This is a genomic window from Massilia luteola (genome assembly GCF_034420155.1).
Lineage (GTDB): Bacteria > Pseudomonadota > Gammaproteobacteria > Burkholderiales > Burkholderiaceae_D > Telluria > Telluria luteola.
In genome coordinates, this window is sequence record NZ_JAXOFN010000001.1 from 225,621 (window position 1) to 338,105 (window position 112,485).

Sequence of the window (112,485 nt, forward strand, 5' to 3'; positions counted from 1 at the left end):
GAGATCACGGAAAGCGTGGCGCTGCACGACCTGGACAACACGCGCCGCTTCATCGATCAGGTGCGCGCGTTCGGCGTGAAGGTGGCGCTGGACGACTTCGGCGCCGGCTACACGTCGTTCTCGTACCTGAAGGAATTGCCGGCCGACGTGCTCAAGATCGACGGCAACTTCATCGTCAACATCAACGCCCACCCGGCCAACGTGGCGATCGTGGAAGCGATCGTCAACCTGGCCGCCAACCTGGGCATGCGCACGATCGCCGAATGGGCCGAGGACGCGGCCACGATCCGCACCCTGGCCGAGATCGGCGTCGACTACGTGCAGGGCTATGCCGTGGCGCGTTCCCAGCCGCCGGAAAAACTGCTGGCCGCGAGCTCCTCGGCCAGCTTCATCCAGGGCGACGACGTGCTGCAACTGGTGCGCACGCTGGGTTCGTCCGCCAACGAGCCGGAGCTGCTGGGCTTCGCGTCGCTCGACGACCACCTGCTGTAGCGTGGGCGGCCCCCACCCACGCGGACGTTTGCAAACCGCATACGTTACGCGTGGGCTCCCCGAGCCCGCCAGGCGTGTGCGTGATGCGAGCGTACGTTTAGTTCAGCCCCGCCAGGCGCGGACGCGCATCCTGCAGCATCAGCATGCGCCGCGCTTCCTTCAGCGTGGCGACGTCGCGCGCGAGCCGCACGGGCGCCGCGAGGTGCGGGCGTTTCCAGGCCGCCTGGGGCAGTTGCGCCGCGGGCAGCACGTGGCGCTGGGGCGGCGGCACGCCAGTGTCGCGCGCCACCGGCACGGCGGCGGAACCGGACGCGCAGGGCTGGTCCGTCAGCGTGATGTGGCCGTTGCCGTCCACGCATTTGACGATCTCGCCGGCCAGTGCCGGCGCCGCCATTAGCGCGGCGGCAACGATGCTCAGCAGTCTAACTGGGCGCTTCATGATGTTCTCCTGTGCTAGGCTCGAATGGTGCCCGTCGCGGCTGGTTCCATCTGTTCGTTGCCTCACCCTGTCCGCAGCAAACATCGACGGACCCGGCCGAACCTTTGGCCGGTGTGCGGTTCCAAGCGTTGGGCCATCCTGTCTCGCACGTTCGAATAATCCGGAAAGGACCGACGATGGAGAAACTCACCCGACGCACCTTCTTCAAGGCCGCGGGCGCCACGGCCGCCACGCTGACGGCGAAGGCCCATGCGCTCGCGCCCGACGCAGCGCAGCACGGCCACGGCGCCACGCCCGCCGCCGCCACCGGCGCGGCCGCGCACACTGCTTACCTGTTCTTCCGCCCCGACGAGGCGCGCTTCGTCGAAGCGGCCGTGGCCCGCCTGATCCCGCTCGACGCCAACGGCCCCGGCGCACTCGAGGCCGGGGTGCCGAACTACATCGACCGCCAACTGGGCGGCGCGTGGGGCGCCGGCGAGCGCCTGTACCGCAGCGGCCCGTGGCAGGCGGGCGTGCCGGGCCAGGGCTACCAGCTGCCGTTCACGCCGGCCGAGCTGTTCCGCAACGCCCTGCGCGCCATCGACGACGACGTAAAAAGACGCCGCGACACGACCTTCGACAAGCTGGCCGGCGCCGACCAGGACGCCTACCTGGAAAGCCTGCAGACCGGCAGCCAGGACCTGAACGGCGTGCCCGCCCACACCTTCTTCGAATCGCTGCTGGCGCTGACGATCGAAGGCTTCTTCTCCGACCCGATCTACGGCGGCAACAAGGACATGGCGGCGTGGAAGATGATCGGCTTCCCGGGCGCGTACGCGAGCTTCTACCACCTCGTCGACCAGCACGGCATCCTGTTCACGCGGGCGCCGATGAGCATGGGCGAGGACAACCGGCGCATGATCCATATCGCACCCGTGGCGGCGCAGCCGAAGGCCGTCGGCCAGAATCCCGTCAAGAAAGGAGGCAAGTGATGGCGACGCGTCTCAAGGAAGTGGATGCGGTACTGGTCGGCGTGGGCCTCGTCGGCACGATGCTCGGCCGCGAGCTGACGAAGGCGGGGCTCAAGGTCGTCGGCCTGGAGCGCGGCAATGCGCAATTCACGGTGCCCGATTTCCAGGGCCCGCACATGCACGACGAACTGCGCTACTCGGTGCGCAAGGCCCTCATGCAGGACAACACGAAGGAGGCGATGACCTTCCGTAACAACGTGAACCAGGTCGCGCTGCCGATCCGGCGCTGGGAAGGCTTCCTGCCCGGCACCGGCCTGGGCGGCGCGGCCGTGCACTGGAACGGCCAGACGTACCGCTTCCAGGACGACGAGTTCAAGATGCGCAGCCACAACGAGCAGCGCTACGGCAAGGGCTTCATCGACGCCGAACTGAACGTGCAGGACTGGGGCGTGACGGCCGCCGACATGGAACCGTACTACGACCGTTTCGAATACCTGCTGGGCACGAGCGGCCTGGCCGGCAACGTCAAGGGCCAGAAGGTCGCGGGCGGCAACCCGTTCGAGAATCCCCGCTCGCGCCCGTATCCGACGCCGCCCATGAAGGAACCGTACGGCTCCGCCATCTTCCGCAAGGCGGCCGCGAGCCTCGGCTACCATCCGTTCCCGCAGCCGTCCTCGAATCTCAGCCAGCCGTACACGAACCCCGAGGGCATGACGCTGCAGAGCTGCATGTTCTGCGGCTACTGCGAGCGCTACGGCTGCGAGCATTACGCCAAATCGTCGCCGCAGACGATCCTGCTGCCGGTGCTCCTCAAGGACAAGAACTTCACGCTGCGCACGCAGTCGCAGGTGTTGCGCATCAACCTCGCCAAGGACAAGAAGACGGCGACGGGCGTCACCTATGTCGACGCGGCCGGGCGCGAATTCGAGCAGCCGGCCAAGCTCGTCATCCTCGGTTCATTCGCGCTGAACAACGTGCGCATGCTGCTGTTGTCCGGCATCGGCCAGCCTTACGATCCCAAGACCGGGCAGGGCGTCGTGGGCCGCAATTATGCGTACCAGACGATGGGCGCGGCGCAGGTCTTCTTCGACGAATCCGTCAACATCAACCCGTTCATGCGCTCGGGCGCGAGCGGCACCGTGATCGCGGACTTCGTCGGCGACAACTTCGACCATGGCCCGCACAAATTCATCGGCGGCGCCTACATGGGCGAGGTCATGTCGCACGGGCGCCCGATCGAATTCCACCCGACCCCGCCCGGCACGCCGGCCTGGGGCGCCAGGTGGAAGGAAGCCGTCGTCCGCCACTACAACCACACCGCCGTGCTGACCGTGCACGGCACCTCGATGTCGAGCCGCAACAACTACCTCGACCTCGACCCCACGTACAAGGATGCGTGGGGCCAGCCGCTGCTGCGCATCACGTTCGACTTTCCCGCCAACGACCTGCGCATGTCCGCCTTCGTCACGGACAAGGCCGCCGCGATCGGCCGCGCGATGGGCGGACGGCAGGTCGTGGGCTCGCCGCGCAAGGGCCCGTACACCGTCACCCAGTACCAGACCACGCACAACACGGGCGGCACCGTGATGGGCGTCGACCCGAAGACCAGCGTCGTCAACCGCTACCTGCAAAGCTGGGACGTGCCGAACCTGTTCGTCATCGGCGCGTCGAACTTCCCGCAGAACGCCACCTACAACCCCACCGATACCGTGGGCGCGCTGGCGTACATGGCGGCCGACGCGATCGTCAACCGCTATCTCAAGGCGCCCGGGCAGGCGTTGGTGCAGGCATGAAGACGACGACCCTGTACCGATACGGCCCCGTCGTGGCGGCGCTCGCGCTCCTCGCCGGCTGCCACCGCGGCGGCAACGATGCGCCCGCACCGAAGGTCCAGCCCACGCAGGCGGCCGCGAACCCGGCCGCGAATCCGGCCGCGGCGCAACCTGGCGCCCAGGGCGGCGCCGGCACCCTGGCCCAGCAGAACGCGGGCGGCGGCGAAGCCAATGCGCTCGGCGTGCCCGGCGCGTCGGCCGCGCCCGCCCAGGGGCAAGCCAACCTGCAAACGGGCCAGCAACTGGCCACGAGCGGCGCGCAGAACGGCGTCACGGCCTGCGCCGGTTGCCACGGCGCGCAGGGCGAGGGCAATGCGGCCGGCGGCTTCCCGCGCATCGCCGGCCAGTCCGCCGCCTACCTCGGCAAGCAGCTGGGCGCGTATGCCAACGGCGCGCGCGTGAATCCGATCATGCAGCCGATCGCGAAGGCGATGAACGCGGAGCAGATCCGCGACGTCAGCGCATATTACGCGTCGCTCGGCGATGCGCCTGCGGGCGCGACCGCGGCCGGCGCTCCGGCGGCCGGCACCAAGCCGTCCGCCGCCGGGATGGACCGCGGCGCCACGCTGTCGGCCATCGGCGACGATGCGCGGGGCGTGCAGGCGTGCGCCAACTGCCACGGTCCGGGCGGCGTGGGCAACCAGCCCGTGTATCCGTACCTGGCCGGCCAGCACGCGACCTACCTGACGGCGGCGATGGCGGCATGGAAGAACGGCGCGCGCAAGACGGACAGCAGCGGCCAGATGACCCATATCGCCCAGTCGCTGCCGGACGCCGACGTGGCGGCCCTGTCGGCCTACTTCAGCGCCCAGCCGGCGCCGCCGTCGGCGGCCAAGTGGATCAACATTCCGGCCGGTTCCAGCCAGCGTCCCGCCGTCGCGGCCGCCGCCGGTGCGCCGGGCCCACGCGGTGCGGGCGGATCGGGCGGATCGACCGTACGCGCCACCGGCACCGAGCAGGGCGCGCCGACCACGGGCGGCAGCCAGGGGGGCGGCGCGGGCGGCGGCACGCAGGCCACGCAGCCGCAGCAGGCGACGCCGCCGGTGCGGCGTTGACGGCGCGCCGGCCCCGCGCGCGCGTCACGCGCGCGCCCGCGCCTCCGCGTCCGCGTCCGCCCGCGTGCGCGCGGCCCCCGTCTCGTCGCAATGCGCCCGCGCGCACGCGACGACACCGGCGACCAGCAAGGTCAGCGCGAGCCCCTCGAGCGGCGTCGGCCAGCGGCCTTCCCACAGGTAGCCGTACAGCGACGCGAAGATGGTCTCGAACACGATCATCTGCCCCGTGAGCGCGAGCGGCAGCGCGCGGCTGGCGATATTCCACAAGCCATTACCCAGCACGGAGCAGAACAGGGCCATGGCGCCGATGAGTCCGGCGAAGCGGAGCCAGTCCGCGCCGCTGTGGACGAGCGCATCGCCGTAAAAGGCGGGCACGGCCAGCACGACGGCTTCCAGGCCCGTGACCGCGCCCATCAGCAGGCTCCAGTCCTGCGCCGACACATGGGCGAGCCGGGCCAGCCAGCGGCTGTTGCCGACCGCATAGGCCGTCCACGAGACGAGGGCGCCAGCCGCGCACAATAACCCCGTCAATGAACCCGGGCCGGACGCGGCCAGCGATTGCCAGCTGATGCATACGAGCCCGGCCGCGCTGCAGGCCAGCGAGGGCAGCAGCGCGCGCAGCGAGGGCGCCTGGCGCGCGCGGCTGCCGACGACGGTGACGGCGAGCGGCAGCAGGCCGATCACGAAGGCCGTCATCGCGACGCCGCCCGTCTGCACGGCGCGCGCGAGCAGCACGTAGTACAGGATGTTGCCGATGAAGCTGAGCCAGGCGAGGGCACGCCATTCGCGCCAGCCGAGCGCGCCCTTGAGCCGGCGCCAGGACGGCGCGACGAGCACGGTGGCGACGAGGCCGTACGCGAGGTAGCGTCCGGCGGACAATTGCAGTGGCGGGAATCCGGCGGCCAGCCTGGGCGCGAGGAAGACGAGTCCCCAGAAGGCGCCGGCGACGATGCCGGACGCGACGCCGAGGTGGGTTTTGTTGACGGACACGGGTCCTGCTCCAGTGCGGAAAGCCGCCATTGTCCGGGATGGGGCGACGGGTCGTCTTGGCGCGGACTCCTGGAATGTTGACCGGGCCTCGCGCCGCATGCTCCCAGAACGTGTAGAATATTTCCACATGGAAATATTAAGATTCCGCATCGCACCCCACATTACCGTCAGCTTTTACAATGAATATGCAAGTCAAACCAGCCGGTTCCGATACCAAGGCACGCTTCAACTATCTTGTCTGCCTCGATATCGTGGTGGTGGCCTGCATCCTCGTGGTTGCGGGTCGCCCGGACGGGCTTGCCATTACGTTGACCGCCATCATCGTGGCAATCTGCGCGGTGCTCTACCGCTGCTCGGTGAGTCTCGGGTCATTCGTGACGAGCAGGCCCCCCACGCCGGCACCGCCGCCGCAAGACGTCGATCGCAAGTTCAAGCCGGCCACGTATGAGGCGCCGGAACAGGCGCCGTCGGGCGACCGCGCGAAGAAGTCGTCCTGGCTGCGCGAATCCGACTAGAAAACCTGGCATGCCGGCCCGCGGGGCCGCTGCGGTAAAATCGGCGCAGGACGGATCGCGCGATTCGTCCAATTACGTAATAGCAGAGGAAACGACATGGCCAAGAAAGAAGAACTCGACGAAGAAACGCTGGCATTCATTCACTGGTGTATTGAGGTGGAAAAGTTTCTCGTCGCCGGCGGCGCCACCGTTCAACAGGCGCAGGACCATATCGAAGAGCAGGTCGAATGGTTTACCGATCAGTATTACGACGACCTGACGCCGGAGGAAGCCGCCAAGGCAGCGCTGGCCTGATGTGGCGTTTACGCTGTTTCGCCGCGCTCGTGCTGATTCACGGCTTGAGCCTGGCCGGCGAAATCAGGCAGTACCAACGAGGTTCTCCAGGATCCGACGATCAATTGCTTGTTGGCGTCGAGTGCAATAAGAGTCAACACTATCTCCAGATCGGCTTGTTCGACGCCCATAACGTGCCGGATGAACGCATGGATTTGTGGGATACCGTCGATCTGAAGAAGAACGATGCAAACGGAGAAGCCGTCGCAAACGTGCTGAGTGTCGGACGCCGCTGCGATCTGGGGCGTCACCATTATCGGATCAGAATCACTGGAGCGCCCGGCAACTGGACGTTGAACGGCGCATGCGGCAGCCTGACTTATGCACGTGCCAGGGTTTGGAAAAATGGTGCTGTGATATTCGACGACGACCTGTCCAGCTGCAAGGATGATCACATGCTGAAGCTGCTGACGTTTTTCCCGGATGGCGACGTGCCGGTCCGAAAACAGGGCGTAAGCCTGTCGGAATTATTCCGCTGATGTGGACGAACAATAAAGTTCGCCACAAGCTTGTCCGATGAGGCGGACCACTTCCGGCATGGTGAGGGTGCAAATAATGTTTGCGACAGCCATGCAGGGCATGGTGGGTGCGCTACGGGTCGGCTGTCGGCCCATCATGGACGTATTAGGATCCTACCAGAACATTGGATAGTGTCGACTGGCTTCAAAGTCCTTAGTCAAAAGACCATATATGTTTTGGTCGACAAAGACTCCATTCAGACATTCTCCTTGTCGTAGAGTTCCTTCGTGTAAAAACCCTAATCTCTCGGCAACTCGCCGGCTGCGTACATTTTCTGACGCGCATCGTAATTCAATTCTGTTAAGCTTTAACGAGCCGAAACAAAATTCAAGAACTGTAGAAACAGCGGAACTGGCGATACCTCTCCCCGCGAACTGATGTCCAATGAAGTAGCCGATTTTCGCTTTTCGATCACTCCTGTCGATGTCCTTGATACGTACGGATCCGCATAAAACCCCTTCCACGAAAAGATGCCACTCGAAGGTCTCTCCTTTCGAAGCGCACTCCACAGCACGGCACAGATGCTCAAGAGCTGTTTCGACGGAATACAGGTCGGCCACGGCAGGTAGGTAGACCTGTAAGTGCTCAATGTTACTCTGGACCAATGACGCGAGTGCAGTGGCGTGTTCTACTGCGACAGGAATGATGGAAACGCCCGAAGGCGATTTCAGCGGCAGGGGTTGCACAAGTACTCTTTATTGTGAAAAGCTATATGGCTAATTCGTACTTGGTCGAACTTCCGCTCCTGGCTGCGCATTCAACTGGTGCTTGCAACACATTCATGAAGTCGTTGTTAGGCGCTCGCACGCTCCGGGTGGCGTCTTGTTTCTGCGTCCACGGCATATTCAGCGTCGCGGCGTCGTCGCCCCGGGGATCAGCGTGGCGCGATGCCAGTTGCGGTGCCATGCGATGAACGCATCCTTTTTCGGTGTCGCCCATCCAGGATGCGCGGTCTTCATCTCGTCGTACCAGCCGTAAAACTTGAGCAGGTTTTCCTTGGTCCAGTCCGTCGACCACGGCGGCAGCGGCAGCGTCCTGCCGCAGGAATCCGAAGGCGTCGCGCCGGCAACGTGGGGCAACCCCAGCGCGTTGATATCCTCGATCCGTTTGATGTCCTGTTCGTTCGCGTACTTGCTGCGGAATTTATAACCGGCCGGGGCAAGCAGTTGATACCACCCGAGGCGGCCGTTGGCCTTGTCGATGGGCGCTTCGAGGATGACGAGCCGGCTGCCTTCGATCGGGGCCGGCTTCGTCGTCCATGCGCTGCGATACCCGGGTTGCTGCCAGTCGAAGTAGCCGTCTGCATCGGAGTCGTAAAACTCCATGCCCACGTAAATGTGGCCGTTTTTGACGATGATGAACTTCGTCGATTGGCCACCGGGCAATCCCCTGACTTCCTGGACAAAGTGCCTGCCGCCGTCGGTCGAAAAGACCAGCTGCTTGTACGCGCCATACAACGTTCCCAGCACTACGTCCGGGTCGTCGCTGGCAAACGTCATGTTCGGCACCTTATCGTTGCCGACATAGCTGTCGATGCCGTTTTTAGCGTCGACGAACCGGATGGGTCCGCGGCAGCGATGATCCAGTTCCGCCGTAAACCAGCGGTTTTCGTCCCACGCCCAAGCCTTTTGGGAGGGCGCAGTGATGCCATCCGGTTCCGACAATTGAACGCCTCTCTGGACCGGCGCTACCGGTACGGGGATATCGGGACGCGTCGCACAGGCCGACAGGAGTACGCCAATAAACAGGGCTGACGTTTTTCGGTATATGTGGGGAAATGCGTTCATTGCCTGTCTCGTGAAAAAGCGATAATTTAGTCGAGTTATTTTATTGATTTGATGCAATATTTTTAATCCAATCCAAATGATCTGGCGGTTGGTTCGTACGGCGTCGGCACATCAACGCGGAAAACTCGAAAAGATATAACCCAACTAATCCGTATGTCAGCCTTCCGGTTGATCTCGGCCGTTCAACTCAGCATAGCAGGTCGCGGAAGCGGTAAAGTCACGAATGGTCACGACAGGCAACTTCCACCAAAAAGGCCCGTCGGGTTCGTGCTGAACAACAGAGTTCTTTCGAAGGTCAAATGCAAAGTTAGCGCCGGGACTTCGACATCAGGGCGCCAATAACCGCGCCAATTGCGACCCCCGGGCCGATGCCGAGAGCAAGGTTGCCGATCGCGATGCCAATTCCGCATCCAATCGCTACGCCAACACAAATTCCAACGCCCATGAACCTGCTATCTTTTCTGTCGGGTGAATCGTTCATAGAATCCTTTACGTCGAAGTCGAAAGACCGCTCCTTACCAAAGCCGGCCATGCGCCTTAGAATAACACTTTGATCAGGTGAAAAAAGTCACGAACTTTCACCACTGGCCGATAGCGGACGGTGGGTATGGGTCAGACTACGAGCGTTGCTGATAAGACAAGCCGCAGGGCGCCAGTCGCTCCTGGTTGTCGTGGCGGACGTCTTTGGTTTGTGGCGAACTTGATTAGCGCGCCACCGATGATGGCAATGCTCTCCGGCCCGCCCGCCGGTACGCCCCCGGTGTCATCCCCGTCACATCCCGCAACGCCCGCGTCAATGCGCTCTGGTCGGAAAACCCGGCCGCCAGCGCGATGTCGGCGATCGGGCGCGTCGTCTCCACTAGCCAGGCGCGGGCGCGGGACAGGCGGATGCCGCGCAGCCACGCGTGCGGGCTCGTGTCCAGCTCGGCGCGAAACAGGGCGTGCAGGCGGCTGACGCTTAGGCCGGCGCTGCGGGCCATCGAATCCGTCGACCATGGGAGGCCGGGCTCGGCCTCGATGCGGGCCAGCAGGGCGGCCAGGCGCGAGGCGGGCCGGGGCGCGTCCAGCGCGAGGGTGTCGAGCAGCAGCGGCATCCAGCCGCGCAGCAGGGCCGGTTGCGCGCGCATCACGCCCATGAATTCGACGAGCTTGCGCGCGCCCGGGCCGAGCGTCATGAACGGCCGTTCCAGCAGGCGCGCCCAGGCCGGATGCGACATGGCCGTGGTGGCGACGTCGAGGATCAGCGATTCGTTGGGCCCGATGCCGGCCTGCGCATGCCAGGCGCCCGGCGCGACGCAGGCGCCGCGCAGCGGGTCCAGCCTGTCCTGCCGGCCGTCGATGTCGAGCAGCACGGCGCCGCCGAGGGGCAGCACCAGCTGGGCGAAATCGTGGCGGTCGGTGCCGAGGTCGGCGCCGTAGCTGCGCACGTGGAGGGAAGAAGCGTCCATGGGCGCCAGTCTAGCATCGATGCTGCCGGGTGATCGTCCGACCAGGCCTACACGTCGACGGGAAAAAAATAGTGGCGCTGCCCCCTTGCAGACGCGTCCGCCGTCCCAATTTGCCATCCTGTTACAGCGCTCCGGCGCTGGTCTCCTCTGTCTCCTCCAAGTGCGAACTTGGATTTACCGCCTGACGCAGCGATGCGCAGGCGGTTTCTTTTTGTGCCGTGCGGTTGGCAGGACAACGTGGGCACGGGGTGCCCACCCTACAGCGTATCGTTGGGGAGGCAAGGTGGGCACGAGGTGCCGGTCATGCGGCATATCGTTGGGAAGGCACGGTGGACACCGGGGCTCGCCGCGCGGCGCGGCGTCGCGGGGATAAGGAAAGCGCCGTCCGCGCCAGGAAATCCGGCAGGGACGGCGCTTGTGATCCGGTGCCCGGTCAGTCTGGCCCCGGGCGCGCGGCGGCGATCAGCCGCGGTTCGGATTGTTCGGATGGGTGTCCTCGCGGTTCGGGATGCCGTCGCCGTCGCGGTCGCCGCGGCGCCAGCGGCCGGGCTCCATCACCCAGTGGCCGTCGCGCTCGACCCAGGTCGGCGCATGGTAGACATAGCCGCGGCGCTCGCGCAGCCATTTGCCGCTTACCCAGACGTGATGGCCGTGGCGCCATTCCCAGTGACCCGGTGCCCAGACATAACCGTGGCGCGCCGCCGGCACGCGCTCGTCGCGCGGCGGCGGGGGCGCGGTGCGGACGATGACGTCGGCGCTGGCCGGCAGCGCGACGCCGCCGAACGAGCCGGCGATCAGGGCAGCAATGAGCAGTTTTTTCATCTTGGCCTCCTCGAAAGTGGTTGTAGGCCGACTGTACCGCCACGTTGCGGGCGCGACCGTGCGGCGGCGCGCTTAATGGCGCAATTTAAAGTGCCGTAGAGAAAAGACTTGGCCAGCGGCAGTGCGAACTGCGGTACGGGGCGCCGCTGCGGTTCGAAGCGCCGTAGGGAAAAGATTTAACTGGCCAGCGGCAGCGCGAACCGCGGTACGGGGGCGCCGCCGCGGTTCGAAGCGCCGTGGGGAAGAATTTAACTGGCCAGCGGCAACGCGAATTGCAGCACCAGGCCGCCGCCGTCGCGGTTGCGCACGTTCAGCTCGGCGTTGTGGCGGCTGATCACGCGCTCGACGATCGCCAGGCCCAGGCCGGCGCCGTTGGCCTGGCCGCGGGCGCTGTCCAGGCGCGTGAACGGCCGCAGCAGTTGCTGGATCTGGTCGTCCGGCACGCCGCTGCCGTGGTCGTTGATCTCGACGGCGGCGCGGCGGCCGTGGCCCGTCATCTTCACATGCAGGGCGATGTCGATTTCGGTCACGTCCGCGCCCGGGGTCTTGCCGTAGCGCCGCGCGTTCTCGATGATGTTGTTGATCACCCGGCGCAGGTCCGTCGGGTTGCCCATCACGTGGATGTCCGGATCGATGTCCGTCGTCGTGCGCACGTCCGCCAGGCGGCCGGCCTCGCGGGCGCAGTCGTCCAGCAGGTCGGACAGGTCGACCGGCACGAACGTCGCGCTTTCGGTGGGGCGGGCGAAGTCGAGGAACTGGCCGATGATGGCGTCCATCTGGGCGATGTCGGACTGCATGCCGGTGCGCGCTTCGTCCGACAGCGGCGCCATCTCCACCTCCAGCTGCATGCGCGCGAGCGGCGTGCGCAGGTCGTGCGAGATGCCGGCCAGGATCACGGCGCGGTCTTTTTCCAGCTGCTGCAGGTCTTCGATCATCTGGTTGAAGCTGCGGTTCGCCTCGATGATCTCGCGCGAGCCTTTTTCCGGCAGCGGGGCGGGGCGCTTGCCCTCGGCGATCGCGCGCGCGGCCGCCGTCAGGCGCGCCAGCGGCAGGTTGACGAGGCCCGAGATCAGCGCGGCGCCCAGCAGCGACAGCGCGCCGACGACGCTCGCCCAGCCGAGCCACTGCACGCGCGTGAGCCCGGGCAGCTTGTCGCGTTCGAGCATGAGCCAGTACTTGTCGCCGTCGATGTCGAAGCTGACCCAGAAGCCGGGGATCTCGTTCACCTGGCGCGAGAAGCGCGTGTCCGGCCCGAGCTTGTCGCGCACGATGGCGGCCACTTCCGGCATCAGCGAATTCGGCGGCGGCGGCTCCACGGTGTCCGTCGGCTTCACGTCGTAGATGCGGATGCCTTCGTTCGACACGAGTTCGAACAGGAGTTCGCGCCGCAGGTCGGGTGCGGAGTGCGTCAGCGCGGCCTTCGTGATGGTGACGACGGAGACCAGCAGCTCGGCCGTCTGCTCGACCTGCGGGCCGCGCTGGAACACGTTGAGCATGCCGATCCACGAGGCCATCGACAGGCCCGTGAGCACGGACAGCAGGAAGAAGGTGCGCCAGAACAGGCCGCTCTTCATCCTGCCGAGGAGACGCGGCGCGGCCTGTTCCTTCGGGGTCGGTGCGAACACTAGCGCGGCTGGCCTTCAGGAATGAATACGTAGCCCAGGCCCCATACGGTCTGGATGTACAGCGGGCTCGAAGGATCGGGCTCGATCAGCTTGCGCAGGCGCGAGATCTGCACGTCCAGCGAGCGGTCGAACACCTCGTATTCGCGGCCGCGCGCCAGTTCCATCAGCTTTTCGCGCGACAGCGGCTGGCGCGCATGGCGCGCGAACACCTTGAGCACGGAGAATTCGCCCGTCGTCAGCGGCACGGTCTCGCCGTTCTTCTTGAGGGTGCGGGTGCCGAGGTCCAGCACGAAGTCGCCGAATTCGAAGGTCTGCGGCGTCTCGCTGGGCGCGCCCGGGATCTCGTCCGGGCCCTTGCGGCGCAGGACCGCGTTGATGCGGGCCACCAGTTCGCGCGGGTTGAAGGGCTTCGGCAGGTAATCGTCCGCGCCCATTTCGAGGCCGACGATGCGGTCGACGTCCTCGCCTTTCGCGGTGAGCATGATGATCGGGGTCTGGTCGCCGGCGCCGCGCAGGCGGCGGCAGATCGACAGGCCGTCCTCGCCGGGCAGCATCAGGTCCAGCACGAGCAGGTCGTAGCGTTCGCGCAGCCACAGCTTGTTCATCGCGGGCGCGCTTTCCGCCGTCACGACCTGGAAGCCCTGTTCGGTCAGGTAGCGGCGCAGCAGGTCGCGCAGGCGCACGTCGTCGTCGACGACCATGATCCGGGCGGCATGGCCGCCATTCGCGCCGGCCGTGCCGGCATTCGAGCTCGTTGCATTCATCGTTCTGTCGGATTTGTCAGATTAATGTCGCTATGGTAACGTCTTATCGCTCGACGCCAAGGGGGTATCGTTGAGCCATTACATTGTGTTACAAACTTTACCCATTTCGCCTTATGCCTGGAGCCGATTCCTCATACACTGGCCTCATCGAATCACCGCTGGATCCACAGCTCACGCTACAGCTTACTCCTAACAAGGCAAAGCGAAAGAGGAACACCATGAACAGTGCGTTCACATACCATCACGCAGCGAAAAAGGCAGGCCGCCTGGCCCGCTTTGCTGTGCTGGCGTGCGCCCTGGTGCTGGGGGCCGGCAGCGCGTTTGCCCAGCAACACGGTGACCGCCGGGACGACCGCGGCGACATGCCGCAACCGTCGCGCTTTCGCTTGCCTCCGCAGCAAGACCGCGACCAGCGCGACGACATCCGTGCCGCCTACGAGGATCAGCGCCGTGCCCCGCAGCAGGAGCAGCGTGAACAGCGCGAGCCCCAGCACGAGCGCCGCAGCGGGCGCATGACGCCTGACGAACGGCGCGACCTGCGCCGCCAGATCAACGAAGCGGGCATGGACCTGTACCCGCAGCGCCGCTGACCGGGATGTCGGGAGTTTCCCGACATCAACTTTGTTGCTTGTTGTTTATTTTCCGCTGACAACATGATACGCTAGCCGGATTCGCCCCGGCCCAGCCCTTGCCGTGGCATCAACCGCACGGAGCGCGTATCGTGACTACAGACTCTCCCGCAGCACCGCAGGCGCAGGCGCAGGCTTCGGCGCCCCGGATCGCGGCGACCGGTCCCGAGCATTGCATCGCGCAGCGCGACGACGGGGTGTATGCCGATCCTACCGTGCTCGGCACCACGCTGCTCGCCGCCGTGGACAACGTCTACCGTGCGGGCAACTACCTCGTCGGTGTCGACTATCCCGTACTGATGAAAGCCTTGTTCGGCCACGGGCCGGACCTGCCGTGCGGACCGGACGGCATCGCGGTCGTGCGGATCGCCGCCGACATCCGGCCGTTCGATGCGGACCGGCGCGCGCTGTACCGCGCCGCCAAGATCGGCCGCGGTTATGCCGAATACTATTTCGAGCCCGCCTGGCTGCCCGACCCGGCCGATCCGGACGGCGAAGGCTTGCCGACCCGCCTCGACGTCGACGAATTCATCGCCGACATGTGGGCGAAGGGGATCCGCTTCGGCCTCGACCTGGACGCCATCCGCGCCGCGATGGCCTCGAACAAGGCCGACCGCATCACGTTCGCGCGCCAGGCCGATCCGGTGCCGGGCGAGGATGCCCACATCGTCGAAATCTCGGACGACATCCACCGCAACGACGCGCCGCTCGAACTGGCCAACGGCCGCCTCGACCTGAACAGCTTCCAGAACCGCTTCCCGCAGATCCAGCCCGGCGTACGTCTGCTCAAGAAGCAGCCCGCCACGCCGGGCACGATGGGCTTCGAGATGTCCGGCACGCCGTTGCACGCCAAGCCGGGGAGCGACACCGACCTCGCGGGGTACGCGGGCACGGGCACGAAGGTCGAGCGCATGCCCGACGGCGAATTCCTCGTCTCCAGCCAGGCCGGCTTCCTGATGGTCGATGCGAAGACGAGCCGGATTTCGGTCGAGGAGAAAGTCGTCAGCCATGACGGCGTCAGCGCCAAGACGACGGGCAACCTGATCCTGGCGGGCGATTACGAGGAGTTCGGCGAGGTCCAGGAAAAGCGCGTGATCGAGGCCGACAGCGTCACCGTGCACGGCGACGTGTTCGGCAGCCTCGTGTCGCGCGGCGGCACGATCGTCGTGCGCGCGAACCTCGTGGGCGGCAGCGCCCGCAACGCGCGCGGCGACATCCACGTGCGCGGCGTCGCGTCCGCCGCGGTGCTGAGCGCGGAGGACGGCACGATCGTCCTGGAGCGCGCCGAGAACTGCGTCATCGCGGGCGTGCGGGTCGAGGTCGCGCATGCCGTGAACTGCGAGATCGTCGGGGACGAAGTCGTCGTCAAGATGGCCGAGGGCTGCGCGCTCGCGGGCCGGCGCGTGACGGTGGAGTGCACCGTGCCGCGCAAGCAGAGCGAGATGCTGGTGGCCGTGCTGCGTGCGGACGACCGGCAGATCCACGAGGTCATCGCGGCCGTCGGCGAGCGCGTCGCGCGGTTCGAAGCGCTGGCCGCGCAACTCCGGGCCGCGATGGACGCCATGACGGGCAAGCCGGACGTGCACCGCTACCTGATGCTGGCCACGCGCGTGCGCAAGGGCGACATCACGCTGTCGCCCGAGCAGGCGCGCCAGTTCCAGAAAATGGCGCAGGACGTGGGGCCCGCGCTCAAGACGATCGCCGACATCTCCGCCAAGATCAAGGTGGCCGAGGCCGAGCAGCTGGCCGGCAAGGGCATGCTCGCGAACCTGGAGGCGCAGCGCAGCGACGCCGCCACCATCTCCGGCGTGGCGATCCAGTCGGTGCAGGGCGAGACGCAGGTGCGCATCCTCGGCTACAGCCCGGCGGACGGGCCGCCGCACCGCTGGACGCCGCGCGACATCCGCACGCGCCTGCGCGGTCCGCAGGCGGGCGAGCTGCTGTTCATGGGCGCCGCCGGCGACTTCGCATGGAGCAGCGACGCGGTGCCCGCGGCCGCGTAAAGCTCCCCCGCGCCGGCGCGAGCGCATATACTTGTGGGCGGCCGCGAGGCCGCATTCGACAGCATCCAACCACAAGACCAGAGGGGAAACCTTGAACAACATGCGTCCCATCCACCAGCGCCGCCCGATCGGCGCGCTGGTTGCCGCCATGTGCGCCGGTGCGCTGCTCGCCAACCCGGCAAGCGCAGCAACCAAGGCCACGAACACCAAAGGCAAGCCGACCGTAGCGGAAGCAGAACGCTTCGTCGCCGACGCCGAACAGAAGCTCGACCGGCTGGGCCTCGACGCCGGCCGCGCCGAGTGGGTAGCCGAGAACTTCATCACGCTCGACACCGAGACCCTGACCGCCCAGGCCAACGAACAATACCTGACCGTGAGCGGCGACATCGCCCTCAAGGCGCGCCGCTACAACGGCCTGAAGGTGTCGGACGCCAGCGCGCGCAAGCTGATGCTGATGCAGCAGTCGCTGATGCTGGAAAACGCCGACGACCGCGCCGCCTACGCGCGCCTGGCCGCCAGCATGACGGGCGCGTACGGCAAGGCGAAGTACTGCCCCGCGGCCGCCGCCGGCGCCGCGAAGCCCGATTGCATGCCGCTGGGCGAACTGGAAAAAGTGCTGGCCACGAGCCACGATCCGGCGCGCCTGAAGGAAGTCTGGCTCGGCTGGCACGCCCAGTCGCCGGCCTACAAGCAGGATTACGCGCGGTACGTCGACCTGTCGAACAAGGGCGCCCGCGCGATGGGTTATGCCGATACCGGCGCCTTGTGGCGCTCGCGCTACGACATGGCGCCGGATGCCTTCGCGGCCGAGATGGAACGCCTGTGGCAGCAGGTGAAGCCGCTGTACGAATCGCTGCACACGTACACGCGCTACAAGCTGCGCCAGGCCTACGGTCCGGACCTCGTTCCGGCCGACGGTCCGATTCCCGCGCAGCTGCTGGGCAATATGTGGGCGCAGAGCTGGGACAACCTGTACCCGATCCTCAAGCCGGCCGGCCTGGAAAAGGGCGAAGACCTGACGGCGCTGCTGGAAGCGCGCAAGGCCAGCGCCGTCGAGATGACGCGCTATGCCGAAGGCTTCTACACGTCGCTGGGCATGCAGAAGCTGCCGGCCACGTTCTGGGAGCGTTCGCTGTTGACCAAGCCGCGCGACCGCGAAGTCGTGTGCCACGCGTCCGCCTGGGACCTGGACGGCAAGGACGACGTGCGCGTCAAGATGTGCATCACGCCGACGTTCGAAGACTTCCGCACCATCCACCACGAACTGGGCCACCTGTACTACGATCTCGCGTACAGCGTGCAGCCGCCGATGTTCAGGAACGGCGCCAACGACGGCTTCCACGAAGCCATCGGCGACACCGTCGCGCTGTCGATCACGCCGGCCTATCTCAAGAAGATCGGCCTGATGAACACGGACCCGGACCCGAAGCAGGAAATCGGTCCGCTGCTGTACACGGCGCTGCAGAAGGTCGCGTTCCTGCCGTTCGCGTACAAGGTCGACAAATGGCGCTGGCAGGTGTACGGCGGCCAGGTCAAGCCGGCCGACTACGACAAGGCCTGGTGGGCGCTGACGGAGCAGTACCAGGGCGTGTCGCGTCCGTCCCCGATCGTCGACGGCGGCTTCGATGCCGGCGCCAAGTTCCACGTCGCCAGCGACACCCCGTACGCGCGCTACTTCCTGGCCCACGTGCTGCAGTTCCAGTTCCACCGCGCGCTGTGCAAGGAAGCGGGCGACACGGGACCGCTGTACCGCTGCTCGATCTACGGCAACAAGAAGGCTGGCGCCAAGTTCCAGCAGATGCTGGCGATGGGCACCAGCAAGCCGTGGCCGGAAGCGCTGAAGGCCATCACGGGGTCGGAGAAGATGGATGCGACCGCGATGCTGGAATACTTCGCGCCGCTCAAGACCTGGCTGGATGAGCAGAACAAGCAGCTGGCGATCGAGGATGCGAAGCTGACGAAGCGTTGAACCGTCGGGTGGGCTCCCCGAGCCCGCCGGATGCATGCGCCGCCGTCATGCATCATGGGCACGGGGTGCCCATCCTACGTGGCTTCCGCAGCCGTGGGGTGGACGGCGCAGATGTCGCGCCTGTGCACGCACCGCGGACATCGCCGTCCACCTACGCCGTTGCCGCGAGCGCCGCGTAACACTGCGCCGCTTCGGGCGGCAGTCCGGCGAACAAGGCCTCGTCCGCTTCGTCGAGCAGCCCCTGCTCGACGAGCATGCGCACCTTGCCAAGATAATCCGTCAGCTTGAGCAGGCGGCCCAGCGGCGACACCGCCGCGCCGCGCCGCAGCGCACCCTGTTCCAGCAGCGCCTGCGCCACCGTATCCGGAAAATTCCATTCGCGCGCGATGCTCGCGCACAGGCGGCGCGTGTCACGCGCCAGCTGGGCCAGGAACACGTCGGAGCCGAGCCGTTCGCCTTCCTGCGCCATCTGGTCCATGATGCGCAGGCTGACGATCAGGCCCACGTTCTGCAGCAGTCCGGCCAGGAAGGCGTCGAACGGCACGACGCCGTCGCCGGCCGTCCGGCGCGCGGCGAGCGCGCAGCGCTCCGAATGCGCCCACAGGTGCGGCGCGAGCCGGCGCGTGTAGAAGCCCGAATGCATGTCGATGATGGGACGGAACGCGACCGTCGTGATCAGCTGGCGCAAGCCTTCCTGGCCGATCAGGATCACCGCGTGCTCGACGCTCGTGATCGAGTTCCCGGTCCCCTGGTAGCAGCTGTTGGCGAGACGGACAATGGCCGCCACCAGCACGGGATCGGACGCGATCGTGCGCGACAGCGCGCTGCCCGAGAAGGTTTCGCTGCGCAGGCTTTGCAGCAGTTGCGGTACGAGCCCGGGCATGCGCCGCACCAGCGCCGCGCCGGACTGCTGCGACGCCACGATCGCGGCCAGCGCGTCCAGCACGCGGGTTTCGGTGCCGGCGAGTTCCAGGCCGCCGTCGGCGTGATCGAACAGCCAGCCGTTCCACGCGCCGTTGATCCGTTCCAGCTGTTCGAACGACACGGCGGACGTGGCCGGCAGCGGCGGCGCCGGCACGGAGGCGTCGGGCGTCGCGGGGCCGGAGGGCGCGCGGGCGGGCGGCGGCGCAGCATCGGGCGCGGGCGTCAAGTCAGCGACAGAAACGGCGGCCGGCTGCGGTTGCGCGGCGGCCGGGCCGGAAAACAGGCGTTGCAGCCACCGGAACATCGTTATCCCCTTTAGGTCAATTCCGAACATTGTACGGGCGCAGCCGCCGAGCGCAAGGTAGGAAATGTCTCATATTTTGTTGACTGTACTCAACAATTTCCACGTGTCATCGCCGTAGCATGGCGATCTTGAGAAAGGATCCGCCATGCACATGACTACGACCACCCAATTCCTGAGCTTTACCCTCGGCGGCCTCGAATACGGGCTCGATGTCGCCAAGGTGCAGGAGCTGCGCGTCCTCAAGGCCCTCGAGCGGTTCGCGGCGGACGGCGAGATGGTCAAGGGCGTCGCCGTCTCGCGCGGCGTGATCATGCCGCTCGTGGACATGCGCGCCGCCTGCGGCCGGGCGCCCGGCGCGCCGGACCCGATGACGGACGTGATCATCCTCAGGCTGTCGAGCTGTGTGATGGGGATGGTGGTGGATGGCGTCACGGGCGTCGTGTCGCTGGCGCCCGAGCAGGTGTCGCCGGTGCCGGGCGCGGACCAGGCCCAGGTCGATTTCCTGATCGGCCTGGGGCAGGCGGGCGCGCGCCGCCTGATCCTCGTCGACATCGACCGGCTGATGTCGGTGCGCCGGCCGAAGAAGGACGGCGCGCGCCAGGTGGCCTGACCGTCCGGCGTTTCCGCGGTACGTCTACGTCAAGCCGCCAGACTTTCCAGCTGCTCCTGCAGCTCCAGCCACTCGTTTTCCAGGTTGCCCAGGTCGCGCGTGAGAAACGCCTGGTCGGCCACGAGGTTCTTGAGCTCTTCCTTCTTGTCCGCCTCGTAGATGCCCGGCTCCAGCAGCCGGGCGTCGACGTCGGCCTTTTTCGCGTTCAGCTTGGCCATCTGTTCTTCCAGCCGCTTGATGCGGTTTTCGATCGGCTTCTTCAGCGCCGCCACGCGCTGGCGTTCTTCCGCCTCGAGGCGCTTCTGTTCCTTGCGGTCGACGGGCGCGATGGGCGCCGCGGCGGCCGACGCGGGCAGCGGGGCGCTGGCGCCGGCGTCGCCTTTCAGCTTGGTCTGGAACAGCCAGTCCTTGTAGTCGTCCAGGTCGCCGTCGAACGGCTGCAGGCGGCCGTCCGCCACGATGATGAACTGGTCGGTCGTCGCGCGCAGCAGGTGGCGGTCGTGCGAGACGACGACCAGCGTGCCCTCGAACTGCGCCAGCGCGAGGGTCAGCGCCTCGCGCGTTTCGAGGTCCAGGTGGTTCGTCGGTTCGTCCAGCAGCAGCAAATTCGGGCGCTGCCACACGATCAGCGCCAGCGCCAGGCGGGCCTTCTCGCCGCCGGAGAACGGCGCGATGGAACTCGTCACCATATCGCCCGGGAAGTTGAAGCCGCCGAGGAAGTTGCGCAGCTCCTGCTCGCGCGTCGTCGGCGCGATCTTTTGCAAATGCCACAGCGGCGACTCGTCGTGGCGCAGCATCTCGACCTGGTGCTGGGCGAAGTAGCCGATGACGAGACCCTTGCCCAGGGTCGCCGTGCCGGCCAGCGGGGCGAGGTCGCCCGCGATCGTCTTGATCAGGGTGGATTTGCCGGCGCCGTTCACGCCCAGCAGGCCGATGCGCTGGCCCGTCTGCAGCGAGAAGGTCACCTTGTGGACGATGGTCTTGCCGCCGACCTTGTCGCCGTGGCCGTCGAGGATGGGATAGCCCGCGTCCACGTCTTCCATCACGAGCAGCGGGTTCGGTGCCGACAGCGGATCGCGGAATTCGAACGAGAACTCGGCCGCGGCGCGCAGCGGCGCCAGTTCCTCCATCTTCGCCAGCGCCTTCATGCGGCTCTGGGCCTGGCGGGCCTTGGTGGCCTTGGCCTTGAAGCGGTCGACGAACGATTGCAGGTGGGCGCGCGTGCGCTGCTGCTTTTCATACGCGGCCGCGGCGAGCACGAGGTGCGCGGCGCGCTGGCGCTCGAACGCGGAGTAGTTGCCCGAGTAGCGTGTCAGGCTGCGCTCGTGGATGTGCACGACGACGTTCACGATTTCGTCGAGGAAGTCGCGGTCGTGCGAGATGATGATCAGGGTGCCGGGATAGCGCTTGAGCCAGTCCTCGAGCCAGATGATGGCGTCCAGGTCCAGGTGGTTCGTGGGCTCGTCCAGCAGCAGCAGGTCGGAAGGACACATCAGCGCCTGCGCGAGGTTCAGGCGCATGCGCCAGCCGCCCGAGAAGCTGGCGACGGGCTGGCGCATCTGCTCCAGCGAAAAGCCCAGGCCGAGCAGCAACTGCTCGCCGCGCGACTGTACCGTGTAGGCGTCGGCATCGGCCAGCGCGGCATGCACGTGGCCGATGGCGAGGCCGTTCTCCGTCGTGTGCGGCAGGTGTTCCAGGCGTTCCAGCTCGGCCTGCAAGGTGCGCAGATGGGCGTCACCGTCGATGGCGTACTCGATCGCGGGGCGGTCCAGCGCCGGGGTCTCCTGCGCTACATAGGCCATGCGCCAGCGCGCGGGAAAGTCGATCTCGCCCTGGTCCGGGTGGAGTTCGTTGCGCAGCATCGCGAACAGGCTGGATTTGCCGGCGCCGTTCGCGCCGATCAGGCCGATCTTGTCGCCGGGATTGAGGGTGAGGTCGGCGTCTTCCAGCAGCGGCTTCGTGCCGCGCATCAGGCTGACGTTGGAGAATCGGATCATGGAAATATCGCTTGTCTTAAACAACGTCGTCCCCGCGCAGGCGCGGACCCAATTTCAGCCAGCGGTTCGCTAACATACTTGGGTCCGCGCCGTCGCGGGGACGACGGTTTTTGGGCTGTCGTAGAAATTACTTCGCCAGCTGCTCGGCCGTCAGCAGAAATACCGCATCGTCACCCTGGCTGGTGGTCAGCCACGTCAGCCCCAGATGGCCGAACGCCGCTTCCGCATACTCGCGCTCGTTGCCGATCTCGACGATCAGCACGCCTTCCGGGCTCAGGCGCTCGGCGGCGCCGTCGACGATCTTGCGCACGAGGTCCATGCCGTCCTCGCCGCCGGCCAGGGCGATTCTAGGCTCGCGCAGGTATTCCGGCGGCAGCTTGCCCATCGAATCGCTGTTCACGTACGGCGGATTCGTGACGATCAGGTCGTACTTCTTGAACGGCACGTGCTGGTACAGGTCGGACTCGATCGGGTTCACGCGGCCTTCGAGCTTATAGTCGCGGATGTTGCGCTCGGCCACGGCCAGCGCGTCCTGCGAGATGTCGACCGCGTCGACGACGGCGTTCGGGAACGCGTCCGCCAGCATGATCGCGAGGCAGCCGGAGCCGGTGCACAGTTCCAGCACGTTCTCGACGCCGTCCGGATCGGCCACCCACGGGCTGAACATGTTCGGGATCAGCTCGGCGATGAACGAGCGCGGCACGAGCACGCGTTCGTCGACATAGAAGTTGTAGCTGCCCAGCCACGCTTCGTTCGTGATGTAGGCGGCCGGCACGCGTTCGGTGACGCGGCGCTCGATGACGGCCATCACCTGCAGCACTTCTTCCGGCAGCAGGCGGGCGTCGAGGAAGGGCTCGAGCTTGTCCAGCGGCAGTTTCAGGGTGTGCAGGATCAGGTACGCGGCCTCGTCGAAGGCTTCGGCGCTGCCGTGGCCGAAGAACAGCTTGGCACCGTTGAAGCGGGTGACGGCATAGCGCAGCAGGTCGCGCGGCGTGCAGAAATTGGTCGTGGTCATGGCCGGGTCTCGTTATGCCGCGGACGGCGGGATGGTCAGCAATCGCTCCAGCGTGCGCCGGTAGATGTTCTTGAGCGGATCGATGTATCGCACTTCGATGTGCTCGTCGATCTTGTGGATGCTGTCGTTGGGTGGCCCGAATTCTATCACCTGGGGGCAGATGCGCGCGATGAAGCGCCCGTCCGACGTCCCGCCCGTCGTCGACAATTCGGTCGTCACGCCCAGTTCCTGCTTGATCGAGCCGCAGATCGCGTCCGACAGCGTGCCCTTGGGCGTGAGGAACGGGTGGCCGGACAGCGTCCACTTGAGGTCGTAGTCGAGGCCGTGGCGGTCGAGGACCGCGTGCACGCGCGCCTGCAGGCTCTCGGCCGTGCTCGCGGTGGAAAAGCGGAAATTGAAATCGACCTTCAGTTCGCCCGGGATCACATTCGTCGCGCCCGTGCCGGCCGCGATGTTCGACATCTGCCAGCTCGTCGGCGGAAAGTACTCGTTGCCTTCATCCCATTGCTCGGCCGCGAGCTCGGCCAGGGCCGGCGCGGCGAGGTGGATCGGGTTGCGCGCCAGGTGCGGGTAGGCGATATGGCCCTGCACGCCCTTGACGACGAGGCAGCCGGACAGCGAACCGCGGCGGCCGTTCTTGATCATGTCGCCCAGCACGTGGCTGGACGTGGGCTCGCCCACGAGGCAATAGTCGATCGTCTCGCCCCGGTCTTCCAGCAGCTCGCACACGATGACGGTGCCGTCCGTGGCCGGGCCTTCCTCGTCCGACGTGATCAAAAAGGCGATCGAGCCGATGTGTTCCGGGTGCATTGCCACGAATTCCTCGACGGCGACGACCATGGCGGCGATCGACGTCTTCATGTCCGACGCGCCGCGGCCGTACAGCCTGCCGTCGCGGATGGTCGGCGTGAACGGTTGCGACGCCCACTGGCCGGCGGGGCCGGTCGGCACGACGTCCGTGTGGCCGGCGAACACGAACACCGGCGCCGCGTCGCCGCGGCGCGCCCACAGATTGGTCACGCCGTTCGATTCGATCGTTTCGCACCGAAAACCGAGGGGCGCCAGCAGATCCTTCAGTTTCTGCTGGCAGCCCTTGTCCTGCGGCGTGACGGAGTCGAGCGCGATCAGCGCTTCCGTCAGCTTATGGGTGCGCGACGGCTTCATGCCGGCCAGTCTCCGAACAGGTCTTCGTACTGCTCGACGGAAAAGCCGACCGACACCTTGCCGTCGCATTCCAGCACGGGACGCTTGATGACGGACGGATTCTCCAGCATCAGGTCGAGGGCGCTGGCCTTGTCGACGACCCGCGCGCGGCGCTCGTCGGACAGCTTGCGCCACGTCGTGCCCTTGCGGTTCACGAGCGTTTCCCAGTCAAGCTGCTCGAGCCAGTGCGCGACGGTGGTGCGCTCCAGGCCTTGCTTCTTGAAGTCATGGAATTCGAACTCCTGGCCGTTGTCGGCGAGCCAGGTGCGGGCTTTCTTGACGGTGTCGCAGTTGGGAATACCGTAGAGGATCTTTTTCATGGCGGGGTGGGTCTTGCCGTTCGGGAAGGCGCGAAGGATAGCACAGGCCGGCTACCCGACCGATAGTTTAGCAAGGGCGCCGCCGGGGCAGCGCGCGGGCGCGGCCGCTCAGTTATCCAGCGTGAATTCCGTGAACGACGGCCCGTCCGGCTCCGCCGGTTTGGGCGCTTCTTCCTCGCGCGCCTTGCTGTCCGGCCCGTTGTTGATCAGCCAGAGCAGGTTGGTGGCCGAGTCGGCATTGGCCAGCGCCTCTTCCTGCGTGATCAGGTCGGCCTGCACGAGTTCCAGCAGCGCCGTTTCGAACGATTGCGAGCCCGGCGACAGGCTCTTGTCCATCGCTTCCTTGATCTGGCCGATGCCGCCCTTCTCGATCAGGTCCGCGACGTAGCGCGTGTTGACCATGATCTCGACCGCGGCCTGGCGCCGCCCGCCCGCCTTCGCGCGCACGAGGCGCTGCGAGACGATGGCCTTCACGGCGGACGACAGGTCCTGCAGCAGGGCGGGGCGGTTCTCGATCGGATAGAAGCTGATGATGCGGTTCAGCGCGTTGTAGCTGTTGTTCGCGTGCAGGGTCGCGAGCACGAGGTGGCCGGACTGGGCGTAGGCGAGGGCGGCGGCCATCGTGTCCTTGTCGCGGATCTCGCCGATCAGGATGCAGTCGGGCGCCTGGCGCATCGAGTTGCGCAACGCGACGTCGAAGCTCTTCGCGTCGCTGCCGATCTCGCGCTGGTTGATGATCGCTTTCTTGTTCTTGAACAGGTATTCGATCGGGTCTTCCAGCGTGAGGATGTGGCCGTGGCGCTGCTCGTTGCGGTGGTCGAGCATCGAGGCGATCGTCGTCGACTTGCCCGATCCGGTCGCGCCGACGATCAGGAGCAGGCCGCGCTTTTCCATGATCAGCTCGGACAGCACCGCGGGCAGGCCCAGCTCGGCCAGCGGCGGGATCGTCGCGGGGACGAAACGGAACACGGCGGAAATGCTGCCGCGCTGGCGGAAGGCGGACAGGCGGAAGCGGCCCAGGTTCGCGACCGAGATGCCCATGTTGAGCTCGTTGTCGCGCTCCAGCTCTTCCATCTGCTCGGGGCTCGCGATTTCCGCGAGCAGCACGCGGATGTTTTCCGGCTCGAGCTTGTTCTGGTTGATCGGGATGAGGTTCCCGTTGATCTTGATGTGTACGGGGGAATTGACCGCGAAGAACATGTCGGACGCGTTCTTTTCCTTCATCAACTGGAACAGGCGTTCCATCATCATGGTGCTCTCCCTTGCTTCGCCGTAATTTTTCGCGTTTAAGGGATTCTAACCTGAGGGGGGAAGGTTGGGCAGCGCGGTGCGGAAAATGCTGTGGAGATGGTCAGCCATGGCACGTCGTCCCCGCGGAGGCGGGGACCCAATTGAGTGCGCGGTATGCAAACGTACTTGGGTTCCCGCCTGCGCGGGAACGACGGCTTTCAGGCCGCAGCGTGGGCGCGTGCCCACCAAATGCCGGATCAGATCCAGCACAGCAGCTCGTTGATGCCGGATCAGATCCCGCGCAGCAGCTCGTTGATGCCCGTCTTCGCGCGCGTCTTGGCATCGACCTGCTTGACGATCACCGCGCAATACAGGCTGTACTTGCCGTCGGGCGACGGCAGGCTGCCCGACACGACGACCGAACCGGCCGGGATACGGCCATACGACACTTCGCCGGTCTCGCGGTTGTAGATCTTGGTCGACTGGCCGATGTACACGCCCATCGAGATCACCGAGTTCTCTTCGACGATCACGCCTTCCACGATCTCCGAGCGGGCGCCGATGAAGCAGTTGTCTTCGATGATGGTCGGGTTGGCCTGCATCGGTTCCAGCACGCCGCCGATGCCGACGCCGCCCGACAGGTGGACGTTCTTGCCGATCTGGGCGCAGGAGCCGACGGTGGCCCAGGTGTCGACCATCGCGCCTTCGTCGACGTAGGCGCCGATGTTCACGTACGACGGCATCAGGACGACGTTCTTGCCGATGAACGAGCCGCGGCGCGCGACGGCCGGCGGCACGACGCGGAAACCGCCCTTCGCGAAATCGTCGGCGGTGTAGTCGGCGAACTTGGTCGGCACTTTATCGTAGAACTGCATGCCGCCGCCTTCCACGGGCACGTTGTTCTCGAGGCGGAACGACAGCAGCACGGCTTTCTTGATCCACTGGTTCACGACCCAGCTGCCGGTGTCTTTCTGGGCGACGCGCAGGCTGCCGTCGTCAAGGCCGGCCAGGACGTGGGCGACGGCGTCGCGCACTTCCGCGCTGGCGCCCGCCGGGCTGATGTCCGCGCGCTGTTCCCACGCGGTGTCGATGATGGTCTGGAGTTGTTGGGTCATGATGGTCTATCGTTGGGTTGGTGTCTGATTCAGGACGAAGCCTTGAGATTCTTGCAGAACTGCGTGATGCGGTTCGCCGCTTCCAGTCCTTCGTCCACTTCGGCGACGAGCGCCATGCGGATGCGGTTGCGTCCCGGATTGCTCCCGTGCGCGTCGCGCGCCAGGTAACTGCCGGGCAAAACCGTCACATTATATTCGGCGTACAGGCCGCGTGCGAACTCCGTGTCCGACAGGCCCGTGCGGCGCACGTCGGCCCACAGGTAGAAGCCGGCGTCGGGCAGTTCCACGTCCATCACCTGCTTGAGCAGCGGGGTGATGAGGTGGAACTTTTCCTTGTACAGGGTGCGGTTCTCCTGCACGTGGTGTTCGTCGTTCCACGCCGCGCAGGACGCGGCCTGCACCGGCGGCGACATCGCGCCGCCGCAGTAGGTGCGGTACAGCAGGAATTTCTTCATCAGTTCCGGATCGCCGGCGACGAAGCCGGAGCGCATGCCCGGCACGTTCGAGCGCTTCGAGAGGCTCGAGAACACGATCAGGTTGGCGTACGGGCGCGCGCCGCCGCTCCGGCCCAGCTGGTGCGCCGCTTCCAGCGCGCCCAGCGGGGGCGTGGCGCCGACATAGATCTCGGAATAGCACTCGTCGGCCGCGATGACGAAGCCGTGGCGGTCGGACAGCGCGAACAGTTCGCGCCAGTCGTCCAGCGACAGCACGGCGCCGGTCGGATTGCCGGGGGAGCACAGGTACAGCAGCTGCACGCGCTGCCACACGGCGCTCGGCACGCTGGCGTAATCGCAGGCGAAGTTGCGGGCCGGCTGGGAATTCACGAAATAAGGCTCGGCGCCGGCCAGGTAGGCCGCGCCTTCGTAGATCTGGTAGAACGGATTCGGGCTGACGACGAGGGCGCCCGGCTTCGACGCGTCGACCACACTGTGCGCGATCGCGAACAGCGCCTCGCGCGAACCGTTCACCGGCAGCACCATCGTGGCCGGGTCGAGCGGCGGGATCGCATAGCGGCGCTCCAGCCAGCCGGCGATCGCGGCGCGCAGCGGCTCGCCGCCGTGCGTGGTCGGATACGTGGCCAGGCCGGCCATCGCGTGCGTCAGGGCCTTCTGGATGAAGGCGGGCGTCGGATGCTTGGGTTCGCCGATACCCAGGCTGATGGGTTTATAGTCGGGATTCGGCGTGACGCCGGCGAACAACTGGCGCAGCTTTTCGAACGGATAAGGGTGCAGGCGGTCGAGATGTGGATTCACGGCGATGTGTTTTCTTGGCGATATGCGGTGTGAGAAGGACAATTATAGCCAGATCCGGTGCCACGGCGACCTTTCCGGACGCCCCGGGTCGGCGTAGTATTGACCACAGGAATCCTTACCCGCCCACCGATCATGCAGCGTTCCGTCGATTACGTCCGTACCCTGACCGCCCAGGCGCGCAGCGCGCGCGCCAACCGCCACCTCGGCTTCGCGCTGGCCGGCGTGGCCGGGGCCATGAATGCCGGCGGCTTCCTCGCCGTGCACCAGTACACGTCGCACATGACCGGTGTCGTGTCGTCGGCGGCCGACAATCTCGCGCTCGGTGCCGGCGATCTCGTGCTGGACGCGCTCGGCGCGATCCTCTCGTTCCTGCTGGGCGCGGCCAGCACGGCGCTGCTCGTCAACTACGGACGGCGCCGCGCCCTGGCCAGCGAATACGCGCTGCCGCTGATGTTCGAAGCCGTGCTGCTGCTGGCGTTCGGCGTGCTGGGCGCGCGCCTGTCCAGCGTCCGCGGCCTGTTCGTGCCGGCCACCGTGATGCTGCTGTGCTATACGATGGGCCTGCAGAACGCCCTGGTGACGAAGCTGTCGCACGCCGAGATCCGCACGACGCACATGACGGGCATCGTCACCGACATCGGCATCGAACTGGGCAAGATGTTGTACTGGAACGCCGACGGCGGCGCGCGTCCGCGCGTGGCGTCCAACCACGCGCGCCTCGCCGTGCTGTGCGGCCTGCTGGGCAGTTTTTTCTGCGGCGGCGTGGCCGGCGCGCTCGGGTTCAAGGTGCTCGGCTACGCGGCGACGGTGCCGTTGGCGCTGCTGCTGTGCAGCCTCGCCATCGTGCCGGCGCTGGACGACCTGCGCGCACGCGCGCGCAGGTCCTGACCCTCGTTCAGCCGCCGCAGTGCGGCAGCGCGACGGAGGCGGCACGGCCGTCGTAGTCGACCTTGACGACGTCGCCGGCCTGCGGACCGCAGCGCACCGCGAACGCCTGGCGTGCCGGCATGCCGTCGTAGCGGCCCTCGCGCGGCGCGATGTCGAGGCGTTTCGCGCCGTCGTGCCACGTCATCCGCACCAGCGCATGCGCGCCTTTCTGGTACGCGTAGCCGTCGCCGCCGTCGTCGTACAGCGCATACGCGCCGTCCTTGCCCGGATAGACGACGAGGTCGATCGGCGCGTCCGACTTCTCGTCCGCGAACTGTTTCACTGGACCCAGCGGCAGGATGCTGCCGGCGCGGACGTAGACGGGGATGGTCGCGATGTCGGCCTGCGCCGTCACCACCCGGCCCGCGTCGAGGCGCGCGCCGGTCCAGAAGTCGAACCACGCGTCCTTGCCGGGCAGGTAGACCTCGCGCGCCTGCGCATGCGCCTGCACGACGGGCGCCACGAGCAGCGCCTTGCCGAACATGTACTCGTCGGGGATGTGGAGCGCCTGGGTATCGTCGCGGAAGTCGAAGGCGAGGGCGCGCATCATCGTGCCGTCGTTGTGCGTGACGTCCCACGAGGCCGAATAGATGTAGGGCAGCAGCCGGTAGCGCAGGTCGATGTATTTGCGCAGGATCGTCTGCGTGGCGTCGTCGAACGCCCAGATCTCCTTGCCCTCGCCGGTGCCGTGCACGCGGAACATCGGATTGAAGACGCCGAACTGGAACCAGCGCGTGAACAGTTCCGCGTATGCCGGGTCTTTCGGCTTGCCGCCGAAGAAGCCACCGATGTCGGCCGACCAGTACGGGATGCCGGTGAGGGTGAAGTTCAGCGCGGCCGGCACCTGGCGGCGGAACGTGTCCCAGTTGCCCATCGTGTCACCCGACCATGTGATGGCCGCGTTGCGCTGCTGGCCGGCGTAGGCGGAGCGGGTCAGGATGAACGCGCGTTTCCCGGGCTGGTCGCGCACCATCCCGTCATGCACGGCCGTCGTGTGCAGCAGCGGATACGCGTTGTAGACGACGCTGCCGGGACCGGCGGCCGTCTTGACGTCGCGCATCTGGCCCCACCAGCCGCCCAGCTCCGCTTCCGACGCGTCCAGCCACCAGCCGTCGAAGCCGAGCGTGCCGAGGTTGCGCATGATCTGGCGCCAGTACAGGTCGCGGGCGCGCGGGTTGTACGCGTCGTACCAGCGTCCCTTGCCGGCCGGGTAGACGTTCGGGTAGGTGGACGGGTACAGGCCGCCGATGGCGTCCAGCGCATGCGTGTTCGCCGTGTCCGGATCGAGGCGGGCCCACACGGAAATGATGGCGTGGACGTTCTCGTCATGCAGTTTTTTCACCATCGCCGCCGGATCGGGGTAGCGGGCCTTGTCGAACTGGTGGCTGCCCCACTGGCCCGGCGTCCAGTACTGCCAGTCCTGGATGACGGCATCGAGCGGGACGTGCATCGCCCGGTACTTCGCCGCGACGCCCAGCAGCTCGTCCTGCGTCGCGTAGCGTTCCTTCGACTGCCACAGGCCCCAGGTCCAGCGCGCCATCATCGGGGCCGTGCCGGTCAGCCGGCGGTAGCCCTTGATCACGTCGTCGAGTTCCGGACCGTACATGAAGTGGTAATCGACGCCGCCCGCTTCCGAACGGATCAGGATCGCCGGTCCCGAGGGCAGGCCGGCTTCGACGTCCGTGACGGCCGCGTTGTTCCACAGGATGCCGAACCCCTTGGGCGATACGAGCATCGGCACGGCGACGTCGCGGTTGGCCTGCTGCAGCCGCGTGATGGTGCCGTTGTAGTCGAGCAGGCCGTTCTGGTGCTGGCCCAGGCCGTACAGGATGGTCTCCGTCTGGAAGCGCTGCGTGGCGCCGTGGGCGACGTCACGGCCGCCTTCCTGCAGGATGTCCTTGCCGTCCGCCGTCTGGAACGTGATATCGCCGCCGGGGCGCGCCACGCGCACGCGCAGGTCCGCCGTCGACAGCGTCCAGGCGTCGGCCGCCTCGCCGATCTTGAATGCGATCTTCTCGGGCGGCGCGATCACGACCGGGTTGTAATTGCCCGCGAAGCCGGCCGGGCCGAAGCGCACGTGGACCACGCGCGGCGCCACCGGCTCGATCGTCAGCACGCCCGTGTCCGTGCGCACCTGCATGCCCGTGCCCACGCGCTGCATGCTCAGCGTGGCCGCATGGCCGGTCAGCGCCCACACGGACGCTCCCGCAATGAATAACGACTTCCACATTGTTCTTCTTCCTGTTCGTGTTGTTGAACCTGCCGGTTGTCCCCTGATTGGCAAGCGCGTTGCAACGTCATGTTGACGTTATTTCAAAGTTTAACATGAAATGTTATCGCGAACATTCAGAAATGATGGCCGTCATGGCGCAGCCAGCGCGCGCTCGCGCCAGGCGCCCGGATTCATGCCGGACCACTCGCGGAACGCGTGCGTGAACGCGCTTTGTTCCTGGAAGCCGAGCAGGAAGGCGATGTCGACGAGCGACAGCCCGTCCTGGCGCAGGTAGTCCATCGCAAGCGCGTAGCGGGCGCCGTCGAGCACGTGCTGGAAGGTCGCGCCGGCGTCGGCCAGCTTGCGCTGCAGGGTGCGCGGCGACAGGTCCAGCGCGGCGGCGATGCCGGCCAGCCGCACGGGTTCGGTCGCGAGGCAGCGCACGACGGCCGCGTGGACCTGCGCGACGATGCCCGCCGGCGCCTGCGCCCGTGCGCGCAGCAGGCGCTCGGCGTGCTGCTGCAGCAGCGGATACATGCCCGTGTCCGCGGCGGGCAGCGGCAGGGCGAGGATGGATGCATCGAAGTCGACGGCGTGCGCGGGCGCATCGAAGTCCGGCACCATGCCGAGCACGCGCGCGTATTCGGCCGGGTCGGCGTCGCACGGGCGCGCATGCACGAAGGCGAGGGCGCGCGGCGCCAGCGGCCGGCCCGCCAGCCAGCAGCCGAACGTGCGGATGCCGGCGAAGACGCTTTCCGCCAGATGGCGGCTCGCTTCCGGATAATGGCTGGCCCACGTGTAGCGCGCGAGGCTGCCTTCGGGTTCGAGGCGCGAGCGTCCGAGGTCGTGCGCCAGTTGTTCGTAGCGCTGCGTCTGTTCCAGCGCCTGGCCGATGTCGCGGCAGGCCAGCAGCACGAGGCCGTACACGCTGTACGTGCCGGGCCGCACGCGCTCGCCCACGTGCAGGCCGAAATGCGGATCGCCCGCGAGGCGGCTGCCCGCGTCCAGCAGGGCGATGTAGTCGCCGGCCGCCAGCGCATCCGGCAGCGGATCGAGCAGCGCCGGCGCCAGCCCGGCCGCCTGCGCCAGCGCGGCCGGCGCGATGCCCCCTGCGGCGGCCGTCTCCAGCAGCGGCTGCAGGTAGGCCGCGGTGACGCGCGGCGGCGAGGCTGGCATGTTCGAACAAGCGCTTGGCATGAATCCGCAATACTCGGGTCGTCGTTTTTCTTAAAGTGGCAGCAAACGAGTATAGCCGTATAACACATTAGGGAGAACGGAACGATGCGACGCTGGAACGGTTGGGGAGACGATGCGGTCGACGTGGCGCTGGGCGAGCCCGCGCTGGCGTTCCTGCGCGGGCGCATCGGCGCGGGCACGCCCCCGCGCGACGCGGCATTCGAGGCGTCGTGCGCGGCGCTGCCGCCCGGCCGGCTGCCGGCGCACCGCCTCGCCGACGCCGGCGCACAGGCACGGCTGACGCATGCGACGGGCCAGAGCCTGCCCGACTGGCTGCGCCTGCGCCACGGCCGCATCGATGCGGCGCCGGACGCCGTCGCGTTCCCGGAAAGCGCGGACGACGTGCGCGAGCTGCTGCGCTGGGCGCGCACGATCGATGCGGCCGTCGTGCCGTACGGCGGAGGCACGAGCGTCGCCGGCCACCTGGACGCCGTCGGCGCGCGGCCGACCCTGTGCGTCGACATGGCGCGCATGCGCGCCCTCGTCGCCATCGATCCGGAGGCGCAGCTGGCCGTGTTCGAAGCTGGCGTGGCCGGGCCCGACCTGGAAGCGCAGCTGCGCGCCCACGGCTACACCCTGGGCCACTTCCCGCAATCGTTCGATTACTCGACCCTGGGCGGCTGGATCGTCACGCGCTCGTCCGGCCAGCAATCGCTGCGCTACGGCCGCATCGAGCAGCTGTTCGCCGGCGGCCGCGTGGAGACGCCGGCCGGCCCGCTCGTCATCCCGACCTTTCCCGCGTCCGCCGCCGGTCCCGACCTGCGCGAACTGGTGCTCGGGTCGGAAGGGCGGCTCGGCATCCTGACGGAAGCGGCCGTGCGCATCACGCGCCTGCCGCCGTTCGAAGCGTTCCACGCCGTGTTCTTTCCCGACTGGGCCTGCGCCGAGCGCGCGGTGCGCACCATCGTGCAGGCGCGCTTGGGCCTGTCGCTGCTGCGCCTGTCGAACGCCGGGGAGACGGCGACGATGCTCACGCTGGCCGGCCACGGGCGCCAGGTGGCGCTGCTGGAAGCCTGGCTGAAGCTGCGCGGCGCGGGCGCCGGCAAATGCATGCTGCTCGTGGGCGCCAGCGGCGAAAAGGCGCAGGCGCGCGCCGCGCTGAAGGCCGCGCTGGCGCTGGCGCGGCGCGACGGCGGCGTGCACGCCGGCCGCGCGCTGGGCGACGCTTGGCGCCGCAACCGCTTCCGCAATGTCTACCTGCGCAACAGCGCGTGGGCGCACGGCTATGCGATCGACACGGTGGAGACGGCGCTCGACTGGCCCCGTGTCACGCCCGCGATGCACGCCATCGAACAGGCCGCGCACGACGCCCTCGCGCGCGACGGCGAACGGGCGCACGCGTACACGCATCTGTCGCACCTGTATCCGCAGGGCGCCAGCGTCTACTCGACGTTCATCTGGCGCCTGGCCGGTGACTACGACGCCGACCTGGCGCGCTGGCGCATGCTCAAGACGGCCGTGTGCGATGCCATCGTCGCGGGCGGCGGCACCATCAGCCACCAGCACGGCGTCGGCCGCGACCACGCGCCGTGGCTGGCGCACGAAAAGGGAGAACTGGGGATGGCCGCGCTGCGCGCATTGTTCACGCATTTCGATCCGGACGGCCGCATGAACCCGGGCAAGCTGGTGACGCCATGAGCGGACAATTCTCCGCGCTGTGGCAGCGCGGCGGGCGCGCGGGGCTGGCGGACGTGCTGGCGCGCGAGTGGGACCTCCTCGTCATCGGCGGCGGCATCAGCGGCGCCGGCGTGCTGCTGGAAGCGGCGCGGCGCGGTTTGCGCGCCTTGCTGGTCGAGCGCCACGACTTCGCGTGGGGCACGTCGAGCCGCTCGTCGAAGCTCGTGCACGGCGGCCTGCGCTACCTGAAGGGGGGCCACGTGCGGCTGACGGCGGAGTCCGTGCGCGAGCGCGAGATGCTGCTGCGCTGCGCGCCCGGCCTCGTCGAGCCGCAGGGCTTCGCGTTCGCGCACTACGCCGGCGCGCGCGGCCGGCGCAGCTTCCTGGCGGGCCTGGCGGTCTACGACGTCATGGCGAAGCGGCGCGAACGCCACTGGCTCGACGCCGCCGACTTCCTGATGGCGGCGCCGAACGTGAAACGGGACGGCCTCGCGGGCGGCATCGTCTACACGGACGCCCGCACGGACGACGCCAGGCTCGTGCTGCGGGTGCTGCGCGAGGCGCTCGACCACGGCGCGGCGGCCGTCAACCATCTCGGCGCGTGCGCGCTGCTGCGCGACGCCGGCAGGGTGGTGGGCGCGCGGCTTGCCTGCGCCGTCGACGGCGCCGAATACGACGTGCGCGCGCGGGTCGTGATCGATGCGACGGGCGCGTGGTCGGGCGCCTTGCACGGAGACGATGCGGGCCAGGGCCCGCGCCTGCGCCCGCTGCGCGGCAGCCATTTGATCCTGCCCGCGTGGCGCCTGCCGCTGGCGCGCGCCGTGAGCCTGATGCATCCGCACGACGGCCGGCCCGTCTTCGCTTATCCGTGGGAAGGCGCGACGCTCGTCGGCACCACGGACCTCGACCACGAGGACGACATGGAGCTCGCGGCCCGCATCACGCGCCCCGAAGTCGATTACCTGATGGCGGCGCTGCGGGCGCAGTTCCCGCAACTGCAACTGTGCGACGCCGACATCGTATCGACCTTCGCCGGCGTGCGGCCCGTCATCGCGGGCAAGGACGGCGGCGCGCCGTCGCAGGAAGGGCGCGAGCACGTCGTGTGGAGCAGGCCGGGCCTCGTCGCCATCGCCGGCGGCAAGCTGACGACGTTCCGCGCCATCGCCCTCGACGCGCTGCGCGCGGCGCGGACGCAGCTGCCGGGCTGGCGCGAGCCGCTCGACGCCTGCGCCGTGTTCGCGCCCGTGCCGCCGCCGCGGGCGCCGCACGTCGGCGCGAGCCTGCTGCGCCGCCTGCACGGCCGCCACGGCGCCAGCACCGCGGCCCTGCTGGATGCGGCGCAGCCGGGCGAACTGGAACGGATCCCCGGCACCGAAACCGTGTGGGCCGAGTTGCGCTGGGCCGCGCGCTGCGAAGCCGTGCAGCACCTGGACGACCTGCTGCTGCGCCGCACCCGCGTTGGCCTGTTGCTGCGCGACGGCGCCGCGGCGCACCTGGAACGCATCCGCGCCATCTGCCGGCCGGAACTCGGCTGGGGCGCCGCGCACTGGGCGCACGAAGAAGCGGCGTATCGCGCGCACTGGACCACCTGCCACGGGCTGCCGGATGACCACCCACACTGACACCACCATCCTCGCCATCGACAACGGCACCCAGAGCGTGCGCGCGATCCTGTTCGACCTCGCCGGGAACATCGTCGCCAAGTCGCAGGTGATGCTGGACCCGTATTTCTCCACGCAGCCCGGCTGGGCCGAGCACGACCCCGACGATTACTGGCAATCGCTGTGCCGTGCCTGCCAGGGCCTGTGGACGCGGCCCGGCGTGCGGCGCGAATCCATCGCCGGCGTCGCGGTGACGACGCAGCGCGGCACCGTCGTCAACCTCGACCGCGCCGGCCGGCCGCTGCGCCCCGCGATCACGTGGCTCGACCAGCGCCACACGGACACCGTGCCGCCGCTGGCGTGGTGGTGGCGCACCGCGTTCAAGCTGGCGCGCGTGGACGGCACCATCGCCTATTTCCGCGGCGAGGCCGAGATCAACTGGATCCGCGCGCACGAACCCGAGGTGTGGGCCGCGACCGACAAATTCCTGCTGCTGTCCGGCTACCTGAACTGGCGGCTGTGCGGGCGCTTCGCGGATTCGTCCGGCTCGCAGGTCGGCTATCTGCCGTTCGATTACCGGCGCCGCCGCTGGGCCGGGCCGCGCGACTGGAAGTGGCAGGCGCTGGCCGTCGAGCCGCGCATGCTGCCGGAACTGGTGGAGCCGGGCGAGCGCCTGGGCGAGATCGGGCGCGCGGCGGCCGACGCCACCGGCATCCCGTTCGGCACGCCGCTGCTGGCCGCCGCCGCCGACAAGGCGTGCGAAGTGATCGGCGCCGGCTGCCGCGAGCCGCACGTCGGGTGCCTCAGCTACGGCACGACGGCCACCATCAACACGACGGGCACGCGCTACGTCGAGGCGACGCCGTTCCTGCCGCCCTATCCGGCCGCGATCCCGGGCGCCTACAGCAGCGAGGTGCAGGTGTTCCGCGGCTACTGGATGGTCAACTGGTTCAAGGAGCAGTTCGGCCACCCCGAACAGCAGCGCGCGCTCGCCGAAGACGTGGCGCCCGAGAAGCTGTTCGACCAGCTGGCCAGTTCCGTCCCGCCCGGATCGATGGGCCTGATGCTGCAGCCCTACTGGACGCCCGGCATCCGCGTGCCGGGCCGCGAGGCGAAGGGCGCCATCGTCGGCTTCGGCGACGTGCACACGCGGGCGCACGTCTACCGCGCGATCCTCGAGGGCCTGGCGTATGCGCTGCGCGAAGGGAAGGAGCGCATCGAGAAGCGCAGCGGCGTGGCGATCACCGAGCTGCGCGTGTCGGGCGGAGGTTCGCAGAGCGATTGCGCGATGCAGCTGACGGCCGACATCTTCGGCCTGCCGACGGCGCGCCCGCACGTGTACGAGACGTCGGGCCTGGGCGCCGCCATCGACGCGGCCGTGGGCCTGGGCCTGCACCGCGATTTCGCGGCGGCGATGGATGCGATGACGCGGGTGGGGCGGGTGTTCGAGCCGGTGCCGGCGCACCGCGACGTGTACGAGCGGCTGTACCGGCGGGTCTACCTGAAGATGTATCGGCAGCTGGCGCCGTTGTATCGGGAGATTGCGGAGATTACGGGCTACCCGACGAGATAATGCGTCGTTACCGCGCACGCCGGCGGCATTGGGTCCCCGCCTTCGCGGGGACGACGTTGATACGATCCGTCGTTCCCGCGCAGGCGGGAACCAGAGTACTACGCATCGCGGCAGCGCCGGCGGCATTACGCCCCCGCCTTCGCGGGGACGACGTAGCGCATGTCCCGGGTCGGCTGGCGCCGCCCGCTTCGTTCAGTACACCGCCGCGTCCCGCACCACATCCCACGCCGCGCCGACGATGGTCGACTCGACCCGGTTGCGGCCCCCGGCCTTCGCGGCATACATGGCGCGGTCGGCGCACACGAACAGGTTTTCGATCGCGTCCAGCTGCGTCGGGACGATCGTCGCGACGCCCACGGACACCGTGAGCCAGGCCGACGTCGTCGAGCGCGGGTTCGGCATCTGCAGGGCTTCGACGGCGGCGCGGATCATCTCCGCGACGCGCGCCGCGTTTTCCGCCGGGGTCTCGGCGAACAGCAGCACGAATTCCTCGCCGCCGTAGCGGGCCGCGAGGTCGGTCGGGCGCGCGGCGTGGTCGCGCAGGGTCGCGGCGACCTTTTGCAGGCAGACGTCGCCCGCCGCATGGCCCAGCGTGTCGTTGTACAGCTTGAAGTGGTCGACGTCGAGCACGACCAGCGACAGCGGCTGGGCGTTGCGGATCGCGCGCTGCCATTCCTTGTCCAGGAAGGCGTCGAAGTGGCGGCGGTTGGCGATCTGGGTCAGCGGGTCGAGCATCGCGGCGCGCTGCAGCGCGTCCTCGGACTGCTTGTGGTGGGTGATGTCGTGCAGCAGCACGACGAACAGGCCGTCCGCGGCGTGCATTGGCGTCATCGTCAGGTCCATCGCGCGCAGGCCGCCGTCGCGGTGGCGGATCTTCACCTCGCGCGTGCCATAGCTGATGGCGTCCAGGCCTTCGCAGCAGCCCGGCTCCTTGCAATCCAGCAGATCCTTCAGCGACCGGCCGACCAGGTCCTCGGGCGCATAGCCCAGGTAGCGGTCGCAGGCCGGGTTGGCGTACTGCACGCGGCCGCAGCGCTCGACGATCAGCAGGCCCTGGTCCATGCTGTTGACGATCATGCGCAGGCGGTCGGCCTGTTCCGACTGCGTGTCCGTGCTGGTGCGCAGGCGCAGCTGGGCGCGCACGCGCGCGCAGACCTCTTCCAGGCGCAGCGGCTTGGGGATGTAGTCGGCGGCGCCGGTGTCGAAGCCGGCGACGATGTCTTCCGTGTCGCCGCGCGCGCTCATGAAGATCACGGGAATGCGCATGGTGGCCGGATGCGCCTTGAGGCGGCGGCACGTTTCCAGGCCGTCGATGCCGGGCATGACGACGTCGAGCAGGATCAGGTCGGGTTTTACGCGCAGGGCGATATCCAGTGCGCGGTCGCCGGAAGTGGCGACGAACGTCTGGTAGCCTTGACGCAGCATCATCGAACGCAGCACGCCGAGGTGGTCGGGCGCGTCGTCGACGATGAGAATGGCGGGCTTGCGCGGGTCGGCAAGCGGCACGGTCGCAGGGTTGGTCATACGGTGCTTGGCGGGGACTGCACGTTTAGATTGCGTGCAAAATCATACACCCCGCAGCACTGGCCTGGGCAATAACTTCTTTTACCGATGGAAAAATCTGTAACTTTTGCGCAACTGACAAGTGTTTGGCTTGTTCAACAATTGTTTGGGTCCGGCGGCAACACGCGCCGCCGGACGCGGACCCGTCTTACATCTGGCCCTTGATCAGCTTGCCGAGGGTGGCGATGCCTTCGCGGATGCGTTCCGGCGGCACCGTCACGAACGACAGGCGCAGCGTGTTCGTGACCGGCTCGTTGGCGTAGAACGGCGCGCCCGGGACGAACGCGACGCGGGCGGCGATCGCCTGGTCGAGCAGCTTCATGGCGTCGATGTGCTTGGGCAGCGTGACCCAGATGAACATGCCGCCTTCCGGACGGGTCCACGTCACGCCTTCCGGGAACTCGGCGTCCATCGCGTCCAGCATCGCCTGGCACTGGTTCGCGTACAGGTTGCGGATGGTCGGGATGTGTTCGTCCAGGAAGCCGTCCTTGACGACTTCGTGCACGACCATCTGCGTCAGCGTGGCGGTGTGCAGGTCGGCGGCCTGCTTGGCCAGCTCGAGGCGGCGCACGAGCGGCAGCGGGGCGACGACATAGCCCAGGCGGATGCCCGGCGTCAGCACTTTCGAGAACGACCCCATGTAGATCACGCCGTCCGGGTTCATCGACAGCATGCGCGGCATCGGCTCGCCCTTGTACGACAGCGCGCCGTACGGATCGTCCTCGATCAGCGGCAGGCCCAGGCGGGCGCAGGTCTCGACCAGCTCGCGGCGGCGCTCGATGGACAGCGAGCGGCCCGTCGGGTTCTGGAAGTTCGGCAGCGAGTACAGCAGGCGCGCACCCTTGGCCAGCGGTTCGATCGACGACGGCACGAGGCCGTGGTCGTCCGTCTCGACCGACTGGAATTCCGGACGGTAGACCGAGAAGGCCTGCAGCGCGCCGAGGTAGCTGGGGGTTTCCACCAGCACGCGCGAACCTTCGTCGATCAGCACCTTGCCCAGCAGGTCGAGGGCCTGCTGCGAGCCGGACACCATCAGGATCTGCTCCGGCACGATCTGCGAACCTTCCGTGGACAGATAATTCGCCACCCACTCGCGCAGCGGCGCGTAGCCGTCCGTCGGGCCGTACTGCAGCGCCTGCTTGCCGTTTTCGCTGAGCACCTTGTCGTAGGCCGCTTTCATGCGTTCGACGGGGAAGGTGGCGGGCGAGGGCAGGCCGCCGGCGAAGGAAATGATTTCCGGACGCTGGGTGATCTTCAGGATCTCGCGGATCGCCGAGCTTTGCAGCTGCTGTGCGCGCGCCGAGAACTGCCACTGGATGGGATTCGGGTTTTCGATTTTCATACTGGTCTCACAGGAAGGGCCACGATGGTGCGTCGGCCATTATAAAGCACGCCGGATCGGCTGCTCTCTCAAGAGGAGCACGCCTGTTGGGCATGCTCCGTTACAGTGGGGGCGCGCCAAACCTCTGCGACGGTTTTGCGATGCCCCATGACGCTAACAAACAACAATAATAAAGCGTGTTTAAGCGACTTCGGCGATGAGTTCGATCTCGACGCAGGCGCCGAGGGGCAGGGATGCCACACCGAACGCCGAGCGCGCGTGCTTGCCGGCGTCGCCGAACACCTCGCCCAGCAGTTCCGAGCAGCCGTTCGTGACGAGGTGTTGCTCGGTATAGTCCGGCGTCGAGGCGACCAGGCTCATCACCTTGACGATGCGTTTTACGCGGTTCAGGTCGCCGCCGACGGCCGCCTGCAGCGTGCCCATCAGGTCGACGGCCACGGCGCGCGCCGCCGCCTTGCCCTGTTCCGTCGTCTTTTCCCTGCCCAGCAGGCCCGCATTGACGGTGCCGTCCGCATTCTTGGCGATGTGGCCGGACAAGAACACCGTGTTGCCGGTCTGCGCATACATGACGTAGGCGGCCGCCGGCGTCGCCGGTGCGGCCAGGGTGATGTTCAGTGCTTTGAGTTTGTCGTAGACGGACATGAATTCCCCAGGGTTGTGTGAAAAGAAAGCCGCTATTGTAAGCCTTGCCGGCGGGCGTGCCCATCGTACGGTGCATACCCATTATCGCCTCACCTGCATGCGGCGGCCCAGCGCCACGGTCGCGATCACGGCCAGCGCGAAGCCGACATTGGCCGCCGTCAGCGCCTCGCCCAGCAGGATGGCCGCGCCGGCCAGCGACAGGAAAGGTTGTAATAATTGCACCTGTCCCACGCGGGCCACGCCGCCCAGCGCCAGGCCGCGGTACCAGAAAAAGAAGCCGATGAACATCGAGCACGTCGTGACGTACGCGAAGCCGAGCCAGCTGGCCGGGCCGACGGCGCCCAGGCGGCCAAACTGGTCGCTTTCGAACGCCGCCAGCAGAAGCGCGGCGGGGACGGCCGACAGCACGAGTGCCCAGCAGATCGTTTCCTGGCCGCCCAGCGTGCGCGCGAGCCGCCCGCCTTCCGCATAGCCGGCCGCCGCGGCGACGATCGCGCCGAACATCAGCAGGTCGGCCTTCTGCAGCGTCCCGCCGCCCTGGCCCAGCGCGAACGCGAGCACGAGGCTCGTTCCCACCAGCGCGACCAGCCAGAACCCTGTCGATGGCCGCTCGTAGCCGCGCAGCGCCGCGTACAAGGCCGTCGCGAGCGGCAGGACGCCGCCCAGCACGGCGCCGTGCGACGCCGGCACGCTGCGCATCGCGATCGAACTGAGCAGCGGAAACCCGAGCACGCAGCCGAGCGCCACGATCGCCAGCGGCCGCAGCGCGGCGCGTCCCGGCAAGGCGGCGCGGCGCATGCGCAGCCAGCCGGCCGCCAGCACGGCGGCGCCGAGCGCGCGGCCCAGCGTGAGGAACAGCGGATCGAGCTCGCGCACCGCCATGCGCGTGAACGGCAAGGTGAGGCTGAAGACAGCGACGCCGATCAGGCCGAGCAGCATGCCGCGGGCTTCGTCGGACGCCGCCGCGGGGACGCCGGCCGGGGTCAGGGTGGTGGGACGCATGGGTTCTCCTGTTGTCGTTGCAGCAAACGTTGGACAGGGTTATGCTAGACCGGACGAGCAGTACAGTCCCTATACACTTGCCGATATCCTTTTGCGTACTGTGTTGCAAATATGACCGATACAATCATGCCGACGCTGCTGTCGCGCGATTCCGGCGAGCCGCTGGCCGACCAGATCGTCCGCGCCGTCACCGCGCGCATCGACGACAGGCAGTTGCGCGCGGGCAGCCGCATGCCCTCGATCCGCCGTTTCGCCGCCGATCACGGCGTCTCGCCGTTCACCGTCGTGGCCAGCTACGACCGCCTGGTCGCGCAGGGCTACCTGGAATCGCGCCGCGGCGCCGGCTTCTTCGTGCGCGAGCGCGCGCCGCTGAACACGGCATTGCGGCGCGCCGAACCGCATGCCGATCCGGCCCTGGAAGCGCGTGCGCTGGACGTCGTCTGGCTGATCCGCCACATGTTCCGGCAGATGCCGGGCCAGCCGTCGAGCGCCGCGGGCGTCCTGCCGACGGCCTGGCTCGATGGCCCCGGCGTGTCCAACGCGCTGCGCGCCGTCAGTCGCCAGAACAGCAGCGTGCTGCTCAACTACGCCACCCCGCAGGGCTATGCGCCGCTCCGCGAACAATTGCAGCGCAAGCTGGCCGAGCTGGAAATCGCGGCCGCGCCCGAACAATTCGTGACGACGCTCGGCGTGACGCAAGGCCTGGACCTCGTCGCGCGCGAATTCTGCCGGCCCGGCGACACCGTGTTCGTCGACGATCCGGCGTGGTTCCTGATGTTCGGCTCGTTCGCCGCGATGGGCCTGAAGGTGGTCGGCATCCGCCGCCTGGCCGACGGTCCGGACCTGGCCCAGCTCGAGGCGCTGGCGGCGCTGCACCAGCCGCGCCTGTATATCATCAATTCGGTGCTGCACAACCCCAGTTCCACGTCGCTGTCGGCCGCGAAGGCGTTCCAGGTCCTGCGCATCGCCGAGCGCCACGACATCACCGTCGTCGAGGATGATATCTATTGCGACCTGCACCCGGGCGGCGTCCAGAGCGTGACCCGGCTGGCGGCGCTGGACCAGCTGCAGCGCGTCATCTACCTGAGCGGCTTCTCGAAATCGCTGGCGGCCAATTTGCGCGTCGGCTTCATCGCGGCGTCCAGGGAGACGGTGCAGCGCCTGGCCGACCGCAAGATGCTGGCGACCCTGAGCACGAGCGACCTGGGCGAGCGGATCGTCTACAAGGTCCTGTGCGAAGGCGTGTACCGCAAGCACCTGGACCGCATCCGCGCCCGCCTGGACGCGGTGCGGCCGCAGGTGCTGCGCCGCATCGAGTCGCTCGGCATGACCCTGGCGCCGGCGCCGACGGCCGGCATGTTCGCGTGGGCCGATTGCGGCCGCGACACCAACGTGCTGGCCGCGCGCGCGATGGACGAGGGCCTGCTGCTGGCGCCGGGCAGCCTGTTTTCGCCGGACCAGCTGCCGTCCACCAAGCTGCGGCTGAACGTGGCGGCGCTGGAGGATGCCGGGGCGTGGCATTTCCTGGAGCGCGAGCTGGGGTGACGGTCACCCGGGCTGGCGCCATGGCCGCCTTGACAGGCATGCGCGCTTCCCCTACGCTGCGCGGCACCAGGCCTCGGCCGCTACGGACAGACGAAGGAGATTCATGCGCGCGGCAGCGTTTTGCAGGATTCGCATGCAGGCGGTCGTTTTAGCGGGCCTGCTGACGGCGGCATTGGCGCCGGCACAGGCCGGCCGACTGGACGACATCGCCGCGCGCGGCGTGCTGCGGGTGGGCAGTACCGGCGACTACAAGCCCTTCAGCTACCGGCCGCCCGGTGGCGAGTTCATCGGCGTGGATGTGGAGCTGGCGGGCGCGCTGGCGCAGGCGCTCGGCGTGCGGCTGCAACTGGTTCCGACCAGCTGGCCGACGCTGATGGCCGATCTGGGTGCGGACAAGTTCGATCTCGCAATGAGTGGCGTGTCGGTGACGGCCGAGCGGCAACGGCGGGCGCTGTTTTCGGTGCCCTATCTACACGATGGCAAGACGCCGATCGCACGCTGCGAAAACGTCGCCCGCTTCCAGACCCTGGCGCAGATCAACCAGCCGGACGTGCGGCTGATCGTCAATCCGGGCGGCACGAACGAACGCTTCGCGCGCGACCGGGCGCCGCGCGCCCAGCTGACCATGTACCCGGACAATGTGACCATCTTCGGCCAGATCGTCAGCGGCGCAGCCGATCTGATGATGACCGACGCCGTCGAAACCCGTTTGCAGCAGCGCCTGCATCCGCAGCTGTGCGCGGTGCATCCGGACGCGCCGTTCGACCTGGCGGAGAAGGCCATCCTGCTGCCGCGCGACACGGCGCTGAAGGCGTATGTCGACCGCTGGCTGCGGCAACGGCTGGACAACGGCGACGTGCCAAAGAGCCTGGATCGCTGGCTGGCGTTCCCTTGGGGGCTGGAGCCATTGCGCCAGGCCATCGACCAACGGCTGCTGCTGGCGCGCGATGTGGCGCGCGCCAAGTGGAATGTGAAGGCTGCGATCGAAGACCTGCCGCGCGAAGAACAAGTCATCGCCGCGGCGGTGCGCCAGGGGCGCGCGCTGGGACTGCCCGAGGCATGGATACGCAGCGTGTTCCGGGCGCAGATCGAAGCATCCAAGACGGTGCAGCGTGAGCTGTACCGCCGCTGGCAAGCAGGAGACGCCGGCCGCTTCGACGACGCGCCCGACCTCGCCCACACCATCCGCCCCGAGCTGGACCGCCTCACCGCCCAGCTGCTGCGCTCCATGGCCGACAATGAGGCCCTGTTGCACGACGGCAGCCGCAAGGCCGACGTCGCCGTCGCCATGCATGGGCTGCAGGCACGCGCCTTCAATCCGCGCGCGGCCGACCAGGCGCTGGCGCCGTTCCTGTCCCCCGACTGACGCGGGTCGTCACGCCATCGGCTGGCGCACGATCGTCTTCCACCTGCCGGGCGCGGCGCGGCGGATATCGCTCAGGTAGATTTCATGGTGCTTGCCGGCGAGGGCCGCGCGGGTCTCGATGAAATCGTGCACGCGCCGGATCGTCGGCCCTTCCGCGGTGAACGGTCCGATATGCAGCGTCTGCGCGCACGAGCCTTCCGCGAACGATTCCAGCCGCAGCGCCGCGACGGCGGCCAGGCCTTTTTTCCGCTGCACCTGCGCGATCGCGTCCGTGAGCACGGCATCGCTTGCATACGACGGCTGATGGATCATCATCGTCCATTGCCACTTCGACCTGTCGTCGTTGACGAAGGATGACATATCGTCCGACCACCACAGGCCTTCCAGCGGCATCACCGCGTAATCGATGGCCGACGGTCCTTTTTTCACGATGAATTTCGCCGTGTAGGACACGGAGAACAGGGCTTCCACGGCCTCGGCATACAGCGGCGACGTATTCGGATCGCCCGCGCCGTCGATCATGAGGAAGCGCAGGGCGGGGACGTCGACCTGCACGACCTCCCGCGCGGGGGCATGGTAAAGATGTTTCAGCTCTTTCTTGACGTCGATTTTCGGCACTCGGGCTCCTGGTGTCGATTTAACCGCCGCGCGCCAGCCGGGTCCTGCTCGCCCCGGCGCGCACGAGCAGCAGTTCGCGTTCGCGTTCGTTCTGCGTCATCCCCGCCGCGCGCTCGAATTCCGCCGCCGCCTCGTCGTGCCGGCCGAGTTTCGCCAGCAGGTCGCCCCGTACGCTGGGCAGCAGGTGGTAGTTGCGCAGCGCCGGGACGTCCAGCAGCGCATCGGCGAGGGCCAGGCCGGCGGCCGGGCCATAGGCCATGCCCAGCGCGACGGCGCGGTTCAGCTCGACGACGGGCGAGGGCATCAGCTGGGACAGCGCGTCGTACAGGGCGGCGATGCGGGCCCAGTCCGTCGCGTCGGGCTTGAGCGCGCGGGCGTGGCAGGCGGCGATGGCGGCCTGCAGCGCGTACGGTCCGAGCGCGCCCAGGCGGCCGGCGCGGTCCAGCGCCGCCAGGCCGCGGCCGATCAGCAGGCGGTCCCAGCGGGAGCGGTCCTGGTCCATCAACAGGATCGGTGCGCCGTCCGGCCCCGTGCGAGCGCGCTCGCGCGAGGACTGGATTTCCATCAGCGCGACGAGGCCGTGGACCTCGCCTTCGTCGGGCATCAGCTCCGCCAGCACGCGGCCCAGGCGCACAGCCTCGCGGCACAGCGTGGGCCGCAGCCACTCGTTGCCGGCGCTCGCGGAATAGCCTTCGTTGTAGATCAGGTAGATCACCTGCAGCACGGAGGCGAGCCGCGGCCTGAGTTCCGCGCCGCCCGGCACTTCGAACGGCACGCGCGCCTCCGCCAGCGTGCGCTTGGCGCGCACGATGCGCTGGGCCACCGTCGCTTCCGGCACGAGGAAGGCCCGCGCGATCTCGCCCGTGGCGAGGCCGCCCAGCAGTTTCAGCGCCAGCGCCGCGCGCGCCTCGGCCGACAGCACCGGGTGGCAGCAGACGAAGATCAGGCGCAGCACGTCGTCGTCGATCTCGCCGGCCGTTTCCTGCGCCAGCGCGGCCAGTTCGGCGGGATCGCGGAAGCTGCCGAGTTCGCCCCGCACATTGTCCATCTCCCAGCTGATCTCGCCTTCCTTGCTGGCTTGCATGGCGTGGTGGCGCAGGTGGTCGAGGGCGCGCCGCTTGGCCACCTGCATCAGCCAGGCGCCGGGACGGTCCGGTACGCCGTCCGCCGGCCAGCGCTCCAGCGCTTCCAGCAGCGCGTCCTGGGCGAGTTCCTCGGCCCGGCCCAGGTCGCGCAGCATGCGCGTCAGCGCGCCGACGATGCGCGCCGACTCCATGCGCCACACCGCCTCGACGACCTTGCCCGTGTCGGCGGCGCCCGTCATGCGTGCCGTCCCGCCCGGGCAGGCATCACGGCCGGTCCCACGCCGGTTGCGGCGCCAGCTCGGCGCGCAGCGCGGCGTCGAGCTGTTCGGCGCGCACGCTGGCATCCTCGCGCAGCCGGTCCGGCGCATCGGCCGACGCCGTCGACGCACCAAGCGGCGCGATCAGGGCCACGCGCCGGATCTCGACGTCCACCTCGGGGCCCGTCGGGTAGGGCAGCGTGCGTGCCCAGTCGAGTGCCGCCTCGATCGACGGCGCGCGGATCATCCAGAAGCCGGCGATCAATTCCTTGGCTTCCGCGAACGGCCCGTCGATCACGCTGGCGCCGCCGTTCGCCACGCGCACGCGGGCGCCGCGCGCGGTCGACTTCAGGCCGTCGCCGGCCAGCAGCGTGCCGGCCGCCGCATGGATGGCGTTGAACGCGTTCAGGCGGTCGAGCTTTTCCTGCGGTGGGATGGCGTCGCGCTCCGTGCCGGCGTCGGACCGCAGCAGGATCGCGTAGCAGGCGTCGCCGCCGGCCGCGCCGGGCGGGATGCCGGCGCAGCCTCCGGGGCAGCCCGTCTCGCGCAGTTCCAGCGTGGCGGTGCCGGCGGCGGAAACGGGCAGGTGGTCGCGCAGCCATGCCAGCGCGGTGGCGCGCGACGGCGCCTCGAACACGGCGAAGCCGGCCGGCAGGCGTTCGGCGGACGGGAACGGTCCGGACGTCACCGCCTCGCCGCCGGGCCACAGCGTGAGGCGCAGCGCTTCGGCGTCGGGCGCGAACGCCAGGGCCAGCGCGGGAGCGCGGGGCGCGTCCGCCGCGGCGCCGGGGCCGCCCGGCAGCCGGCGCAGCAGATCGTCCAGTACCGCCTGCGGGTCGGCCGTCGCGGCGCGGTCGTCGTTGTCGGTGCGAATGAGCATGAACTGCATGGCCGGCCTCCTCAGCGCGCCGCGAGTTGTTCGCGCATGCGGTCTTCCTGCGCGCGCACCTCGGACGGCAGGTCGGTGCCGAAGTCGTCGGGACCGAACAACTGGCGGATCTCGATCTCGCTCGCCATGCCCTCGTGCGGGTTCGGGCAGCGCTTGAACCACTCGATCGCTTCTTCCTTCGAGCCGACTTCGATCATCCAGAACCCGGCGATGAGTTCCTTCGTTTCGGCGAACGGACCGTCGATGACGGTGCGCCGGTCGCCGTCGAAGCGGATGCGGGCGCCTTTCGAGCTGGGCATCAGGCCATCGGCGGCCAGCAGGATGCCGGCCTTGACGAGTTCCTCGTTGAAGTTGCCCATGTCGACGAACAGTTTGTCGCTCGGCATGATGCCGGCTTCCGTGGCCGCGCTGGCCTTCACGATGACCATGAATTTCATTGTTGTGCTCCCGCGCAGGTTTGATCCATCGAGTTGCCCATCGCTTCCCGCATCTGCTCGGGCGTCATGTCGCGCTTGTGGGTGGCGATCGACCAGCGGTGGCCGAACGGGTCCTCGATCTGGCCGTAGCGGTCGCCCCAGAACATGTCGGCCATCGGCATGACCGGTTTCGCGCCCGCTTCCACGGCGCGGGCGAAGACGGCGTCGGCATCCTCGACGTACAGGTGGATGTAGACGGGCGTGTTCCTGAGGGCCAGCGGGCCGACGCAGCCGGAATCGGGAAAGTCGTCGGCGAGCATGAGGAGCGAGTCGCCGATGCGCATCTGGGCATGCATGATCTTGCCGCCCGGGCCCGGCATGCGGCTGTTCTCGACGGCGCCGAACGCCTGCTGGTAGAACGCCAGCGCGTCGGCCGCGCCGCTGCAGACGAGGTGCGGGGTGATCGTGTGGAAGCCTTCGGGGATGGGACGCACTTGTTCGGTCATGATGATCTCCTGTTCTGTGAATGGTCCGCGGCCGCCGGCACAACACCGGCGCCGCTGTCCGTACGACGATCGGGCTTTCATGTTTTCGACACGCCCGCGCAAAAAAATTTCGCTGGATCGACACGGTATGCCGACTCGGTCAAAAAGTCGAGAACCTTGTCGCATGCATAAGAAATGCGAACCGGAAAAAATAACCCTTGAAATCCATGTTGGTATCCCAATATCGAACCGGTCTGTCCAACCCTGATACGAACGAGGATATAAGATGGCCGTAGCCGAAAAAGAAACCCTTGGGTTCCAAGCAGAAGTCAAGCAGCTGCTGCAACTGATGATTCACTCCTTGTATTCCAACAAGGAGATTTTCCTTCGGGAATTGATTTCCAACGCGTCCGACGCGGCCGACAAGCTGCGCTTCGAGGCGATCAACCACGACAGCCTGTACGGCAACGACCATGAGCTGAAGATCAAGGTCCTGTTCGACAAGGATGCGAAAACCGTCACCATTTCCGACAACGGCATCGGCATGAGCCGCGACGAGGTGATCTCGCACCTGGGCACGATCGCCAAGTCGGGCACGAAGGAATTCTTCGGCAGGCTGTCGGGCGACCAGCAGGCCGACGCCGCGCTGATCGGCCAGTTCGGCGTGGGCTTCTACTCGGCCTTCATCGTGGCCGACCGCGTCACCGTCGAGACCCGCCGCGCCGGCGCCGCCGCGCTTGAGGCGGTCCGCTGGGAATCGACGGGCGAGGGCGACTACACCGTCGAGCAGATCGAGAAGACCAACCGCGGCACCGACATCATCCTGCACCTGCGCGAAGGCGAGGACGAGCTGCTGTCGTCGTGGAAGCTGAAATCCATCATCCGCAAGTACTCCGACCACATCTCGCTGCCGATCGAGATGAAGAAGGAAGAGTGGGACGAGGAGAAGAAGGAAACCGTCGTCCGCGATGAATTCGAGACCGTCAACCAGGCGTCCGCGCTGTGGGCCCGTTCGAAGTCCGACATCACGCCGGAACAGTACGACGAGTTCTACAAGCACGTCTCGCACGACTTCCAGCCGCCGCTCGCGTACACGCACAACCGCGTCGAAGGCCGCAGCGAATACACGCAACTGCTGTACGTGCCGGCCCACGCGCCGTTCGACCTGTGGGACCGCAACAAGCGCGGCGGCATCAAGCTGTACGTGAAGCGCGTCTTCATCATGGACGACGCCGAGCAGCTGATGCCGGTCTACCTGCGCTTCGTGAAGGGCGTGATCGATTCGAACGACCTGCCGCTGAACGTCTCGCGCGAGATCCTGCAGGAGTCGCGCGACGTGCGCGTGATCCGCGAAGGCTCGACCAAGCGCGTGCTGGGCATGCTGGAAGAGATGGCGAACAGCGACGAGCAGGAAGGCCGCGACAAGTACGTGACCTTCTGGACGGAGTTCGGCCAGGTGCTGAAGGAAGGCATCGGCGAGGATGCGACCAACAAGGACCGCATCGCCAAGCTGCTGCGCTTCGCGTCCACGCAGACCGGTTCCGCCGACCAGACCGTGTCGTTCGCCGACTACATCGGCCGCATGAAGGAAGGCCAGGACAAGATTTACTACGTCACGGCGGACAACTACAACGCCGCGAACAACAGCCCGCACCTGGAAATCTTCCGCAAGAAGGGCGTCGAAGTGCTGCTGCTGACCGACCGCGTCGACGAGTGGATGCTGTCGTTCCTGAACGACTTCGACGGCAAGGAACTGGTGTCCGTCGCGAAGGGCGGCCTGGACCTGGGCAAGCTCGAGGACGACGCCGAGAAGAAGGAACACGAAGAGACCGAGTCGCAGTACAAGGACCTCGTCGAGAAGATGAAGGGCGCCCTGGGCGACAAGGCCAAGGACGTGCGCGTGACGCACCGCCTGACCGATTCGCCGGCCTGCCTCGTGGCGGACGAACATGAGCTGTCCGCGAATCTCGTGCGCATGCTGAAGGCGGCCGGCCAGAATGCGCCGGAGACGAAGCCTATCCTCGAGATCAACCCGAACCACCCGCTCGTCACGCGCCTGAAATACGAGGACGCGGACAGCCCGCGCTTCGCCGACTGGTCGCACATCCTGTTCGACCAGGCCATGCTGGCCGAAGGCGGCAGCCTGGCGGATCCGGCGGCGTTCGTGAAGCGCCTGAACGAGATGCTGCTGTCCACCGGCGCGAAATAAGCGCGCGGCGGCGTCACAAGGAGGCCGGGTTCGCCCGGCCTTTTTTTTCGGGCTTGCCGGCCTTGCCGGCATCCACAAATGCTCACATTTTCACGTCATATTCTGCAACTAACCGACGTGGTCGGCCGGATGCCGACCCCGGCGTTCAGGCCCCCAGTCCCAGGCCGCGCGCGCCCAGCGCGAGCCCGGCGTCGAACGTGCGCCGCAGCACCCGCTGCAGCGCCTCCGTGAGCGGATTCAGGGCCAGCGCCACGAGCGCGATCGCGATACCGATGGCCACGATCTCGGTCGCCGCCCCGCGCTCGATCGGCAGCACCGACTGCCACAGGCCGATGACGATGCCGTGCGACAGATACAGCGTGAACGTGTGCCCGGCCAGGAAGCGGATGGGACGTGCCAGGTGCAGCACGATGTCGAACCGGGCCTGGCGCGCGCAGGCGAAATTCAGCAGCACGAGCCCCATCACGGCGTAGTCGGCCAGCACGCGGTCGGCGCTGCCCATGCGGATGTGCGCGAACGGCCACAGGCCCTGGGCGATGCCGCGCAGCCAGGGCTCCGGATCGAGCCAGCCCCACAGGCCGATGAGGACCATGCTCAGCGCCCAGCCCGCGCGTGCGGGGCCTGGGCCGAACGTCAGCCGGCCCTGCAGGCGGTACAGCGCGACGCCGGCCAGCCACACGGGCAGCAGGAGCCACAGCCGCGGACCGACGAGGGCGAGGACGGCACCGGCCGCGAGCCAGCGGCGCCGGCCACGGAGGAAATGAACGACGCCAAACAGCACGTAGTACCAGGCTTCGTAATCGAGCGACCAGTACGGGATCAGCCAGGGCGGGCGCTCGACGAAATGCCACACGTCGCCCAGGAAGGCCAGGTGGAACGGGATGTACAGCCAGGGGCGGCGCAGTTCGTAGGCCTCTTCGACCGGCGCGTGCAGCAGGTCGTGCACGCACGTCGCGAGGATGAACGACAGGGCCAGCACGGGCAGCACGACGGAAAACAGGCGCGCCGCGCGGGCCACGGCGTAGCTGCGCGCCGTGAGGTTCTTGTGTTCGGCGCTGTAGGCGATCACGAAGCCGGACAGCACGAAGAACGTGATCACGGCCTCGCGCCCGAAATCGGGGAGGCGGGCGATCTGAACGTCGTCGAAGATGCGGAAGTAGCCGAAATGCGCCACCACGACGGCCAGCGCGGCGCAGGCGCGCGCGCCGTCCAGGTAGACGGAAAAGCGCGTGTCGAGCGCGCCGGCCCGGGGCGGCGTCATCGTGCCGTCCGTGCGGTCAGGGGTTCAGGTCGCGGCGGAATTCGTCGAGCAGCGCCAGTCCCTCCGGCCACGCGCCGTAGCCGCTGCCGCCGTTGATGTGGCCGGCCGGACCGATCTCCACCAGCTTGCTGCCCCACGCCCGGGCGAACCCGCGCGCGCGGTCCGGCGCCACGTATTCGTCGTTGCTGCTGGCGACGACGAGCGACGGGAACGGCAGCGGCGCGAGCGGGATGGGCTTGAAGCCGTTGGCGGCGATCGGGTAGGACGGCGCTTCGACGTCGCTCGGCGCGACGAGGAAGGCGCCGGCCACTTTCAGCGCCGATCCGGACTGCGCCCACTGCGCCACCAGCATGCACGCCAGGCTGTGCGCCACGAGGATGGGGCGGCCCTCGCAGTCGGCGATGGCGGCATCCAGCTCGGCCACCCACTCGGCGCAGTCCGGATCGTTCCAGTCGCGGTGCGGCACCCGGGTCCAGCACGGGTGTTGCTGTTCCCAGTGGGTCTGCCAGTGTTGCGGACCCGAGTTCCACAGGCCGGCGAGGGTCAGGATGTCGCAGTTCATGGTCGCTCCAATGTGCACGTGCCGCCGATTGTACGATGACGCGGCGTTACAGCGCGGTGCGCAGCGCAAACAGCTCGGGAAACAGCACGACGTCCAGCATCTTGCGCAGGTAGCTGACGCCGGCCGTGCCGCCGGTGCCGGTCTTGAAGCCGATGATGCGCTCCACCGTCGACACATGGCGGAAGCGCCAGAACCGGAAGGCCGTCTCCAGGTCGACGAGCTTCTCGGCCAGTTCGTACAGGGCCCAGTGGTGCTCGGGGTCGCGGTAGACCTCGAGCCATGCGGCCATCACGGAATCGTCGTGGACGGTCGGCTGCGTCGGATCGGCGTCCAGGCGACCCTGCGCGACGGCGAGGCCCGAGCGCGCCAGCAGGCGCACGGCTTCGTCGTAGATCGACGGCGCCCGCAGTTCGCGTTCGAGGAGGTCATGGTGCTCGGGCGACGTCTGGTGCACGGCCAGCATGGCGGCGTTCTTGTTCCCGAGGATGAATTCCAGCTCGCGGTACTGGAACGACTGGAAGCCCGACGACGACGCCAGGTAAGGGCGGATCGCGCTGTATTCCGGCGGCGTCATCGTGGCCAGCACGTCCCAGGCGTGCACCAGCTGGTCCATGATGCGCGCCACCCGCGCCAGCATTTTAAAGGCGGGCGGCAGGTCGTCGGCGCGGATGTGGGTGCGCACGGCCTGCAGTTCGTGCAGCATCAGCTTGATCCACAACTCGCTCGTCTGGTGCTGGATGATGAACAGCATCTCGTTGTGGTTCGGCGAGCGCGGGTGCTGGGCCGACAGGATCCGGTCCAGCCCCAGGTAGTCGCCGTAGCTCATGCTGCGGCTGAAATCCATCTGCGCGCCGTGCCACGTCGGGTCGTTCTTGTCGTCGTCCATATGCCCTCCTCAGGTCACGGCGGTGCGCGCGGCGCGGGTGTCGTAGGCCTCGGCGTCGAGGATGTCGCGCAGTATTTCCACGGCGTCCCAGACGTCCGCGAAGGTCGTGTACAGCGGCGTGAAGCCGAAGCGCATGATCGCCGGTTCGCGATAGTCGCCGATGACGCCGCGCGCGATCAGCGCCTGCATCACCGCATAGCCGTGCGGATGCGTGAAGCTCACGTGGCTGCCGCGCTGCGCATGCGCGCGCGGTGTGACGAGGCCCAGCGGATGCGCGGCGCAGCGCGACGCCACCAATGCGATGAACAGGTCGGTGAGCGCGAGCGACTTGGCGCGCAGGGCCGCCATGCTTGTGGCCTCGAAGATCTCCAGCCCGCATTCGACGAGCGCCAGCGACACCATCGGCTGCGTGCCGCACAGCGCGCGCCCGATGCCCTCGGCGGCCTCGAACCCGTGCGCCATCGCGAACGGCGCCGCATGGCTCCACCAGCCCGTGAGCGGATGGCGGAACGCGGCCTGGTGGCGCCGCGGCACCCAGATGAAGGCCGGGGCGCCGGGGCCGCCGTTCAGGTATTTATAGGTGCAGCCGACGGCGAAGTCGGCGTCGGCGCCGTTCAGGTCCAGCGGCACGGCGCCGACGGAATGGGCGAGGTCCCAGACGGCCAGCGCGCCGCGCGCATGCGCGAGGGCGGTCAGCGCCGCCATGTCGTGCTGGCGGCCGGTGCGGTAGTTCACCTGCGTGAGCATCAGCACGGCGCAGTCGGCGTCGACGGCAGCGACCAGTTCCTCGGGCGAATCGACCAGGTGCACGCGGTAGCCGCGGTCCAGCCAGCGGGCGAGGCCGTCCGCCATGTAGATATCGGTGGGGAAGTTGCTGCGCTCCGTGACGATGACCTTGCGCGCCGGGTCGCGCTCGCCCTGGATCGCCAGCGCGGCGGCCAGCGCCTTGAACAGGTTCAGCGACGTCGTGTCCGTGACGACCACTTCGCCGGCCCCGGCGCCGATCAACGGGGCGATCCGGTCGCCCAGCCGGCCGGGCAGCGCGAACCAGCCGGCCGTGTTCCAGCTGCGGACCAGTCCCTGTCCCCATTCCTGGCCGACGACGTCGCGCGCGCGCTCGAGCGCGCCGCGCGGGCGGGCGCCCAGCGAATTGCCGTCCAGGTAGATGACGCCCTCGGGCAGGTCGAAGCGTTCGCGCAGCGGGGCGAGCGGATCGGACGCGTCCAGGGCGAGGCAGGCGGCGCGCGTGGCGGCGCCGGCGATGTCGTACGTGGCAGTGTTCATGCGGCCACCTTGGCGGGGCCGGCAGCCGAGATCGTCGGGCTGATGTCCCAGGGGGTTGGAGCGGGCATGTGGTTTCCTGAAGGGTAGAGGAGCGGGAAGTGTAGCAAAATTGCATCGAACTGCGGCGGCCGAACAATTTTCAAAATATTTTCGCCGGCACCCTAAAGTTCCCCCAAAGCCGTCCGATAACCTAACCAGATGACCGGGATCGGGCCTTGAAATTTTTTTTGCAGAAACCCTAAAGTTTCGCAAAAGGCATCCGATAACCCATACAGACGACCGGAATCGGACCAAAAAAGTTTTGTCGAAACCCTAAAGTTCGGCAAAAACCGGCCGATAACGAGTCTGAAGGGGATGCTGGAAAACAAAAAAATTTTCTTGCGGCACCCTAAAGTTCTCAAAAACGTTGACGTAAACCAACACAGCAATAAGAAGTTCGTTGCGTCGCCGGGCTGAAAACGCCCCGTAGTTACATCTCGCCTTCCGCCCCTTTTCATAGGGGCGCGACCACGATCCGGCAGGGTTTGTCAGACAAACTCCTACGGGTCGATCTCGTCTTTGTCGGACGAAAAATACAGACACTCTCCAATACACTAAAAGTTTCCTCACGGTCAGAATCTATCTCAACGGCAACACACAACGCCTCACAGATACGATCAACCGGAGAGATGGAAATGACTGCGAACGACATGATGGCTGAAATTCGTGATGCGAACCTGAGCTACCTGATGCTGGCACAGCAGATGATCCGCGCAGACAGGGTCACCGCGATTTTCCGCCTCGGCATCTCGACCGACATCGCCGACCTGATCGAAGGCATGAGCAACGCCCAGATCCTGAAACTCGCCGGCGGCAACATGATGCTGGCCCGCTTCCGCTTCGACGACGCCGCCATCCTCGGCATGCTGACGAGCCACAGCAAGGACCGCGCCCTGGCCCAGTCGCACGCCGCGATCCTGATGGCCGGCCAGCCCGCCGAAGAAATCGCATAGAGGGGTCAGAGCCCGGTTTTTCATTCAGGGCTCTGACCCCGGTTCTCAGCCCGCAGCCCCACCGAAGCCGCACCAAGTCCATCGCAAGCCACGGAGAACAGCATGACCAAGAAAAGCGTCGTCTCGGAAGCACAGGAAATCCAGCTGGCCATCGAACTGATCCAGCTCGGCGCCCGTCTCCAGTTGCTGGAAAACGAAGTCTCCCTGTCGCGCGAGCGCCTGATCAAGCTGTATAAGGAACTCAAGGGCATGTCGCCGCCGAAGGGCATGCTGCCGTTCTCGACCGACTGGTTCCTGACCTGGCAACCGAACATCCACGCTTCGCTGTACATCAACATCTATAAATTCCTGGTCGAATACGCCGGCGCCACGGGCGTCCAGGCCGTGATGAAGGCCTACAAGCTGTACCTGGAACAAATGCCGCCGGCACCCGGCGAAGAGCCGCTGCTGTCGCTGACCCGTGCCTGGACCCTCGTGCGCTTCTTCCAGGGCAATATGCTCGTGCTGGCGCCGTGCGGCAAATGCCAGGGCAAGTACGTCGTCAACGCGCTCGACCTGAACAACGATTACCAGTGCGGCCTGTGCCACATGCCTTCGCGCGCCGGCAAGACCCGCAAGGCCAAGGACGCCGCGCTCGCCGCCGCCTGAGTGTTTCGACCGGGCCGTTTCTCTCCTCCGTGATCTGCCGTTTCGTTTCCGTGCGGGGCAGGCCATGAATGCGCCCGCCCCGCGGCGCGCTTTCGGCGCGCCGTCCGTGCGCGCGCTGCTGGCCCAGGCCGGCGCCTTTCCCCTCACCGTGACCGCCGTCTGGCTGCTGGCCCGCGCGGGCGTCCCCATGTCGTGGGAAGCCGTCGCGCTGATCCAGGGGATATTGGCCGCGCTGCTGGCCTGGGGCCTCGGGCTCGCCGTCTGGTGGCGCGCCATCGAACTCGCGTTTCCCTCCGGCGTGCTGCTGGCGCGCGGGCTCGATCTGCCGCCGACCCTCTTTTTAGTATTGTTCGTGCTGTTCCTGCTCGTGTACTGGTCCACGTTCCGCACCCAGGTGCCGTATTACCCGTCCGGGCGCGATGCCTGGCATGCCGTGGCGGACGTGGTGCCGGCCGACCGTCCGTGCGCCGTCGCCGACGTGGGCAGCGGCCTGGGCGGCCTCGTGCTCGACCTGGCAAAGCGCCGGCCCGACTGCCGGGTGGACGGCATCGAACTGGCGCCGCTGCCGTGGTTCGTCAGCCGGCTGCGCGCGCAACTGTCCGGCAGCCGCGCGCGCTTCGTGCGCGGCGACTACGAATCGTTGAATTTTGGTCACTATGACGTCGTGTTCGCCTACCTGTCGCCGGCCGCGATGGCCGCTCTCTGGCGCAAGGCCGAGAGTGAAATGCGGCCCGGCGGCATCTTGTTGAGTTATGAATTCGATATTCCGGGAAGAATGCCAGACCGTCGCATTGTGACGACTAACAGTAAGAAAATTCTCTATCTTTGGCAATTTTGACGGTCATCGGGGCACTTTTACTTGCCCGTGGGCCATTCTCAAGCTAATCTAGTTCCCTACGTAAATATTTCTCTTTGGATTCATCAACTTGGATCCAAACCGGGCCTGCCCCGGATTCACGCATCGGGAGTCCCGTGTTTGTCATTGTTGGTTACGTTGTAGTGCTCGCCGCCGTATTCGGCGGCTTCGCGATGAACGGCGGTCACCTGGCGGCGCTGTGGCAGCCGCTCGAACTCGTCATGATCGGCGGTGCCGCACTGGGCGCATTCCTCGTCGGTAACAGCCCGAAGGCCGTGAAGGCGACGCTGGGCGCGCTGCCCACGCTGTTCAAGGGGTCCAAGTACACGCGCGAGATGTACATGGAGCTGATGTCGCTGCTGTTCGACGTGCTGTCGAAGGTAAGGAAAGAAGGCCTGATGTCGATCGAAGGCGACATCGAGGCGCCCGAGCAGAGCCCCGTGTTCTCGAAGTACCCGGCGGTGCTGGCGGATCATCACATTGTCGAATTCATCACCGATTACCTGCGCTTGATGGTTTCGGGCAACATGGACGCGTTCCAGATCGAGAACCTGATGGACAATGAGATCGAGACCCACCATCATGAGGGTGCGGTCCCGGCACAATGCATTGCCAAGCTGGGCGACGGCCTGCCGGCGTTCGGTATCGTGGCGGCCGTGATGGGCGTCGTGCACACCATGGAATCCGTGGGCCTGCCGCCGGCCGAGCTGGGCATCCTGATCGCGCACGCGCTGGTCGGCACGTTCCTCGGCATCCTGCTGGCCTACGGCTTCATTGGCCCGCTGTCCAGCCTGCTCGAACAGAAGCTGGAGGAGTCGACGAAGATGTTCCAGACCGTGAAAGTGACGCTGCTGGCCAGCCTGAACGGTTATGCGCCGGCGCTGGCCGTCGAGTTCGGCCGCAAGGTGCTGTACTCGACCGAACGTCCGACCTTCGCCGAACTCGAGGACCATATCAAGAAGGCCAAGAGCAAGTAATGGTGCGTAATATCCACATCAGCGCGGGAGTACGGCATGGCTGACGAAGGCCAGCGGCCGATCATCGTCAAGCGCGTCAAGAAGGGCGGCCATGGACACCATGGCGGCGCCTGGAAGATCGCGTACGCCGACTTCGTGACGGCGATGATGGCATTCTTCCTGCTCATGTGGCTGCTCGGTTCGACGACCAAGGGCGACATGGAAGGCATCGCCAACTATTTCAAGACGCCCCTCAAGGTCGCCATGCAGGGCGGCACCGGCGCCGGCAGCACCAATTCGATCCTGCAGGGCGGTGGCAAGGACCTGACGCGCCGCAACGGCCAGGTCAAGAACGGCGACATCGAGCGCAACAAGAAATCGATCGACCTGAAATCCGCGCGCGAAGCCCTCGAGAAAGAGGAAGCGGCGCGCCTGGAACAGCTCAAGCAACGCATCGAACAGACCATCGACGCCAATCCGCTGCTGCGCAAGTACAAGAACCAGCTGCTGCTCGACGTGACGAGCGAAGGCCTGCGCATCCAGATCGTCGACGAAAAGAACCGCCCGATGTTCGCGTCCGCCAGCGCCCAGCTGCAGCCGTACACGCGCGACATCCTCGACGTGCTGGGCCTCGTGCTGAACGACGTGCCGAACCGCATCGGCCTGTCGGGGCATACGGATTCGACGCCATATTCGACGCCCGAGGGTTATACGAACTGGGAACTGTCGGCCGACCGCGCCAATGCCTCGCGCCGCGAACTGGTGCACGGCGGCCTGGCCGATGCGAAGATCCTGCGTGTGGTGGGGCTCGGCTCGGCCGTCCACCTGGACCGCGACGACCCGTTCAACCCGATCAACCGGCGCATCAGTATCCTGGTCATGAATAAACGTACCGAGAACGCCGTGCTGCACGACGGCACGCCCCTGGATGTGCCGGGCGACAGCGCGGACGCGGCGGTGAAGGCTGTCGCAGAGGCGACGGGTGGTGGCTTGGCGCAGCCGGCGGCGACGCCGGCCGGGAAAAAATAACGGACGGGATGTTCTGGAGGATTCCATGACGACAAGAAAAAAGATTCTCGGGTCACACGTCAAACGCCTCTTGTCGGGCGTGTCCGACCATGGCCGGCGCCACCTGTCCGAAGTCGAGACCGACCTGGTGCAGACGACGCTGTTGCTGGAGGAAGCCGTCGAGAAGCTGACGAGCAGCTTCATGGCGATCCACCATGTGGTCGATTCGCGCCAGGATGCGATCAACCGCCTGCTGGCCGGCCAGGCGCCGACGGCGGAGGAGAGTGCCTGCCTGACCGGCATGTCGGGCGAGATCGCCGGCCACGTGAACGCGGCGGTGACGAGCATGCAGTTCCAGGACATGACGAGCCAGCTGCTCGATCGCACGCTGCGCCGGGTGACCGGCCTGCGCGATTTTCTCACCACGCTGTCCGAGCACGGTGACGATATCCTGCCGGAGAGCGACGGCGAGGAGATCGTCGAACGCCTCGGCAAGGTCAGCATGGCGCTGGCGATCCAGTCGCTGGAGCTGCGCAGCATGTTGCGCAAGTCGGTCGAGCAGCGCCACCTCGAGAGCGGCGACGTCGAGTTGTTTTGATTCGTGGGGCCGGAGCCCGGTGTTGCGGTTGGGCTCCGACCCCGTCTGACTAGATATACGAGCAGCCAGTAGAACGGCAAACGGAAAAAACAGCAGGAGCATAAAGATGGCAAAAACTATTCTCGCAGTCGACGATTCCAGTTCCCTGCGCCAGATGGTGGCTTTCAGCCTGAAGGCCGCCGGCTACCAGGTCGTGGAAGCCGTCGACGGACAGGATGGCCTGGAGAAGGCGAAGCTGCAGACCGTCGACCTGGTCCTGACCGACCAGAACATGCCCAAGATGGACGGGCTCACCCTGATCAAGTCGCTGCGCGGCCTGCCGGGCTACCAGAAGACGCCGATCCTCATGCTCACGACGGAATCGTCCGAGGACATGAAGACGAAGGGCCGCGCGGCTGGCGCCAACGGCTGGCTGGTCAAGCCGTTCGACCCGCAGCGCCTGATCGAGGTGGTCAAGAAAGTCATCGGCTGAGCGGCCCCGGGGCCGCCGCGCCGTTCGTACCAGACGGATATTCAACATGACCATCGACATCAGCCAGTTTTACAAGGTCTTTTTCGACGAGGCGGAAGAGCTGCTCGCCGAAAAGGAGCGTCTGCTGCTGGCCGTCGATATCGATTCGCCGGACCCGGAAGACCTGAACGCGATCTTCCGCACCGCCCATTCGATCAAGGGCGGGGCGTCGACCTTCGGCCTGACCGACATGAGCGAAGTGACGCACGTGCTCGAGTCCCTGCTGGACCGCATCCGCAAGGGCGAGATGGCACTGACGGCACAGCACGTGGACGCCTTCCTGGCCGCCAAGGACATCCTCAAGATGCAGCTCGACGGCCACCGCAACGGTGCGGACGTCGACCAGGAAGCCGTCGCCAACGTGCGCATGATGCTGCACGACCTGTCCGAAGGCGTGATCGTGCCGACGCACCAGCCGACCGTGCCCTCGTTCCTGCACGCCGAACAGAAACAGCAGATCACCGACGGCGCCCACCGCTACAAGATCGAGCTGCCCGACCTCGCCAAGCGCGACGTCGACGCGCTCGTGGACGAACTCGGCCTGCTGGGCCGCGTGTCCGTCGTGCCGCTCGCGGCGGGGCGCACGGCGCTGATCATCATGACGCACGAGAGCCTGGACGACATCGTCGCCATCTGCTCCTTCGTGCTCGACCCGTCCGACCTCAAGATCTTCGAGGCGCCTCCGCTCACGCCCGAGCAGCGCGCGCGCGAGGCGGCCGAACGCGCCCGCATCGAGGAAGAGCAGGGCTACGGCTTCTTCGACCCGGCCGAGCCGCTCGACGCGGCCGCGGACGAACCGTCCGAGGACGAAATCGGCTACGGCTTCTTCCAGCCGATCGAACAGATCCGCCGCGAGGCCGGCATTGTGGCCGAGGCGCCACCGCCCGCGCCAGTGCGGCCAGAGCCGCTCGAGGTCACCGAAGTGGCGGCGGAAAAGAAGGCGGCCAAGAAGGCCGGCGAAGGCGCCCACGCGCAGGGCGGCGAATCGTCGTCGATCCGCGTGTCGATCGAAAAGGTCGACCAGCTGATCAACCTCGTGGGCGAACTCGTGATCACGCAGGCCATGATCGAACAGCGCAGCTCCGGCCTCGATCCGATGCTGCACCAGCGCCTGCTGGCGTCGGTGTCTCAGCTGACGCGCAACACGCGCGACCTGCAGGAAGCCGTCATGTCGATCCGCATGATGCCGATGGACTTCGTGTTCTCGCGCTTCCCGCGCATGGTGCGCGACCTGGCCGGCAAGCTGGGTAAAAAGGTCGACTTCATCACGAACGGCGCCGCGACGGAACTGGACAAGGGCCTGATCGAGCGCATCGTCGACCCGCTCACGCACCTGGTCCGCAACTCGATCGACCACGGCATCGAACTGCCCGCCGCGCGCATGGCCGCGGGCAAATCGGAGTCGGGGCGCCTGTTCCTGTCCGCCGCGCACCAGGGCGGCAATATCGTGATCGAAGTCGCCGACGACGGCGGCGGCCTGAATCGCGAACGCATCCTCGCCAAGGCCAGGCAGAACGGCCTGCCGGTATCGGACAACATGAGCGACGCCGAGGTCTGGCAGCTGATCTTCGCACCGGGATTCTCGACGGCGGAAATCGTCACCGACGTGTCGGGCCGCGGCGTCGGCATGGACGTCGTCAAGCGCAACATCCAGGCGCTGGGCGGCACCATCGACATCCGTTCGGCGCGCGGCTTCGGCACGACGATCCTGATCTCGCTGCCGCTGACGCTGGCGATCCTGGACGGCATGTCGATCCGCTGCGGCGACGAGATCTACATCCTGCCGCTCGGCTTCGTCGTCGAATCGCTGCAGCCGGCGCGCGCCGACGTCAAGGAAATCGCGGGGCAGGGCCGCGTCGTCAAGGTGCGGGGCGAATACCTGCCGCTGGTTCCGCTGTACCAGATGTTCAACATCGAACCGCGCATCACCGATCCGTGCGAAGGCATCCTCGTGATCCTGGAAACGGAAGGGCGCAAGGCCGCGCTGTTCGTCGACGAACTGGTCGGCCAGCAGCAGGTCGTCGTGAAGAACCTGGAAGCGAACTACCGCAAGGTGACCGGGATCTCCGGCGCCACCATCCTCGGCGATGGCGGCGTGGCGCTGATCCTGGACGTGGCCGCGCTGCTGCGCTCGTCGCGCCAGCTGTCCGACGAATCCGTCGTCTTCTGAATGATTTAACCCCTTACTTTTGCTCCGATAAGGAACCGACATGTCCACCCAACCGACGAACAAGCCGAACGATGCCCACGACGGCAGCGGCAGCGAATACCTCGCCTTCACCCTCGGGTCCGAGGAATACGGCATCGACATCCTCAAGGTGCAGGAGATCCGCGGCTACGAAGCCGTGACCCGCATCGCCAACGCGCCCGAATTCATCAAGGGCGTCATCAACCTGCGCGGCATCATCATCCCGGTGGTCGACATGCGCATCAAGTTCAACCTGGGCACGCCGACCTACGACCAGTTCACCGTCGTGATCATCCTGAACATCGGCGGCCGCATCATGGGCATGGTGGTGGACAGCGTGTCGGACGTGACCACGCTGACCCCGGACCAGATCAAGCCGGCGCCGGAGATGGGCAGCGCCTTCAACTCCGACTACCTCACCGGCCTCGGTACCGTCGACGAGCGGATGCTCATCCTGATCGACATCGACAAGCTGATGTCGTCCAGCGAGATGGGCCTGATGGACCGGTTGGCAGCATAAGAAACGCAGCGCGGCGCAAGGGACAACCCGGACCGCACGCGGTCCGCAGAACTCACACAACCCATGGCTAACAACGTGCCGCCCAATACGACCAAACAAGAAACCGGCAAGGAGTTCGACTTCACGCGCGCCGATTTCGAGCGCGTGCGCGGCCTGATCTACCAGCGCGCCGGCATCTCGCTGGCCGACAGCAAGCAGGAGATGGTCTACAGCCGGCTCGCGCGCCGCCTGCGCGCCAACGGCATCGCCACGTTCGCGTCCTACCTGGACGCGCTGGAAACGGGCCGCATGCCGGCCGAGTGGGAATCGTTCACGAACGCGCTGACGACGAACCTCACGTCGTTCTTCCGCGAAGCCCATCACTTCCCGCTGCTGGCCGAACACGCGCTCAAACGGCGCGCGGGGCACGGCGGGCCGCTCACGATCTGGTGTTCGGCCAGCTCCACCGGCGAAGAGCCGTATTCGATCGCGATGACCGTGTGCGAGGCGTTCGACACGCTCACGCCGCCGGTCCAGATCATCGCCACCGACATCGACACGAACGTGCTGGCCACGGCCGGCGCCGGCGTCTACCCGATCGAACGGGTCGACAAGATGGACCCGGCGCGCCTGCGCCGGTTTTTCCTGAAGGGGAAGGGGGCCCAGGAGGGCCTCGTGCGGGTGCGGCCCGAAGTGCGCCAGTTGATCACGTTCCGCCAGCTGAACCTGCTGGCCGACGGCTGGGATCTCAAGGGCCCGTTCGACGCCATTTTCTGCCGCAACGTCATGATCTATTTCGACAAGGCCACGCAGCGCAAGATCCTCTCGCGTTTCGTCCCGCTGATGAAGCCCGAGGCCCTGCTGTTCGCCGGCCATTCCGAGAACTTCCTGTACGTCTCCGACGCGCTGCGCCTGCGCGGCAAGACGGTCTACGAATTGAACCACGGCTGACGCCCACGCCCCCGATCATGGATACGAACAGCCATTTCGCCACCAACGTCTATTACGACCGCACCTTCGACTGCGACGCGGCCAAGATCCTGCCCGGCGAGTACTACTACACGGGCAAGGACATGCTGATCGTGACGGTGCTCGGCTCGTGCGTGTCGGCCTGCATCCGCGACCGCACCAGGGGCCTGGGCGGCATGAACCACTTCATGCTGCCGGACGGCGGCGATCCGGCCAACCCGGTCTCGGCCTCGATGCGTTACGGCACCTATGCGATGGAAGTGCTGATCAACGACCTGCTGAAAGCCGGCGCGCGCCGCGAGCACCTGGAAGCGAAGGTCTTCGGCGGCGGCGCCGTGCTGCGCGGTTTTTCCGCAATGAACGTGGGCGAACGCAATGCCGCGTTCGTCATCAACTTCCTCAAGACCGAGCGGATTCCCGTGCTGGCCGAGGACCTGAACGATATCTACCCGCGCAAGGTGTATTTTTTTCCGCGCACCGGCAAGGTGCTCGTCAAGAAACTGATGCAGACCCATAACGACACGCTGGCGAAACGCGAGCTCGACTACGCCAGCCGCCTCAAGGTCACCCCCGTCTCGGGCGCGGTCGACCTGTTCTGACGAGAAAGGCAAAGGATGAGCTTAAACAAGATGACAAAGATCAAAGTGGTGATCGTGGACGATTCCGCCCTGATCCGCAGCGTGATGACCGAGATCGTCAACTCGCAGCCCGACATGGAAGTCGTCGGCGTCGCCCCCGATCCGCTCGTCGCGCGCGATCTGATCAAACGCGCGAACCCGGACGTGCTGACCCTGGACGTCGAGATGCCGAAGATGGACGGCCTCGACTTCCTCGAAAAACTCATGCGCCTGCGCCCGATGCCGGTGCTGATGGTGTCGTCGCTGACCGAGCGCGGCTCCGAGATCACCATGCGCGCGCTGGAACTGGGCGCCGTCGATTTCGTGACGAAACCCAAGATCTCGATCCAGAGCGGCATGCGCGAGTACACCGAGCTGATCGCCGACAAGATCCGCGCCACGGCGCGCGCGCGCGTCAAGGCGCGCACCCTGCAGGCGCCTGCCGGCGGCGGGACCGTCCCGCTGCCGCAGCTGAGGAGCCCGCTGACGTCGTCGGAAAAGCTGATCATCATCGGCGCCTCGACGGGCGGCACGGAAGCCATCCGCGAATTCCTGATGCAGATGCCGTCCGACTGCCCCGGCATCCTGATCGCCCAGCACATGCCGGAAGGCTTCACGACGTCGTTTGCGCGCCGCCTCGATTCACTGTGCAAGATCAGCGTCCTCGAGTCCGCCGGCAACGAACGCGTGCTGCCGGGCCACGCCTACATCGCGCCCGGCCACTCGCATCTGCTGTTGACCCGCTCCGGCGCCAACTACATGACCAGGATCGAGCAGTCCGAGCCCGTCAACCGCCATCGCCCGTCCGTGGACGTGCTGTTCCGTTCGGCGGCGCAGGCGGCCGGCAAGAACGCCGTCGGCGTGATCCTGACGGGCATGGGCAAGGACGGCGCACAAGGTATGCTGGAGATGAAGAATGCGGGCGCATACAATTTCGCCCAGGATGAAGCGTCGTGTGTCGTATTCGGCATGCCGCGCGAAGCGATCGCCATCGGCGCCACCCACGAGGTGGCCCCGTTGACGGCATTGCCGGGCCTCGTGCTGGGCCATCTGGCCACACACGGAGGCCGGGCGTTGCGCGTTTGATCCGCAGATGGTGCGTTCACCGCGGTTTTATCGCCGTAGAGCAACAAAAATGCTATGCTTCAGTTTGTATCGTAGTGCGCAACCCAACCAACACAGTGGGGCTTGCAACCGGCAAAAGGTTGAACAAAGCCTCATAATCAGAATTAGAGAAACAACGGAGTAATTCATGGCTGATCCTAAGATGCGTTTCCTGGTGGTTGACGATTTTTCGACGATGCGGCGCATCGTCAAGAATCTGTTGAAAGAACTGGGTTACGGCAATGTCGACGAGGCGGAAGACGGTGTCCAGGCACTGGCCAAGCTGCGCAGCGAACAGTTCGATTTCGTCGTGTCGGACTGGAACATGCCGAACATGGACGGCCTGACCATGCTGCAGAACATCCGTGCCGATCCCGCACTGGCCAAGCTGCCGGTGCTGATGGTGACCGCCGAAGCCAAGAAGGAAAACATCATCGCGGCGGCGCAAGCCGGCGCCAACGGCTACGTCGTGAAGCCGTTCACGGCGGCCACGCTGGACGAAAAGCTGAACAAGATTTTCGAAAAGATGGAAAAGGCCGCGTAAATGACCGAGTACACTGCCGACTCGACCTCGCCGGACGAGGTCCTGAGCCGGATCGGACATATGACCCGCGCGCTGCACGAAAGCCTGCGCGGGCTCGGCCTGGACAAACTGATCGAAAAGGCGGCCAGCGACATCCCCGATGCGCGCGACCGTCTCGATTACGTGGTCCGGCTGTCCGAACAATCGGCCAAGCGTGTGCTCGATGCGACCGATGCGGCCAATCCCTTGCAGGACGGCATTGACGACCGTGCCGCCGAACTGAGCCGTTCCTGGGAGGCCCTGCTGGCCGCACCGGGCGATGGCGCATGGCGCGCATTGGCCGAGCGCACGGTGGCCAGCCTGGCGGAATCGCGCACTGCCGCCGCCGCCACCAAAGGCCATTTGATGGACATCATGATGGCCCAGGACTTCCAGGACCTGACCGGCCAGGTGATCTCGCGCATCACGGGCATTGCCCAGAACCTGGAAAAGCAGCTGGTGCAGGTGCTCGTCGATTTCGCCCCCAGCGAGATCAAGCGCGAGCTCGACAATGGCCTGCTGAACGGTCCGCAGATCAATCCGGAAGGCAGTAGCGAAGTCGTGGCCGACCAGGGCCAGGTCGACGACCTGCTGGACAGCCTCGGTTTCTGATCCCGCGCGGCGGTCGTTGCGCCGCGCCATTTCGTTTCATCCGGGGATCGTTACAATGCACCAGACTAATTTCATCGTCCGCGAACCCCTGCTCGATCCCAAGCAGCGCGTGATCGGATACGAGCTCTGCTGGCAACAGCGGGATGGCCAGACACCCGGCGACGCCGACCTCGAAAGCCTCGTCGCCTTCGTGGCCGAGCACGTGGTCGACGAGGAGCAGGGCTGGCTGCTGCGCGACAAGATCCTGTTCCTCGACGCCGTGCCGGCCATGCTGTCGCTGGACGCCCTGCACGCGCTGCCGCCGGAACGCACCGTGCTGTCGCTGCGCGTGCGCGACCTCACGAACGCCGACACCCGCGCGGCCGTGCAGGCCCTGCGCGCCGGCGGCGTCGGCATCTCGATCCGTGGCGCCGACCTGGCCCTGCTGGGCAAGAACCTCGCCCCCTACGCGTCCTATGCCGAAGTGCGCTTCACCGGCGCCGACGTGGCGGCCCAGGCGCGCGCGTACGCGGCCGCCAGGCAGTCGGCGCTGCGCCTGGTCGGGCGTCCGGTCGCCACCTGGCAGGATTTCGACGCCTGCGCGGCGCTGGGCCTGGATGCGTTCGTCGGCAAGCTGCACCTGACGCCGCGGGCGGGCAACCCCGTCAAGGGCATGAACCCGGCCCAGACCATCATCCTGCAACTGATGCAGATGGTGCAGAACAACGAGGACGTGCCCAAGATCGAGGCCGTGCTCAAGCGCGACCCTGCGCTGATCTATAAACTGCTGCGCTTCATCAATTCGGCCGGCTTCGGCAGCGGGCGCGACATCCAGTCGCTGCGCCAGGCGATCGCCATGCTCGGCTATGCGCCGCTGTACCGCTGGCTCGTCCTGCTGTTGGCGACCGCCAGCACGAGCGGGTATTCGCCGGTGCTGATGGAAACCGCCGTCGTGCGCGCGCGCCTGTGCGAGCTGCTCGGCCAGACCGGCCTGCCGCGCAGCGAGGGCGAGCACCTGTTCGTCGCCGGCATGTTCTCGCTGCTGGACCGCCTGCTGGGACTGTCGATGAAGGAGGTGCTGGAGACGATCCAGCTGCCGGAACAGGTCGTGCAGGCGCTGCTGGCGCGGGAGGGCACGTACGGACCCTATCTGGCGCTGGCGGAGGCATGCGAGCTGGATTCGGACCTGGTGGCGTCGCTGGCGGCGTCGCTGGGCATCAGCCCGCACGACGTCAACCAGGCGCATCTGTCGGCGCTGGCGTGGGCGCAGAACGTGGCGGCGTGATCCCGGCGTCGCCGCGGGGGGAGGGCGCGCCGGGAAGCGCGCGCCGCTCCGGTCAATAGATCGACGCCTTGACGGCCGTGTTGGCGATGCCGTACTGGCTGTACCACACGGTGTTGCCCCACGTTGTCGTACCCGACCAGTTGGTCATCAGGTCGAGCCAGGCATTGGGGGTATCGTTGCCGGCCGTCGACCACGCCACGTAGCCGACCCCGAACTGCTGGGCCCATTGCATCAACAGCGCCGCATCGACCTTGCAACCGAGGTTGTTGTTGCCGTTGTCGTAGTCATAGCCAAACTCACCGATCAGCAACGCCAGGTTGTTGTTCCGGTAGTCGTACATCGCGTTATAGATGTCGTTCGGATTGTTGAACGTGCTGTAGGCGTGCACCGAGAACAGCAGATTGTGCCGCGGATCGTCGTTGATCAAGTCCCAGCCATACCAGAGCCCGCCGTTGGCATTGCCGCCATAGTTCGGGTTGTCGATCACGAGGGTAGTGGTCAGGCCCGTGTTGCGGATCGTCGTGATCGGCCCCTTGTAATCCTCCCGCCATTGCAACGGCGTCTTGTTGGCGTCGCCCCATTCGTTGGCGATGTTGACCATCGTGGTGCGTTCGTGTTTCTTGAGGACGGCGACGACGTCGCTGCGCGCCCAGTAGTTGGCCATGGTCTGCAGCAGCGCGGCGTCGTCGCTGCCCGTGCCGTCGTGCAGTTCGACGATGGACACCATTTTCCGGGCTTCGATGGCGGTCAATATCTGGTCCAGGCGTGCCGCGGTGCCGCTGGTGGTCCACACGACGCGAATGAGATTGGTCTTGCGGGCGGCGAGGTTGCCGAGGACGTCGTACGCCTGGGCGTCGTACCACGCGTGCGGATTATTCACGCCGCGCGCGACGAAGGCATTGCCGTTGGCGTCTTTCAGCACGGCGCCGTCCACCCGGAATCCCTTGAACACGACCTTGCACGACGCATTGTTTTCCCAGCCCCAGCCGTCGCCATCCGGGTCGGATGCGGCGTTCGCGCAATCGGCCCAGGCCAGCGCCTTCCCTGCCGACATCGACAGGATCGCGCCCGCGACCAGCAGCCGCCTCAGATCGGTGTTCATGACTGTCTCCTTGATCATTTTCAGGGGAAATTCCCTGAAATGATTATAGGAATGCGGTCATGCGGATTTTTTGGGCAGGTCTTTTTTCCACGCAGTTTAGTGCGCGGGGCGATAAACGCGCCGGCTTACCTGCGCTTCTGCACCTTGTCGACCGCCCGCTCCAGCGTCTGGCGCATCTGCATAGTGATGTTCGAGATGCGGCAGCCGACCTGCACCTGCTGGCCCAGCAGGAAGGTGCGGAACGGCCGCAGCAGGCGGACTTCGAGGTCGGCCGAGACGATCAGCGACGAGCCCAGTTCCAGCAGCACGCCGTCCAGCTTCTTGCCCACGTACAGTTCGAGCGCCTGCTCCGGCGTTGCCCGCAGGCCGACGCCGCCGCGCGAGAAATCGTACAGCGGCATCTCGAACACCTTGCCCAGCATCGAGAAGCGCGCGCCGTAGTTCATGCCCAGCGGCGATTCGAGGCGGGGCTCGGCGCGCCGGTTCAGCACGAGGCAGGCGGCCGGCAAGGGAAGCTCCACGAGGTCCGGGCGATCGGGGACGGCGCCAGGCGCCGCGTCGAGTTCGAACTGGACCTTGGCATTGCTGCCGAGCGCCGCGACGAACACGGTCTTGCCCTTCGGTAAAGTACCGCTTTCCGCGAGCTCGAGCGTGAAGACCTGGCCCTCCGGGTCGACGCTGTCAATGCGCGCCATGGCGAAGTCCTGGCCGAGCGGATAGACGGTGACGGCCTCGCCGGTCAGCGCAAGCGTCGTCAGCGCATCGCCGATGTCGAACGGATCGCGCATTTCGTGGGCGGCCGGATTCTGGTTGATCCGGTCGACGGCGTCCGCCAGTTTGGGCGGACCCTTACGCATGAGCGGCATTGAAAGGTCAGTCAAAGCGCTACTCCTTCTTTTTACGTGGTTTGGGTAAAAAGCCAAACCCCGAGTCTAACAAGAAGTGTTGACAATTCCTACAGCACATTTGCAACAGTGTAACGTTTAGAGTCAGATCTCAAGATTATCGATCAGGCGCGTCGCACCGAGCTTGGCGGCGGTCAGGACGACGAGCGGTGCGCCTGCTTCGTATTCCTCGCGGCCCGGCGCCTGCAGGTTCATGCGCTTGCGGATCGACACATAGTCGGGCTGCCAGCCGTGCGCGGCCAGGCGCTCCATCGCGTCGCGCTCCAGCGCCACGAGGTCGGCATGGCCGGCGCGGGTGCGTTCGGCCACGTACTGCAGGGTCTCGTACAGGAACGGCGCTTCGGCCCGCTCCGCGGCGCTCAGGTAGCCGTTGCGCGACGACAGCGCCAGGCCATCCTCGGCGCGGAAGGTCTCGGCGCCGATGATTTCCGTCGGCAGGGCGAACTGGCGCGCCATGTTGCGCACGATCATGAGCTGCTGGTAATCCTTCTTGCCGAATACGGCCACGCGCGGCTGCACGCAAGAAAACAGCTTGGTCACGACGGTGCACACGCCGTTGAAGAAGCCGGGACGGAACTCGCCTTCCAGGATATTGCCCAGGTCGTCGGGCGGCTGCACGCGGTATTCCTGCGGTTCCGGATACAGGTCTTTCTCGGTCGGCGCGAACAGCACGTACACGCCTTCCTTCTCCAGCTTGGCGACGTCCGCTTCGAACGTGCGCGGGTATTTGTCGAAGTCCTCGTTCGGGCCGAATTGCAGGCGGTTGACGAAGATCGAGGCGACGACCGGATCGCCGTGGCGGCGCGCCAGGCGCATCAGCGACAGGTGGCCCTCGTGCAGGTTGCCCATCGTCGGCACGAAGGCGGTGCGCAGTTGTCCGCGCAGCTGGTCGCGCAGTTCGTCAATGGTGGAGATGATTTTCATGGTATCGGATGCGTGGGTGCGTCATGCCGGTGAATAGGCGAGCCGCACGTAGATGGGGGCGAAAGGTTCGGCCTGGGTGATTTCGATTAACGTTTCTTTCGCCAGTTCGAGCATGGCGACGAAGTGCACGATGACGACGGGCACGCTGGCATGGCCGCCGAACAAGTCCGCGAACTCGATGAAGCGGGCCGACTGCAGGGTGCGCAAAATGGCCGACATGTGCTCGCGCACCGACAATTCCTCGCGGCCGATGCGGTGATGCTGGGTCAGCTTCGCGCGGCGCAGCACGTCCATCCAGGCGCGCTGCAGGTCGTGCGGGTCGACGTCCGGCCAGATCGGTCCCAGCGCCTGCTCGATGTGCAGCTGCGGCCGCGTGAAGTCGCGGCCCTCCTGGGGCAGGGCGCCCAGTTGCTGGGCCGCGAGCTTGATCTGCTCGTAGTCCAGCAGGCGCCGCACCAGTTCCGCGCGCGGGTCTTCCGCTTCCTCGATGAGGGTGTCGACGCGCTTGGGCAGCAGCATACGCGACTTGATCTCGATCAGCATGGCCGCCATCAGCAGGTATTCCGCCGCCAGCTCCAGATTGGTCTTGCGGATCTGCTCGACGTATTCCAGGTACTGCAAGGTGACCTGGGCCATCGGGATGTCGAGGATGTTGAAGTTCTGCTTGCGGATCAGGTACAGCAGCAGGTCGAGCGGACCTTCGAAGGCGTCCAGGAAGATCTCGAGCGCATCGGGCGGGATGTACAGGTCGGTGGGCAGGTGCAGCAGCGGTTCGCCGTACAGGCGCGCGATGGCGCTCTCGGCATGGGCCGCGGCGGCATCGAGGTCAGCGCCGGCCGCGGTGCCGTCGCCCGTATCGGGATCGGCGCGCCCACCGGGCGTCGCCTGCTCGGGCGCCATCGTCGTCGGCCTCGGATCAGCTCAGGTCGCGCTCAGATCTTGGTCTGGTACGGGTAAGCCTGTTGGCGCAGGCGCGATTCGTCGATGCGGCGCTGCTCGTCCAGCGAGAGCGGGGCCTTGTCCCACAGCAGGGCGCGGCCGGCTTGCTGGCGCTCTTCCATGCCCGGGGTCTGTTCTTTCAGTTGCTTGATGAACTTGGTGTGCTCGGATTCGTACTGGGAGTGTTTCATGGCTTTTCTAGGCGAGTCCAAAAAGCGGCGGCCTCGTTTATGGAGGGCCGCCGCATCATAAAAACAAGGAATGATACTGCGTGTCAGCGCTTATTGGTGCAGTGCATTGAGCTGGCGCGCGATGATGTCGTGGTTGAGCCACAGCACCGGCGCGATCTTTTCGGCCGCGCCGTGGAACATCAGCGGTCCGGCGCTTTCCAGCACGAGGGCCGACAGGTGGTCCGTGATCAGCGCCTTCTTGTCCTTGTGCAGGGAGGTGATTTCCTCGGAGGTGCCGATCATCAGGTCGGCCAGTTCCGGCGTGTTGTCCATCGGCCAGGCGTCGAAGTTGCGGAACGAGGCGCTGGTGCCGGTCTGCAGATAGGCTTCCAGCTTGTCCAGGATCGATTGCAGCGAGACGCCGTCGGCCAGCAGGCCCTGGCAGATGTCCCATTGCTCCTGTACCCACGCATTGCTCTTTCCGTCGCCATTCTCTTTCTTGAGCGCGAGAAGCAGCGGGAACAGGGACAGTTCCACGCCGACGAAGATGTCGGACGAGTTCGTGCGGATTTCCGGGCAGTTGAACACGGTGGCGCTGACGCCCTGTGCCCAGGCGGCCGCGGCGATCGACTCCAGGCGCATCTTGGCATAGCCCTGCGTGTAGTTCGTGTAGGTCTGCCACACGTAGTCGTCGCCGATCAGGATCTCGGTGCCGTGGTAGCCGTACGCGGTGTAGCGCACCTGGCCGCCCTTCGATTCCACGCGGGCGCGGATCGCGGCGGAGGCGTCGATCAGGTAGTTCAGCGTGTTCGCCGTGACTTCGTCGAAGTTCATCAGGATCAGCTTGCCCAGGTCGCTTTCCAGCAGGGCGCGCGAGGACATGAAGCGGTCGCCGCGGCCTTTATAGATGCGGTTGGCGATGGCCAGGAAGGCCTTGATCTTGGGGATGCCGCCGGCCATCGTGTGCGCGAAGAACACGTTGGCGCCGTCCGGGATCAGCTTGTCGATCTCGGCCATGACAGCCTGGGCGGCCGCCGTGAAGCGCCGCACGCCGGCGGCGCGGCAGGCTTCGATCTTGGTCCAGTCCAGCTTGTCTTCCTGCCAGCTCTTGAGAGTGATACCGGACAGCATCTCGGTCGGATTCTGCTCGCCCGGGGGCGCGTCCATGTCGAAACCGGCCATCAGCGGCACGTTGACGATATGGCCGCCGAGTTTTTCTTCAGCTTCGGCATGTTCTTCCGGCGTCAGCGCGCGCAGGGTGCCGTCGTCGTTGCGGCGGCCGACGGTGATGCCGAGGATCGTCATGCCGGCGGCGCGCGCCTCGTCGATCAGGCCGTTCACATAGCCGCGGCCGAACAGTTCGCCGAACAGGACGAAGACGTCACCTTGGCGGAACAGGGTCGCTTGCGGGATGTGCCTCAGGGCTTTGTATTCGGTCATATTTTTCGCTACCACTTAAAAGTGAATTTATTTATGGGTCGGAGCACGGTCTTTCCGTTACGGCCCTGACCGCATCTACTTAAAAAACAGCGCATTATACTGCCACCGGCGCGCGGAAACTGATGGTGTTCTGGCAAGACATTGACTCCCTTTCCATTCCGAACCACGACAGCTGATCCATGAAAGCCGTTCCGTATTGCACGGCGCTCCTCGTTGCCGTTTCGTTCGCCCCGGCCGGATGCGCCGCCACCCGGGCGGCGCCGGACTTGCCCGCCCGCGGTGCCGCCGCGGCATCCGCGACGGCCCCGGCCGCCCCGATCACCGGCAGCGGGATCCCGGCCACGCGCACCGAGAAGATGGTCGGCCAGACCGGCGGCCAGGATTGCAAGGACAACAAGAGCGCGTTGCCGTCGCCCTTGCGGGGCAATTGAGCGCTCAGCGAATCCGCATGCCCGGCTGGGCGCCGCTCACCGGTTCGAGCAGGTACAGGCCCGGATTCGTCTTTTCATCCTGCGCCGATGCGCACAGCACCATGCCTTCCGATACGCCGAACTTCATCTTGCGCGGCGCGAGGTTGGCAACCAGCACGGTCAGCTTGCCGATCAATTGCTCCGGCTGGTAAGCCGACTTGATACCCGAGAACACATTACGATAACGGCCTTCGCCCACGTCCAGCGTGAGGCGCAGCAGCTTGCTCGAACCTTCGACGTGCTCACAATTGACGATCTTCGCCACGCGCAGGTCGATTTTCGTGAAGTCGTCGATCGAGATTTCCGGCGCCAGGGCTTCGATGTCGGCGGATGCGGCGGTCGCCGCCGCGGCGGTCGTCACCGCGCCTGTCGCCACGGCGGGCGCGGCGTCGGCAGCGGCCGGCGCCGGCTTGTCGAACAGGTCCTCGACCATCTTGGCGTCCACGCGCTGCATCAGGTGGCTGTAGGCGTTGATGGTGCGGCCGAGCAGCGGGGCGTAGACGCGCTCGCCCTGCGTGTCGTCCCACGAATAGGCCTCGTCGCCGAGGAACGCGCGCACGCGCGCGGCCACGTGCGGCAGCACCGGCGACAGCATGATCGTCAGCTGGCGGAACAGGATCAGCGCGGCGGTGCACACATCGTGCAGTTCGGCCGTCTTCGTCTCGTCCTTGGCCAGGAGCCACGGCTTGTTTTCGTCGACGTAGCGGTTGGCGACGTCGGCCACTTCCATGATCTCGCGCAGGGCCTTGCCGAACTCGCGCGACTCGAAGTTCGCCGCGATGCTGGCCTGGCGCTCGCCGTTCTCACCGTTCAGGGCACGGGCGATCCATTGTTTGGCGTCATCCGACAGTGCGGACGCCAGCTTGCCGTCGAAGCGCTTGGCGATGAAGCCGGCGCAGCGGCTGGCGATGTTCACATACTTGCCGATCAGGTCGCTGTTCACGCGCGCGACGAAGTCGTCGCCCGTGAAGTCCAGGTCCTCGACGCGGGCGTTCAGCTTGAACGCGAGGTAGTAGCGCAGCCATTCCGGATTCATTTTCAGATCCAGGTAGCGCAGCGGCGAAATACCCGTGCCGCGCGACTTCGACATCTTTTCGTTGTTCACGGTCAGGTGGCCGTGGACATTGACCTTCAGCTTGTCGATGATCGGGTGGCCGGAGAAATTCAGCATCGCCGGCCAGAACAGCAGGTGGAACGAGACGATGTCCTTGCCGATGAAGTGCACTTGCTCGGCGGCCGGATCTTTCAGGAAGGCTTCGTAATCGAGGCCCTTCTTTTCGAAGTAATTCTTGAGGCTGGCCAGGTAGCCGACCGGCGCGTCCAGCCACACGTAGAAGAACTTGCCCGGCGCGTCGGGAATCGGGATGCCGAAATACGGCGCGTCGCGCGAGATGTCCCAGTCGGCGAGCTTCTCGCCGTGTTCGCCCAGCCATTCGGACACCTTGTTGACCATCTCCGGCTGCAGGCGGCCCGGCGTGTTCAGCCACTCCTTGAGGAATTGGAAGCAGCGCGGGTCGGACAGCTTGAAGAAGTATTGTTCGGACGGTTTCAGGATCGGCGTCGATCCGGTGAAGACGGAGTACGGATTGATCAGCTCGGTCGGCTGGTAGGCGGCGCCGCACACCTCGCAGTTGTCGCCGTACTGGTCCTTCGCGTGGCAGACCGGGCACTCGCCCTTGATGTTGCGGTCGGCCAGGAACATGCCTTTCGCGGTGTCGTAGAAGCGGTCGACGGTCTTCGTGGTGATCAGGCCGTTGTCGCGCAGGCGGCGGTAGATGCTCTGCGACAGGTCGACGTTTTCCGGCGAATCCGTCGAATGCCAGTTGTCGAAGGCGATGTGGAAGCCGTCCAGGTATTGCGCGCGGCCGGCCGCGATCTTCGCGACGAATTCCTGCGGCGTCACGCCTTCCTTCTCGGCGGCGATCATGATCGGCGTGCCGTGCGTATCGTCGGCGCCGACGAAGTGCACGATCCGCTGTTCGCCGGCGTCGCGCTGCATTCGCTGGAAGCGGACCCAGATGTCGGCCTGGATGTACTCCATCATGTGGCCGATGTGGAAGGCAGCGTTGGCGTAGGGCAGGGCAGTGGTGACGAACAGCTTGCGTGTCATGGTCGGTGATTGCATGGGATGTAAAAAAAGGCATTTTACCAGCGGATCACCTCGACGCGCAGCGGGCGCGCCGCGCATTTGCCAGCCTGGCAACAGTCGAACCCCCGTTTTGCGCTAAACTTGCGCATCACATCCGGAGAACCCAATGAGCATCACGCCTGAAGACGTCAAGTCGGCCCTGGCCGCTGTCGTCGATCCCAATACCAATAAAGATTTCGTATCGTCCAAGGCAGTCAAGAACATCCAGATCGACGGCGGCAGCGTCGCCCTCGACATCGAACTGGGCTACCCGGCGAAGAGCCAGGCGGCGGGCATCCGCGCGTCCGTCGTCGACGCGCTGCGCAAGCTGCCCGGCGTCCAGAACGCCAGCGTCAACGTCACGACCAAGATCTTGTCGCACACGGTCCAGCGCGGCCTGAAGGTGATGCCGAACGTGAAGAACATCATCGCCGTCGCCTCCGGCAAGGGCGGTGTCGGCAAGTCGACGACGGCCGTCAACCTCGCGCTGGCGCTGGCCGCCGAGGGCGCCGCGGTCGGCCTGCTGGACGCCGACATCTACGGCCCGTCGCAGCCGATGATGCTGGGCGTGAACGGCCGTCCGCAAAGCCTGGACGGCAAGACGATGGAGCCGCTGGAAAACCACGGCGTGCAGGTGTCGTCGATCGGCTTCATGATCGATCCGGACGAACCGATGGTGTGGCGCGGCCCGATGGTCACCCAGGCCCTGCAGCAGTTGCTGGAACAGACCAACTGGAAGGATCTCGACTACCTCATCGTCGACATGCCGCCGGGCACCGGCGACATCCAGCTGACCCTGTCGCAGAAAGTGCCCGTCACGGGCGCCGTGATCGTCACGACGCCGCAGGACATCGCCCTGCTGGACGCGCGCAAGGGCCTCAAGATGTTCGAGAAGGTCGGCATCCCGATCCTCGGCGTCGTGGAAAACATGAGCACCCACATCTGCTCGAACTGCGGTCACGTCGAAGCGATCTTCGGCGCGGGCGGCGGCGAAAAGATGTGCGCCGACTTCCACGTGGAATTCCTCGGCAAGCTGCCGCTGCAGCTGTCGATCCGCGAGCAGACGGATTCCGGCACGCCGACCGTCGTCGCCGAACCGGATGGTGCTGTGGCCGCGATCTATAAAGACATCGCGCGCAAGGTGGCCGTCAAGGTGGCGGAGCAGGCGAAGGATATGACGGCGAAGTTTCCGACGATCGTCGTCAAGAACGACTAGAGGGGTCAGAGCCCGGTTCTTCCTTTAGGGCTCTGACCCCGGTGCTCAGCCACTGACCTCGGTGCTCAGCCACTGCCCCCGGTGCTCAGCCACTAACCCAGGTGCTCAGCCACGATCGAATTTGACAACCGATTCCTGACGCTTAGTCACATATCCACCGTTTTGCCTGATCAGATGAGGTCGGAGCCCTAACGGAAAAACCGGGCTCCGACCCCATGAAACTTGAAACTATCCGCACCCACCTCCGTGCGCTGGGCGCGCAGCCCCTGCACGAAGACCGCGTGCTGCGCGACTGGGTCCGCGTGATGGACCACGACCGCGGCCGCCGCCGTCCCGACGATTTTCTCCCGAAGCCCGTCCGTGAAGCGCTGCCGCGGCTGGACGCCGAACTGGATGCGCTTGCGCGGGTCGTCAGTACGCACCCCGCCGACGACGGCTCGGCCCGGCTGCTGGTCGGCCTCGCGGATGGCCAGGCCGTCGAAACCGTGCTGCTGCCGCGCGACGGCGTGTGCGTGTCGAGCCAGGTCGGCTGCGCGGTCGGCTGCCAGTTCTGCATGACGGGGCGTGACGGCCTGATCCGGCAGGTGACGAGCGGCGAGATCGTCGCCCAGGTCGTGCTGGCGCGGCGCCTGCGTCCCGTGAAGAAAGTCGTGTTCATGGGCATGGGCGAGCCCGCCCACAACCTGGACAATGTTCTGGAAGCCATCGACCTGCTCGGCATCGAGGGCAATATCGCGCACAAGAACCTCGTGTTCTCGACGGTGGGCGACCCGCGTGTGTTCGAGCGCTTGCCTGCGGGGCGCGTGAAGCCGGCGCTGGCGTTGTCGCTGCACACGACCAAGGCCGACCTGCGCGCACGCCTGCTGCCGCGCGCGCCGCGCTTCACGGCGCGCGAACTCGTCGACGAAGGCGAGCGCTATGCGCGCCTGACGGGCTATCCGATCCAGTACCAGTGGACGCTGCTGGACGGCGTCAACGACGGGCAGGACGAGCTGGATGCCCTCGTGGGCCTGTTGCGCGGCAAATATGCGGTGCTGAACATGATTCCCTACAATACGAACCCGGGCCTGGACTTCCGCCGTCCCAGTTGGGACAAGGCGCGCGCGATCGCGGCGTGGCTGTTCGAGCGTGGCGTGCTGACCAAATTGCGCGACTCGGCCGGGCAGGACGTCGACGGCGGCTGCGGCCAGCTGCGGGCGCGGGCGGCGGGGGAGCGGCCTGTCACCTTACGGCGCGTGGTCGCGTAAGGTCCACGTCGCGACGGCTTCCACGGCCGCGTTCGACATATACCAGTCGTTCACGACGAGCGCCAGCGTGTCCACCCGCATCGTCCCGAGCGGCATCGCGCGCAGCCCGGCCAGCACCGCGGCCAGCCGCGCCGGGTCCCGCGGCGGCGCGACGAAGCGCAGCAGCGTCGAATGCGCCGTGACGAGCCGGTAGCGCTGGTCCAGCGAGCCGTCCAGTCCGCTCGCGCGCAACACGTCGCGCAGGCGCGCGCGCAGCAATTCCAGTGTGCCGTCGCGCGGAAAACCCCGGGCCAGCACGGCGCCGCGCGAGATCGTGATGCCGTCGAAATCGACGTCGAACGCGGGCAGGTCCGCCACCGCGGCGCGCACGGCCGCGGCATAGTCCGCGCGGCGCGCCAGGTGCGGCGCGTAGTCCGCGGTCACCGTGAACAGGGACAGGATCGTCACGTGCAGGTCGGTGCGGGGCTGGCGGTACTGGCGCGGGTCGGCGTCGGTCAGGCGGTCCTGCAGCGCGCCGAGGCGGGCGGCCAGCGCCGGTCCGGGGCGCGCGACCAGGGTCAGGCCGCGGCGCGGGTCGAGGCCGCCGGCCAGGTGGGTGTCGCAGTCGACGTCGCCGCTGGATACCGCGGGCCAGGCGCGCTCCCACATGGCGTCATAATGGGTGTGCAGATCGGGAAGGTCGCTCATCGATGCGATTATCGCCGGTGCGCAGTGTCTTTGCCACGTGCGCATTCCCGGTCACGGCGGGCGCCGGGTGAAACGTCGGCGCGCGACCCGGGTCGAAGCCGATTTCTTGCGCGTGGATCCGGCCACCTCGGGTGGCGTTGTCGCGGGCTTGCGCGCCTCGCCCGTTGGCGGGGCAGGCTGTAAAATAGCTGCTTGACCAACATCCAGGCCGTATCCCACCATGACCGTCCGTACCCGTTTCGCCCCCAGCCCGACCGGCTACCTCCACCTCGGCGGTGCGCGCACCGCGCTGTATTCGTGGGCCTACGCCCGCCACTTCGGCGGCACCTTCGTCCTGCGCATCGAAGATACCGACCTGGAGCGTTCGACGCCGGAAGCCGTGCAGGCGATCCTGGAAGGCATGCAGTGGCTGGGGCTCGCCCACGACGAAGGCCCGTTCTACCAGATGCAGCGCATGGACCGCTACCGTGAGGTGGTCAAGGGCATGCTGGACGCCGGCACCGCTTACCTGTGCTACTGCTCGCCGGAAGAAGTGGAAGCGATGCGCGAGCGCATGCGCGCCGCGGGCGAAAAGCCGCGTTACGACGGCACCTGGCGCCCCGAACCCGGCAAGACGCTGCCGCCCGTGCCAGAAGGCGTGAAGCCGGTCGTACGCTTCAAGAATCCGCTGGACGGCGAAGTCACGTGGCACGACGTCGTCAAGGGCCCGATCACCATCGCCAACAAGGAAATGGACGACCTCGTGATCGCCCGCCCGGACGGCACGCCGACGTATAACTTCTGCGTCGCCGTCGACGACTGGGACATGAAGATCACCCACGTGCTGCGCGGCGACGATCACGTCAACAACACGCCCCGCCAGATCAATATCCTGCGCGCGCTGGGCGCCGAGCTGCCGCAATACGGCCACCTGCCGATGATCCTCGGCGCGGATGGCCAGAAACTGTCCAAGCGCCATGGCGCCGTCAGCGTGATGGACTATCCGGAGCAGGGCTATCTGCCGGAAGCGATGCTGAACTATCTCGCGCGCCTCGGCTGGAGCCACGGCGACGACGAGATCTTCTCGATGCAGCAGTTCACCGAGTGGTTCAACCTGGAGCACCTGACCGCGTCGGCCGCGCAGTTCAATCCGGAAAAGCTGGGCTGGTTGAACAACCATTACATCAAGCTGGCCGACAACGAGTGCCTGGCCGGCCTGGCGCGTCCCAGGATGGAGCGCGAGGGCGCGGTGTTCGACGGCGCGCCGCCGCTGGCCGCCGTGCTGGGCCTCATGAAAGAGCGCACCAACACGATCAACGAACTGGCCGACGCCGCCATGCTGTTCTATCGCGCGCCGAAGCCGGAGGCGGCGCTGCTGGCCCAGCACCTGACCGACGCCGTGCGCCCGGCCCTGGCCCAGTTTGCCGAGCGCCTGCGCGACGTCGAGTGGACCAAGTCCGCGCTGTCCACCATGATGAAGGAAGTGCTGGCGGCGCACGGTCTCAAGATGCCGCAACTGGCCATGCCGCTGCGCCTGCTGGTCACCGGCCAGCTGCAGACGCCGGCCATCGACGCCGTGCTGGAATTGTTCGGCCGCGACGCCGTATTGGCCCGCGTGAATAAAGGTTTGTGATCGCCTCTGGGTATTTGCGAAATGCAAGTGCGTCCGCTATAATGCTCGCACTTCAGCACTGCGGGGGTATAGCTCAGCTGGGAGAGCGCTTGCATGGCATGCAAGAGGTCAGCGGTTCGATCCCGCTTACCTCCACCACGTTCTGAAGTAGATTGCGACGTTCAGGTCCCCATCGTCTAGAGGCCTAGGACATCACCCTTTCACGGTGAGTACCGGGGTTCGAATCCCCGTGGGGACGCCAGGCTCGCGATCGCGACGTTGAAAAACGACGTAAGCAGTAGTTGTAGTGTGTTATAGTGCTGTTTTTCCGCAGGGGGTATAGCTCAGCTGGGAGAGCGCTTGCATGGCATGCAAGAGGTCAGCGGTTCGATCCCGCTTACCTCCACCAAGCAGGGAAAACAGCGTAACGCATTGCAGTCCAGGGTCCCCATCGTCTAGAGGCCTAGGACATCACCCTTTCACGGTGAGTACCGGGGTTCGAATCCCCGTGGGGACGCCAAGAATTTGGTTTTGAATTGCAAGGAAGCCGCCTTGAAGCGGCTTTTTTATTGAGTGCGGACACCAGCATCCGCATTCAGACGGGGTCAGAGCCCAATCGGGAAATCCGGGCGCTGACGCCGGAAGGAAAAATTTGGGGGTATAGCTCAGCTGGGAGAGCGCTTGCATGGCATGCAAGAGGTCAGCGGTTCGATCCCGCTTACCTCCACCAAGTTTAGGCAGTAGCGAAGTTCGGGTCCCCATCGTCTAGAGGCCTAGGACATCACCCTTTCACGGTGAGTACCGGGGTTCGAATCCCCGTGGGGACGCCAGTTTTTTTGGTGTATGATGCCGCGACAGGCATAGCAACAGGAAGTTCCGAGGTCCCCATCGTCTAGAGGCCTAGGACATCACCCTTTCACGGTGAGTACCGGGGTTCGAATCCCCGTGGGGACGCCAAGAATTCGGCACACAGCAGCACACAGTTTTAGGTCCCCATCGTCTAGAGGCCTAGGACATCACCCTTTCACGGTGAGTACCGGGGTTCGAATCCCCGTGGGGACGCCAGTCAAAAGCCGGAGCAGACCAACGCGCATGCGCGGACAGGTGCTCCGGTTTTTCTTTTGGGTCCGCTAACCATGCATCTCGATCAACGCTCCACGACACTCGCCATCTTCTGCAAGGTGGTCGACAACTTCGGCGACATCGGCATCTGCTGGCGTCTCGCGCGGCAACTGCATGACGAACATGGCATCGCGGTGACGCTGTGGGTCGACGATCTCGCCAGCTTCCGGCGCATCTGGCCGTCCGTCGCCGTCGATGCGGACACGCAGATCGTGGACGGCGTGCGGATCGTCCACTGGCGCGGCCAGGACGACGCGTTCGCGCCGGCCGACGTGGCCGACATCGTGATCGAGTTCTTCGGCGTCGACATCCCGCCGGGCTATATCGCCGCGATGGCGCAGTGCGAGCCGCGTCCCGTGTGGATCAATTACGAAGGGCTCAGCGCGGAGGCATGGGTCGAAGGGTGCCACACGCTGCCGTCGATGCACCCGCGCCTCAAGCTGACCAAGCATTTCTTCTTTCCCGGATTTACGCCGCAGACGGGCGGCCTGCTGCGCGAGCGGCACCTGCTCGCTGCGCGCGACCGGTTCCAGGCCGACCCGGCGGCGCGCGCCGGTTTCCTCACGCGCCTTGGTGTCACGGCGGACGAGCAGGCGGCGCTCGCGGTCAGCCTGTTCTGCTATCCGCAGGCGCCGCTGGCGGACCTGTTCGCTGCGTGGCGCGACGGCGGCCGGCCGCTCACCTGCCTCGTGCCGCAAGGCGTCGCGCGCGCGCAGGTGGGTGAGTTCCTCGGCGCCGAACCGGTGCCGGGCGCGCACGCCACCCGCGGCAGCCTGAGCGTGCGCGTGATCCCGTTCCTGTCGCAGGACGACTACGATCGCCTGCTGTGGTCATGCGACCTGAACGTCGTCCGTGGCGAGGATTCCTGGGTGCGCGCGCAATGGGCCGGGCGACCATTTGTTTGGCACATTTATCCGCAAGATGAAAACTTGCATCATGTTAAACTCCGCGCGTTCCTGCACAAGTACGCGGTGAACCTGCCTGGCCTGATCGATTTTTCCCTGCGCTGGAATGGCGTGGAAGAGGATGTGCCGACCGCTTGGCCGGCCCTGTGGACGTCCTTGCAAGCCGGATTGCCCGCTATCGCCGAACGCAATATCGAATGGCAAACACTGATGTTGGAGAATGGCGACTTGGTGAGCAATCTGCTGGATTTCGCCCGGTCGCTGCGGTAGGCGACGGGCGAGGAACATGGTATCATGCTTGATTACTGCAACTCATTTTTAGGTTAAAACCCTCCCTATGAAACCCGCAAAAGAAATCCGTGTCGGCAACATCATCATGGTTGATGCCAAGCCTTTCATCGTGCTGCGCTCCGACGTCAATGGCTCGAGCCGCACGGGCTTCACGTACAAGTGGAAGATGAAGAATCTTCTCACCAACGCGCCGCTGGAAAACGTGTTCCGCGGCGACGACAAGTTCGACGTCGTCGTCCTGGACAAGAAGCCGGTGACCTACTCGTACTTCGCCGACCCGCTGTACGTCTTCATGGATGAAGAGTACAACCAGTACGAAATCGAAGAAGAAAACATGGGCGACGCCATCAACTACCTGAAAGACGGTATGGAATGCGAAGCCGTGTTCTACGACGGCAAGGCCATCTCGGTCGAACTGCCGATCACCATCGCACGCCAGATCATCTACACGGAACCGGCCGTCAAGGGCAATACTTCGGGCAACGTCCTGAAGGAAGCCAAGATCGAGAACGCCATCGAAGCCAAGCAGTTCACCATCCAGGTGCCGCTGTTCGTCAACCAGGACGACACGATCGAGATCGATACCCGTACCGCCGAATACAAGCGCGTCGTCCGCAACTAAGCCGACCCGCCCCCGAAAAAACGCTGCCTGCCGGGCAGCGTTTTTTTTCGTCGTGCGTCCGGCTCGGCTGCTATGCTGGGGTATTCTCGGGGAGGCCGCATGGATCGCAGGGATTTCGTTCGACTGGGACTGGCCGCAGGCGCCGCGGCCGGCTTGACGACCACGGCGCAGGGCAAGGATCCCGACGCCGTCCTGGATGCCGGCGTGCGTGCGCAGCAGGCGTTGATGGAAAGCGGCAAGCTGACGTCGAAGACGCTGGTGCAGCGCTACCTGGCGCGCATCGCCGCCCTCGACAAGGCGGGCCCGCGTCTCAACGCCATCATCGAACTGAATCCCGATGCCCTGAATATTGCCGTGGACCTCGACGGCGAACGCCGCGCGGGCAAGGTGCGCGGTCCGCTGCACGGCATTCCGGTGCTGCTCAAGGACAATATCGCGACTGGGGACCGGATGAGCACGAGCGCCGGCTCGCTCGCGCTGGACGGCGTGCGCGCCACGCGCGATGCGTTCGTCGCGGCACGGCTGCGCGCGGCCGGCGCCGTCATCCTCGGCAAGACCAATCTGTCCGAGTGGGCGAACATGCGCTCGACCCATTCCGTCAGCGGTTGGAGCGGACGCGGCGGCCAGACGCGCAATCCGTATGCGCTGGACCGCAACACGAGCGGTTCCAGTTCCGGCGCCGGCGCCGCGATGGCGGCCGGGTTCGCCACGCTCGCGATCGGCACGGAAACCGACGGTTCGATCGTGTCGCCGGCGTCGATCTGCGGCATCGTCGGCATCAAGCCGACCGTGGGACTCGTCAGTCGCAGCGGCATCATTCCCATCGCCCACTCCCAGGACACGGCCGGCCCGATGACGCGCACCGTCGCCGATGCCGCGCTGCTGCTGGCCGCCATCGCCGGCGCCGATCCGGACGATGCCGCGACCCAGGCCGGCCAGGGCAAGCCGGGCGACTATGCCGCGGCCTTGCGCACGGACGGCTTGCAGGGCAGGCGCCTGGGCGTGGCGCGTAATTTCTTCGGGAATCATCCGGCCGTGGATGCCGTCATTACCGCCGAGCTGGCCGTCCTCGAAGCCCAGGGCGCGACGCTCGTCGACGTGCAGCTGCCGAATGCCGACAAATACGGCGACACCGAACTGGAAGTGCTGCTGTCCGAGTTCCGGCCCGACCTGGAGGCGTATCTGGCGCGCTACGCGGCGCATGCGCCGATCAGGACGATGGCCGACCTGATCGCCTTCAACGACCGGCACGCCGCCCAGGAATTGCGCCACTTCGGCCAGGAACACTTGATCGCGGCCCAGGCCAGGCCGGGCCTCGACGCCAGGGCCTACCGCGACGCGCTCGCCAACAACCACCGCTACAGCCGTGCCGAGGGCATCGACCGGATCCTGCGCGAGGAAAAACTGGATGCGCTCGTCGCGCCGACCGGCGGCACGGGCTGGCTCACCGACTACATCAACGGTGACCATGATGGCCCGGGCTTTTCGTCGCCCGCGGCCGTGGCCGGCTACCCGCACGTGACGGTGCCGGCCGGCCAGGTGCACGGCCTGCCCGTCGGGTTGTCGTTCGTCGGCGGCGCGTGGAGCGAGGCGGCCCTGATCGCGATGGCCTATGCCTACGAGCAGGCCAGCCAGCGCCGCCGACCGCCCACTTTTCCGGCGTCGGTCAACGTGAAGGCTTGACGCCGTCGCCCTTGACCCAGAGGAAGGCGCAGACGGACGAGGCCAGCGCGCTGGCCGCGCACACGACCATCGCCGCGTGGAACGGCGCCAGCAGCGCGCGCCCTTGCGCCGTCAGCACGACGCCCAGCAGTGCCGTCGCGATCAACCCGCCGCCGCGCGCGACCGCGCTGTTGAAACCGGACGCGATGCCCGTGTGGCTGCCGTCGACGGACGACAGCACGGCCGTCGTCAGCGGCGCCGCCACGCACGCCATGCCGACGGCGATGACGAGGATCGCGGGCAGCACGGTCGCCGCATAATGGCCGGGGCCGATGCGCGTGCCCAGCAGGAATCCTCCAGCCACGAGCAGCGCGCCGATCGACAGCGGCAGCCGCGACCCGTGGCTGCCGGCCACCCGGCCCATCAGCGGTGACCCGACCGCCAGGACGATCGGGAAGGGCAGCAGCGCGGCGCCCGCCTGCTTGGCCGTGTAGTGCAGGGCCTGGATCAGCACATAGGGCACGAGCAGCATCAGGGCGCCCAGGGCACCGTACAGCAGGAACGTCATCAGGTTCAGGCCGGAAAAGCTGTGCGACCCGAACAGCTTCAACGGCAGCATGGCCTTGTCGCCGGCGCGCCGCTCGACCCACAGGAACGCGAGCAGGACGACGACGCCGGCCGCCATCCCGAGGGCGGACGTTGTCGTCACGCCCTTGTCGGCCGAGGCGGCGGCCAGGCCCCACGTGAGGCAGCCGAGGCCGGCGCTGGCGAGCAGGGCGCCGGCCGGATCGAGCGCCACCGGCTTGTCGCCGCGCGGCACGCGCACGTAGCGCCAGCCGAGCAGGATCGCCAGCGCCGCGATGGGCAGGTTGATATAAAAGACGGCGCGCCAGCCGACCGTGTCGATCAGCCAGCCGCCGAGCAGCGGCCCGATGGCGCCCGCGGCGGCGCCGGCCGCGGCCCAGATGCCGATCGCGCGGCCACGCGCCTTGCCTTCGAACGTGGCGCCGAGGATGGCGAGGCTGTTCGGCAGCAGCAATGCGGCGCCGACGCCTTGCAGCACGCGCCCGCCGACGAGCAGCCACAGGCGCGGCGCCCACGCGCACAGCAGCGAGGCCAGCGCGAACGCCGCGATGCCGGCAAGCAGGATGCGGCGCCGGCCGTAGCGGTCGCCGGCCGCGCCGCCCAGCAGTAACAGCGAACTCAGCGGCAACAGATAGCCGCTGACGACCCACGACAGGTTCGCGCCCGCACCGCCCAGGTCGCGGCCGATGGCGGACAAGCCGACATTGACGACCGAGCCGTCGATGAATGCGAGGCTGCTCGCCAGGATCGACGTGGCCAGCACGAGGTTCGGATGGGCGGCATGGCCGCTGGCCGGGGTGCTGTCGGCCAGCGGACGGTCGCAGTGGGCGGGCAGGGTGCTCATGCGGCGCGGTCCGGGCCTGGCCGTCGTCAGCGCGACGCGGCCGCCTGTTTGGCCTTGGTGAACACGGGGCCCCACAACGGATGGCCGTGCTCGCCCGGCGCCAGGTCGAACGACGGGTCGAGGCGCAGCGCGCGGTCGAACGCCTGCCGGCACGGACCCGGCCGCGAGGTCACGCAATAGCTGAAGGCCATATATTTCAGGGCCGTGAGGCGTGTGGCGAGCGGGCCGTTGTTGACGTCGCGCGCGGACAGGCGCCGGATCGCGCCGTTGTAGTCGCCGTCGTTGTACAGGCGGATGCCTTCCTGCAGGCCGGCGCTCGGGGCCGGCGTCTCGTCGCGGTCGCGCGGCCTTTCCCTCGGACGCGCCGGCGGTTCGCGCGGCGGCGGCGCCTCCCGTTCCGCCGGCGCGACCGCCTTCGGATGGCTGGGCGTGCGTGCCGGCTTCCGGTCGAAGCCGGGAAAGCCGGCGCATCCGCCGAGCAGGGCGGCCGTGGCGGCCAGCAGCACGGCGTGGACGAGGGGACGAGCGGGGTGCTGGATAGTCATGGGTCTCCGGGCAGTCATCGGGACTCGTCGTTGAAGTCGACGCCGATCAGGCCATCGCCGCTCGCCGTGTCGACCTCGAGCATGCGGTCGTGGAAATTCGGGTTCGTGACGCGGATCGTGTGGCGGCCGGGCGTCAGCACGAGGCGTTTGACGGGCGGGCTGACGCCGCGGTCGACGCCGTCCACGTAGACGATGCCCCACGGCTGGATTTGCAGCTTGTACAGGTTGCCGTTCGGCGTCACGACGACACCGGGCAGGCGGCTCGCCGGCATCGGGTGGCCTTGTGCGCCGGGGGCGGTTGCCTGCGCCGCTGCCGGGCCGGTTGCCTGCGCGGCGGCGGTGGCGCCGTCGGCGGATGCGCCGGCCGCGCTCATGTCGGGCGCCACCGGTGCCTGGAGCGCCGGCGCGGGATAGGCCGCGCTGCCGTTCGTCGCGCCACGTGCCGCATCGGCGCCATTGTTTGCGGCACGCGGTCCGTCGCCTTGCTGCGGCAAGGTCAGCACGATGTGGTCGAAGGAGCCCGTATCGCGCATTTCGGCGAACAGGGTGACGGCGAGCGCGACGAGGACGGCGCCGCCGCCCGCCGCGACGGCCCAGCGTTGCCAGCTGCTCAGGCTGAAGTTCCGGCGCGGGCGTCCGGTGTCTTGCATGAAGGCGGGCAGGCCGTCCGACGCCGACGCCGCGCGCATGGTGCCGGCGTCATGCCCGACAGCGTGTGGATCGGTGGCGGCCGGCTGCGGCGCGACCGCGTCCGGTGCGGCGTGCACGTGCGATGCCGCCGTGGCGCCGACGGCCGGCCCGAGCGGGACGATGCCGAGCAGGTCGCGCAATTCCCCGATGCTGCGCGGACGGCGCGCCGGATCGGGATCCATGCAGCGGTCCACGGCCTTGACGAGGGAGTCGCTATAGTCCTCCGCCCGGCCTTCCAGTGGTCCGGCGGGCGCGAGCTCGCGCGTGATCGCGTAGTGGACGATGCGCGCCAGCGCGTTCAGGTCGTCGCTCTCCTGCGCGTCCGGCGGGCCGGTGTCGGTGGGGATGAGCAGCGGCTCGCCATTTTCGTGGAACACGATCGTGTCGGGCGTGATGGCGCGATGCGGCATGTGCATCGCGTACTGCAATTCGAGCGACTGCAGGATCTGGCGGAAGATCTTGCGGCACCAGACCTCGTTGACCTGCTCGGGACTGTATTCGACGATGTCCCTGACGGTGCGGCCTTCGAGGTGATGCTGCTCCGGTCCGATGGTAGTTAGGCTGGTCATATTGCTAAGGCATGGGCTTGGCAAAATCATGCCAGATTTGCAGGTCCCATGCCCCGCGCTCTGCTCAACCGTGCGCGCCTGTTACAAATGTTACAAATGGCCGGACCGCGCAGGTCACCGGCTTCAGTCTTCGATGAAGCGCATCTTGAAGTTGCGGCCCTTGATGACACCGAAATCCGGACCCAGCGGATTGCCGTCGTTCAGCCGGTCGAACGCCTGTTGCGCGATGCGGCGGTCGAGCGCGACGTAGCTGACGAATTCGAAGATATTGATCTTGCCGACCTGTTCCTTCGGCAGGCCCGCATCGCCGGTCAGCGCGCCCAGCAGGTCGCCGGGACGCAGCTTGTCCTTCTTGCCGCCGGACACGCACAGCGTCACCATCGGCGCCGGATCGACAACAGCGTCGGCATCGTCGCCGAGCTCGGCGAGGGCGTGCCACTCGGCCGTGAAGCCCTGGGCGTCCTCGATCAGCCGGACCCAGCGCTTTTCGTTCGGCGCGCACAGCGACAGCGCCAGGCCGGTCGCGCCCGCGCGTCCGGTCCGGCCGACGCGGTGCACGTGCACTTCCGGGTCCTTGGAGACGTCGATGTTGATGACCGCCGCCAGCCCGGCGATGTCGATGCCGCGCGCCGCGACGTCGGTCGCGACGAGCACGGCGCAGCTGCGGTTGGCGAAGCGCACGAGCGTCTCGTCGCGCTCGCGCTGTTCCATTTCGCCGTACAGGGCCAGCGCGGAAAAGCCGAGCTCGCGCAGGGCGTCGGCCACCTCGCGGCAGCGCGCCTTCGTGTTGCAGAACGCGATCGCGGATTCGGGCCGGTGATGCCGCAGCAGCCGCGCCACGGCATCGACGCGGCCGTCGAAGCCGATCTCGTAGAAGCGTTGCTCGATGCGGGCCGGCGCATGCGCGGTGTCGACCGCCACGTCGAGCGGATCGCGCAGGAAGCGCGCGGTGGCGGCGCGGATGTCGTCCGGATAGGTCGCGGAGAACAGCAAGGTCTGGCGGTGCGCGGGGCAGGCGTGCACGATCGCGGCGATCTCGTCGTAGAACCCCATGTCCGTCATGCGGTCGGCCTCGTCCAGCACGAGGGTGCGCAGGCGCGCGAGGTCGAGCGTGCGGCGCTGCAGGTGATCGCGGATGCGGCCCGGCGTGCCGACGACGATGTGCGCGCCGAATTCCAGGCTGGCGATCTGCGGACGCATCGGGACGCCGCCCGTCAGCACGACGACCTTGACGTTGCCGATGCCGCGCGCCAGCCGGCGCAGCTCGTTCGCGACCTGGTCGGCGAGTTCGCGCGTCGGACACATGACGAGCCCCTGCACGGCGAACAAGGTCGGATTCAGTTTCAGCAGCATGCCGATGCCGAACGCGGCCGTCTTGCCGCTGCCCGTCTTCGCCTGCGCGATCAGGTCGCGGCCTTCGAGGGCCAGCGGGAGCGTGGCGGCCTGCACGGGCGTCATCTGTTTATAGCCGAGCTGGTCGAGGTTGGCCAGGAAGGGGGCTGCCAGCAGCAGCGAGGAAAAGGCGGTGTCGGACATGTCGTCGGCCGCGCCCGGGCGCGGCGGTTGGTTTGCCGCGTGGGGCGGCGTTTCGTTGCCGCTCAGGCCGCCGGCTTCCAGACAGGCAAGCCGGTCAGGTCGAGATCGGGATCGTGTTTCCAGACCGGCAGACCGGTCACATCCGTGTGCGCCAGGTCGACCAGCATCAGCTGTTCCTGCTTCGGCATCGTGCGCCGCGCCCGGGTGCGTTTGGGCGCCGGCGCCGGGTCGACGGATGGATCGAACGGTACAGCGACAGAGACAGCGGCGGTATCGTCGTGCGGCGCCGGCTCGAAGCCGGGCAGGTTGAAGGTCGCGTTGTCTTTCTTGTCTCTCATGCGCTGCACTGGCCCAGAAAACAAAAGCCCGGCTGCAAGAGTCGGGCTTGTTGTTACGGTATTTGGTTGCGGGGACAGGATTTGAACCTGTGACCTTCGGGTTATGAGCCCGACGAGCTGCCAGACTGCTCCACCCCGCGTCTGAGTACGCTATTCTAACCGGTTCGGCAGCGAAGCGCAAATCGGGTTGCACAGTTGCTCATCCGGCGCGTGCGTACACGGCGCTTCGGCCGTGCCCGCCATCCGGCACCTGCACACGCGGCGTTCCGGCCGCGCCCGTCGTCCGGCATGCGCACGCGGCGCTCCGGCCGCGCCTGTACCGCGTTCATGCCGCGCGCAGGCGCCACAGCGACGTCACCTCGGCCATGCGCGCCGCCGCCAGCGGATCGTCGGGATCGCTGGCCTTGGCGTGCGTGGGACGGATGTCGTGGCGGCCGGCGACGTCCAGGCCGGCATCGCTTATCCAACCGAGCAATTGATCGCGCGAACGCAGGCCCAGGTGCTCGGCCAGGTCGGACAGGATGAGCCAGCCTTCGCCGTCGGCGCGCAGATGTTCCTTCAATCCCGCAAGAAAACCCCTGAGCATGCGGCTGTCTGGATCGTAGACGGCATATTCGATGGCGGAACTCGGCTTGCCCGGCAGCCAGGGCGGATTGCAGACGACGAGGTCGGCGCGGCCCTCGGGATACAGGTCGGCGCGCACGACTTCCACCTGCCCGGCGAGGCCGAGGCGTTCGACGTTGGCGCGGGCGCAGCCGAGCGCGCGCTCGTCCATGTCGGTGGCGAGCACACCTTGCATGCCGCGGTGCGCCAGCACGGCCGACAGCACGCCGGTGCCGGCGCCGATGTCGAACGCGAGCTTGGCGTCCGCCGGCAGCGGCGCCTGCGCCACGAGCTCGACGTATTCGCCGCGCACGGGCGAGAACACGCCGTACCAGGGATGGATACGCTCGTCGAGGGCGGGGATGAACACGCCCTTGCGGCGCCATTCGTGCGCGCCGATCACGCCCAGCAGTTCGCGCAGCGACGCCACGTACGGCTCGGCCGCCGAACCATACGCTTCCGTGCACGCCTCGTGCACGTCGGGCGCGCGGCGCAGCGGAATGGCGTGGCCGGCATCGAACGGGATCAGGAGCATCGCCAGTGTGCGTGCGCGCTGCAATTGCGCGAGGCGGTGGCGGTGGAATTGTTCGGTGAGCGACGTTGCGGCCTTGCCGGCCTTGCCGCGCCTGGCCCGCGGGCCTTTATGGTCGACGCGGCGCACGAGCGCCTGCAGCAGCTGGCGCGCGTTCTGGAAGTCGCCGCGCCACAGCAGCGCGGTGCCGTCCAGCGCGAGGCGCCAGGCCGTGTCGGCATTCATCGTGTCGTCGGCGAGCACGACCTTGCGGGGCGCCGGCCAGCCGCTTTCCGAGCGCCAGTGCGCCGAGCGTTCCTCGCCGTGTTCGATCCAGTGGATGCGCGCCGCGCCGTCGTGAGTCGTCATCGCCGTTCCGATCAGTGGTGGTGATGCCAGTGGAGTTCGTTCGACTCGACGAACGATTTCACGGCATCCGGGTTGCCGGTCGCGTGGCGCTTGATCTCGCCGCACGCGCAAATGCCCTGGTAGGGCTGGACGTGCGAGCAGGCGGACACTTTCTGCAGGGTGAGCTTGACCGGCTTGGCGCATTTGGCGCATTTGAAGGTCAGGAAACGGGCGGGTTTGGACATGATGGGCAGGAACAACGGGTCAATGGAAGGCGCGCATTTTAGCATTGCACCGTCACGGCACTGCTGCCGCCACCGGCCGGCCGCACGAGCACCTTGGTGGCGATCCGCTCCGTCATTTCCTGCACGTGCGAGATCACGCCGACCTTGCGGCCCAGCGATTGCAGCGCGTCCAGCGCGTCCATGGCCACGCCCAGCGTATCGCTGTCGAGGCTGCCGAACCCCTCGTCGATGAACAGGGACTCCACCTTCACGCGATTCGACGACAGCGACGCCAGGCCCAGCGCGAGCGCGAGCGAGACGAGGAACGATTCGCCGCCCGACAGCGAATTCACGGAGCGCACTTCGCCGCCCATGTCTTGGTCGCGCACCATCAGCGCGAGCGACGGACCGGCCAGGTTGACGACGCGCTCCAGCCGGTAGCGCCGCGCCAGTTGCGCGAGGTGGGTGTTGGCATAGCCGAGCAGTACGTCGAGCGTGAATTGCTGTGCGTAGTTGCGGAATTTCTTGCCGTCGGCCGAGCCGATCAGCTCCGCCAGCTTCGCCCACCGGTCTTCGACGGCACGCTGGCGCTCGATCTCGGCCATCATCGAGCGTGCCCGTTCGCGCCGCTGCTCGTCCTCGCGGACGCGCATGGCCAGGCCGGCGGCCGCCTCGTGCGCGGCGTCGCGGTCGGTCTCGGCGCGCCGCAGCGCGGCGGCGACCGAGTCGACGTCGTGCGCCGGGGCCTGCGGGAGCGGCTGCCCGACCGCCTGCACGGGCTCGGACGCTGCGTGGTCCACCTCGGCATCCGGTTCCGCATTGTCCGCATTCGTATTGGCGTTCGTCTCCGCGGTCGCATCCGCATCCGCATCCGCATCCGCATCCGCATCCGCATCCGCTGGCACCGCTTCCTCGCGCACGCTTTCGTGCTGCTCGCGCTGCGTGCGGCGTTCGGCCAGCACGGCCGTCGCCTGGCGCACGGCCGTATCCAGTTCCTGCAGGGCGGCGCGCTCCTGGGCGATCCAGCCGGCGCCGACCTGGAGCAGGGCGGCCAGCTGCTGTTCGTTGGCGACGCTTTCCAGCGCCGGATCGCTGCCGTCGAATTCCTGGATCCATAGCGCCAGGCGCTCGCCGGCGTCGGCCAGCTCGCCTTGCAGGTCGGTGATGCGGCCCGCGGCCTGGGTTTGCGCCGCGCGTACCCGCGCTTCCGCCTGGGCCGCCTGCAGGCTCGCGGCCTGGCACGCGTTCAATGCGTTGCGCGCGGCGCTCACCGCGGCGGCGAGCAGCTGTTCGACGTCGCGCGCGGCGCGGCCTTCGAACAGGTCGCCACGTTCGGTGCGGCGCGCGGCCAGTTCCGCGTCCATGCGGGCGAATTCGGCGTCCGCCTCCGCCAGGCGCTCGCCGGCGTGCTGCACGCGCGTTGCCAGCGCCCCGTGTTCGGCCTCGAGGGTGCCAATGGCGCCCTGCAGCCGGGCCTGGCGCGCGGCCTGGTCGTTCCATTCGTGGGCTTCCTGGGCGCGGGCCTCGCGCCAGCCGGCCGGGTCGCGCTGCCAATGGCCTTGCCAGCCGTCGCCGCAGGCTTCGGCCAACACGGGATCGAGTTCCGCCAGCAGCTCGGCCAGCGCGCCGGCCGCAGCCTCGCGCCGGGCGGCCAGTGCCGCGATCTCGGCATCCAGCCGGGCCAGCGTGCCCTGCGCCGTCCGGGCCGCGTCGAGCAGGCGCGCGTGTTCACGGTTGGCATGGTCCCAGGCCTGCTGGGCGGCATCGCGTGCCAGGACGGCGCGGCGCAGGTCGGCGTCGCGCGTTTCCAGGCCTTCGTAAGACGTGCGCAGCGCGGCCAGTTCGCCAGCCAGCCAGCGGCCGCGGGCGTCGAGGCCGTCGTCGTCCGGGGCTTCGGCCGCGAGCGGATTGTCGGCCCATTCGGCGTCCAGCTGGGCGAGCGCCGCGCACAGGCTGTCGCGCTCCCGCGCCAGCGTCGCCAGCCGCTCGCCGGCCGCGTCGAACGCCGCACGCTGGCCGGCCTGTTGGTCGACGTTGGCGCGCTGCTCGGCGCGGCGCGCGGCCAGCTCGGCGGACAGGTTGTCGAGCACGGCGTGCAGCCGGTCGTCCTGGTGGCGGTAAGGATGGTCGGTGCCGCCGCACACGGGGCAGGCATCGCCGTCCACCAGTGTGGCGCGGAGTTTTTCGACGCCGTCCGCGCACGCCAGCTGGGCCGCCTTGAGCATGCGTTCGGCCTGGACCACGGCCCCATCCAGCGCGATGCCGGCGGCGCGTGCCGCGTCGAGGCCTTCCTGCGCGCCCGTACGCGCCTGCGTGGCCTGCGCCGCCTGCGCGTCGAGGTCGGCCAGGCGGCCGTGGTTCGTGCGCAGCGCCTGCCACGTGTGGTCGAGCGAAGCGAGGTGTTCGCGCCGCTTGTCGAGCGTGCGGCGTTCCGCGCGCAGGGCGTCGGCGTCGATGCCGTCGAGTGCGTCGGTCGCATGGCGGCGCGCGGCCTCGCGCACGTCGAGGAGGTCGATCGACGCGGCCAGCGCGTGCGCCGTGCGCTGGGCCATGGCCGCGGCCTGCTCGGCGCCGGCCCGGGCGGCATCCAGGGCCTGGGCGCTGGCGGCGTCCTGGCGCGCGGCCTGCTCGGCCTGGGCGAGGCGCTGGTCCCAGCGCGTCCATTGCGTGGCCTGTGACGCGCGGGTGCCGTGTGCGGCGAGCCAGGCGCCCGTGTCGTGCAGCGCGCGCCGGCTGGCCTCCAGGTCCGCCGCCTTGGCCTGCAGGGCGGCCTGGGCCCGGGCCGAGTCCGTGCGCATGCCGTCCAGCGCCGCGCGGGCTTTGGCGTGGGCCGGCGCCAGCGTGTCCAGCGTGGCGTCGAGGGCTTTCGCGCGGTCCAGTTGCGGAGCGGCGGCGCGCTGCGCCTCCTCGGCCGCTTCCAGCTTGCGCTCCGCGTCCATCAGGCCGCGCGCGGCCTGCTGCTGGGCATCGAGGGCACGTGTCAGGTCGTGTTCGCTGGCGGCGAGTTGCGCCTGCACCTGGCGCTGTTCGCCGGCCAGCCGGTTCAGGTCGGCCACGAGGGCACGCGCCGGCTGCACGGCGTCCAGCGTGGCCAGGCGGCGCCGGCGCTCGGAAGCCGCGTCGACGGCGGTGCGGGCGTGCGCCAGCGCGCCGTCCGCCTGGGCTTCGGCCGCACGCAGGCGGTCCAGCTCCTGGTGCCAGCGCAGTTGCCGCTCGAGGCCGGCCCGGCGCGTCTCGGCCGTCGCCAGCGTGGCCTGCGCGGCGGCGTGCCCGGCGTCGAGTTCGGCCCGTGCGTCCGGGCTCAGCGGCGCATGGTCCTGCAGGCGCGCCGCGAGGCGGCGCATGGCTTCCTGTTCGTGCCGCCAGCGCTCGTAGGCGCGCCGCGAAATGTCGCTGTAGACGGCGCTGCCCGTCAGCGTTTCGAGCAGTTCGCCGCGTTCGTTGTCGTCAGTGCGCAGGAAGGCGGAAAACTCGTTCTGCGCCAGCAACACGGAGCGGGTGAATTGTTCGAACGACAGGCCGATGCGGCGCTCGACCTCGGCCAGCACCTCGGTCTTGGTACCGCCCAGCGGTTGCAGGCCAGGCAGTTGCTGCAGGCTCATCGTGGACGGCTGCAGGGCGCCGGCGGCGCGGTTGCGCGAGCGCCGCACGCTCCAGCGCGCGCGGTAGCGCTGCTCGTCGTTGCCGACGAAATCGACCTCGGCGAACGCGTCCGCCGTGCCGCGCCGCATTAATGTGCGGCGGTCGGCCACGGACAGCGTCTCGTCGCCGACGTCGGGCAGGTAATTGCCCACGCGCGGCCCCTTGATGAGGCGCGGGGTCGCGTCGTACAGGGCCAGGCACAGGGCGTCCAGCAGGGTGCTCTTGCCGGCGCCGGTCGGGCCGCTGATGGCGAACAGGCCGGCGGTGACCAGCGGTTCGCTCTCGAAGTCCACCTCGAACTCGCCGGCCAGCGAGGCCAAGTTCTTGCCGCCGATGCGCAGGATCTTCATGCGGCCTCCCGGTTCCCGCCGATGCCGTCCGCCGGCAGCAGCAGTTCGGTGAATGCGGCCAACTGGTCGTCCGGGGCGTCGTCGCCGAAGCGCTGCTGCCACAGGCGGCGGAAGATGTCGTCCGGCTGCAGCTGCGCGAGCTGGTCCAGGCTCAGTGCCGCCGGCTCCACGCCGGCAGTCGTCACGACACGGCGCGTCGGTTCGATCTTCGCCAGGCGTACCGGCTTGCCTTCCAGCGCGGCCTCGACCTGCGCGCGCAGGCCCGGCTCGGGCGCGTCGAGCAGCACGCGCACTTCCAGATACGGCCAGGCGTCGCGCGGCAGGTCCGGCAGGTCGAGGGCGACCAGTTCCGCGATCGCCTGCTTGACGGGCGCCGGGCTGGCCGGCACGCGCAGCAGCTCGACGGCGCGCGGCACGTGCAGGGGCGCGATGGCGGCGGCGCGCGTGCCGTCGAGGTCGATGCGCAGCACCTGGTGCTTGTAGCCGACTTCGGCGAACGACAGGGGGAGCGGGCTGCCGCAATAGCGCAGGTGATCCTGCTGTCCCACGCGCTGGGCCAGGTGCAGGTGGCCGAGCGCGGCGTAGGCGATGTCCGGGCCGAACATGGAGGCGGGCAGGGCCTCGGTGCCGCCGATGACGATGCGCCGCTCGGAGTCGGGCGACGCATCCCCGCCCACCATGTGGCAATGGCCCATCGCGAGGATCGCCTGCCCTTCGCCGGCACGGGCGCGCGCCAGTTCGCAGGCCTGCTGGTAGAGCAGCCGGATGCCGGCCAGGTAGGCGTCGAACGCGTCGTCCGTGGCCGGTGCGGCCACCCGGGGCACGTCGCCGGGACGGAGGAACGGGATCGCCACGCACCAGGCCCGCACCTGCCCGTCCGCGCCGCTCAGCGGCACGATGAAACGTTCGAGGTCGATGCTGCCTTCGGCGTCGCGTGCGACGTGGCCGACGACGCGCGTACCGTGCGCTTCCAGCAGCGGCCCCGGCGCTTCGAGCCGGCCCGGCGAATCGTGGTTGCCGGCGATGATGACGATGTCCAGCCGCGGCGCGCGCGCCCGCGCCTGCTGCAGGAAGCGGTACAACTGGCGTTGCGAGGCGGCGGACGGGTTCGCGTTGTCGAACACGTCGCCGGCGATCAGGAGGACGTCCGCTTCCTCGGCGACGATCGTGTCGAGCAGCCAGTCGAGGAAGCACTGGTGCTCGTAGGTCCGGTCGAAATTGTGCAGGGTCTGGCCCAGGTGCCAGTCTGATGTGTGCAGCAGCCGCATGATCGTCAAGAGTTCCGCAACAGGCGGGAACCTCGAAAAACCGTCGCGAGCGGCCGCAATGCAGATCGAGAAGCGCAGCTGTACGAAAAGTACAGCGAGCATCGCAGGACTGCAGTGCAACGCGCAGCAGGTTTTTCGACGTTCCCAGGTGGTTGAGCCAGGGCGCCAACTATAGCGCAGACGGCGGGATACTGTAAAAAAAACCAGTACTTTTTCTCGGTGACCTGTACAAATGTTGATGGGATGTCACTAGAATGTGCGGATGAGCGAACCAATTTTGACGCCCGCTGTCGCCCGATCCCTACACCTGGCGGCCCAGGGCATGCTGCAGGCGCAGCGCGCCCGCGCCACGAAGGACGACGTGCTGGCCGCGATCCGGCGCATGGGCGTTTTGCAGATCGACACCATCAGCGTCGTTGCGCGCAGTCCGTATCTGGTGCTGTGGAGCCGCCTGGGCGATTACGATCCCGACTGGCTCGACCAGCTGCTGGCCGAGGGCCGGCTGTTCGAGTACTGGGCGCATGAGGCGTGCTTCATTCCGATCGAGGATTATGGCCTGTACCGGCACCGGATGGTCGATCCCGGCTCGCTCGGGTGGAAGTATGCGGGAACGTGGCTGGCGTCGCACCGGGACGAGGTCGAGCGCGTGCTGGCGCACATCCGCGCGGGCGGTCCGGCCCGTTCGGCCGACTTCGAACGCACCGACGGCAAGGCTGGCGGGTGGTGGGCATGGAAGCCGGAAAAGCGCGCGCTGGAAGTCCTGTTCACGACGGGCCAACTGATGATCGCGCGCCGCCAGCAGTTTCAGCGCGTGTACGACCTGGCCGAGCGCGTGCTGCCGGGGTGGATTGATGCCCGCATGCCGCCGGTCGAGGCGACGCGGCGCGAGTTCGTGCTGCGCGCCGTGCGCGCCCTGGGCGTCGCGAAGGCGGCCTGGATCCCGGACTATCACCGGACGAAGCCGCCGCACCTCGAGCCGCAGGCGCTGGCCGACGAGGGCCTGCTGCTGCGCGCCCGCGTCGAGGGGTGGAAGGAGCCCGTGTACGTCCACCCGGACCACGCGGGGCTGCTCGACCAGGCGGCGCGCGGTGCCTTGCGGGCGACGCTCACCAGCGTATTGTCGCCGTTCGATCCGGTCGTCTGGGACCGCCGCCGGGCGCTCGACCTGTTCGGCTTCGACTACCGGCTGGAGTGCTATACGCCGGCCGCCAAGCGGCGTTACGGCTACTTCACGTTGCCACTGCTGCGCCGCGGGGCACTCGTCGGCCGGGTCGACGCCAAGGCGCACCGCAAGGCCGGCGTGTTCGAGCTGAAATCGCTCGTGCTGGAGCCGGGCGTGCGCGTCAGCGAGCGCTGCGTGCGCGACCTGGCCGCCGCGCTGGCCCGGTGCGCGCGCTGGCATGGCTGCCCGCAGGTCGTGCTCACGCATGCTGCGCCGGCCGGGATTGCCGCGCCGCTGGCCGCCGCGCTGGGCCAGGCGCTTGCGGCCCCGCTGGCCGCGGCCGGGCGTCCCCGGCGGCATTCAAAATGGGTAGAGGACCGTTTGTGATAGATCAAACGGTGGCCCTGCCGGCCTCCTTACACTAGACCTTCCTTCAGGCCGATGACAACGAGAGGGCACCCGATGCCCGAGAGCACCACAGGCCTGTCAACAACGCTCCCACGGATTCCGCATCGCGCCGCGCTTGCCAAGCGGCCGGTTGGTTTTTGATGGGGCGGAACTCACTCGTGAGAAAAGGTGGAGACCGAATGCTGACATCGACTTATACCCTCGTCGCCCTGTCCGTCGAACAGACGACCGTGCGCGCGGCCCTGCAGTCGCTGCTCGACGAACTGAGCGCGTTGCCGGGTGGCTTCAGCACGCTGGCCGCCGGCCGCGCGGCCCAGCTGTGTGCCACCCTGCGCCAGGCCTATGACAACTGTCATTGGCGCAAGCTGGACAAATTCCTCGTGCCGGCCCTGCGCCGCAGCACGGAGGCTGCCGACGGCTTGCTGGCGGAGCTCGAACGGCTCAGCGGCCAGGCCGCCGCCGCGATGGGCGCGGCCGAAGCCTGCGTCGGCGCGGCCGACCATCCGGTGCCGCGCGACGTGTTCTGCGACGCCGTCGAGTGCTGCGTCGCGGCGCTGCGCAGCCGGCTGGAGCGCGAGGAACACGAGCTGTTCCCGCTGGCGCGGGGGGCGGTCGGCGGCGACGCGTGGTTTGCGATCGCCAACCAGATGCTGGCCCACGATGCGTATGCGCAGGAACGCCGCGCCGACCCGCGCCGCCCGCGCCGCGAGCTGGTCGGGCATGCCGGCCACGAGGCGCACGGGCGCGACTCGTTGCAGCCGGAATTCGGCCGCCGGTACGAGATATTGATCGCCGCTCACTGAGATCGAGAGGCGATGGCGAACATGTTGCTCGCACGCCCGGGGCTGGCGTTACGGGGCCATCAGGGTTCTTTGCTATGATGGCGATTTTGGAAGTGCGATTTCATCATGTTCGAGTTCCTATTCAAGCGCCCGGGCGACAAGCCCGGCGACAAGCCGGCCGGGCAGGGAGCACAAGCGGGGGCGCCAGCGGAATCGTCCGCGCCCGCCTCCACGCAGGCGTCCAATCATCAACGTACGGTCCAGGCTGAAAAGCTGAGCCGCGTCGGGGATGACGAAGCCGCCGCGGTGGAATTCATCCTCCAATGCGAATTTTCCGAACTGCGGCTGTCCGCCGCCGAGTTCGTCCATAGCCCGGCGCAGCTCGAGCGTGTCCATACCGCGATGCGCAATACCGATCGCCGCGTCGCCAAGCTGATGCAGTCGCGCCTCGACGCGCACCGGCACCGCGAGGCCGAGCACCGGCGCGCCGAGGGCGCCGTCGAGCACGCCGAATCGCTCCTCAGGGATACCTTGCTGACCCCGAACCACGTGGCCGATCTGGACCGCAAATGGTCCGTGATCTCCGCGCCCGAGCTCGATGCCGCGTTCCAGACCGCGCGTGCCGCGCTGGCCCAGCGCCTGGAAGCGCAGGTGGCCCTGCAGCGCGCCATGATCGACCGCGTGGCCGCGTTGCGCCAGCTGGGCACGGCCGGGTTGTCCGCCGCCGAACTGGCCCAGCGCCTCGATGCGCTGGCGCAGGAACAGGACGCCGCCGTGGGATCGCCCGAGTATCCGTCGCTGCCGCGTGCGCTCGTGGCCGAATTCACGGCCGAGATGCAGAAGCTGCGGGCCGGCTTGCAGGTGCAGGAAGCGGGGCAGGCCGCGCTGGCGGCACGCGGCGCATTCCTCGACGCCCAGCAAGCCAGGCCGGTCGCCGAACTGAACGCGGAGGCGTTGCGGCGCGACTGGAAGGCCCTCCCGCCGCCGCCCCAGGGCGACGAGGCCGCCGAGCTGCAGCGCCGCTTCGACGCCCTGCTGGCCACGCTGCCGCAACCCGAGTCGCGCAAGCCGAAGGAGGCGCGCGCGCCGGCACCGGAAGGTGGCCACGGCGGCGGCAAGGCGGCCGGCAAGGAAGGCAACAAGGAAAACAAGGACAAGGACAACAAGGACAACAAGCCGCGCGGCGCCGACCAGCATTTCATCGATACGATGGATGCGATGGAAGCGGCCTTGCAGCAGGGTTCGCTGGGCGTCGCCGCCGACCACGACAAGACGTTGAAGGAGGCGCGCGAAAAGGGCATGCGCCTGAGCCAGGCCCAGTCCGACCGCCTGGCCCATCTGCGTGCCGAGCTCAAGCGCCTGTCCGATTGGGCGCGCTGGGGCGGTAACGTGTCGCGCGAAGAACTCATCAAGACGGTCGAATCCCTGTCCACGCAAAACCTGGCGATGAGCGAGCTGGCCAAGAAGGTCGGCAGCATGCGCGACCGCTGGAAGGCGCTCGACAGCCTGTCCGGCGCCGCGCCCAAGACCTTGTGGGAGCGTTTCGATGCCGCCTGCACGGCCACCTATGCGCCGGCCGCGGCCCACTTCCGCCACCTGGCCGACGAGCGTCATGCGAATGCGGCGCGCGGCCAGGCGCTCGTCGACGAAGCGCAGGCCGAGATCGCGCGCCTGCGCGACGGCAGCGCCGAATGGAAGCACGTGGCCGGCACCGTGCAGCGGCTGCGCCTCGCGTGGAGCCACCTGGGCGCCATCGACCGGAAGGAAAAGAAACGCCTCGACGGCCTGTTCACGGATGCGCTGAACGTGCTGCAGGGACCGCTCGAAGAGCAGCGCAAGGCCGAAATGGCCGAGCGCGAAGCCATCATCGAGGAGGCGGCCGCCATCGATCCGCACGACCGCCACGCGATCGACGCGATGCGCGCCCTGCAGCAGCGCTGGCAGGAGCATGCGCGCGCGCTGCCGCTCGAGCGCAAGAGCGAGCAGGCGCTGTGGCAGCGTTTCCGCGCCGTGTGCGACGATGTGTTCCAGCGCCGCAAGGAAACGATGCACGAGGCGGACATCGAGCGTCGCGCCCACGAGGCCGCCAAGGAAGCGATCAGCGCGCGGCTGGAAGCGACCGCCGCCGACGTCACCCCGGCCGCGGCCGCGAAGCTGCTGCGCGAGGCGCAGGCCGAGTGGCAGGCGATCGGCCCGGTGCCGCGCGCCCACGAGGCCCGCGTCGAAAAACGCTATCACGCGGCCGTGGCGCAGGTTCAGCAGCATGTCGAGCAGGCCCGCCGCGCCGCCGGCGTCGCCCAGGCCGGGATGTTGCGCGACAAGCTGCGCCTGGTGCAGGAGGTCGAGAACGCCGTCGCGTCGGCCGCCGCATTCGATGCCGACTGGGAGGCGCGCTGGACCGCCTTGCCGGCGCTCGACGCCGAGATGGAACGCGTGCTCCGGACCCGTTTCGACGCGGCCCTGGCCGCGCTGCTCGGCAGTCCCGACGCCAGGGCCGCCTATGCGCGCGAGCTGGAAGACAACCGCGCCAGGCTGTCGCACGATCTGCTGCGCCTGGAGATCGGGGCCGGCATCGACAGCGGTCCGGAATTCGCGCGCGAGCGCCTGAAGCTGCAGGTCGAGGTGCTGCAATCCTCGCTCAAGGCCGGACACGGCGCGGGCCGCGGCGCCCAGGGCGGCGCGGGGACCCGCCTGCGCGACTTGTACGCGCTGCCGGCCCTCGTCGACGCACGCACGGCGTCGCGCATCGAGCAGCTCGCGCTGCGCCTGGCCAGGGAGGGCAAGTGAACGGAGACATGAAGGACAGCACGGACATCCGCGTCGAGAGCGCCGACTTCGACGTGAGCACCGAACTCGCGCGCCTGCGCGCGGGCGATGCGCGCGTGGGGGCCGTCGTCAGCTTCGTCGGCACGGTGCGCGACATGAATGACGGCGACAGCGTGGCCGAGCTGGAGCTGGAGCATTATCCGGGCATGACGGAGCGGGCCCTGCAGGATATCGTCGAGCAGGCGCGCGGCCGCTGGCCGCTGTACGGCGTCGTCGTCGTCCACCGCGTCGGCCCGATGCGGCCGCTGGACCAGATCGTCCTCGTCGCCTGCACGGCCGCGCACCGGGGTGAAGCGTTCGCAGCCTGCGAATTCATCATGGATTACCTCAAGACCGACGCGCCATTCTGGAAGAAAGAGCAGACGCCGAACGGTGCGCGCTGGGTCGATGCGCGCGTGACGGACGACACGGCCCGGGCCAAGTGGGCCAGCCGCTGAGCTGGATCGCGGTCGCCGTCGGGGCGGCCCTCGGGGCCTGGCTGCGCTGGGGCCTCACTATCCTGCTCGGGCAACTGCATGCCCACATCCAGCTGGGGACGCTCGTCGCCAACCTCGTCGGCGGCTACCTGATCGGGCTGGCGCTCGGGTTCTTCGATACGGTGCCGGCATTGTCCCCGGCCTGGCGCCTGTTCGTCATCACGGGCTTCCTCGGCGGCCTGACGACGTTTTCCAGTTTCTCCGGTGAAGCGATGGTGTTGCTGCAACGGGGCCATTACAGCTGGGCATTGGCGCATTCGGCATTGCACCTGCTGGGCTCGATCGGGTTCTGCATCGCGGGATATGCTACCTGGCGTGCCATCGCGTAATACCTCGTGCGTGTTCGCTTGCGCGCAATGTGCTGGCGTTGCAATCTGGCAAAGTTCCATTTTCATTAAAAAAGGAGAACGCCATGAACCCGCATCCGTCCGCACGTCCGAGCCCCGCCTTCGTCGGCGCATCCTGGTGCGCCATGATCGTCGGCATCCTCGCTTATCTTGCCGGTCTGTGGAATGCGCAGATGCAGCTCAACGAAAAGGGGTATTACCTGACCATCCTGCTGTACGGCTGCTTTGCCGCCGTGTCGCTGCAAAAGACCTTGCGCGACCGCGCCGAGCAGTTGCCGGTGACGGGCATGTACGTCGGGCTGTGCTGGATCTCGCTGATCGCGGCCGTGGGGTTGCTGACGGTCGGCCTGTGGAATGCGACGCTGATGCCGAGCGAGAAGGGTTTTTATGCGATGTCGTTCGTGCTGACCCTGTTTGCCATCGTCGCCGTGCAAAAGAACGTGCGCGATCTCGCCGCGGCGGGCGAGGCACCCGTCGCGCAGCAGGCATGACCGGGTCACGCTGACCGGGTCACGTTGACCGGGTCACGCCGGCCGGGTCACGCCTGACGCGTGTTCAGGGCGTGCCCGGCGGCTGGCGGTGCGCGGCGAGGTCGGCGAGGTCGGCGAGGCGCGTGTCCGCCGGCGGCGGCGCCGCCCGCCACCGATGCTTGGCCTGGCCGATGCGCTGGGCCCGGTAAATGCCCGTGTGGCCGGAAAACAGATAGGCCAGCACGCATCCGACTGCCGCATACACGCCCACGTCCGCCCCGAACAGCTCGATCGCCATCAGCGTCGACGCGATCGGCGTGTTGGCCGCGCCGGCAAACACGGCCACGAAACCGACGCCGGCCAGCAGCGCGACGGGCAGGTGCAGCAGCGGCGCCAGCGCATTGCCGAGCGTGGCGCCGATGTAGAACAGCGGCGTCACTTCGCCGCCCTTGAAGCCGCTGCCCAGCGATGCGATCGTGAAGGCCATCTTGCCCGCGAAATCCCAGGGCGCCAGCGGTTGCGTGAACGCGGCCTGGATGGTCGGGATGCCGAGGCCGATGTAGCGGTCGGCGCCCAGCGCCAACGCACAGGCCGCGACGACGATGCCGCCCAGCAGCGCGCGCAGCGGGCCGTACGGTATGCGGCGCTTCATCCAGCCCGACAATGCATGCGTGCAATCCGCAAACAGCTTGCCCGCGAGTCCGAACAGCGCGCCGGCGATGGCGACGGCCGCCAGCGGCCAGGCCGCCAGCGCCGGGACGAAGGCGATCGCATAATGCGTGTGGTGGATGCCCAGCAGGTGGCTCCACAGCAGGCAGACCTGGTCGCCGGCGACTGCGGCCACGAGGCAGGCGAGCAGGGCGTCGTAGCGCAGCCGGCCGATGGCCAGCACTTCCAGGCCGAAGATGGCGCCCGCCAGCGGCGTGCCGAACACGGAGGCGAAGCCGGCGCTGATGCCGGCCATCAGGACGATGCGCCGGTCCTCGTGCTGCAGCCTGAACACATGCGTGAGCTGGTCGGCCAGCGCGCCGCCCATCTGCACGGCCGTGCCCTCGCGCCCGACCGAGGCGCCGAACAAATGCGAGACGACGGTGCCGCCCAGCACGAGCGGGGCCATGCGCAGCGGAATCACTTTCTTGGGATCGTGGATTGCGTCGATCAGCAGGTTGTTGCCGGCCTCGACGGCGCTGCCGAACCGCAGGTAGAGCCAGGCGACGCCGAAGCCGGCCAGCGGCAGCAGGGCGATCAGCCAGCGGTGGGCGATGCGGGTGCCGGTCGCCCAGTCGAGCGCGAACAGGAAGAAGGCGGACGCGGAGCCGGACAGCAGCCCGACGGCAACGGCGAGCAGCAGCCACTTCGCCATGTATGGCAGCAGGCGCAGCGGTTCGTCGATATGTCTGGATAAAAAGGAGGGGGCCATGCCGAACATTTTATCGCAGCAACATTAAACGCTCCGCGGCCGCGTGTTCACATCTTGAAAAGTCGCTATGCCATCCCTAACTGGGTGTCAATCCGAAATCCAACCCAAACAACCAGGGGTACTGCATATGCGACAAGACAAATTGACGACCAAGCTCCAGGAAGCGCTGTCCGATGCGCAGAGCCTGGCGGTCGGCAACGACAACCAATACATCGAACCCGTCCACCTGCTGTCCGCCCTGCTGAGCCAGAGCGACGGCGGCGCGCGCTCGCTGCTGCAGCGGGCCGGCGTCAACGTCGGCAGCCTGCAGACGGCGCTGCGCTCGGCGTTCGACCGCCTGCCGAAAGTGTCCGGCACGGGCGGCGACGTGCAGGTCGGCCGCGAGCTCGTCTCCCTGCTGAACCTGGCCGATCGCGAATCGCAGCGCCGCGGCGACCAGTTCCTGTCGAGCGAGATGGTCTTGCTGGCCTTTACGGAAGACAAGTCCGACGCCGGGCGCCTCGCGCGTGAGAACGGTCTCGCCCGCAAGGCGCTGGAGTCCGCGATCTCCGCCGTGCGCGGCGGCGAATCCGTGAATTCGCAGGATGCGGAAGGGCAACGCGAAGCCCTCAAGAAATATACGCTCGACCTCACCGAACGTGCCCGCAACGGCAAGCTCGACCCGGTGATCGGCCGCGACGACGAGATCCGCCGCGCCATCCAGGTCTTGCAGCGCCGCACCAAGAACAATCCGGTGCTGATCGGCGAGCCGGGCGTCGGCAAGACCGCGATCGTGGAAGGCCTCGCGCAGCGCATCGTCAACGGCGAGGTGCCGGATTCGCTCAAGGGCAAGCGCGTGCTGTCGCTCGACATGGCCGCGCTGCTGGCCGGCGCCAAGTTCCGCGGCGAGTTCGAGGAACGCCTTAAAGCCGTGCTCAAGGAACTCTCGCACGACGAGGGCATGACGATCGTCTTCATCGACGAGATCCACACGATGGTCGGGGCCGGCAAGGCCGAAGGCGCGATGGACGCGGGCAATATGCTGAAGCCGGCGCTGGCGCGCGGCGAGCTGCATTGCATCGGTGCGACCACGCTGGACGAGTACCGCAAATACGTCGAGAAGGATGCCGCGCTGGAGCGCCGCTTCCAGAAGATCATGGTCGACGAGCCGAGCGTGGAGGCGACGATCGCCATCCTGCGCGGCCTGCAGGAAAAGTACGAGCTGCACCACAAGGTCGAGATCACGGACCCGGCGATCATCGCCGCGGCCGAGCTGTCGCACCGGTACATCACGGACCGCTTCCTGCCGGACAAGGCCATCGACCTGATCGACGAGGCCGCGTCGAAGATCAAGATCGAGATCGACTCCAAGCCGGAAGTCATGGACAAGCTCGACCGCCGCCTGATCCAGCTGAAGATCGAGCGCGAAGCCGTCAAGAAGGAAACCGACGAGGCCTCGCAGCGCCGCCTCGAACTGATCAACGACGAGATCGCCCGCCTGGAGCGCGAGTACGCCGACTACGAGGAAATCCTCAAGTCCGAGAAGGCGGCCGTGCAGGGCACGACGCACATCAAGGAAGAGATCGAGCGCATCCGCCTGCAGATGGACGAAGCGAAGCGCCAGAGCAACTGGCAGAAGGTGTCGGAACTGCAGTACGGCCGCCTGCCCGAGCTGGACAAGCAGTTGAAGGACGCCGAGGCCGCCGGCGAGCAGCCGGACGACGCGAACGGCAAGCCGCGCCTGCTGCGCACCCAGGTGGGGGCCGAGGAAATCGCGGAAGTCGTATCGCGCGCGACCGGCATCCCCGTCGCCCGCATGATGCAGGGCGAACGCGACAAGCTGCTGCACATCGAGGAGAAGCTGCATGAGCGCGTCGTGGGCCAGGACGAGGCGATCGAGGCCGTGTCCGATGCGATCCGCCGCTCGCGCGCGGGGCTCGCGGATCCGAACCGGCCGTACGGCTCGTTCATGTTCCTGGGCCCGACGGGCGTCGGCAAGACCGAGCTGTGCAAGGCGCTGGCGAACTTCCTGTTCGATACCGAGGACGCGCTGATCCGCATCGACATGAGCGAGTTCATGGAGAAGCATTCCGTGGCCCGCCTGATCGGCGCGCCGCCGGGTTATGTCGGCTACGAGGAAGGCGGCTACCTGACGGAAGCCGTGCGCCGCAAGCCGTACAGCGTGATCCTGCTGGACGAGATCGAGAAGGCGCATCCGGACGTGTTCAACGTCCTGCTGCAGGTGCTCGACGACGGCCGCATGACGGATGGCCAGGGCCGCACGGTGGACTTCAAGAACACCGTGATCGTGATGACGTCGAACCTGGGTTCGCACAAGATCCAGTCGATGGACAGCGACGAGCCGGCCGTCGTCAAGATGGCCGTGATGGCCGAGGTGCGCGGACACTTCCGCCCCGAGTTCATCAACCGCATCGACGAGATCGTCGTGTTCCACGCGCTCGACGAAAAGAACATCGGCGCGATCGCGAAGATCCAGCTGAAGGGCCTGGAGCAGCGCCTCGGCAAGATGGAGATGGCGCTCGACATCAGCGAAGAGGCCCTGCAGAAGATCGCGGAAGCGGGCTTCGATCCGGTGTATGGCGCGCGGCCGCTCAAGCGCGCGATCCAGCAGCAGATCGAGAATCCGCTGTCGAAGGATATCCTGGCCGGCCGCTTCGGACCCAAGGATACGATCCGGATCGGCGTGCGTGGCGGCCAGCTGGTGTTCGGCGAGGAGCCGGCTGTCGAGCTGGCGAAGTAATCGCTGTCCGGATGTGGAAACGCCCTGTCGGCAAGCGCGCCGGCAGGGCGTTTTTTTATGCGCCTGCCGCGCGTCAGCGCTGGCGGCGCCGCGCCATCAGGCCCATCAGGCCGAGGCCGCCGAGCAGCATCGCATAGGTCTGCGGTTCGGGCACGGCCGCGACCGGGAGCTGCTCGCCCATCAGGCTGCCGACCTTGTGCTTACCGTCCAGGCCGAACATCGCCACCTTGAGCTCGGGCGCGATGGGGTTGGGATTGCCGCCAGAAAAGGTGAACTGGAACACCATGTCGTCCGCCAGCGCGACGTGCGCGCCGGAGAAGCACAGCCCGGTGCCGCTGTGGCCGCCGCCGGTGCAACCGTTCGCGTTCAATTCATTGCTCGACAGGGTCCAGTGCGTCGCACCCTGCGGCGCCGCAGTGAGCGACACACTGTCGAAGCTGCCGAGGTCTTTCAGCTGCAGCGCCCCGAGGGCGGTGGCGCCGGCCCAGCTGCCGGTCGGGTTCGACGCGTCGATGGCCAGGGTCAGCACGTTGCCAGACCAGGACGACGTGAAGTCGACGCCCTGGTATTCCAGCGTGCCGGCCTGGGCCGACGCGAGCGCGCCGGCGCCCAGCAGCGCGCCCAGCAGGGTACTGCGGATAAGCGATTTCATGTGTTCTCCTTCTCCACGAACTATTCAGGACCCGACGGCTCGCGTCCTGCGAGACCGCCGGGTACATACGGATGAGATCCGTGCCGCAAGGGTAGAAGGTGGTGCGAGATGGCTCTGTTAGCCGCCTAACCCATCACCGGTAACAACGGCTGAGCCGGGCAAATGCATGGTCGTTTGATGCATGTCGTCATTAATGATTCTCTTCAGCATTACCGCGTTGCCTGATCAAGGAAAGCTGCGGCAGTTGCGGCAGCATAGAGGGCGTGCCTTACGGAAATATCACTCGACATCCCACATCATGAAAATCAGTTCGCAGATGTGAAAAGCGCAGAAGAGCGCGACACCCGACGGTTTCCATTCTGAGAAATATGCTTTCGTATCATGAAAACAAGATTGTAAGCATATGATTTTAAAGAAAATAAAAATCGTCATATGTCTTATATAAGAGTATTGGTGCTGCGCACAACCGGCGCTATCATATTGCTAACGGAATCACTGTCCAACCCAGCTTTTTCAATCAGGAGAACGCCATGGCAACTCGTGAACAGCAAATCGCCGCCCTGCAACAGGATTGGGAGGCTAACCCCCGCTGGAAAGGTGTCGTCCGCAATTACACCGCGGAAGATGTCGTACGGCTGAGGGGCTCCGTCCAGATCGACCATACGCTCGCGCGGCGCGGCGCCGAGAAGCTGTGGGACCTGGTCAACAACGAACCGTATGTGAACGCCCTGGGCGCGCTGACGGGCAACCAGGCCATGCAGCAGGTCAAGGCCGGCCTGAAAGCCATCTACCTGTCGGGCTGGCAGGTCGCCGGCGACGCCAACCTGGCCGGCGAGATGTATCCGGACCAGTCGCTGTACCCGGCCAACTCGGTGCCGATGGTCGTCAAGCGGATCAACAACACGTTCCAGCGCGCCGACCAGATCCAATGGTCTGAAGGCAAGGACGACGTCGATTATTTCGCCCCGATCGTGGCCGATGCCGAGGCCGGCTTCGGCGGCGTGCTGAACGCCTTCGAACTGATGAAGTCCATGATCGAAGCGGGCGCCGCCGGCGTGCACTTCGAAGACCAGCTGGCCGCCGTCAAGAAATGCGGCCATATGGGCGGCAAGGTGCTGGTGCCGACGCGCGAAGCCGTGGAAAAGCTGACGGCGGCCCGCCTCGCGGCCGACGTGATGGGCACGCCGACGATCCTCGTCGCCCGCACGGATGCGGAAGCGGCCGACCTGCTGACGGCCGACGTCGACGCGAACGACAAGCCGTTCTGCACGGGCGAGCGCACCGTCGAAGGCTTCTTCCGCGTCAAGCCGGGTGTCGACCAGGCGATCGCGCGCGGCCTCGCGTATGCGCCGTTTGCCGACCTCGTGTGGTGCGAGACGGGCAAGCCCGACCTGGAATTCGCCAAGCGCTTCGCCGACGCCATCCATGCGAAATTCCCGGGCAAGATGCTCGCATATAACTGCTCGCCGTCGTTCAACTGGAAGAAGAACCTGGACGACGCCACGATCGCCAAGTTCCAGAAAGAGCTGGGCGCGATGGGCTACAAATTCCAGTTCATCACGCTGGCCGGCTTCCATGCGCTGAACTACAGCATGTTCAACCTCGCCCACGGCTATGCGCGCCGCGGCATGTCGGCCTTCGTCGAGCTGCAGGAAGCGGAATTCTCCGCCGCCGACAAGGGCTTCACGGCCGTCAAGCACCAGCGCGAAGTGGGCACCGGCTATTTCGACGCCGTCACCCAGACCATCCAGCAGCACCAGAGCTCGACGACGGCGCTGCACGGCTCGACGGAGGACGAACAGTTCTTCGACGAAAAGAAAGTCGCCTGACGCCCGCCGATCACGTTTTCCTCCACCCATCCTCGGATGGTCAGCCGCAGTGGCCACAAGCCGCTGCGGCTTTTTTTATGGGGTCAGAGCCCGTTTTTGGGCAATTGCTGAGCCGAATGTGGCTCCGCGCCGGGACGCTGTTGGGCGGCGGCCCTATCTGGTGGATAATGACGGTTGGCCCGCATTCGCGATCGCACCGCGGGCACCGCATCAATCAGATTGGAATCTCTATGTTCAGCTACCGCCACGCCTTTCACGCGGGTAATCACGCCGATGTCCTGAAGCATTTTATTCAGGTTCAGTTGCACAAATACATGAACCAGAAAGACACGGCCTACACGTATATCGACACCCATGCCGGTGCCGGCGTGTACGCGCTCGACAGTGCGCAGGCGGTCAAGAGCGGCGAATACGTCGATGGCATCGCGCGCCTGTGGGGGCGCGACGACTTGCCGCCGGCGCTGGCCGAGTACGTGGACGTCGTGCGCAAGCTGAACCCGAGCGGCAAGCTGCGCTGGTATCCCGGCTCGCCGTGGGTCGCGGATGCCGAGACGCGGCTCGAGGATCGCCTGCGCCTGTTCGAACTGCATCCGGCCGACATCCGGGTGCTGGCGGACAACGTCCGCAAGCTCGAAGCGCATCATGCGGAGCAGGGCGCGCGCGCGCGCGGGCGCCGCATCCTCGTCGACCACGCGGATGGCTTCCACGGCCTCAAGGCGCTGCTGCCGCCGCCGTCGCGCCGGGCGCTGGTGCTCGTCGATCCGCCGTACGAAGTCAAGCTCGACTACAAGCACGTGCGCGACGCGCTCGACGAAGCGATCAAGCGCTTCCCGGCGGGCACGTACGCCGTCTGGTATCCGGTGCTGCAGCGCATGGAATCGCGCCAGTTCCCCGACCGCCTGAAGCGCCTGCCGGCCAAGGAATGGCTGCATGTGACCTTGAGCGTCGCCGGCCCGCGCGCCGACGGCAACGGCCTGCACAGCAGCGGCATGTTCATCCTGAATCCGCCGTACACGCTGGAAGCGACCCTGCGCGACACGCTGCCCTACCTCGTGCAGGTGCTGGGCCAGGATGCCGGCGCGACGTTCCGCATCGAGAAGGGCACGCCGGTCACGGGCGCCGTGGCGGCACGTGGCGGCATGGCCGGTGCGGGCCGCCAGCCGGTTGGCAATGCGCGCCGCGCGAGTCCGCTGTCCGGCGGCGGTAGCCTGCGCCTGCCGGGCCAGGCGTTCGGCGACGGCGGGCGTCCACGCGCGGAAGGCGAAGGCGAGCAGGGTACCGCGGCACGTAGTCCGAGCGCCAGGACGGCGGGCCCGCGTGGTCCGGGCAACGAGGAAACGGTGCGCGGCGAACGCGCTGCGACGGGTCCACGCGGCGCCGCCGGTACGGGCAGCCGGGCCCAGGCGCGCGGCCCGCGTACGGAGGCGCCCGCGGCACCGCGCGGTCCATCCAAACGCAACGGATCGGGCCGTTCCTGACCCCGTTCGCATGAATCGTTTCAGGCGGGCACATCTTTGTCTGAAACGATTTGATACGATGTCGAAATGTAAAGACTTCCCGTCTGTAGTATAGTCGGACCGGTATTCCGGCCAGACCGGGCCCGGTGCGCATGGTGCGCGCCGTGCGTTTCAGGAGTTTTTACATGCATGCGGTAGCAACGGCAGCCACGTCCACGCCGTCCGACGAATTCTTTTTGGCGCGCCAGCCCATCCTCGGACGCGACCAGAAACTGGTGGCGTTCGAGTTGCTGTTCCGCGCCGCCCCGGAGCATGAGGACGCGCAGCTGACCGATTA

The 112,485-nt window shown here is 67.1% G+C and carries 101 protein-coding genes, 9 tRNA genes and 2 pseudogenes (2 of these 112 running past the window's edge); 59 read left to right on the plus strand and 53 right to left on the minus strand.

The window, feature by feature from the left end; translation table 11 throughout:
- Nucleotides 1-492, plus strand: the end of a protein-coding gene (locus U9J41_RS01055; RefSeq protein WP_322399749.1) for a putative bifunctional diguanylate cyclase/phosphodiesterase. 2,469 nt of this gene lie to the left of the window's left edge; 492 of the gene's 2,961 nt are visible here — the last part of the coding sequence; the start codon falls outside the window, past its left edge; it ends in the stop codon at nt 490-492.
- 97 nt (nt 493-589) lie between these two features.
- Here U9J41_RS01055 and U9J41_RS01060 read toward each other — a convergent pair whose 3' ends face one another.
- Nucleotides 590-931: a DUF4124 domain-containing protein gene (locus U9J41_RS01060; protein ID WP_322399750.1), complete on the minus strand. Its 342-nt coding sequence runs from the start codon at nt 929-931 to the stop codon at nt 590-592.
- 176 nt (nt 932-1,107) lie between these two features.
- Here U9J41_RS01060 and U9J41_RS01065 point away from each other — a divergent pair, with 176 nt between their 5' ends.
- Genes U9J41_RS01065 through U9J41_RS01075 form a run of 3 tightly spaced genes read left to right on the plus strand, consistent with a single transcriptional unit; the run spans nt 1,108 to nt 4,768 of the window.
- Nucleotides 1,108-1,902, plus strand: a complete 795-nt coding sequence (locus tag U9J41_RS01065) for a gluconate 2-dehydrogenase subunit 3 family protein (RefSeq protein WP_322399751.1) — start codon at nt 1,108-1,110, stop codon at nt 1,900-1,902.
- Nucleotides 1,902-3,674 (plus strand): GMC family oxidoreductase, encoded by a 1,773-nt coding sequence (locus U9J41_RS01070; RefSeq protein WP_322399752.1) that lies wholly within the window; start codon nt 1,902-1,904, stop codon nt 3,672-3,674. Before U9J41_RS01065 ends, U9J41_RS01070 begins: the two co-directional genes overlap by 1 nt.
- Entirely contained in the window at nt 3,671-4,768 is a 1,098-nt protein-coding gene (locus U9J41_RS01075) for a c-type cytochrome (RefSeq protein ID WP_322399753.1), read from the plus strand. Before U9J41_RS01070 ends, U9J41_RS01075 begins: the two co-directional genes overlap by 4 nt.
- A 24-nt stretch (nt 4,769-4,792) precedes the next feature.
- Here the strand turns inward: U9J41_RS01075 and U9J41_RS01080 are convergent, their stop codons facing one another.
- Nucleotides 4,793-5,788 carry a DMT family transporter gene (locus U9J41_RS01080; protein ID WP_322399754.1) on the minus strand — a complete coding sequence of 332 codons (996 nt, stop codon included), beginning with the start codon at nt 5,786-5,788 and terminating at the stop codon, nt 4,793-4,795.
- 149 nt (nt 5,789-5,937) lie between these two features.
- On the opposite strand from U9J41_RS01080, the gene U9J41_RS01085 reads away from it, so the two are divergent.
- The 3 genes from U9J41_RS01085 to U9J41_RS01095 all read left to right on the plus strand — a co-directional run bounded on the left by U9J41_RS01085 (nt 5,938) and on the right by U9J41_RS01095 (nt 7,085).
- Nucleotides 5,938-6,273, plus strand: a complete 336-nt coding sequence (locus tag U9J41_RS01085) for a hypothetical protein (protein ID WP_322399755.1) — start codon at nt 5,938-5,940, stop codon at nt 6,271-6,273.
- Nucleotides 6,274-6,369: 96 nt separating this feature from the next.
- Complete coding sequence (locus U9J41_RS01090) at nt 6,370-6,567, plus strand: hypothetical protein (protein WP_056436405.1); 198 nt, start codon at nt 6,370-6,372, stop codon at nt 6,565-6,567.
- Nucleotides 6,567-7,085, plus strand: coding sequence for a hypothetical protein (locus U9J41_RS01095; RefSeq protein ID WP_322399756.1), 519 nt, complete (start codon nt 6,567-6,569; stop codon nt 7,083-7,085). The genes U9J41_RS01090 and U9J41_RS01095 overlap by 1 nt, the downstream gene beginning before the upstream one ends.
- A 153-nt stretch (nt 7,086-7,238) precedes the next feature.
- Here the strand turns inward: U9J41_RS01095 and U9J41_RS01100 are convergent, their stop codons facing one another.
- The 7 genes from U9J41_RS01100 to ompR form a co-directional block, all read right to left on the minus strand.
- The gene (locus U9J41_RS01100; RefSeq protein WP_322399757.1) at nt 7,239-7,811 is read right to left on the minus strand and encodes a GNAT family N-acetyltransferase; all 573 of its coding nucleotides are present in this window, start codon (nt 7,809-7,811) and stop codon (nt 7,239-7,241) included.
- A gap of 159 nt (nt 7,812-7,970) precedes the next feature.
- The gene (locus U9J41_RS01105) at nt 7,971-8,912 is read right to left on the minus strand and encodes a T6SS immunity protein Tli3 family protein (protein WP_322399758.1); all 942 of its coding nucleotides are present in this window, start codon (nt 8,910-8,912) and stop codon (nt 7,971-7,973) included.
- A gap of 307 nt (nt 8,913-9,219) precedes the next feature.
- Nucleotides 9,220-9,444 carry a glycine zipper domain-containing protein gene (locus tag U9J41_RS29390; protein WP_482194203.1) on the minus strand — a complete coding sequence of 75 codons (225 nt, stop codon included), beginning with the start codon at nt 9,442-9,444 and terminating at the stop codon, nt 9,220-9,222.
- Nucleotides 9,445-9,616: 172 nt separating this feature from the next.
- On the minus strand, nt 9,617-10,360 hold the full coding sequence (locus U9J41_RS01110) for a helix-turn-helix transcriptional regulator (protein WP_322399759.1): 744 nt from the start codon (nt 10,358-10,360) through the stop codon (nt 9,617-9,619).
- 462 nt (nt 10,361-10,822) lie between these two features.
- Complete coding sequence (locus U9J41_RS01115; RefSeq protein WP_322399760.1) at nt 10,823-11,182, minus strand: YXWGXW repeat-containing protein; 360 nt, start codon at nt 11,180-11,182, stop codon at nt 10,823-10,825.
- Nucleotides 11,183-11,430: 248 nt separating this feature from the next.
- The gene (locus tag U9J41_RS01120; protein ID WP_322400130.1) at nt 11,431-12,756 is read right to left on the minus strand and encodes an ATP-binding protein; all 1,326 of its coding nucleotides are present in this window, start codon (nt 12,754-12,756) and stop codon (nt 11,431-11,433) included.
- A gap of 50 nt (nt 12,757-12,806) precedes the next feature.
- Nucleotides 12,807-13,571 carry an osmolarity response regulator transcription factor OmpR gene (ompR, locus tag U9J41_RS01125; RefSeq protein WP_322399761.1) on the minus strand — a complete coding sequence of 255 codons (765 nt, stop codon included), beginning with the start codon at nt 13,569-13,571 and terminating at the stop codon, nt 12,807-12,809.
- A gap of 218 nt (nt 13,572-13,789) precedes the next feature.
- Between ompR and U9J41_RS01130 the strand changes: the two genes are divergently transcribed.
- The 3 genes from U9J41_RS01130 to U9J41_RS01140 all read left to right on the plus strand — a co-directional run bounded on the left by U9J41_RS01130 (nt 13,790) and on the right by U9J41_RS01140 (nt 18,172).
- On the plus strand, nt 13,790-14,161 hold the full coding sequence (locus U9J41_RS01130) for a hypothetical protein (protein ID WP_322399762.1): 372 nt from the start codon (nt 13,790-13,792) through the stop codon (nt 14,159-14,161).
- 131 nt (nt 14,162-14,292) lie between these two features.
- A complete protein-coding gene (locus U9J41_RS01135; RefSeq protein ID WP_322399763.1) occupies nt 14,293-16,203 on the plus strand; it encodes a flagellar assembly protein A in 1,911 nt (636 codons plus the stop codon).
- A gap of 100 nt (nt 16,204-16,303) precedes the next feature.
- Nucleotides 16,304-18,172 (plus strand): M2 family metallopeptidase, encoded by a 1,869-nt coding sequence (locus U9J41_RS01140; protein WP_322400133.1) that lies wholly within the window; start codon nt 16,304-16,306, stop codon nt 18,170-18,172.
- Nucleotides 18,173-18,323: 151 nt separating this feature from the next.
- Here the strand turns inward: U9J41_RS01140 and U9J41_RS01145 are convergent, their stop codons facing one another.
- Nucleotides 18,324-19,400 carry an HDOD domain-containing protein gene (locus U9J41_RS01145; protein ID WP_322399764.1) on the minus strand — a complete coding sequence of 359 codons (1,077 nt, stop codon included), beginning with the start codon at nt 19,398-19,400 and terminating at the stop codon, nt 18,324-18,326.
- 151 nt (nt 19,401-19,551) lie between these two features.
- Here U9J41_RS01145 and U9J41_RS01150 point away from each other — a divergent pair, with 151 nt between their 5' ends.
- Nucleotides 19,552-20,010: a chemotaxis protein CheW gene (locus U9J41_RS01150; protein ID WP_322399765.1), complete on the plus strand. Its 459-nt coding sequence runs from the start codon at nt 19,552-19,554 to the stop codon at nt 20,008-20,010.
- Between the two features lie 29 nt (nt 20,011-20,039).
- Here the strand turns inward: U9J41_RS01150 and U9J41_RS01155 are convergent, their stop codons facing one another.
- The 7 genes from U9J41_RS01155 to dapC all read right to left on the minus strand — a co-directional run bounded on the left by U9J41_RS01155 (nt 20,040) and on the right by dapC (nt 28,143).
- A complete protein-coding gene (locus tag U9J41_RS01155) occupies nt 20,040-22,007 on the minus strand; it encodes an ATP-binding cassette domain-containing protein (RefSeq protein WP_322399766.1) in 1,968 nt (655 codons plus the stop codon).
- 127 nt (nt 22,008-22,134) lie between these two features.
- Nucleotides 22,135-23,022: a 50S ribosomal protein L3 N(5)-glutamine methyltransferase gene (gene prmB, locus U9J41_RS01160; protein ID WP_056436368.1), complete on the minus strand. Its 888-nt coding sequence runs from the start codon at nt 23,020-23,022 to the stop codon at nt 22,135-22,137.
- A gap of 12 nt (nt 23,023-23,034) precedes the next feature.
- Entirely contained in the window at nt 23,035-24,186 is a 1,152-nt protein-coding gene (dapE, locus tag U9J41_RS01165; RefSeq protein WP_322399767.1) for a succinyl-diaminopimelate desuccinylase, read from the minus strand.
- Nucleotides 24,183-24,545 carry an ArsC family reductase gene (locus tag U9J41_RS01170; protein ID WP_322399768.1) on the minus strand — a complete coding sequence of 121 codons (363 nt, stop codon included), beginning with the start codon at nt 24,543-24,545 and terminating at the stop codon, nt 24,183-24,185. The genes dapE and U9J41_RS01170 overlap by 4 nt, the downstream gene beginning before the upstream one ends.
- A 108-nt stretch (nt 24,546-24,653) precedes the next feature.
- Complete coding sequence (locus tag U9J41_RS01175) at nt 24,654-25,796, minus strand: PilT/PilU family type 4a pilus ATPase (protein WP_322399769.1); 1,143 nt, start codon at nt 25,794-25,796, stop codon at nt 24,654-24,656.
- A gap of 269 nt (nt 25,797-26,065) precedes the next feature.
- Nucleotides 26,066-26,890: a 2,3,4,5-tetrahydropyridine-2,6-dicarboxylate N-succinyltransferase gene (gene dapD, locus U9J41_RS01180; protein ID WP_322399770.1), complete on the minus strand. Its 825-nt coding sequence runs from the start codon at nt 26,888-26,890 to the stop codon at nt 26,066-26,068.
- A 29-nt stretch (nt 26,891-26,919) separates the two neighbouring features.
- A complete protein-coding gene (gene dapC, locus U9J41_RS01185) occupies nt 26,920-28,143 on the minus strand; it encodes a succinyldiaminopimelate transaminase (RefSeq protein ID WP_322399771.1) in 1,224 nt (407 codons plus the stop codon).
- Between the two features lie 132 nt (nt 28,144-28,275).
- Here dapC and U9J41_RS01190 point away from each other — a divergent pair, with 132 nt between their 5' ends.
- A complete protein-coding gene (locus U9J41_RS01190; protein WP_322399772.1) occupies nt 28,276-29,031 on the plus strand; it encodes a YoaK family protein in 756 nt (251 codons plus the stop codon).
- A gap of 7 nt (nt 29,032-29,038) precedes the next feature.
- On the opposite strand, the gene U9J41_RS01195 is transcribed toward U9J41_RS01190, so the two are convergent.
- The gene (locus tag U9J41_RS01195) at nt 29,039-31,300 is read right to left on the minus strand and encodes a glycoside hydrolase family 31 protein (protein WP_322399773.1); all 2,262 of its coding nucleotides are present in this window, start codon (nt 31,298-31,300) and stop codon (nt 29,039-29,041) included.
- A gap of 132 nt (nt 31,301-31,432) precedes the next feature.
- Nucleotides 31,433-32,458: an AraC family transcriptional regulator gene (locus U9J41_RS01200; protein ID WP_322399774.1), complete on the minus strand. Its 1,026-nt coding sequence runs from the start codon at nt 32,456-32,458 to the stop codon at nt 31,433-31,435.
- A 105-nt stretch (nt 32,459-32,563) separates the two neighbouring features.
- Here U9J41_RS01200 and U9J41_RS01205 point away from each other — a divergent pair, with 105 nt between their 5' ends.
- From U9J41_RS01205 to U9J41_RS01215, 3 genes are read left to right on the plus strand one after another with little or no spacing between them, the layout of a single operon-like run.
- Nucleotides 32,564-34,156 carry an FAD-binding oxidoreductase gene (locus tag U9J41_RS01205; RefSeq protein WP_322399775.1) on the plus strand — a complete coding sequence of 531 codons (1,593 nt, stop codon included), beginning with the start codon at nt 32,564-32,566 and terminating at the stop codon, nt 34,154-34,156.
- Nucleotides 34,153-35,757: a glycerol-3-phosphate dehydrogenase/oxidase gene (locus U9J41_RS01210; protein WP_322399776.1), complete on the plus strand. Its 1,605-nt coding sequence runs from the start codon at nt 34,153-34,155 to the stop codon at nt 35,755-35,757. Before U9J41_RS01205 ends, U9J41_RS01210 begins: the two co-directional genes overlap by 4 nt.
- On the plus strand, nt 35,741-37,309 hold the full coding sequence (locus U9J41_RS01215) for an FGGY-family carbohydrate kinase (protein ID WP_322399777.1): 1,569 nt from the start codon (nt 35,741-35,743) through the stop codon (nt 37,307-37,309). Before U9J41_RS01210 ends, U9J41_RS01215 begins: the two co-directional genes overlap by 17 nt.
- 192 nt (nt 37,310-37,501) lie before the next feature.
- Here the strand turns inward: U9J41_RS01215 and U9J41_RS01220 are convergent, their stop codons facing one another.
- From U9J41_RS01220 to U9J41_RS01235, 4 genes are all read right to left on the minus strand, one after another.
- On the minus strand, nt 37,502-38,833 hold the full coding sequence (locus U9J41_RS01220; protein WP_322399778.1) for a diguanylate cyclase: 1,332 nt from the start codon (nt 38,831-38,833) through the stop codon (nt 37,502-37,504).
- A gap of 187 nt (nt 38,834-39,020) precedes the next feature.
- Complete coding sequence (locus tag U9J41_RS01225; RefSeq protein WP_322399779.1) at nt 39,021-40,214, minus strand: aminotransferase-like domain-containing protein; 1,194 nt, start codon at nt 40,212-40,214, stop codon at nt 39,021-39,023.
- A gap of 180 nt (nt 40,215-40,394) precedes the next feature.
- Nucleotides 40,395-40,856, minus strand: a complete 462-nt coding sequence (locus U9J41_RS01230) for a RidA family protein (RefSeq protein ID WP_056436327.1) — start codon at nt 40,854-40,856, stop codon at nt 40,395-40,397.
- Between the two features lie 81 nt (nt 40,857-40,937).
- Nucleotides 40,938-41,858 carry a DMT family transporter gene (locus U9J41_RS01235; RefSeq protein ID WP_322399780.1) on the minus strand — a complete coding sequence of 307 codons (921 nt, stop codon included), beginning with the start codon at nt 41,856-41,858 and terminating at the stop codon, nt 40,938-40,940.
- Between the two features lie 111 nt (nt 41,859-41,969).
- Here U9J41_RS01235 and U9J41_RS01240 point away from each other — a divergent pair, with 111 nt between their 5' ends.
- From U9J41_RS01240 to aroQ, 3 genes and pseudogenes are all read left to right on the plus strand, one after another.
- Nucleotides 41,970-43,403, plus strand: a complete 1,434-nt coding sequence (locus tag U9J41_RS01240; protein ID WP_322399781.1) for an aminotransferase-like domain-containing protein — start codon at nt 41,970-41,972, stop codon at nt 43,401-43,403.
- A gap of 127 nt (nt 43,404-43,530) precedes the next feature.
- Nucleotides 43,531-44,289 (plus strand): annotated as a pseudogene (locus U9J41_RS29285) (transporter substrate-binding domain-containing protein); the annotation flags it as partial.
- 21 nt (nt 44,290-44,310) lie between these two features.
- On the plus strand, nt 44,311-44,769 hold the full coding sequence (gene aroQ / locus U9J41_RS29290) for a gamma subclass chorismate mutase AroQ (RefSeq protein ID WP_425259910.1): 459 nt from the start codon (nt 44,311-44,313) through the stop codon (nt 44,767-44,769).
- Between the two features lie 9 nt (nt 44,770-44,778).
- Here aroQ and U9J41_RS01250 read toward each other — a convergent pair whose 3' ends face one another.
- From U9J41_RS01250 to U9J41_RS01270, 5 genes are read right to left on the minus strand one after another with little or no spacing between them, the layout of a single operon-like run.
- On the minus strand, nt 44,779-45,387 hold the full coding sequence (locus U9J41_RS01250; protein WP_322399783.1) for a GyrI-like domain-containing protein: 609 nt from the start codon (nt 45,385-45,387) through the stop codon (nt 44,779-44,781).
- A gap of 19 nt (nt 45,388-45,406) precedes the next feature.
- On the minus strand, nt 45,407-46,711 hold the full coding sequence (locus U9J41_RS01255) for an RNA polymerase sigma factor (RefSeq protein ID WP_322399784.1): 1,305 nt from the start codon (nt 46,709-46,711) through the stop codon (nt 45,407-45,409).
- Between the two features lie 25 nt (nt 46,712-46,736).
- Nucleotides 46,737-47,618, minus strand: coding sequence for a YciI family protein (locus tag U9J41_RS01260; RefSeq protein ID WP_322399785.1), 882 nt, complete (start codon nt 47,616-47,618; stop codon nt 46,737-46,739).
- A gap of 11 nt (nt 47,619-47,629) precedes the next feature.
- Entirely contained in the window at nt 47,630-48,055 is a 426-nt protein-coding gene (locus U9J41_RS01265; RefSeq protein WP_322399786.1) for a YciI family protein, read from the minus strand.
- Nucleotides 48,052-48,540 carry a VOC family protein gene (locus U9J41_RS01270; RefSeq protein ID WP_322399787.1) on the minus strand — a complete coding sequence of 163 codons (489 nt, stop codon included), beginning with the start codon at nt 48,538-48,540 and terminating at the stop codon, nt 48,052-48,054. The genes U9J41_RS01265 and U9J41_RS01270 overlap by 4 nt, the downstream gene beginning before the upstream one ends.
- Nucleotides 48,541-48,805: 265 nt before the next feature.
- On the opposite strand from U9J41_RS01270, the gene htpG reads away from it, so the two are divergent.
- A complete protein-coding gene (gene htpG / locus U9J41_RS01275; RefSeq protein WP_322399788.1) occupies nt 48,806-50,728 on the plus strand; it encodes a molecular chaperone HtpG in 1,923 nt (640 codons plus the stop codon).
- A gap of 145 nt (nt 50,729-50,873) precedes the next feature.
- Here the strand turns inward: htpG and U9J41_RS01280 are convergent, their stop codons facing one another.
- The 4 genes from U9J41_RS01280 to kynU are packed head-to-tail and all read right to left on the minus strand — an operon-like array spanning nt 50,874 to nt 54,721.
- On the minus strand, nt 50,874-51,989 hold the full coding sequence (locus tag U9J41_RS01280; RefSeq protein WP_322399789.1) for an acyltransferase family protein: 1,116 nt from the start codon (nt 51,987-51,989) through the stop codon (nt 50,874-50,876).
- 16 nt (nt 51,990-52,005) lie between these two features.
- Nucleotides 52,006-52,551, minus strand: a complete 546-nt coding sequence (locus tag U9J41_RS01285) for an RBBP9/YdeN family alpha/beta hydrolase (protein WP_322399790.1) — start codon at nt 52,549-52,551, stop codon at nt 52,006-52,008.
- 46 nt (nt 52,552-52,597) lie between these two features.
- Complete coding sequence (gene kynA, locus U9J41_RS01290) at nt 52,598-53,437, minus strand: tryptophan 2,3-dioxygenase (RefSeq protein WP_322399791.1); 840 nt, start codon at nt 53,435-53,437, stop codon at nt 52,598-52,600.
- Nucleotides 53,438-53,446: 9 nt separating this feature from the next.
- The gene (gene kynU, locus U9J41_RS01295; RefSeq protein ID WP_322399792.1) at nt 53,447-54,721 is read right to left on the minus strand and encodes a kynureninase; all 1,275 of its coding nucleotides are present in this window, start codon (nt 54,719-54,721) and stop codon (nt 53,447-53,449) included.
- A gap of 674 nt (nt 54,722-55,395) precedes the next feature.
- Here kynU and flhD point away from each other — a divergent pair.
- From flhD to U9J41_RS01370, 15 genes are all read left to right on the plus strand, one after another.
- Nucleotides 55,396-55,713, plus strand: coding sequence for a flagellar transcriptional regulator FlhD (flhD, locus tag U9J41_RS01300; protein WP_322399794.1), 318 nt, complete (start codon nt 55,396-55,398; stop codon nt 55,711-55,713).
- A gap of 102 nt (nt 55,714-55,815) precedes the next feature.
- A complete protein-coding gene (gene flhC, locus U9J41_RS01305) occupies nt 55,816-56,361 on the plus strand; it encodes a flagellar transcriptional regulator FlhC (protein WP_322399795.1) in 546 nt (181 codons plus the stop codon).
- A 64-nt stretch (nt 56,362-56,425) separates the two neighbouring features.
- The gene (locus U9J41_RS01310; RefSeq protein WP_322399796.1) at nt 56,426-57,199 is read left to right on the plus strand and encodes a class I SAM-dependent methyltransferase; all 774 of its coding nucleotides are present in this window, start codon (nt 56,426-56,428) and stop codon (nt 57,197-57,199) included.
- Nucleotides 57,200-57,333: 134 nt separating this feature from the next.
- Nucleotides 57,334-58,194 (plus strand): flagellar motor stator protein MotA, encoded by an 861-nt coding sequence (gene motA / locus U9J41_RS01315; protein WP_322399797.1) that lies wholly within the window; start codon nt 57,334-57,336, stop codon nt 58,192-58,194.
- A 36-nt stretch (nt 58,195-58,230) separates the two neighbouring features.
- Nucleotides 58,231-59,202: a flagellar motor protein MotB gene (gene motB / locus U9J41_RS01320; RefSeq protein WP_322399799.1), complete on the plus strand. Its 972-nt coding sequence runs from the start codon at nt 58,231-58,233 to the stop codon at nt 59,200-59,202.
- A 25-nt stretch (nt 59,203-59,227) separates the two neighbouring features.
- Complete coding sequence (locus U9J41_RS01325; protein ID WP_322399800.1) at nt 59,228-59,779, plus strand: chemotaxis protein; 552 nt, start codon at nt 59,228-59,230, stop codon at nt 59,777-59,779.
- Nucleotides 59,780-59,885: 106 nt separating this feature from the next.
- Nucleotides 59,886-60,251, plus strand: coding sequence for a response regulator (locus U9J41_RS01330; RefSeq protein ID WP_036230353.1), 366 nt, complete (start codon nt 59,886-59,888; stop codon nt 60,249-60,251).
- Nucleotides 60,252-60,297: 46 nt separating this feature from the next.
- On the plus strand, nt 60,298-62,460 hold the full coding sequence (cheA, locus tag U9J41_RS01335) for a chemotaxis protein CheA (RefSeq protein WP_322399802.1): 2,163 nt from the start codon (nt 60,298-60,300) through the stop codon (nt 62,458-62,460).
- A 40-nt stretch (nt 62,461-62,500) separates the two neighbouring features.
- The gene (locus U9J41_RS01340) at nt 62,501-62,998 is read left to right on the plus strand and encodes a chemotaxis protein CheW (protein WP_056436261.1); all 498 of its coding nucleotides are present in this window, start codon (nt 62,501-62,503) and stop codon (nt 62,996-62,998) included.
- 63 nt (nt 62,999-63,061) lie between these two features.
- A complete protein-coding gene (locus U9J41_RS01345; protein ID WP_322399803.1) occupies nt 63,062-63,928 on the plus strand; it encodes a CheR family methyltransferase in 867 nt (288 codons plus the stop codon).
- A 17-nt stretch (nt 63,929-63,945) separates the two neighbouring features.
- Complete coding sequence (gene cheD / locus U9J41_RS01350; RefSeq protein ID WP_322399805.1) at nt 63,946-64,545, plus strand: chemoreceptor glutamine deamidase CheD; 600 nt, start codon at nt 63,946-63,948, stop codon at nt 64,543-64,545.
- Between the two features lie 30 nt (nt 64,546-64,575).
- Complete coding sequence (locus U9J41_RS01355) at nt 64,576-65,649, plus strand: protein-glutamate methylesterase/protein-glutamine glutaminase (protein ID WP_322399806.1); 1,074 nt, start codon at nt 64,576-64,578, stop codon at nt 65,647-65,649.
- A gap of 166 nt (nt 65,650-65,815) precedes the next feature.
- Nucleotides 65,816-66,211, plus strand: coding sequence for a chemotaxis response regulator CheY (cheY, locus tag U9J41_RS01360; protein WP_036230336.1), 396 nt, complete (start codon nt 65,816-65,818; stop codon nt 66,209-66,211).
- On the plus strand, nt 66,212-66,841 hold the full coding sequence (cheZ, locus tag U9J41_RS01365; protein WP_322399807.1) for a protein phosphatase CheZ: 630 nt from the start codon (nt 66,212-66,214) through the stop codon (nt 66,839-66,841). It begins immediately after the preceding gene.
- A gap of 55 nt (nt 66,842-66,896) precedes the next feature.
- The gene (locus U9J41_RS01370) at nt 66,897-68,105 is read left to right on the plus strand and encodes an EAL and HDOD domain-containing protein (RefSeq protein ID WP_322399808.1); all 1,209 of its coding nucleotides are present in this window, start codon (nt 66,897-66,899) and stop codon (nt 68,103-68,105) included.
- Between the two features lie 52 nt (nt 68,106-68,157).
- On the opposite strand, the gene U9J41_RS01375 is transcribed toward U9J41_RS01370, so the two are convergent.
- The 6 genes from U9J41_RS01375 to U9J41_RS01400 form a co-directional block, all read right to left on the minus strand.
- The gene (locus U9J41_RS01375) at nt 68,158-69,207 is read right to left on the minus strand and encodes a cellulase family glycosylhydrolase (RefSeq protein WP_322399809.1); all 1,050 of its coding nucleotides are present in this window, start codon (nt 69,205-69,207) and stop codon (nt 68,158-68,160) included.
- Nucleotides 69,208-69,332: 125 nt separating this feature from the next.
- A complete protein-coding gene (locus U9J41_RS01380) occupies nt 69,333-70,088 on the minus strand; it encodes a PilZ domain-containing protein (protein WP_322399810.1) in 756 nt (251 codons plus the stop codon).
- 108 nt (nt 70,089-70,196) lie between these two features.
- Complete coding sequence (gene panC, locus U9J41_RS01385; protein ID WP_322399812.1) at nt 70,197-71,036, minus strand: pantoate--beta-alanine ligase; 840 nt, start codon at nt 71,034-71,036, stop codon at nt 70,197-70,199.
- Nucleotides 71,037-71,057: 21 nt separating this feature from the next.
- Nucleotides 71,058-71,936: a segregation and condensation protein A gene (locus U9J41_RS01390; RefSeq protein ID WP_322399813.1), complete on the minus strand. Its 879-nt coding sequence runs from the start codon at nt 71,934-71,936 to the stop codon at nt 71,058-71,060.
- A gap of 32 nt (nt 71,937-71,968) precedes the next feature.
- Nucleotides 71,969-72,166 carry a DUF3460 family protein gene (locus U9J41_RS01395; RefSeq protein WP_322399814.1) on the minus strand — a complete coding sequence of 66 codons (198 nt, stop codon included), beginning with the start codon at nt 72,164-72,166 and terminating at the stop codon, nt 71,969-71,971.
- A gap of 90 nt (nt 72,167-72,256) precedes the next feature.
- Nucleotides 72,257-73,585, minus strand: a complete 1,329-nt coding sequence (locus U9J41_RS01400; RefSeq protein ID WP_322399815.1) for an enoyl ACP reductase FabMG family protein — start codon at nt 73,583-73,585, stop codon at nt 72,257-72,259.
- Nucleotides 73,586-73,764: 179 nt separating this feature from the next.
- Here U9J41_RS01400 and U9J41_RS01405 point away from each other — a divergent pair, with 179 nt between their 5' ends.
- Nucleotides 73,765-74,016 carry a hypothetical protein gene (locus U9J41_RS01405; protein WP_322399816.1) on the plus strand — a complete coding sequence of 84 codons (252 nt, stop codon included), beginning with the start codon at nt 73,765-73,767 and terminating at the stop codon, nt 74,014-74,016.
- A gap of 4 nt (nt 74,017-74,020) precedes the next feature.
- On the opposite strand, the gene metG is transcribed toward U9J41_RS01405, so the two are convergent.
- Nucleotides 74,021-76,165 carry a methionine--tRNA ligase gene (metG, locus tag U9J41_RS01410; protein ID WP_322399817.1) on the minus strand — a complete coding sequence of 715 codons (2,145 nt, stop codon included), beginning with the start codon at nt 76,163-76,165 and terminating at the stop codon, nt 74,021-74,023.
- Between the two features lie 145 nt (nt 76,166-76,310).
- On the opposite strand from metG, the gene apbC reads away from it, so the two are divergent.
- Nucleotides 76,311-77,399: an iron-sulfur cluster carrier protein ApbC gene (apbC, locus tag U9J41_RS01415; protein ID WP_322399818.1), complete on the plus strand. Its 1,089-nt coding sequence runs from the start codon at nt 76,311-76,313 to the stop codon at nt 77,397-77,399.
- Between the two features lie 215 nt (nt 77,400-77,614).
- Nucleotides 77,615-78,646, plus strand: a complete 1,032-nt coding sequence (locus U9J41_RS01420; protein ID WP_322399819.1) for an RNA methyltransferase — start codon at nt 77,615-77,617, stop codon at nt 78,644-78,646.
- On the opposite strand, the gene U9J41_RS01425 is transcribed toward U9J41_RS01420, so the two are convergent.
- Nucleotides 78,626-79,333 carry a 2'-5' RNA ligase family protein gene (locus tag U9J41_RS01425; RefSeq protein WP_322399820.1) on the minus strand — a complete coding sequence of 236 codons (708 nt, stop codon included), beginning with the start codon at nt 79,331-79,333 and terminating at the stop codon, nt 78,626-78,628. The genes U9J41_RS01420 and U9J41_RS01425 overlap by 21 nt on opposite strands.
- 220 nt (nt 79,334-79,553) lie before the next feature.
- Between U9J41_RS01425 and gltX the strand changes: the two genes are divergently transcribed.
- The 12 genes from gltX (at nt 79,554) to U9J41_RS01485 (ending at nt 85,547) form a co-directional block, all read left to right on the plus strand.
- Nucleotides 79,554-80,945 (plus strand): glutamate--tRNA ligase, encoded by a 1,392-nt coding sequence (gene gltX, locus U9J41_RS01430; protein ID WP_322399821.1) that lies wholly within the window; start codon nt 79,554-79,556, stop codon nt 80,943-80,945.
- Between the two features lie 62 nt (nt 80,946-81,007).
- Nucleotides 81,008-81,083: transfer RNA gene (locus U9J41_RS01435), tRNA-Ala, on the plus strand.
- 27 nt (nt 81,084-81,110) lie between these two features.
- Nucleotides 81,111-81,186: transfer RNA gene (locus U9J41_RS01440), tRNA-Glu, on the plus strand.
- 71 nt (nt 81,187-81,257) lie between these two features.
- A tRNA-Ala gene (locus U9J41_RS01445) sits at nt 81,258-81,333 on the plus strand.
- A gap of 35 nt (nt 81,334-81,368) precedes the next feature.
- A tRNA-Glu gene (locus tag U9J41_RS01450) sits at nt 81,369-81,444 on the plus strand.
- Nucleotides 81,445-81,578: 134 nt separating this feature from the next.
- Nucleotides 81,579-81,654: transfer RNA gene (locus tag U9J41_RS01455), tRNA-Ala, on the plus strand.
- A 24-nt stretch (nt 81,655-81,678) separates the two neighbouring features.
- Nucleotides 81,679-81,754 (plus strand) — tRNA-Glu (locus tag U9J41_RS01460).
- 51 nt (nt 81,755-81,805) lie between these two features.
- Nucleotides 81,806-81,881: transfer RNA gene (locus tag U9J41_RS01465), tRNA-Glu, on the plus strand.
- A 32-nt stretch (nt 81,882-81,913) separates the two neighbouring features.
- Nucleotides 81,914-81,989 (plus strand) — tRNA-Glu (locus U9J41_RS01470).
- Nucleotides 81,990-82,060: 71 nt separating this feature from the next.
- Nucleotides 82,061-83,221, plus strand: coding sequence for an elongation factor P maturation arginine rhamnosyltransferase EarP (gene earP / locus U9J41_RS01475; RefSeq protein ID WP_322399822.1), 1,161 nt, complete (start codon nt 82,061-82,063; stop codon nt 83,219-83,221).
- 67 nt (nt 83,222-83,288) lie between these two features.
- Complete coding sequence (locus U9J41_RS01480; RefSeq protein WP_056436208.1) at nt 83,289-83,864, plus strand: elongation factor P; 576 nt, start codon at nt 83,289-83,291, stop codon at nt 83,862-83,864.
- A gap of 99 nt (nt 83,865-83,963) precedes the next feature.
- Entirely contained in the window at nt 83,964-85,547 is a 1,584-nt protein-coding gene (locus U9J41_RS01485; protein WP_322399823.1) for an amidase, read from the plus strand.
- On the opposite strand, the gene U9J41_RS01490 is transcribed toward U9J41_RS01485, so the two are convergent.
- The 10 genes from U9J41_RS01490 to U9J41_RS01535 form a co-directional block, all read right to left on the minus strand.
- Nucleotides 85,531-86,955: an MFS transporter gene (locus U9J41_RS01490; RefSeq protein ID WP_322399824.1), complete on the minus strand. Its 1,425-nt coding sequence runs from the start codon at nt 86,953-86,955 to the stop codon at nt 85,531-85,533. The two genes, U9J41_RS01485 and U9J41_RS01490, sit on opposite strands and share 17 nt — an antisense overlap.
- A gap of 26 nt (nt 86,956-86,981) precedes the next feature.
- A complete protein-coding gene (locus U9J41_RS01495) occupies nt 86,982-87,500 on the minus strand; it encodes a TssQ family T6SS-associated lipoprotein (RefSeq protein ID WP_322399825.1) in 519 nt (172 codons plus the stop codon).
- Between the two features lie 14 nt (nt 87,501-87,514).
- Complete coding sequence (locus tag U9J41_RS01500) at nt 87,515-88,759, minus strand: serine/threonine-protein kinase (protein ID WP_322399826.1); 1,245 nt, start codon at nt 88,757-88,759, stop codon at nt 87,515-87,517.
- A 123-nt stretch (nt 88,760-88,882) separates the two neighbouring features.
- Nucleotides 88,883-90,295 (minus strand): ATP-dependent RNA helicase DbpA, encoded by a 1,413-nt coding sequence (gene dbpA / locus U9J41_RS01505; protein ID WP_322399827.1) that lies wholly within the window; start codon nt 90,293-90,295, stop codon nt 88,883-88,885.
- Between the two features lie 62 nt (nt 90,296-90,357).
- The gene (locus U9J41_RS01510) at nt 90,358-90,633 is read right to left on the minus strand and encodes a hypothetical protein (RefSeq protein ID WP_322399828.1); all 276 of its coding nucleotides are present in this window, start codon (nt 90,631-90,633) and stop codon (nt 90,358-90,360) included.
- Between the two features lie 63 nt (nt 90,634-90,696).
- Nucleotides 90,697-90,773, minus strand: a tRNA-Met gene (locus U9J41_RS01515).
- Between the two features lie 185 nt (nt 90,774-90,958).
- Nucleotides 90,959-92,116 carry a class I SAM-dependent methyltransferase gene (locus tag U9J41_RS01520; RefSeq protein ID WP_322399829.1) on the minus strand — a complete coding sequence of 386 codons (1,158 nt, stop codon included), beginning with the start codon at nt 92,114-92,116 and terminating at the stop codon, nt 90,959-90,961.
- Between the two features lie 11 nt (nt 92,117-92,127).
- On the minus strand, nt 92,128-92,340 hold the full coding sequence (locus tag U9J41_RS01525) for a hypothetical protein (RefSeq protein WP_322399830.1): 213 nt from the start codon (nt 92,338-92,340) through the stop codon (nt 92,128-92,130).
- A gap of 38 nt (nt 92,341-92,378) precedes the next feature.
- Nucleotides 92,379-96,311, minus strand: coding sequence for an AAA family ATPase (locus tag U9J41_RS01530; protein ID WP_322399831.1), 3,933 nt, complete (start codon nt 96,309-96,311; stop codon nt 92,379-92,381).
- On the minus strand, nt 96,308-97,579 hold the full coding sequence (locus U9J41_RS01535) for an exonuclease SbcCD subunit D C-terminal domain-containing protein (RefSeq protein WP_322400134.1): 1,272 nt from the start codon (nt 97,577-97,579) through the stop codon (nt 96,308-96,310). The genes U9J41_RS01530 and U9J41_RS01535 overlap by 4 nt, the downstream gene beginning before the upstream one ends.
- A gap of 262 nt (nt 97,580-97,841) precedes the next feature.
- Here U9J41_RS01535 and U9J41_RS01540 point away from each other — a divergent pair, with 262 nt between their 5' ends.
- From U9J41_RS01540 to yiaA, 6 genes are all read left to right on the plus strand, one after another.
- The gene (locus tag U9J41_RS01540; protein ID WP_322399832.1) at nt 97,842-99,128 is read left to right on the plus strand and encodes a winged helix-turn-helix domain-containing protein; all 1,287 of its coding nucleotides are present in this window, start codon (nt 97,842-97,844) and stop codon (nt 99,126-99,128) included.
- A gap of 200 nt (nt 99,129-99,328) precedes the next feature.
- Nucleotides 99,329-99,952 carry a hemerythrin domain-containing protein gene (locus tag U9J41_RS01545; protein WP_322399833.1) on the plus strand — a complete coding sequence of 208 codons (624 nt, stop codon included), beginning with the start codon at nt 99,329-99,331 and terminating at the stop codon, nt 99,950-99,952.
- Between the two features lie 105 nt (nt 99,953-100,057).
- On the plus strand, nt 100,058-102,718 hold the full coding sequence (locus tag U9J41_RS01550; protein ID WP_322399834.1) for a DUF349 domain-containing protein: 2,661 nt from the start codon (nt 100,058-100,060) through the stop codon (nt 102,716-102,718).
- Between the two features lie 8 nt (nt 102,719-102,726).
- Nucleotides 102,727-103,194 carry a molybdopterin synthase catalytic subunit MoaE gene (moaE, locus tag U9J41_RS01555; protein ID WP_322399835.1) on the plus strand — a complete coding sequence of 156 codons (468 nt, stop codon included), beginning with the start codon at nt 102,727-102,729 and terminating at the stop codon, nt 103,192-103,194.
- Complete coding sequence (gene crcB, locus U9J41_RS01560; protein ID WP_322399836.1) at nt 103,179-103,562, plus strand: fluoride efflux transporter CrcB; 384 nt, start codon at nt 103,179-103,181, stop codon at nt 103,560-103,562. Before moaE ends, crcB begins: the two co-directional genes overlap by 16 nt.
- Before the next feature lie 83 nt (nt 103,563-103,645).
- Entirely contained in the window at nt 103,646-104,071 is a 426-nt protein-coding gene (gene yiaA / locus U9J41_RS01565; protein ID WP_322399837.1) for an inner membrane protein YiaA, read from the plus strand.
- Nucleotides 104,072-104,135: 64 nt separating this feature from the next.
- On the opposite strand, the gene U9J41_RS01570 is transcribed toward yiaA, so the two are convergent.
- Nucleotides 104,136-105,470 (minus strand): voltage-gated chloride channel family protein, encoded by a 1,335-nt coding sequence (locus U9J41_RS01570; RefSeq protein ID WP_322399838.1) that lies wholly within the window; start codon nt 105,468-105,470, stop codon nt 104,136-104,138.
- A 127-nt stretch (nt 105,471-105,597) separates the two neighbouring features.
- Here U9J41_RS01570 and clpB point away from each other — a divergent pair, with 127 nt between their 5' ends.
- Nucleotides 105,598-108,210: an ATP-dependent chaperone ClpB gene (gene clpB, locus U9J41_RS01575; RefSeq protein ID WP_322399839.1), complete on the plus strand. Its 2,613-nt coding sequence runs from the start codon at nt 105,598-105,600 to the stop codon at nt 108,208-108,210.
- 73 nt (nt 108,211-108,283) lie between these two features.
- Here clpB and U9J41_RS01580 read toward each other — a convergent pair whose 3' ends face one another.
- Nucleotides 108,284-108,862 (minus strand): PEP-CTERM sorting domain-containing protein, encoded by a 579-nt coding sequence (locus U9J41_RS01580; RefSeq protein ID WP_322399840.1) that lies wholly within the window; start codon nt 108,860-108,862, stop codon nt 108,284-108,286.
- Between the two features lie 530 nt (nt 108,863-109,392).
- On the opposite strand from U9J41_RS01580, the gene aceA reads away from it, so the two are divergent.
- Nucleotides 109,393-110,691 (plus strand): isocitrate lyase, encoded by a 1,299-nt coding sequence (gene aceA, locus U9J41_RS01585; protein WP_322399841.1) that lies wholly within the window; start codon nt 109,393-109,395, stop codon nt 110,689-110,691.
- An 83-nt stretch (nt 110,692-110,774) separates the two neighbouring features.
- Here aceA and U9J41_RS01590 read toward each other — a convergent pair whose 3' ends face one another.
- A complete protein-coding gene (locus U9J41_RS01590; RefSeq protein ID WP_322400151.1) occupies nt 110,775-110,999 on the minus strand; it encodes a hypothetical protein in 225 nt (74 codons plus the stop codon).
- Between U9J41_RS01590 and U9J41_RS01595 the strand changes: the two are divergent.
- A pseudogene (locus U9J41_RS01595) lies at nt 110,922-111,794 on the plus strand (23S rRNA (adenine(2030)-N(6))-methyltransferase RlmJ); the annotation flags it as partial. The gene U9J41_RS01590 and the pseudogene U9J41_RS01595 overlap by 78 nt on opposite strands.
- 539 nt (nt 111,795-112,333) lie before the next feature.
- Nucleotides 112,334-112,485: the 5' portion of an EAL and HDOD domain-containing protein gene (locus U9J41_RS01600; protein ID WP_322399842.1), read on the plus strand. 1,123 nt of this gene lie beyond the right edge of the window; 152 of the gene's 1,275 nt are visible here — the first part of the coding sequence; it begins with the start codon at nt 112,334-112,336; the stop codon falls past the right edge of the window.

Bases quoted from the DNA above. Each gene is read 5' to 3' on its own strand.
- cheY (WP_036230336.1), top strand. From the start codon at position 65,816: ATGGCTGATCCTAAGATGCGTTTCCTGGTGGTTGACGATTTTTCGACG.
- U9J41_RS01420 (WP_322399819.1), top strand. From the start codon at position 77,615: ATGAAACTTGAAACTATCCGCACCCACCTCCGTGCGCTGGGCGCGCAG.
- aceA (WP_322399841.1), top strand. From the start codon at position 109,393: ATGGCAACTCGTGAACAGCAAATCGCCGCCCTGCAACAGGATTGGGAG.
- U9J41_RS01155 (WP_322399766.1), bottom strand. From the start codon at position 22,007: ATGATCCGATTCTCCAACGTCAGCCTGATGCGCGGCACGAAGCCGCTG.
- U9J41_RS01540 (WP_322399832.1), top strand. From the start codon at position 97,842: ATGAGCGAACCAATTTTGACGCCCGCTGTCGCCCGATCCCTACACCTG.
- U9J41_RS01395 (WP_322399814.1), bottom strand. From the start codon at position 72,166: ATGAAACACTCCCAGTACGAATCCGAGCACACCAAGTTCATCAAGCAA.
- U9J41_RS01525 (WP_322399830.1), bottom strand. From the start codon at position 92,340: ATGTCCAAACCCGCCCGTTTCCTGACCTTCAAATGCGCCAAATGCGCC.
- U9J41_RS01280 (WP_322399789.1), bottom strand. From the start codon at position 51,989: ATGACGCCGCCCCGGGCCGGCGCGCTCGACACGCGCTTTTCCGTCTAC.
- U9J41_RS01120 (WP_322400130.1), bottom strand. From the start codon at position 12,756: ATGAAGAGCGGCCTGTTCTGGCGCACCTTCTTCCTGCTGTCCGTGCTC.
- U9J41_RS01070 (WP_322399752.1), top strand. From the start codon at position 1,902: ATGGCGACGCGTCTCAAGGAAGTGGATGCGGTACTGGTCGGCGTGGGC.
- U9J41_RS01115 (WP_322399760.1), bottom strand. From the start codon at position 11,182: ATGAAAAAACTGCTCATTGCTGCCCTGATCGCCGGCTCGTTCGGCGGC.
- U9J41_RS01340 (WP_056436261.1), top strand. From the start codon at position 62,501: ATGTCCACCCAACCGACGAACAAGCCGAACGATGCCCACGACGGCAGC.
- U9J41_RS01370 (WP_322399808.1), top strand. From the start codon at position 66,897: ATGCACCAGACTAATTTCATCGTCCGCGAACCCCTGCTCGATCCCAAG.
- cheA (WP_322399802.1), top strand. From the start codon at position 60,298: ATGACCATCGACATCAGCCAGTTTTACAAGGTCTTTTTCGACGAGGCG.
- U9J41_RS01110 (WP_322399759.1), bottom strand. From the start codon at position 10,360: ATGGACGCTTCTTCCCTCCACGTGCGCAGCTACGGCGCCGACCTCGGC.
- U9J41_RS01145 (WP_322399764.1), bottom strand. From the start codon at position 19,400: ATGTTCCGGTGGCTGCAACGCCTGTTTTCCGGCCCGGCCGCCGCGCAA.
- U9J41_RS01535 (WP_322400134.1), bottom strand. From the start codon at position 97,579: ATGCGGCTGCTGCACACATCAGACTGGCACCTGGGCCAGACCCTGCAC.
- cheZ (WP_322399807.1), top strand. From the start codon at position 66,212: ATGACCGAGTACACTGCCGACTCGACCTCGCCGGACGAGGTCCTGAGC.
- U9J41_RS01270 (WP_322399787.1), bottom strand. From the start codon at position 48,540: ATGACCGAACAAGTGCGTCCCATCCCCGAAGGCTTCCACACGATCACC.
- U9J41_RS01175 (WP_322399769.1), bottom strand. From the start codon at position 25,796: ATGATGATGGAACGCCTGTTCCAGTTGATGAAGGAAAAGAACGCGTCC.
- U9J41_RS01075 (WP_322399753.1), top strand. From the start codon at position 3,671: ATGAAGACGACGACCCTGTACCGATACGGCCCCGTCGTGGCGGCGCTC.
- gltX (WP_322399821.1), top strand. From the start codon at position 79,554: ATGACCGTCCGTACCCGTTTCGCCCCCAGCCCGACCGGCTACCTCCAC.
- U9J41_RS01195 (WP_322399773.1), bottom strand. From the start codon at position 31,300: ATGTGGAAGTCGTTATTCATTGCGGGAGCGTCCGTGTGGGCGCTGACC.
- metG (WP_322399817.1), bottom strand. From the start codon at position 76,165: ATGACACGCAAGCTGTTCGTCACCACTGCCCTGCCCTACGCCAACGCT.
- U9J41_RS01240 (WP_322399781.1), top strand. From the start codon at position 41,970: ATGACCGATACAATCATGCCGACGCTGCTGTCGCGCGATTCCGGCGAG.
- U9J41_RS01090 (WP_056436405.1), top strand. From the start codon at position 6,370: ATGGCCAAGAAAGAAGAACTCGACGAAGAAACGCTGGCATTCATTCAC.
- moaE (WP_322399835.1), top strand. From the start codon at position 102,727: ATGAAGGACAGCACGGACATCCGCGTCGAGAGCGCCGACTTCGACGTG.
- dapE (WP_322399767.1), bottom strand. From the start codon at position 24,186: ATGAAGCCGTCGCGCACCCATAAGCTGACGGAAGCGCTGATCGCGCTC.
- U9J41_RS01425 (WP_322399820.1), bottom strand. From the start codon at position 79,333: ATGAGCGACCTTCCCGATCTGCACACCCATTATGACGCCATGTGGGAG.
- dapD (WP_322399770.1), bottom strand. From the start codon at position 26,890: ATGACCCAACAACTCCAGACCATCATCGACACCGCGTGGGAACAGCGC.
- dbpA (WP_322399827.1), bottom strand. From the start codon at position 90,295: ATGTCCGACACCGCCTTTTCCTCGCTGCTGCTGGCAGCCCCCTTCCTG.
- kynA (WP_322399791.1), bottom strand. From the start codon at position 53,437: ATGGACGACGACAAGAACGACCCGACGTGGCACGGCGCGCAGATGGAT.
- earP (WP_322399822.1), top strand. From the start codon at position 82,061: ATGCATCTCGATCAACGCTCCACGACACTCGCCATCTTCTGCAAGGTG.
- U9J41_RS01255 (WP_322399784.1), bottom strand. From the start codon at position 46,711: ATGACGGGCGCCGCCGACACGGGCAAGGTCGTCGAGGCGGTGTGGCGC.
- U9J41_RS01235 (WP_322399780.1), bottom strand. From the start codon at position 41,858: ATGCGTCCCACCACCCTGACCCCGGCCGGCGTCCCCGCGGCGGCGTCC.
- U9J41_RS01355 (WP_322399806.1), top strand. From the start codon at position 64,576: ATGACAAAGATCAAAGTGGTGATCGTGGACGATTCCGCCCTGATCCGC.
- U9J41_RS01220 (WP_322399778.1), bottom strand. From the start codon at position 38,833: ATGACCAACCCTGCGACCGTGCCGCTTGCCGACCCGCGCAAGCCCGCC.
- U9J41_RS01485 (WP_322399823.1), top strand. From the start codon at position 83,964: ATGGATCGCAGGGATTTCGTTCGACTGGGACTGGCCGCAGGCGCCGCG.
- U9J41_RS29390 (WP_482194203.1), bottom strand. From the start codon at position 9,444: ATGGCCGGCTTTGGTAAGGAGCGGTCTTTCGACTTCGACGTAAAGGAT.
- yiaA (WP_322399837.1), top strand. From the start codon at position 103,646: ATGAACCCGCATCCGTCCGCACGTCCGAGCCCCGCCTTCGTCGGCGCA.
- U9J41_RS01310 (WP_322399796.1), top strand. From the start codon at position 56,426: ATGAATGCGCCCGCCCCGCGGCGCGCTTTCGGCGCGCCGTCCGTGCGC.
- flhC (WP_322399795.1), top strand. From the start codon at position 55,816: ATGACCAAGAAAAGCGTCGTCTCGGAAGCACAGGAAATCCAGCTGGCC.
- U9J41_RS01495 (WP_322399825.1), bottom strand. From the start codon at position 87,500: ATGACTATCCAGCACCCCGCTCGTCCCCTCGTCCACGCCGTGCTGCTG.
- U9J41_RS01130 (WP_322399762.1), top strand. From the start codon at position 13,790: ATGAACAGTGCGTTCACATACCATCACGCAGCGAAAAAGGCAGGCCGC.
- U9J41_RS01260 (WP_322399785.1), bottom strand. From the start codon at position 47,618: ATGCAGTTCATGCTCATTCGCACCGACAACGACGACCGCGCCGCGACG.
- U9J41_RS01140 (WP_322400133.1), top strand. From the start codon at position 16,304: ATGCGTCCCATCCACCAGCGCCGCCCGATCGGCGCGCTGGTTGCCGCC.
- clpB (WP_322399839.1), top strand. From the start codon at position 105,598: ATGCGACAAGACAAATTGACGACCAAGCTCCAGGAAGCGCTGTCCGAT.
- U9J41_RS01580 (WP_322399840.1), bottom strand. From the start codon at position 108,862: ATGAAATCGCTTATCCGCAGTACCCTGCTGGGCGCGCTGCTGGGCGCC.
- U9J41_RS01200 (WP_322399774.1), bottom strand. From the start codon at position 32,458: ATGCCAGCCTCGCCGCCGCGCGTCACCGCGGCCTACCTGCAGCCGCTG.
- U9J41_RS01330 (WP_036230353.1), top strand. From the start codon at position 59,886: ATGGCAAAAACTATTCTCGCAGTCGACGATTCCAGTTCCCTGCGCCAG.
- prmB (WP_056436368.1), bottom strand. From the start codon at position 23,022: ATGACCACGACCAATTTCTGCACGCCGCGCGACCTGCTGCGCTATGCC.
- apbC (WP_322399818.1), top strand. From the start codon at position 76,311: ATGAGCATCACGCCTGAAGACGTCAAGTCGGCCCTGGCCGCTGTCGTC.
- panC (WP_322399812.1), bottom strand. From the start codon at position 71,036: ATGAAAATCATCTCCACCATTGACGAACTGCGCGACCAGCTGCGCGGA.
- ompR (WP_322399761.1), bottom strand. From the start codon at position 13,571: ATGAATGCAACGAGCTCGAATGCCGGCACGGCCGGCGCGAATGGCGGC.
- U9J41_RS01570 (WP_322399838.1), bottom strand. From the start codon at position 105,470: ATGGCCCCCTCCTTTTTATCCAGACATATCGACGAACCGCTGCGCCTG.
- U9J41_RS01510 (WP_322399828.1), bottom strand. From the start codon at position 90,633: ATGAGAGACAAGAAAGACAACGCGACCTTCAACCTGCCCGGCTTCGAG.
- U9J41_RS01405 (WP_322399816.1), top strand. From the start codon at position 73,765: ATGAAAGCCGTTCCGTATTGCACGGCGCTCCTCGTTGCCGTTTCGTTC.
- U9J41_RS01065 (WP_322399751.1), top strand. From the start codon at position 1,108: ATGGAGAAACTCACCCGACGCACCTTCTTCAAGGCCGCGGGCGCCACG.
- U9J41_RS01550 (WP_322399834.1), top strand. From the start codon at position 100,058: ATGTTCGAGTTCCTATTCAAGCGCCCGGGCGACAAGCCCGGCGACAAG.
- htpG (WP_322399788.1), top strand. From the start codon at position 48,806: ATGGCCGTAGCCGAAAAAGAAACCCTTGGGTTCCAAGCAGAAGTCAAG.
- cheD (WP_322399805.1), top strand. From the start codon at position 63,946: ATGGATACGAACAGCCATTTCGCCACCAACGTCTATTACGACCGCACC.
- U9J41_RS01085 (WP_322399755.1), top strand. From the start codon at position 5,938: ATGAATATGCAAGTCAAACCAGCCGGTTCCGATACCAAGGCACGCTTC.
- U9J41_RS01225 (WP_322399779.1), bottom strand. From the start codon at position 40,214: ATGAAAATCGAAAACCCGAATCCCATCCAGTGGCAGTTCTCGGCGCGC.
- U9J41_RS01095 (WP_322399756.1), top strand. From the start codon at position 6,567: ATGTGGCGTTTACGCTGTTTCGCCGCGCTCGTGCTGATTCACGGCTTG.
- U9J41_RS01325 (WP_322399800.1), top strand. From the start codon at position 59,228: ATGACGACAAGAAAAAAGATTCTCGGGTCACACGTCAAACGCCTCTTG.
- U9J41_RS01105 (WP_322399758.1), bottom strand. From the start codon at position 8,912: ATGAACGCATTTCCCCACATATACCGAAAAACGTCAGCCCTGTTTATT.
- U9J41_RS01210 (WP_322399776.1), top strand. From the start codon at position 34,153: ATGAGCGGACAATTCTCCGCGCTGTGGCAGCGCGGCGGGCGCGCGGGG.
- U9J41_RS01190 (WP_322399772.1), top strand. From the start codon at position 28,276: ATGCAGCGTTCCGTCGATTACGTCCGTACCCTGACCGCCCAGGCGCGC.
- U9J41_RS01375 (WP_322399809.1), bottom strand. From the start codon at position 69,207: ATGAACACCGATCTGAGGCGGCTGCTGGTCGCGGGCGCGATCCTGTCG.
- U9J41_RS01215 (WP_322399777.1), top strand. From the start codon at position 35,741: ATGACCACCCACACTGACACCACCATCCTCGCCATCGACAACGGCACC.
- U9J41_RS01230 (WP_056436327.1), bottom strand. From the start codon at position 40,856: ATGTCCGTCTACGACAAACTCAAAGCACTGAACATCACCCTGGCCGCA.
- flhD (WP_322399794.1), top strand. From the start codon at position 55,396: ATGACTGCGAACGACATGATGGCTGAAATTCGTGATGCGAACCTGAGC.
- U9J41_RS01060 (WP_322399750.1), bottom strand. From the start codon at position 931: ATGAAGCGCCCAGTTAGACTGCTGAGCATCGTTGCCGCCGCGCTAATG.
- kynU (WP_322399792.1), bottom strand. From the start codon at position 54,721: ATGAACACTGCCACGTACGACATCGCCGGCGCCGCCACGCGCGCCGCC.
- U9J41_RS01345 (WP_322399803.1), top strand. From the start codon at position 63,062: ATGGCTAACAACGTGCCGCCCAATACGACCAAACAAGAAACCGGCAAG.
- U9J41_RS01520 (WP_322399829.1), bottom strand. From the start codon at position 92,116: ATGACGACTCACGACGGCGCGGCGCGCATCCACTGGATCGAACACGGC.
- motB (WP_322399799.1), top strand. From the start codon at position 58,231: ATGGCTGACGAAGGCCAGCGGCCGATCATCGTCAAGCGCGTCAAGAAG.
- U9J41_RS01205 (WP_322399775.1), top strand. From the start codon at position 32,564: ATGCGACGCTGGAACGGTTGGGGAGACGATGCGGTCGACGTGGCGCTG.
- U9J41_RS01400 (WP_322399815.1), bottom strand. From the start codon at position 73,585: ATGACCGAATACAAAGCCCTGAGGCACATCCCGCAAGCGACCCTGTTC.
- U9J41_RS01480 (WP_056436208.1), top strand. From the start codon at position 83,289: ATGAAACCCGCAAAAGAAATCCGTGTCGGCAACATCATCATGGTTGAT.
- U9J41_RS01170 (WP_322399768.1), bottom strand. From the start codon at position 24,545: ATGAAAAAGATCCTCTACGGTATTCCCAACTGCGACACCGTCAAGAAA.
- U9J41_RS01545 (WP_322399833.1), top strand. From the start codon at position 99,329: ATGCTGACATCGACTTATACCCTCGTCGCCCTGTCCGTCGAACAGACG.
- U9J41_RS01490 (WP_322399824.1), bottom strand. From the start codon at position 86,955: ATGAGCACCCTGCCCGCCCACTGCGACCGTCCGCTGGCCGACAGCACC.
- U9J41_RS01150 (WP_322399765.1), top strand. From the start codon at position 19,552: ATGACTACGACCACCCAATTCCTGAGCTTTACCCTCGGCGGCCTCGAA.
- U9J41_RS01500 (WP_322399826.1), bottom strand. From the start codon at position 88,759: ATGACCAGCCTAACTACCATCGGACCGGAGCAGCATCACCTCGAAGGC.
- U9J41_RS01265 (WP_322399786.1), bottom strand. From the start codon at position 48,055: ATGAAATTCATGGTCATCGTGAAGGCCAGCGCGGCCACGGAAGCCGGC.
- U9J41_RS01530 (WP_322399831.1), bottom strand. From the start codon at position 96,311: ATGAAGATCCTGCGCATCGGCGGCAAGAACTTGGCCTCGCTGGCCGGC.
- U9J41_RS01285 (WP_322399790.1), bottom strand. From the start codon at position 52,551: ATGAACTGCGACATCCTGACCCTCGCCGGCCTGTGGAACTCGGGTCCG.
- U9J41_RS01080 (WP_322399754.1), bottom strand. From the start codon at position 5,788: ATGGCGGCTTTCCGCACTGGAGCAGGACCCGTGTCCGTCAACAAAACC.
- U9J41_RS01390 (WP_322399813.1), bottom strand. From the start codon at position 71,936: ATGGCGCCCGAGCAGGCGACGCCCGGTGGGCGCGCCGATCCCGATACG.